General features: G+C 45.1%; 94 protein-coding genes, 1 tRNA gene and 1 riboswitch (1 of these 96 only partly in view). Of the genes, 72 read left to right on the top strand and 23 right to left on the bottom strand.

The genetic code is table 11. The annotated features are described in order from the left end of the window. Together PQG66_RS02420 and PQG66_RS02425 are read right to left on the bottom strand one after the other, a co-directional pair. Nucleotides 1–171, bottom strand: the 5' portion of a protein-coding gene (locus PQG66_RS02420) for a zinc metallopeptidase (protein ID WP_272034701.1). It extends 510 nt beyond the left edge of the window; 171 of the gene's 681 nt are visible here — the first part of the coding sequence; its start codon is at nucleotides 169–171; the stop codon falls past the left edge of the window. A gap of 25 nt (nucleotides 172–196) precedes the next feature. Further along, nucleotides 197–625: a MerR family transcriptional regulator gene (locus PQG66_RS02425; protein ID WP_272034704.1), complete on the bottom strand. Its 429-nt coding sequence runs from the start codon at nucleotides 623–625 to the stop codon at nucleotides 197–199. Between the two features lie 352 nt (nucleotides 626–977). On the opposite strand from PQG66_RS02425, the gene PQG66_RS02430 reads away from it, so the two are divergent. The 3 genes from PQG66_RS02430 to PQG66_RS02440 are packed head-to-tail and all read left to right on the top strand — an operon-like array spanning nucleotide 978 to nucleotide 4,235. After that, nucleotides 978–2,375 carry an ammonium transporter gene (locus PQG66_RS02430; RefSeq protein ID WP_272034706.1) on the top strand — a complete coding sequence of 466 codons (1,398 nt, stop codon included), beginning with the start codon at nucleotides 978–980 and terminating at the stop codon, nucleotides 2,373–2,375. Between the two features lie 40 nt (nucleotides 2,376–2,415). Beyond that, the gene (locus tag PQG66_RS02435; RefSeq protein WP_272036420.1) at nucleotides 2,416–3,501 is read left to right on the top strand and encodes a DUF294 nucleotidyltransferase-like domain-containing protein; all 1,086 of its coding nucleotides are present in this window, start codon (nucleotides 2,416–2,418) and stop codon (nucleotides 3,499–3,501) included. Beyond that, the gene (locus PQG66_RS02440) at nucleotides 3,498–4,235 is read left to right on the top strand and encodes an exonuclease domain-containing protein (RefSeq protein WP_272034708.1); all 738 of its coding nucleotides are present in this window, start codon (nucleotides 3,498–3,500) and stop codon (nucleotides 4,233–4,235) included. The genes PQG66_RS02435 and PQG66_RS02440 overlap by 4 nt, the downstream gene beginning before the upstream one ends. Here PQG66_RS02440 and PQG66_RS02445 read toward each other — a convergent pair. Next, on the bottom strand, nucleotides 4,221–4,727 hold the full coding sequence (locus PQG66_RS02445; RefSeq protein WP_272034710.1) for a M67 family metallopeptidase: 507 nt from the start codon (nucleotides 4,725–4,727) through the stop codon (nucleotides 4,221–4,223). The two genes, PQG66_RS02440 and PQG66_RS02445, sit on opposite strands and share 15 nt — an antisense overlap. Before the next feature lie 164 nt (nucleotides 4,728–4,891). Here PQG66_RS02445 and PQG66_RS02450 point away from each other — a divergent pair, with 164 nt between their 5' ends. Beyond that, nucleotides 4,892–5,443, top strand: coding sequence for a TlpA disulfide reductase family protein (locus PQG66_RS02450; protein WP_272034712.1), 552 nt, complete (start codon nucleotides 4,892–4,894; stop codon nucleotides 5,441–5,443). Between the two features lie 109 nt (nucleotides 5,444–5,552). Here the strand turns inward: PQG66_RS02450 and cimA are convergent, their stop codons facing one another. Beyond that, the gene (gene cimA, locus PQG66_RS02455; RefSeq protein WP_272034714.1) at nucleotides 5,553–7,172 is read right to left on the bottom strand and encodes a citramalate synthase; all 1,620 of its coding nucleotides are present in this window, start codon (nucleotides 7,170–7,172) and stop codon (nucleotides 5,553–5,555) included. 625 nt (nucleotides 7,173–7,797) lie between these two features. Here cimA and PQG66_RS02460 point away from each other — a divergent pair. The 3 genes from PQG66_RS02460 (at nucleotide 7,798) to PQG66_RS02470 (ending at nucleotide 11,061) form a co-directional block, all read left to right on the top strand. After that, on the top strand, nucleotides 7,798–9,102 hold the full coding sequence (locus PQG66_RS02460; RefSeq protein ID WP_272034716.1) for a DNA polymerase IV: 1,305 nt from the start codon (nucleotides 7,798–7,800) through the stop codon (nucleotides 9,100–9,102). A gap of 121 nt (nucleotides 9,103–9,223) precedes the next feature. Next, entirely contained in the window at nucleotides 9,224–9,466 is a 243-nt protein-coding gene (locus PQG66_RS02465; protein WP_111273095.1) for a ferredoxin, read from the top strand. Between the two features lie 167 nt (nucleotides 9,467–9,633). Beyond that, on the top strand, nucleotides 9,634–11,061 hold the full coding sequence (locus tag PQG66_RS02470) for a L,D-transpeptidase family protein (RefSeq protein ID WP_272034721.1): 1,428 nt from the start codon (nucleotides 9,634–9,636) through the stop codon (nucleotides 11,059–11,061). Nucleotides 11,062–11,139: 78 nt separating this feature from the next. Here the strand turns inward: PQG66_RS02470 and PQG66_RS02475 are convergent, their stop codons facing one another. Next, a complete protein-coding gene (locus tag PQG66_RS02475; protein ID WP_167434145.1) occupies nucleotides 11,140–11,277 on the bottom strand; it encodes a hypothetical protein in 138 nt (45 codons plus the stop codon). A gap of 253 nt (nucleotides 11,278–11,530) precedes the next feature. On the opposite strand from PQG66_RS02475, the gene PQG66_RS02480 reads away from it, so the two are divergent. From PQG66_RS02480 to PQG66_RS02490, 3 genes are all read left to right on the top strand, one after another. Next, the gene (locus tag PQG66_RS02480; RefSeq protein WP_272036422.1) at nucleotides 11,531–12,628 is read left to right on the top strand and encodes a quinone-dependent dihydroorotate dehydrogenase; all 1,098 of its coding nucleotides are present in this window, start codon (nucleotides 11,531–11,533) and stop codon (nucleotides 12,626–12,628) included. A 133-nt stretch (nucleotides 12,629–12,761) separates the two neighbouring features. Beyond that, nucleotides 12,762–13,577, top strand: coding sequence for a GTP pyrophosphokinase (locus PQG66_RS02485; RefSeq protein ID WP_272034725.1), 816 nt, complete (start codon nucleotides 12,762–12,764; stop codon nucleotides 13,575–13,577). Beyond that, nucleotides 13,564–14,055 (top strand): DUF309 domain-containing protein, encoded by a 492-nt coding sequence (locus tag PQG66_RS02490; protein ID WP_272034727.1) that lies wholly within the window; start codon nucleotides 13,564–13,566, stop codon nucleotides 14,053–14,055. The genes PQG66_RS02485 and PQG66_RS02490 overlap by 14 nt, the downstream gene beginning before the upstream one ends. Before the next feature lie 113 nt (nucleotides 14,056–14,168). Here PQG66_RS02490 and PQG66_RS02495 read toward each other — a convergent pair whose 3' ends face one another. Next, the gene (locus PQG66_RS02495; RefSeq protein WP_272034729.1) at nucleotides 14,169–14,717 is read right to left on the bottom strand and encodes a thioredoxin family protein; all 549 of its coding nucleotides are present in this window, start codon (nucleotides 14,715–14,717) and stop codon (nucleotides 14,169–14,171) included. A gap of 219 nt (nucleotides 14,718–14,936) precedes the next feature. Here PQG66_RS02495 and PQG66_RS02500 point away from each other — a divergent pair, with 219 nt between their 5' ends. From PQG66_RS02500 to PQG66_RS02525, 6 genes are all read left to right on the top strand, one after another. Beyond that, nucleotides 14,937–16,682 (top strand): RsmB/NOP family class I SAM-dependent RNA methyltransferase, encoded by a 1,746-nt coding sequence (locus tag PQG66_RS02500; protein WP_272034731.1) that lies wholly within the window; start codon nucleotides 14,937–14,939, stop codon nucleotides 16,680–16,682. Continuing rightward, nucleotides 16,679–17,440, top strand: a complete 762-nt coding sequence (locus PQG66_RS02505; protein WP_272034733.1) for a pseudouridine synthase — start codon at nucleotides 16,679–16,681, stop codon at nucleotides 17,438–17,440. Before PQG66_RS02500 ends, PQG66_RS02505 begins: the two co-directional genes overlap by 4 nt. 22 nt (nucleotides 17,441–17,462) lie before the next feature. Next, nucleotides 17,463–18,266 carry a Cof-type HAD-IIB family hydrolase gene (locus PQG66_RS02510; RefSeq protein ID WP_272034735.1) on the top strand — a complete coding sequence of 268 codons (804 nt, stop codon included), beginning with the start codon at nucleotides 17,463–17,465 and terminating at the stop codon, nucleotides 18,264–18,266. Nucleotides 18,267–18,370: 104 nt separating this feature from the next. After that, nucleotides 18,371–19,453, top strand: a complete 1,083-nt coding sequence (locus PQG66_RS02515; RefSeq protein ID WP_272034738.1) for a hypothetical protein — start codon at nucleotides 18,371–18,373, stop codon at nucleotides 19,451–19,453. Nucleotides 19,454–19,581: 128 nt separating this feature from the next. Beyond that, nucleotides 19,582–20,127 carry a GNAT family N-acetyltransferase gene (locus PQG66_RS02520; RefSeq protein ID WP_272034740.1) on the top strand — a complete coding sequence of 182 codons (546 nt, stop codon included), beginning with the start codon at nucleotides 19,582–19,584 and terminating at the stop codon, nucleotides 20,125–20,127. Nucleotides 20,128–20,499: 372 nt separating this feature from the next. Continuing rightward, a complete protein-coding gene (locus PQG66_RS02525; protein WP_272034742.1) occupies nucleotides 20,500–21,630 on the top strand; it encodes a glycosyltransferase family 4 protein in 1,131 nt (376 codons plus the stop codon). 67 nt (nucleotides 21,631–21,697) lie between these two features. On the opposite strand, the gene catA is transcribed toward PQG66_RS02525, so the two are convergent. Both catA and PQG66_RS02535 read right to left on the bottom strand, forming a co-directional pair. After that, nucleotides 21,698–22,348: a type A chloramphenicol O-acetyltransferase gene (gene catA, locus PQG66_RS02530; RefSeq protein ID WP_272034744.1), complete on the bottom strand. Its 651-nt coding sequence runs from the start codon at nucleotides 22,346–22,348 to the stop codon at nucleotides 21,698–21,700. Between the two features lie 259 nt (nucleotides 22,349–22,607). Continuing rightward, entirely contained in the window at nucleotides 22,608–23,663 is a 1,056-nt protein-coding gene (locus PQG66_RS02535) for a YkvI family membrane protein (RefSeq protein ID WP_272034746.1), read from the bottom strand. Between the two features lie 204 nt (nucleotides 23,664–23,867). Here PQG66_RS02535 and PQG66_RS02540 point away from each other — a divergent pair, with 204 nt between their 5' ends. The 4 genes from PQG66_RS02540 to PQG66_RS02555 all read left to right on the top strand — a co-directional run bounded on the left by PQG66_RS02540 (nucleotide 23,868) and on the right by PQG66_RS02555 (nucleotide 25,696). Further along, complete coding sequence (locus tag PQG66_RS02540; protein ID WP_272034749.1) at nucleotides 23,868–24,440, top strand: xanthine phosphoribosyltransferase; 573 nt, start codon at nucleotides 23,868–23,870, stop codon at nucleotides 24,438–24,440. 106 nt (nucleotides 24,441–24,546) lie between these two features. Further along, nucleotides 24,547–24,876, top strand: a complete 330-nt coding sequence (locus PQG66_RS02545; protein WP_272034751.1) for a hypothetical protein — start codon at nucleotides 24,547–24,549, stop codon at nucleotides 24,874–24,876. 120 nt (nucleotides 24,877–24,996) lie between these two features. Continuing rightward, nucleotides 24,997–25,224 (top strand): hypothetical protein, encoded by a 228-nt coding sequence (locus tag PQG66_RS02550; RefSeq protein ID WP_272034753.1) that lies wholly within the window; start codon nucleotides 24,997–24,999, stop codon nucleotides 25,222–25,224. A gap of 142 nt (nucleotides 25,225–25,366) precedes the next feature. Beyond that, nucleotides 25,367–25,696: a carboxymuconolactone decarboxylase family protein gene (locus PQG66_RS02555; RefSeq protein ID WP_272034754.1), complete on the top strand. Its 330-nt coding sequence runs from the start codon at nucleotides 25,367–25,369 to the stop codon at nucleotides 25,694–25,696. Nucleotides 25,697–25,754: 58 nt separating this feature from the next. Here the strand turns inward: PQG66_RS02555 and PQG66_RS02560 are convergent, their stop codons facing one another. Beyond that, nucleotides 25,755–26,219, bottom strand: coding sequence for a C40 family peptidase (locus PQG66_RS02560; RefSeq protein ID WP_272034757.1), 465 nt, complete (start codon nucleotides 26,217–26,219; stop codon nucleotides 25,755–25,757). 5 nt (nucleotides 26,220–26,224) lie between these two features. Further along, nucleotides 26,225–26,356: riboswitch (cyclic di-AMP (ydaO/yuaA leader) on the bottom strand. Nucleotides 26,357–26,764: 408 nt separating this feature from the next. On the opposite strand from PQG66_RS02560, the gene pelA reads away from it, so the two are divergent. After that, nucleotides 26,765–27,727: a pectate lyase gene (gene pelA, locus PQG66_RS02565; protein ID WP_272034760.1), complete on the top strand. Its 963-nt coding sequence runs from the start codon at nucleotides 26,765–26,767 to the stop codon at nucleotides 27,725–27,727. A gap of 211 nt (nucleotides 27,728–27,938) precedes the next feature. Beyond that, nucleotides 27,939–28,022, top strand: a tRNA-Leu gene (locus PQG66_RS02570). Between the two features lie 190 nt (nucleotides 28,023–28,212). On the opposite strand, the gene PQG66_RS02575 is transcribed toward PQG66_RS02570, so the two are convergent. Beyond that, on the bottom strand, nucleotides 28,213–29,895 hold the full coding sequence (locus PQG66_RS02575) for a carbohydrate-binding protein (protein ID WP_272034762.1): 1,683 nt from the start codon (nucleotides 29,893–29,895) through the stop codon (nucleotides 28,213–28,215). Between the two features lie 335 nt (nucleotides 29,896–30,230). On the opposite strand from PQG66_RS02575, the gene PQG66_RS02580 reads away from it, so the two are divergent. Beyond that, entirely contained in the window at nucleotides 30,231–31,097 is an 867-nt protein-coding gene (locus tag PQG66_RS02580; RefSeq protein WP_272034764.1) for a divergent polysaccharide deacetylase family protein, read from the top strand. On the opposite strand, the gene PQG66_RS02585 is transcribed toward PQG66_RS02580, so the two are convergent. Then, complete coding sequence (locus tag PQG66_RS02585; RefSeq protein WP_272034766.1) at nucleotides 31,072–31,815, bottom strand: N-acetylmuramoyl-L-alanine amidase family protein; 744 nt, start codon at nucleotides 31,813–31,815, stop codon at nucleotides 31,072–31,074. The two genes, PQG66_RS02580 and PQG66_RS02585, sit on opposite strands and share 26 nt — an antisense overlap. A gap of 192 nt (nucleotides 31,816–32,007) precedes the next feature. Between PQG66_RS02585 and PQG66_RS02590 the strand changes: the two genes are divergently transcribed. Then, nucleotides 32,008–32,214: a YqzE family protein gene (locus PQG66_RS02590; protein WP_272034768.1), complete on the top strand. Its 207-nt coding sequence runs from the start codon at nucleotides 32,008–32,010 to the stop codon at nucleotides 32,212–32,214. 211 nt (nucleotides 32,215–32,425) lie between these two features. Here the strand turns inward: PQG66_RS02590 and PQG66_RS02595 are convergent, their stop codons facing one another. From PQG66_RS02595 to PQG66_RS02605, 3 genes are all read right to left on the bottom strand, one after another. Next, nucleotides 32,426–33,439 (bottom strand): hypothetical protein, encoded by a 1,014-nt coding sequence (locus PQG66_RS02595; protein WP_272034770.1) that lies wholly within the window; start codon nucleotides 33,437–33,439, stop codon nucleotides 32,426–32,428. 128 nt (nucleotides 33,440–33,567) lie between these two features. Next, the gene (locus tag PQG66_RS02600; protein WP_272034772.1) at nucleotides 33,568–34,770 is read right to left on the bottom strand and encodes a YqhG family protein; all 1,203 of its coding nucleotides are present in this window, start codon (nucleotides 34,768–34,770) and stop codon (nucleotides 33,568–33,570) included. A gap of 3 nt (nucleotides 34,771–34,773) precedes the next feature. Next, nucleotides 34,774–36,534 carry a DEAD/DEAH box helicase gene (locus PQG66_RS02605; RefSeq protein ID WP_272034774.1) on the bottom strand — a complete coding sequence of 587 codons (1,761 nt, stop codon included), beginning with the start codon at nucleotides 36,532–36,534 and terminating at the stop codon, nucleotides 34,774–34,776. A gap of 369 nt (nucleotides 36,535–36,903) precedes the next feature. Here PQG66_RS02605 and PQG66_RS02610 point away from each other — a divergent pair, with 369 nt between their 5' ends. From PQG66_RS02610 to PQG66_RS02665, 12 genes are all read left to right on the top strand, one after another. Continuing rightward, on the top strand, nucleotides 36,904–37,233 hold the full coding sequence (locus tag PQG66_RS02610) for an ArsR/SmtB family transcription factor (RefSeq protein WP_272034777.1): 330 nt from the start codon (nucleotides 36,904–36,906) through the stop codon (nucleotides 37,231–37,233). Next, nucleotides 37,230–38,666, top strand: a complete 1,437-nt coding sequence (locus PQG66_RS02615; RefSeq protein ID WP_272034779.1) for an arsenic transporter — start codon at nucleotides 37,230–37,232, stop codon at nucleotides 38,664–38,666. The genes PQG66_RS02610 and PQG66_RS02615 overlap by 4 nt, the downstream gene beginning before the upstream one ends. Before the next feature lie 2 nt (nucleotides 38,667–38,668). Beyond that, nucleotides 38,669–39,094, top strand: coding sequence for an arsenate reductase (thioredoxin) (arsC, locus tag PQG66_RS02620; RefSeq protein WP_272034781.1), 426 nt, complete (start codon nucleotides 38,669–38,671; stop codon nucleotides 39,092–39,094). Nucleotides 39,095–39,498: 404 nt separating this feature from the next. Next, nucleotides 39,499–41,409: an acyltransferase family protein gene (locus tag PQG66_RS02625; RefSeq protein ID WP_272034783.1), complete on the top strand. Its 1,911-nt coding sequence runs from the start codon at nucleotides 39,499–39,501 to the stop codon at nucleotides 41,407–41,409. Nucleotides 41,410–41,640: 231 nt separating this feature from the next. Beyond that, a complete protein-coding gene (locus PQG66_RS02630; RefSeq protein WP_272034785.1) occupies nucleotides 41,641–42,954 on the top strand; it encodes an extracellular solute-binding protein in 1,314 nt (437 codons plus the stop codon). Nucleotides 42,955–43,084: 130 nt separating this feature from the next. Continuing rightward, on the top strand, nucleotides 43,085–43,966 hold the full coding sequence (locus PQG66_RS02635; RefSeq protein ID WP_272034787.1) for a carbohydrate ABC transporter permease: 882 nt from the start codon (nucleotides 43,085–43,087) through the stop codon (nucleotides 43,964–43,966). Between the two features lie 36 nt (nucleotides 43,967–44,002). Further along, the gene (locus tag PQG66_RS02640; RefSeq protein ID WP_272036423.1) at nucleotides 44,003–44,857 is read left to right on the top strand and encodes a carbohydrate ABC transporter permease; all 855 of its coding nucleotides are present in this window, start codon (nucleotides 44,003–44,005) and stop codon (nucleotides 44,855–44,857) included. Nucleotides 44,858–44,886: 29 nt separating this feature from the next. Beyond that, nucleotides 44,887–46,722 carry a sensor histidine kinase gene (locus PQG66_RS02645; protein ID WP_272034789.1) on the top strand — a complete coding sequence of 612 codons (1,836 nt, stop codon included), beginning with the start codon at nucleotides 44,887–44,889 and terminating at the stop codon, nucleotides 46,720–46,722. After that, on the top strand, nucleotides 46,719–48,347 hold the full coding sequence (locus PQG66_RS02650; RefSeq protein ID WP_272034792.1) for a helix-turn-helix domain-containing protein: 1,629 nt from the start codon (nucleotides 46,719–46,721) through the stop codon (nucleotides 48,345–48,347). Before PQG66_RS02645 ends, PQG66_RS02650 begins: the two co-directional genes overlap by 4 nt. Next, complete coding sequence (locus PQG66_RS02655) at nucleotides 48,341–50,920, top strand: beta-mannosidase (protein WP_272034794.1); 2,580 nt, start codon at nucleotides 48,341–48,343, stop codon at nucleotides 50,918–50,920. The genes PQG66_RS02650 and PQG66_RS02655 overlap by 7 nt, the downstream gene beginning before the upstream one ends. A 243-nt stretch (nucleotides 50,921–51,163) precedes the next feature. After that, on the top strand, nucleotides 51,164–55,561 hold the full coding sequence (locus PQG66_RS02660; RefSeq protein ID WP_272034796.1) for an alpha/beta hydrolase-fold protein: 4,398 nt from the start codon (nucleotides 51,164–51,166) through the stop codon (nucleotides 55,559–55,561). A gap of 225 nt (nucleotides 55,562–55,786) precedes the next feature. After that, nucleotides 55,787–56,821, top strand: coding sequence for a LacI family DNA-binding transcriptional regulator (locus PQG66_RS02665; RefSeq protein WP_272034798.1), 1,035 nt, complete (start codon nucleotides 55,787–55,789; stop codon nucleotides 56,819–56,821). Here the strand turns inward: PQG66_RS02665 and PQG66_RS02670 are convergent. Beyond that, a complete protein-coding gene (locus PQG66_RS02670; RefSeq protein ID WP_272034799.1) occupies nucleotides 56,807–57,952 on the bottom strand; it encodes an FAD-dependent monooxygenase in 1,146 nt (381 codons plus the stop codon). The genes PQG66_RS02665 and PQG66_RS02670 overlap by 15 nt on opposite strands. Before the next feature lie 289 nt (nucleotides 57,953–58,241). On the opposite strand from PQG66_RS02670, the gene PQG66_RS02675 reads away from it, so the two are divergent. After that, nucleotides 58,242–58,724 (top strand): MarR family winged helix-turn-helix transcriptional regulator, encoded by a 483-nt coding sequence (locus PQG66_RS02675; protein ID WP_272034801.1) that lies wholly within the window; start codon nucleotides 58,242–58,244, stop codon nucleotides 58,722–58,724. Nucleotides 58,725–58,819: 95 nt separating this feature from the next. Here the strand turns inward: PQG66_RS02675 and PQG66_RS02680 are convergent, their stop codons facing one another. Next, on the bottom strand, nucleotides 58,820–59,119 hold the full coding sequence (locus PQG66_RS02680) for a hypothetical protein (protein WP_272034803.1): 300 nt from the start codon (nucleotides 59,117–59,119) through the stop codon (nucleotides 58,820–58,822). A gap of 203 nt (nucleotides 59,120–59,322) precedes the next feature. Here PQG66_RS02680 and PQG66_RS02685 point away from each other — a divergent pair, with 203 nt between their 5' ends. Together PQG66_RS02685 and PQG66_RS02690 are read left to right on the top strand one after the other, a co-directional pair. Continuing rightward, nucleotides 59,323–60,102, top strand: a complete 780-nt coding sequence (locus PQG66_RS02685; protein ID WP_272034805.1) for a polysaccharide deacetylase family protein — start codon at nucleotides 59,323–59,325, stop codon at nucleotides 60,100–60,102. Nucleotides 60,103–60,467: 365 nt separating this feature from the next. After that, nucleotides 60,468–60,665: a YwbE family protein gene (locus PQG66_RS02690; RefSeq protein WP_272034807.1), complete on the top strand. Its 198-nt coding sequence runs from the start codon at nucleotides 60,468–60,470 to the stop codon at nucleotides 60,663–60,665. Here the strand turns inward: PQG66_RS02690 and PQG66_RS02695 are convergent. Next, the gene (locus PQG66_RS02695; protein ID WP_272036426.1) at nucleotides 60,662–62,071 is read right to left on the bottom strand and encodes a hypothetical protein; all 1,410 of its coding nucleotides are present in this window, start codon (nucleotides 62,069–62,071) and stop codon (nucleotides 60,662–60,664) included. The two genes, PQG66_RS02690 and PQG66_RS02695, sit on opposite strands and share 4 nt — an antisense overlap. Nucleotides 62,072–62,449: 378 nt before the next feature. On the opposite strand from PQG66_RS02695, the gene PQG66_RS02700 reads away from it, so the two are divergent. From PQG66_RS02700 to PQG66_RS02795, 20 genes are all read left to right on the top strand, one after another. Further along, entirely contained in the window at nucleotides 62,450–64,243 is a 1,794-nt protein-coding gene (locus PQG66_RS02700; protein ID WP_272034809.1) for a sensor histidine kinase, read from the top strand. After that, the gene (locus tag PQG66_RS02705; RefSeq protein ID WP_272034812.1) at nucleotides 64,218–65,831 is read left to right on the top strand and encodes a response regulator transcription factor; all 1,614 of its coding nucleotides are present in this window, start codon (nucleotides 64,218–64,220) and stop codon (nucleotides 65,829–65,831) included. Before PQG66_RS02700 ends, PQG66_RS02705 begins: the two co-directional genes overlap by 26 nt. 180 nt (nucleotides 65,832–66,011) lie before the next feature. After that, the gene (locus PQG66_RS02710; RefSeq protein ID WP_272034814.1) at nucleotides 66,012–66,998 is read left to right on the top strand and encodes an ABC transporter permease; all 987 of its coding nucleotides are present in this window, start codon (nucleotides 66,012–66,014) and stop codon (nucleotides 66,996–66,998) included. A gap of 17 nt (nucleotides 66,999–67,015) precedes the next feature. After that, nucleotides 67,016–67,924 carry a carbohydrate ABC transporter permease gene (locus PQG66_RS02715; protein WP_272034816.1) on the top strand — a complete coding sequence of 303 codons (909 nt, stop codon included), beginning with the start codon at nucleotides 67,016–67,018 and terminating at the stop codon, nucleotides 67,922–67,924. A 135-nt stretch (nucleotides 67,925–68,059) separates the two neighbouring features. Then, nucleotides 68,060–69,589: an ABC transporter substrate-binding protein gene (locus tag PQG66_RS02720; RefSeq protein ID WP_272034818.1), complete on the top strand. Its 1,530-nt coding sequence runs from the start codon at nucleotides 68,060–68,062 to the stop codon at nucleotides 69,587–69,589. Between the two features lie 169 nt (nucleotides 69,590–69,758). Continuing rightward, nucleotides 69,759–70,457, top strand: a complete 699-nt coding sequence (locus PQG66_RS02725; RefSeq protein WP_272034820.1) for a hypothetical protein — start codon at nucleotides 69,759–69,761, stop codon at nucleotides 70,455–70,457. Between the two features lie 340 nt (nucleotides 70,458–70,797). Then, nucleotides 70,798–72,555 (top strand): sensor histidine kinase, encoded by a 1,758-nt coding sequence (locus PQG66_RS02730; RefSeq protein ID WP_272034822.1) that lies wholly within the window; start codon nucleotides 70,798–70,800, stop codon nucleotides 72,553–72,555. Between the two features lie 30 nt (nucleotides 72,556–72,585). After that, nucleotides 72,586–74,214 carry a response regulator gene (locus PQG66_RS02735; protein ID WP_272036428.1) on the top strand — a complete coding sequence of 543 codons (1,629 nt, stop codon included), beginning with the start codon at nucleotides 72,586–72,588 and terminating at the stop codon, nucleotides 74,212–74,214. A gap of 122 nt (nucleotides 74,215–74,336) precedes the next feature. Continuing rightward, nucleotides 74,337–76,028, top strand: a complete 1,692-nt coding sequence (locus PQG66_RS02740; protein WP_272034824.1) for an extracellular solute-binding protein — start codon at nucleotides 74,337–74,339, stop codon at nucleotides 76,026–76,028. Between the two features lie 285 nt (nucleotides 76,029–76,313). After that, nucleotides 76,314–77,204, top strand: a complete 891-nt coding sequence (locus PQG66_RS02745) for an ABC transporter permease (RefSeq protein WP_272034830.1) — start codon at nucleotides 76,314–76,316, stop codon at nucleotides 77,202–77,204. Nucleotides 77,205–77,233: 29 nt separating this feature from the next. Beyond that, a complete protein-coding gene (locus tag PQG66_RS02750) occupies nucleotides 77,234–78,112 on the top strand; it encodes a carbohydrate ABC transporter permease (protein ID WP_272034832.1) in 879 nt (292 codons plus the stop codon). Nucleotides 78,113–78,145: 33 nt separating this feature from the next. Continuing rightward, entirely contained in the window at nucleotides 78,146–79,231 is a 1,086-nt protein-coding gene (locus PQG66_RS02755; protein ID WP_272034835.1) for a glycoside hydrolase family 53 protein, read from the top strand. 51 nt (nucleotides 79,232–79,282) lie between these two features. Then, nucleotides 79,283–81,355 (top strand): beta-galactosidase, encoded by a 2,073-nt coding sequence (locus tag PQG66_RS02760; protein ID WP_272034837.1) that lies wholly within the window; start codon nucleotides 79,283–79,285, stop codon nucleotides 81,353–81,355. Between the two features lie 270 nt (nucleotides 81,356–81,625). Then, nucleotides 81,626–83,065 carry an NAD-dependent malic enzyme gene (locus tag PQG66_RS02765; RefSeq protein ID WP_272034839.1) on the top strand — a complete coding sequence of 480 codons (1,440 nt, stop codon included), beginning with the start codon at nucleotides 81,626–81,628 and terminating at the stop codon, nucleotides 83,063–83,065. A gap of 92 nt (nucleotides 83,066–83,157) precedes the next feature. Further along, nucleotides 83,158–83,763, top strand: coding sequence for an HD domain-containing protein (locus tag PQG66_RS02770; protein ID WP_272036430.1), 606 nt, complete (start codon nucleotides 83,158–83,160; stop codon nucleotides 83,761–83,763). Nucleotides 83,764–84,011: 248 nt separating this feature from the next. Next, nucleotides 84,012–85,079, top strand: coding sequence for an FUSC family protein (locus tag PQG66_RS02775; protein WP_272034842.1), 1,068 nt, complete (start codon nucleotides 84,012–84,014; stop codon nucleotides 85,077–85,079). Nucleotides 85,080–85,214: 135 nt separating this feature from the next. Then, the gene (locus tag PQG66_RS02780; RefSeq protein WP_272034845.1) at nucleotides 85,215–85,676 is read left to right on the top strand and encodes a pyridoxamine 5'-phosphate oxidase family protein; all 462 of its coding nucleotides are present in this window, start codon (nucleotides 85,215–85,217) and stop codon (nucleotides 85,674–85,676) included. 262 nt (nucleotides 85,677–85,938) lie between these two features. Beyond that, nucleotides 85,939–88,314, top strand: a complete 2,376-nt coding sequence (gene helD, locus PQG66_RS02785) for an RNA polymerase recycling motor HelD (RefSeq protein ID WP_272034847.1) — start codon at nucleotides 85,939–85,941, stop codon at nucleotides 88,312–88,314. Between the two features lie 293 nt (nucleotides 88,315–88,607). Next, entirely contained in the window at nucleotides 88,608–90,461 is a 1,854-nt protein-coding gene (gene ade / locus PQG66_RS02790; protein WP_272034849.1) for an adenine deaminase, read from the top strand. 390 nt (nucleotides 90,462–90,851) lie between these two features. After that, on the top strand, nucleotides 90,852–91,778 hold the full coding sequence (locus PQG66_RS02795) for a hypothetical protein (RefSeq protein ID WP_272034851.1): 927 nt from the start codon (nucleotides 90,852–90,854) through the stop codon (nucleotides 91,776–91,778). A gap of 98 nt (nucleotides 91,779–91,876) precedes the next feature. Here the strand turns inward: PQG66_RS02795 and PQG66_RS02800 are convergent, their stop codons facing one another. Continuing rightward, complete coding sequence (locus PQG66_RS02800) at nucleotides 91,877–92,809, bottom strand: AraC family transcriptional regulator (protein ID WP_272034853.1); 933 nt, start codon at nucleotides 92,807–92,809, stop codon at nucleotides 91,877–91,879. Between the two features lie 174 nt (nucleotides 92,810–92,983). Here PQG66_RS02800 and yicI point away from each other — a divergent pair, with 174 nt between their 5' ends. Further along, nucleotides 92,984–95,302 carry an alpha-xylosidase gene (yicI, locus tag PQG66_RS02805; protein ID WP_272034855.1) on the top strand — a complete coding sequence of 773 codons (2,319 nt, stop codon included), beginning with the start codon at nucleotides 92,984–92,986 and terminating at the stop codon, nucleotides 95,300–95,302. A gap of 181 nt (nucleotides 95,303–95,483) precedes the next feature. Next, entirely contained in the window at nucleotides 95,484–96,818 is a 1,335-nt protein-coding gene (locus PQG66_RS02810) for an MFS transporter (protein ID WP_272034857.1), read from the top strand. A gap of 190 nt (nucleotides 96,819–97,008) precedes the next feature. On the opposite strand, the gene PQG66_RS02815 is transcribed toward PQG66_RS02810, so the two are convergent. Further along, nucleotides 97,009–98,337 carry an MFS transporter gene (locus PQG66_RS02815; protein WP_272034859.1) on the bottom strand — a complete coding sequence of 443 codons (1,329 nt, stop codon included), beginning with the start codon at nucleotides 98,335–98,337 and terminating at the stop codon, nucleotides 97,009–97,011. A 27-nt stretch (nucleotides 98,338–98,364) separates the two neighbouring features. Continuing rightward, entirely contained in the window at nucleotides 98,365–98,787 is a 423-nt protein-coding gene (locus PQG66_RS02820) for a MarR family winged helix-turn-helix transcriptional regulator (protein ID WP_272034860.1), read from the bottom strand. Nucleotides 98,788–98,991: 204 nt separating this feature from the next. Between PQG66_RS02820 and PQG66_RS02825 the strand changes: the two genes are divergently transcribed. The 3 genes from PQG66_RS02825 (at nucleotide 98,992) to PQG66_RS02835 (ending at nucleotide 100,837) form a co-directional block, all read left to right on the top strand. Further along, on the top strand, nucleotides 98,992–99,465 hold the full coding sequence (locus tag PQG66_RS02825) for an RbsD/FucU family protein (RefSeq protein ID WP_272034862.1): 474 nt from the start codon (nucleotides 98,992–98,994) through the stop codon (nucleotides 99,463–99,465). 186 nt (nucleotides 99,466–99,651) lie between these two features. After that, a complete protein-coding gene (locus PQG66_RS02830) occupies nucleotides 99,652–100,161 on the top strand; it encodes a GNAT family N-acetyltransferase (RefSeq protein WP_272034864.1) in 510 nt (169 codons plus the stop codon). Nucleotides 100,162–100,216: 55 nt separating this feature from the next. Beyond that, nucleotides 100,217–100,837 (top strand): TraX family protein, encoded by a 621-nt coding sequence (locus PQG66_RS02835; RefSeq protein WP_272034866.1) that lies wholly within the window; start codon nucleotides 100,217–100,219, stop codon nucleotides 100,835–100,837. Nucleotides 100,838–100,953: 116 nt separating this feature from the next. On the opposite strand, the gene PQG66_RS02840 is transcribed toward PQG66_RS02835, so the two are convergent. After that, nucleotides 100,954–104,658: a non-ribosomal peptide synthetase family protein gene (locus PQG66_RS02840; protein ID WP_272034868.1), complete on the bottom strand. Its 3,705-nt coding sequence runs from the start codon at nucleotides 104,656–104,658 to the stop codon at nucleotides 100,954–100,956. A 46-nt stretch (nucleotides 104,659–104,704) separates the two neighbouring features. Next, entirely contained in the window at nucleotides 104,705–106,447 is a 1,743-nt protein-coding gene (locus tag PQG66_RS02845) for a methyl-accepting chemotaxis protein (RefSeq protein ID WP_272036433.1), read from the bottom strand. A 507-nt stretch (nucleotides 106,448–106,954) separates the two neighbouring features. Between PQG66_RS02845 and rpiA the strand changes: the two genes are divergently transcribed. The 8 genes from rpiA (at nucleotide 106,955) to PQG66_RS02885 (ending at nucleotide 114,450) form a co-directional block, all read left to right on the top strand. After that, complete coding sequence (rpiA, locus tag PQG66_RS02850) at nucleotides 106,955–107,626, top strand: ribose-5-phosphate isomerase RpiA (protein WP_272034871.1); 672 nt, start codon at nucleotides 106,955–106,957, stop codon at nucleotides 107,624–107,626. 33 nt (nucleotides 107,627–107,659) lie between these two features. Further along, nucleotides 107,660–108,238 carry a GNAT family N-acetyltransferase gene (locus PQG66_RS02855; RefSeq protein ID WP_272034872.1) on the top strand — a complete coding sequence of 193 codons (579 nt, stop codon included), beginning with the start codon at nucleotides 107,660–107,662 and terminating at the stop codon, nucleotides 108,236–108,238. A gap of 36 nt (nucleotides 108,239–108,274) precedes the next feature. Beyond that, nucleotides 108,275–108,736, top strand: a complete 462-nt coding sequence (locus PQG66_RS02860) for a MarR family winged helix-turn-helix transcriptional regulator (protein ID WP_272034874.1) — start codon at nucleotides 108,275–108,277, stop codon at nucleotides 108,734–108,736. A 296-nt stretch (nucleotides 108,737–109,032) separates the two neighbouring features. Next, nucleotides 109,033–110,121, top strand: a complete 1,089-nt coding sequence (locus tag PQG66_RS02865) for a cobalamin B12-binding domain-containing protein (protein ID WP_272034875.1) — start codon at nucleotides 109,033–109,035, stop codon at nucleotides 110,119–110,121. Nucleotides 110,122–110,136: 15 nt separating this feature from the next. Continuing rightward, nucleotides 110,137–111,852: a hybrid sensor histidine kinase/response regulator gene (locus tag PQG66_RS02870; RefSeq protein ID WP_272034877.1), complete on the top strand. Its 1,716-nt coding sequence runs from the start codon at nucleotides 110,137–110,139 to the stop codon at nucleotides 111,850–111,852. Nucleotides 111,853–111,921: 69 nt separating this feature from the next. Then, the gene (locus PQG66_RS02875; protein WP_272034879.1) at nucleotides 111,922–112,917 is read left to right on the top strand and encodes an alpha/beta hydrolase; all 996 of its coding nucleotides are present in this window, start codon (nucleotides 111,922–111,924) and stop codon (nucleotides 112,915–112,917) included. 233 nt (nucleotides 112,918–113,150) lie between these two features. After that, nucleotides 113,151–113,867, top strand: a complete 717-nt coding sequence (locus PQG66_RS02880) for a class I SAM-dependent methyltransferase (RefSeq protein WP_272034881.1) — start codon at nucleotides 113,151–113,153, stop codon at nucleotides 113,865–113,867. Between the two features lie 145 nt (nucleotides 113,868–114,012). Further along, nucleotides 114,013–114,450 (top strand): GNAT family N-acetyltransferase, encoded by a 438-nt coding sequence (locus PQG66_RS02885; protein ID WP_272034883.1) that lies wholly within the window; start codon nucleotides 114,013–114,015, stop codon nucleotides 114,448–114,450. A gap of 217 nt (nucleotides 114,451–114,667) precedes the next feature. Here the strand turns inward: PQG66_RS02885 and PQG66_RS02890 are convergent, their stop codons facing one another. Then, nucleotides 114,668–115,093, bottom strand: a complete 426-nt coding sequence (locus PQG66_RS02890; RefSeq protein ID WP_272034885.1) for a hypothetical protein — start codon at nucleotides 115,091–115,093, stop codon at nucleotides 114,668–114,670. Nucleotides 115,094–115,343: the final 250 nt, after the last annotated feature.

Raw genomic sequence — 115,343 nt, forward strand, 5'->3', positions numbered from 1 at the left:
GTGAAGGCCATTGGAGTCGAGCATATGACGGGCAGCATCATAACCTGTCATTCCCTGTTGATTGGGTACATCTGACCACTGTCTAAACGTTCCTTTAACGCGGAATTGCGCCCATAGAGAGAGCAAAAAAGCGATAATGACTAACACGAACATTCCGTTGTTGAAACTCATAACAATTCCTCGCTTTCTTAGTAAGCTACATCATGGTGTTTTCAAGCAAGATTTTGAGTGCCTCCATCGTGCCAGCGCTTTTTGTGAGCAGTCCTGCCATCATTTTACGAGCTTGTACAGGTTTCATCTCCCCAAGCAATGGCTTAAGCTCATTGACTTCTCTCTCAAGCTGCTGCACGTGAAGTTCTAGTGTTGTCAGTTTGCTTGCTACTTGTTCTTCGGTGCTGACCAGACGCCACTTTTCTAGAGATTGTTTAATCTCTTCAAGACTATACTTCTCTTGTTTCATCTGTACAATACGTTCGAGTCTGGTTAAGGTTTCATGACTATAGAGACGATAGTTTTTTTCTGTACGTTCTTCTGGAGTGATTAACCCTAACTTAGTGTAGTAGTCAATTGTTCGTTCACTTACACCTGCTGTTTTGGCGAGTTCGCCAATTCGAAAAAGTTTCATATCCCCCAATGATAATCACCTCGCTTGCAAATTCTAATGTAGGGAAATGTAGTAACAAGCGCTTCAAACGAACACGCCCTTGAATTCTTACAACAAATATGATACATGAACAGGAACCGTACAGTCAAACGTTCTGCTTTAGTTCAGAGTTTATTTTATTGTTATAACTATGTGCTCGGAGTGTGAGTTTATGTACATAAGTGCAAGAAAAAGACGTAAGACTTTATTCCTATATTTTTTTTGAGAAGATGCTAGAAAAATCCTTGTCAACTTTCCTGACTCCTGCTTATAATGACATTAAGAATTTCATTATATGTTAAGAAAACTGACACAGAAAGAGGGAGTGAGGTTCATGAGAAAAGGGTTTTTTATTTATATGTTAGTATTATTTACTTTGATGGTTTTTCCAACTAGTGCTTATGCATCGGCTGAAGGCCCAACCAATATTGAGCTTCAAAGTGGCCTGAATTCCGCATTTACGTTTCTGGCTGTAGTGCTGGTGTTCTTTATGCAAGGGGGATTCGCACTTCTGGAAGCAGGCTCAACACGAATGAAAAATGCAGGACACATTGCGGGTAAAACCATTCTCACGTTAGGTATTTCAGTTATCGCTTTCTGGGCACTTGGTTTCGGCCTGGGCTTTGGTAACGGTAACGGATTTTTCGGAACGGTTGGTTTCTTCATGAGTGGGGACAACATGGCCGCTTCTTTTGAATCACTTGCTTTCTCTGATGTTCCATTAACGATAAAATTCGTATTCCACCTTGCCTTTGCAGCGGTCTCCTTAGCTATTGCCTGTGGCGGTATGGCAGAACGTGCAAAGATGAGTGTATACATTGTGTTTGGTACACTTTACACCATTATTATGTATCCGGTTGTTGCACACTGGGTATGGGGTGGTGGCTGGCTCGCAGAGCTGGGCATGCAAGATTTTGCAGGTTCAACTGTTGTTCACTTGACTGGTGCTACTGCCGCATTGGTAGCTACCATCCTGCTGAAACCTCGTATCGGTAAATATAACAAAGACGGCAAGCCTAACATCCTTCCAGGTCACAACCAAGTGTATTCTGTACTCGGGGTCATTATCCTCTGGATTGGCTGGTTTGGATTCAATCCTGGTAGCACGTTGTCTGCGATGGGCGAAGGATTCTTCGGTTATGTAGCTTTAACTACCAACGTAGCTGCTGCTGCTGGTGGAGTTGCGGCGCTGTTAATTTCTTGGGCTATTCTTGGAAAATCAGATATTCCAAGCATGTTAAACGGTGTGCTGGCGGCACTTGTCGCCATTACTGGGGCATGTGCATTCGTAGAACCTTGGGCAGCTCTAGTCATCGGTGCACTCGCAGGGATCATAACGTTCTTCACTGCTCAATATTTTGATCGTAAAGGTATTGATGATCCAATTTATGCGTTCTCCGTACACGGTATTGCTGGCATGTGGGGAGCCATCTCCACCGGTTTGTTTGCAACACCTGAACTTGCTGAAAAAGTAGGCGTAGGTCAAGCGGGTCTGTTCTATGGCGGTGGATTCCACCAATTGGGTGTACAATTGTTAGGTCTTGTTGGAGCATTTGCCTTCGTACTTGTAATGTCCTTTATCATTTTGGGTGGTATGAAAGCTGTTATGGGTATCCGTGTTACGGAAGAAGAAGAAACGATGGGTCTCGATCTCAGCGAACATGGTACGTATGGATATCCTGAGCAAATGAAACAAGTAGAATCCAAATCAGGCGGTATGTTCAACTCCTGAGGTGAATCTTGGGTTAATTGCTTCAAGGAGGCTGGGAATGATGAAACCTATCTCAATAACAAACCCTCTCTGGTCTTATCAAGGAATCGATGCTGCTGCTTCTGCACATGAATTGCGCGAGGTACGCGTCGTTATACAGAGAGAGCTCCAGGAATCACTGTTCACTTCCTTGTCGCTGGTCGAATGGTACGAAGCGGTAAATGAACTACATGACCGTATTTCACGGAAATCAGTAGAGTTATGCATTCAGGGGATGGTAGAGGATGGCTTCGGCCAGCCTCCCGTCCCCTATGCCTTTATCGTATTTGGAAGCTCCGGCAGGCGGGAAGCGACACTATGGAGTGATCAGGATCATGGCATGATTATCAGTGATGTTCCGCATGAAGGGAAAGAAGATTATTTTACGGAACTCGGAAAACGTATTGTGGATTTATTGGAAGAGTTGGGCTATGCCAAATGTGAAGGCAAGGTGATGTGTTCGGAACCGATGTGGCGACAAACGCTGTCTGCTTGGAAAAGGCAGTTGTTCAAATGGAGCACTGAATTGAATTGGGAGCCTGTGCGTAACCTGATCATCGCTTCCGATATGCGCTTTATTACGGGGGAGGTTAGTCTGGCAACTGAGTGGCTGGATAGTTTTTATGACCAGTTTAGGCGTGTGCCTGAACTCTCGGATGCAGTGTTGCGTAATACAGTGAAACATAAGGCGACATTAAATATACTGGGCCGTGTCGTTACAGAGCGTTTTGGTGAACATGCGGGTGGTTTTGATGTCAAGTATGGTGTATATATTCCGCTGGTTAACAGTGTAAGATATCTGGCTGTGCAGCATGGGATTCAGGAATCGTCAACGATAAAACGAATGGAGAAACTGACTTCGCTTGAAGCTGTTCCTTATCCGTTAATGGATGCATGCCAGCGGGCATTTATGGCCGCATTGAAACTGCGCCGAGATACACCGGTTGTGAGCCGAGGGGATCTACAGCAGAGCAGCGGTTTTCTGGATGAGAAGCAATTGAAAGAAAAGCAAAGGCTTTATGATCTGAGGGAGACGCTGGGGTTAGTCAAGCGAGTGCATCGTGCATTGCAAAGACAGTTGCGTTTTGCAGAAAGGAGACGTCCATGAGAGAGCCGGCAAGGGGCAGTACAGGATTTTGGAATTCGCTGCGTCACGGAGGGGTTCCTTCCGCCATCGCTTCCATAATGGGAGCCCCTACGGCGCAACATATGGCGTTCATCCGTTCGATGATGAGAGAACAGCGTAGACCTGAAGTTCTGCATACACCTCTGGGTGAACTGGATGTAGTTGTATTTGATCTGGAAACAACGGGGTTTGCTCCCCAGCATGGAGACGAGATTTTGTCTTTTGGGGCTGTGCGCATTCGAGGTGGTGTTTTACTCGAAGAGGAGGAGTTCTACACGGTGGTACAGTCGAAAAGGGAGGTACCCAAGCATATTACTGAACTTACTGGGATTACGCAGCAGATGACGGAAGAAGCGCCGACATTGCTCAAAGGGCTTCATGATTTCATGTCCTTTGTTGGCGGGAGCGTACTGGTTGCCCATGGGAGTGCACATGACCGAGCTTTCCTTAATGCAGCGCTATGGCGAACCTCTAAAGTTAGATTGACTCATCGCTTGATCGATACCATGATGATCGCGCGCTGGATTGAACCGACGAGAGCGGGATACGGGCTCGATGAATTGCTTGAATCCAGAGGCATACCGATCTATGGGCGACATCACGCGCTTGAGGATGCTAAAATGACAGCGCACTTATGGTGCTCTTATCTGAAAGACATGCAGAGCAAAAACGTTGAAACATTAGGAGATCTTTACGCCCGGCTAAGTCACGTTTAGCGGAATCTGTTTTAATTTATAAGTGGGTGAAGGAGACGTTGCTGCACTTCTTGACTTTTCTTCATAAGATATAATTCGATAAGCGTTAAGGAGCATAGGTCTTTCCACTTCATCTGAAGCTGAAAACGAAAGATCAGGTGCTCCGATCAGATATGTCTGTAGTATACCCGCAAAGTTTGGGAGAGCTCGCAGGTCTTCTTGTGAAGGAACCGGTAAAGTGCTCGGATGAGTGTGGAAAATACCAACGACGGTGGAATCGGATAAAAACAATTGAATCCATTCCCTTTGATCTAGTGAAAAGTGATGCAACGGGTCAGGTGCTGCGTTACGAATAGGCTGAAAACGATTAATTCGTATGCCGCTCGCTGTGGATTCACCTATCACAACCCCGCAAGCTTCCTGCGGCAGTGAAAGATACATGTGTCTCGACATTTCCAGTTCTACCGCGCGGGGGAGGCTTAATGTATTTTGCTGCCCATGAAGTACTGCCATTTGTATCACCCCTCTTTCTTTTGGCTCCTGCTCATGCGGGAGTCTTTTTCATTTTATTTTGTTTCAAGCAGATTGTAAAAAAATAAGATAAAAGGGTACAATATGATAAAGCATCTTTTTAACACAATATAGAGACACTTTCAATGAACAAGAGGTGGCAAGTCATGAAACGTAACCTATACATCTTGCTTGGGGTTTTCCTGCTCGTTGCTATAGCTCTGTTTCAGAATAAAGATAGTGGAATCGCCGCTGTTTTCAAACAGGAAGAGCCTATGCCTACAGAGACAGGGCCTAAGGCTGGTTTGCTTGCGCCGCCGTTTTCTTTATTAGGTCTAGATGGCAAAAGCTATAGTGTAGGTGGTACGAAAGAGAAAGCAACGTTTATCAGTTTTTGGGCCTCGTGGTGTGAGCCGTGCAAACAAGAAGCGCCAGAACTGAACCATTTAGCGTTAAAATACAAGGACAAGCTGGATCTCTATGGTGTGAATGTTACTTCATACGATAAGCTCAAAGATGCGAAGGCGTTTGTAGATGAGTACGGACTAACATTTCCTATCCCACTGGATGAAAAAGGGACGGTGTATGCCCAATACAACGGCGTTGCATTCCCAACAAATGTCCTTATTGATTCTCGCGGGGTGATTCAAGAGGTCGTTCTAGGCATATTGCCGGAAAAAGAGTTGGAGAAAAAGATTAAAAAACTAATTGCAAACTAAACCTTGAAAGTTTACCTTTCGTATATTTTAAAAGCTTCTGCATCCAAGTGTATGGTTGCAGAAGCTTTTTTATTTTCCGGGAAATATGAAATAAGGCAAGGATCATCGATTAGTGATTAATTAGTCCTGCGGTAGGCAACGAAAGTGATTCCGGCTCATTCTGGATACTCTCCTGAAGGAGGGCATACCGGAAACTATGAACGAGTGCTTCCCAGCTGGCTTCGATGACGTTCTCGGATACACCAACGGTATTCCAGGTATTTTCAGTGTTTTTAGATTCGATTAATACACGAACTTTGGCAGCAGTAGCATCCTTCTCATCTAGCACACGTACTTTGTAGTCAGACAGGTGCATATGACCAAGAGAAGGGAAGTACTGTACAAGTGCTTTCCGAAGTGCGTTATCCAGCGCGTTGACCGGCCCGTTTCCCTCTGCTGCGGTATAGACACTTGTTCCCGCCACATTCAGTTTAACGAAAGCTTCGGATACTACAGATTTATCTGCTGTCTTCTCCACAAGCATTTTAAAGGATTCAAACGTAAACAGTTCCTTCATGTCCCCGTTGGCTTCACGAATCAACAATTCCAGTGATGCATCAGCACCCTCGAATTGGTAGCCCTGGTGCTCCAAATCTTTGATTTTCTCAATGATTTGACGTGAGTTCGCACTGCTTGGGTCGAATTCCAGCCCCAGCTCCTGAGCTTTGGAAACGATATTGCTCTGTCCAGCCAATTCGGAGACAAGTACACGCTGCTTATTGCCGACCAGTTCAGGCACGATATGCTCATATGTCCGTGAATCCCGCAAGATGGCGGATACGTGGATGCCGCCCTTGTGAGCGAATGCAGCATTGCCGACATAAGGCTGGTTAATCGGCATATTCACATTGGCAATCTCGCTGATATAACGGGCAACGTTCGTGAGTTGTTTCATAGAATCATCTGTTACACATTCATAACCGAGTTTTAGCTGTAAATTCGGGATAATGGAGGCGAGATTAGCGTTACCGCAACGCTCACCATATCCGTTCATTGTGCCTTGCACCTGGCGTGCGCCGGCTTGTACAGCGCTAAGGGTGTTTGCGACCGCCAGTTCGCAGTCATTATGTGTATGAATGCCGAGATGAGCATGAGGCAATGTCCGATGTAGTGTCGATACGATCTCATGAACTTCATGAGGCATCGTTCCGCCGTTCGTATCACACATTACAAGCCAGTCAGCGCCCGCTTCATGAGCTCTGGTTAAGACGGCTTGAGCATATTCGGGATTATTTTTAAATCCATCGAAGAAATGTTCGGCATCAAAGATCACTTCCATGCCACTTTGTTTTAAGTAAGCGATGGAATCGTAGATCATGGACAAATTTTCTTCGAGCGTAGTTTGCAAGGCAGTATGCACATGGAAGTCCCATGATTTACCTACGAGCGTAGCTGCCTGTGCCCCAGATTCAATGATTCGCTTCAGATTAGCATCCTCACTGGCAACGCTATTTTTACGACGTGTGCTACCAAATGCAACGACCTTGGCATTTAGATTCAATTCTTGGACTCTTTTGAAAAATTCTATGTCCTTGGTATTGCTGCCGGGAATTCCGCCTTCAATATAATGAGCACCGAGGTCATCCAGTTTTTTGGCAATTTTGAGTTTATCATCTGCCGATAAGCTGACACCCTCTCCTTGCGTGCCGTCGCGTAGAGTCGTATCGAAGATGGAAATGGCCTTTGACATGAGGATCCTCCTTTAAGGGAAAGCGATTTTTATAAATTTTGATGGAGTGGTTAAAAACATAAGAACATTGATGAACAATCCTATGATGTAGCAACGCTACACTGTGTTAAACTCTTTGAATAGATTTGTCCCAAAAACGTGAATTTGTATAATGAATTATTATAGCACCATTATGGCCAAATGCCATATTGAAATTCGCAGATGAAGGTATAGAATTTAAGTTTTGATGTAAAAAAGGCCAGAATAGGACAAGTAACTATGTTACAATAGATCTTCACCTTTTGTCGGGACTCCGTAGAATTGAGGAATGATATATATGGAAGGAGAGAATATGGATGACCTTTCTGTGGGAGAATGTTGTGATTAGCGTTTTACTTCTGGTTGGTGTGGGGATTGCAGCATTTATTTTGCTTAATATTATTAGAAAAGGCCAGAATAAAAAATAGGCTCCTTACTCCAAACAGATAACTGAATTTACATATCGGTTTTGATATAATATATAGATAAGAGCATACAGGGCTTCACATCTTTTTGAAGTCTCTGATGTACTTGAACATGATGATACACCTGTATTTAACAGGTAGAACCCTTGATTTATTTTATGCGCATAGAAAGGATGGGGGGCGTGAAGTCTTCAGACAGCAATCCTCCAACGGATGTAAGTGGGTATTATCCAGCAGCTGGCAGAGTGATTCTGCATGTGGACATGAATGCTTTCTATTGTTCCGTACATGAAGCAGAGGAGCCGGAGTTATACAGAGGAAAAGCAACCGCTGTGGCAGGAAGCAGTGAGCTTCGTAAGGGTGTAATTGTAACCTGTTCATACACGGCTCGGAGCAGAGGGATTTCAACGGGGATGGTCGTACACCAGGCAATGAAAAAATGTCCCGATCTTATTGTAATTCGCCCAGACTTTCATCTATATCGCCAATATTCCAGAGCCTTTATGCAAATAGCCTATAGCTACACGCCTCTACTGGAGGCAACCTCCATTGATGAATGTTATCTGGATATTACAGGGTCTAAACAATTCGGTACCCCTATTAAAATTGCTGAACAGATTCAGCAAAGAATCAGGGAAGAACTTGGCCTGCCATGCTCCATAGGAATTGCGCCGAACAAACTTCTCGCCAAGATGGCATCGGATCTGAAAAAGCCGAACGGTATATCCATTCTTCGAATGAGGGACGTACCTCGCGTTTTGTGGCACAGACCATGTAACGAGATGTTTGGCATTGGTAAGAAGACAGCCGAGAAACTTCAGAAGCTAGGAATTGAGACGATCGGTCAACTAGCTAAATCGGATGAAAAAATGTTGACGGATCTGTTCGGCATTAACGGCACTTGGCTTAAAAATTCCGCTAATGGTATACATCACTCTCCTGTAGTGGCGGAACGGGAAGCAAATAAATCGATCGGGCATACGACGACATTGCCGGCGGATGTCTCTGCAATGAGTGATATTCACCGAGTGTTTTTGAATATCAGTGATCAGGTAGCTCGAAGATTGCGTAAGCACGAAATGCTCTCTCAGGGCATTCAGATTACCATACGTACACCTGATATGAGAACGATCACCAGATCACGGTTGATCGAGGTGCCAACAGAGGATGCAGTGGTGATCTACCGTGAAGCTTGTAAGCTCTTTGCGAAGCACTGGGGCGAGGGTAAGCCTGTACGGATGTTGGGTATTACGCTACAGAATCTGATCCCACTAGAAGAATCAGCTGTACAGATGGACCTGTTCGAATATGAGCAGAAGCCGAAAAAAGAAAGTTTGATTCGGATTATGGATCAGCTGCGTGATAAGTTTGGTGAGAATGCAGTCGTGACGGCAGGTATGCTAGGAGATGATCCTTCCGCATTATTACGCAATCATAAGGTAAGGGGCACTTCACTCCAAAAAGACAACTTGCAAAGTTTCGACTAAATAGGGATAATATAAAGTTGTGGTTGTTGCAATATGGATTTGTAATTAATCTAACTTTGTATTAATATGTTTCTAGATAAAAACATGGTTCGTGGTGAATCCTAGGAGGAGAGATTATACAATGAGTAAGTATACTTGGGTTGAAAAAGACACATGCATCGCATGTGGCGCTTGTGGAGCAACGGCTCCAGATATCTATGATTATGATGATGAAGGCTTGGCAGAAGTTATTTTCGATGGCGATGCTAACCAAGGAATTAAGGCAATTCCTGAAGATTTGTTTGACGATATGCAGGATGCATGTGATGGTTGTCCTACAGACTCCATCAAAGTAGCGGACGAGCCATTCAATAAAGAAGGCTAAGGCGTTGTTTTTATGTTCATTAAGCACATTTTTTGTCTTAAAAGACAGAGGGTGTGCTTTTTCTGTGTGCAAATTGTTAGTACCAGGTACTGAAGTCCTATGGAAAATTTGTGTTTTATTGCCGATATACATATTTATATGCCCAAGGCGGAATAGTGAGGGATTCGATGCAAAACACTGATCTGAGGTCTTATGTCAAGAAACATCCTGACAATAAAATGGCTTGGTATTTACTTGGCAAAGAGTATCTGGGAGAGGGACAGGAAGCAAAGGCGAATTATTGTTTTCAACAGGCAGGTGAAGTATATGAAGCCTTTGAACGCAGTAAAGCCCCTGCGGATATATGGATGGATTACCAGCAGAAGCTGGTAGAGATGTCTGAGCTAAAAGAGAAAAAGAAACGAAGGCGCAAGATGTGGCTCACTCTGTTAATGCTTTTGCTGTTAGCTGGTCTACCACCTGCAGATGCCCCGGGTTCTCCTTTTGAGGCAGCCGGTGCCTTGTCCTCATCTCTGGATTCGGACGATGAAGGACCGAATGAAGCTCCTGTTCGAGATGGAAGTGAAGTAGGGAATGGTTCTATGGAACCCAGCAACGTATTCACTGCTACAGCCTTCAGCAAAGGGAAAGAAGTGGGGAATGTACTCGCTGCTGCATGGTCCGGGTCGGGGGATCGCGTGAATACAGCGGCTATTCTTGGCATGCAAATGTCAGACGATTGGGCGATTTGGAAGCGAGATATGCCTGTAAAATATATTATGCGGACCAATCCAAAAGGAAAGCTTACGGCTCAAAGTTATGATGCGAACCAATGTAACTGTAAACCGCCTGAAGTACCTTCTTCGATTAAACGGATGGTGCTTGCCTGGACAGCGAAGCAGGAGACCGCAGCGGCTCTATCGAGTGCAATCATATCGTATCGCAAACAACATCAAAAATGGCCTGCGAGTGTCACCGCTCTGGCTCAGCCGTTTCCAAATAACATCTTGGGAGAAACTTCAGCTGAAATGAGTGAAATGTTTCCACAACTGTTAGCCATGCATAAAGCCCAGGCTCAAGCCGGGAAAGGGAATTCGGGCGGAGATAAGTTAGTACAGGCCAAAAACACGCTATTCGCGGATACAATGGGTGGGGGACCCTTTTTCGAGAAATCATATGAGATTATTATTGATAAAAGCAACCATAGACTGGCGCTCATTAGCGGGAGTACAATCGTTCGGATGTATGAAGTGGGCCTTGGCGGTGAGCGGACACCTGAAGGCACATATGTGATTACGGATAAAGTAGTTAATCCGAATGGCCGTTCGGATGGGGAGTTCGGAAGTCGCGGTATGCAGCTTTCAAATACGAATTATGCCATCCATGGGACTAATGAGCCTGATAGCATCGGACTGGACGAGTCCCTTGGATGTGTGAGGATGCACAAAGCGGATGTGGAGGAATTGTTCGCTCTTGCTCCGCAAGGAACTCCGGTGCGCATCGGCAATGATCTACTGCCCGAGCTTACGGTGGTGCCAAAAGCTGAACAGCGATATAAGCATAAGCTTGTTCCTCAGCAGAACAATCCAAACAAAACCTATCACTGGTTAAATTGATTGATCTGTGATCTGATTTTATATAGCGGTTTCACGACTGGCCGAATATGTAGCTCCAATGAAGGCTATCTGAAACTTCTACATATTGGCAATAATAATCAGAGCACCAATAATAATAATTAGTCCGCCAACACTAGCTGCTGTCCAAGCGATGGCTTTACGGTTGACTTCCTCTTTTTTTTGCTGTAATGCGGGTGGTTTACGTTTCTGAGCCATATTTTCTTCCTCCTTATGGTGTCGAACGGTTTATCATAGTAACTATGCTCTCATTGTAAAGAATTTGACTCGCTATTTCCAGTAGGTGGGTTGATTTCTTATACATATATCATTGTTTTGAATTTGTTTGTCTATGCGTTAATGACTTTCTTTTTGAAGAAGAAACGGCTAGACTGGTGTGTAGAGTTTTTTTACATACAGAGGAGACGGGAATCGGCCATATGTCGTACCGGATCAGAACGGAGTGAGTGATTTGTTATACAAAAGTCTTGCTAAACCATTATTGTTCAAAATGGACCCCGAAAAGGCCCATCATCTAATCATTGGTGGTCTGAGCGGTGTGGGGAGCATCCGTCCGGTTCCATCGGGGCTACGTGTAATGTACGGTGTTCGGGAAACGCCCGATCTGGCAGTAGATATGTTTGGTTGTCATTTTCCTACCCCGGTGGGTCTTGCCGCTGGTCTGGATAAAAACGGACAGGCTGTAACCGGATTTTCTTCTATCGGATTCGGATTTATGGAAGTGGGAACGGTAACACCGCTGGCACAGACCGGCAACGATCAGCCTCGATTGTTCCGTTTACCCCCTGACGAGGCGCTGGTAAATCGAATGGGATTCAACAATCTGGGTGCAGAAGCGATGGCGAAAGAACTTGCACGTCTTCCGGAGCGACGTATTCCCGTAGCAATTAATATCGGTAAGAACAAAGTTACTCCGAATGAGGAAGCTCATCTGGATTATGCGAAATGCATTCAGGCGTTATATAATTATGCAGACTTGTTCGTAGTGAATATCAGTTCACCAAATACGCCGGATTTGCGTAATCTGCAACATGGGAATGAACTAAAAGAATTGCTTGCGGCGGTTATGAGCGAGATGAATCGTCAACAGGCTGAGGCTGGCGGGGTAGCCAAATCTGTACTTGTCAAAATTGCGCCAGACGTGAATGATCAGGAACTTGAGTATATGGTTAGTACGATTGCAGCAAGCGGGGTATCAGGCATTATTGCGACGAACACAACGATTAGCCGCGAAGGGCTCTCCCATCAGCATGCGAAGGAGACAGGCGGACTAAGCGGAAAACCACTGCGTGAACGTTCTACAGAGATTATTCGTCAGGTATACAGACAAACAGAGGGTAAGCTTCCGATTATCGGCTCGGGTGGTATTTTCACAAGTGAGGATGCTTACGAGAAAATTAAAGCTGGGGCAAGTCTAGTGGAAATCTATACTGCGTTGATTTATGAAGGGCCAGAGGTTAATCGTCGCATTCATGCTGGCTTGCGCGAATTGCTGCGTAAAGATGGATATCGTCATATTTCAGAAGCGGTTGGTGCTGACCACCGTTAAAATGCAATCGAATCCCCAGAATAGGAAACATAGAAGCGTGGAAGAGAGTTTAATGGATCGGGACTCTTCCCCCCGGTGAACATCATGTATAATGGATAAGAACAGGGGAGCTATAGAGACAGGAGGCATAACCATGGACGGTAGAGACTGGGGTACATTTTTACTTCCTTATGAACAAGCGGTAGAGGAATTGAAAGTCAAGTTCAAGACGATGAGGGCCGAATTGAAAAAACGGGAAGAATATGCCCCGATTGAATTCGTTACTGGCCGTGTCAAAAAAATCTCCAGCATTTTGGAAAAATCAAGACGTCTGAATGTAGCACTTGATGATGTGGAGACAGGCATTGAGGATATCGCGGGTATCCGGATCATGTGCCAGTTCGTAGATGATATTCGCCGGGTTGCTGAATACATCCGGGCACGTAAGGACCTGACAGTTGTAATTGAAAAAGACTATATTACCAACTTCAAAGAGAGTGGTTATCGAAGCTTTCATATGATCATTGAGTATCCTGTACAAACAGCGCTGGGGCAGAAAAAAGTGCTTGCCGAAATTCAGATTCGGACACTGGCGATGAATTTCTGGGCAACCATTGAACATTCCCTGAGCTATAAATACCGGGAGAGCTTGCCAGATGATATGAGAGCGAGATTGAAGAAAACAGCGGAAGCTGCCTTTGTTCTGGATAACGAGATGTCAGCGATTCGTCTGCAGATTCTGGAAGCGCAAAAGGCGTTTGAGGATGAATCCAATATCGTATCTAGAACACTCAGCATCATTCAACAGCTGTATTTTTATCATCTCGTGCATGAAGCGATTGAAGCGCAGAAACGATTCAATGACTGCTGGGAGCGACATGATATGGATGGACTCAAAGTGCTACTGGACGATGTGAAGGGACTTCTGAACAACGCCAGAAAGGGCGAGAATCCGGATGAACAGCTATGAACCGCTTTATGTCGATTATCTGATTTATTTTAACCGGGATCAGGACTATTTCGAATGTCATGAAGTGCTTGAAGAATTATGGTTGGAACGTGACCGTGATCCATTGTACAAAGGTTTGTTGCAGGTTGCCGTTGGATTGTATCATTACAGGAACGGTAATCTTCGTGGCGGACTCCTGATGCTGCAAAGTTCATTGGACTTATTGGCACCATATCCAGAGATCATGCTTGGAATTCAACTTGAGGCATTAAAAGAGGACGTTAGTGGTCTTGTAAGGGAGCTACAGCAAAATGAACCCGAAGCACTCGAGTATCGTGATCTGTCGATAATGATTGAGGATAAGGCGTTGGCACAAATGGTGAAGCTCAGATCAGTGGAGCTGAAGCCGAACATTCCGCAACGTCGAAGTCCAACCCGGGGACGAATCTATGAAGAGAAGATGAGAGCGCTAAGTCAGAGTCAGACGCTCAAAGAATAAGAGAACCTAAATAATCATGTAAATAAATAGGACCTACTGTCCTATGTCTTGTATACAAGACACCCCAATCATTCCAATGAGGAATCGATCGGGGTGTTTTTGGTTCGTTGAAGTTAGCTTTTAGTTGGTGTTACACTCGCTTTGTACTTTTCGAAAAACTGCTTGTACTCGTCCAGAGTGTAACCTTCGTCACTTTCTTTCTCTTTCAGTCCACCAACCATGCGATCTTTCTCCACGCCATCTTGGTAGTATACCAGTGTAGGCGTGAATTCAATATTGTAATCCGTCCAACCCTCATTAAATTCACGCAGGTTATATTGAGGGAGCTCAATGCCTTCACTATCCGCGAGTGGCATCAACTGAGGTGTAGTTGCACGACAATGTGAGCAATCAGAAGCAAAGAAATAAACAAAGAAGCTCTCTTTGTTGTTCACTTTGGTTTTCAGATCAGCCGGCAGTATGATCTGTTGATAGTTAGGATCTTTAAGCAATTCTCGTGTAGCTGGATTTAGTTTGGAAGCGGCAATACCATAAGCATTTTCGACTGAATCCATCTGTTTCTTGGATTGTTGATTAACCAAAACCAATGCAGCAAGCATGACAACTAATATACCTAGAAAGATAAGGATTGCGGCGCTTTTCTTTTTCTTCTTGGAATTCATCGTTCATCCCCCATTGTTCATATCGAAATAGCGTTGCAACAAAAATAAAGGCTGGGATAATATGCATAAACAACCGTTTTTTTGCTCAACAAACAATCTATTAGCATTATACTACATTACACGCTGTAGTGGAATAGATATGATAGGATAGGCAAGCAAAATGAAGATATGATAACATAGAGCAATATGTCATTTTAATAGGATAGGATGAGTGGAAATATGGCTGTACAGTTGCCTTTTATCTTTGCGGAGCGTATGGAACGTTTGCTTGGTGAAGAATTTGAATCTTTTATGAAATCGTATGATCAATCACCACATGCAGGACTTCGTGTAAATACACTTAAAATATCAATAGAACAATTCAAAGAGATCGTCCCGTTTGAACTGAGACCTATACCTTGGTGTGAAACCGGATTTTACGTGCCTCATGGGGTAAAGCCAGGTCTACACCCTTATTATCATGCTGGTATGTATTACATACAGGAACCAAGTGCCATGGCTCCAGTGGAAAAGTTGCAAGTGCAACCGGGAGATCGTGTGCTTGATTTGTGTGCCGCCCCTGGGGGGAAATCAACTCAGATTGCTGCCAAATTACAAGGCAAAGGTGTGCTTGTTACCAATGACATTCATGCCGAGCGTACCAAAGCACTTGCTAAAAATGTGGAACTGTACGGTGTAAGGAATGCAGTTGTGCTCAATGAGTCACCTGAACGCATTGCGGATGCGTTTCCGAACTATTTTGATAGAATTTTAATCGATGCACCTTGCTCAGGGGAAGGGATGTTCCGCAAGGATGAGGACATGGTGAAATCATGGGAACACCATTCCGTTGATAAATGTGTGATCATGCAACGCGATATTTTGGAAACGGCAGCTCGATTGTTAGCTCCAGGAGGTACGATCGTTTATTCAACGTGTACCTTTGCACCGGAAGAAAATGAAGCGATGATTGCGGAGTTTTTGAGAAAAAATGGTGACTTTGTAGTTGTGAATATTGACCATACTTCAGGTTTTGCTCCTGGACGTCCGGAATGGGTTCGGCAAATGTCCCCGTTTCAGGCAGCGGAGACAGAAGGCGTGCTGGAGCAGACAAGTGGCACGGCCAGGTTGTGGCCTCACCTCTTGGAAGGAGAAGGGCATTACGTTGCTGTGTTAAAACATGTGGAGGCATATGAAGGTGATGAGGTAAGTTCGGATAAATGGATTGATGAATTTAATAGAGAGTTAGACAAAGAACTAAAAGAACTAGATGAAGAAAGGCAAAATGAGGGCCGAATTGCGGGTGAGTCTTCGTTGATTCAAGATCTAAGTGAGGATCGTTCTTTTTTACGATCGGCTTCGCTTCCTATGACCAAAGCCGATCGTAAAAAGGAACGTTTGTTACGGCTTGAATCAAGAAAAAGTAGTGAAAGTGGCACGCGTGCCAGTAAACATGAACATAAATCAAGCAAAAAGGGAAAAGAGACTGGCGGCCGTAAGTTTGAACGAGGACAAGGACGAGGTACCAATACAGGTTCAAACGACCCATTAATGGTGTATCACCAGTTTATAAAAGAAAACTTGGAGATGACACTTGAAGGAGAGACGGTATGTTACGGAGATCGAATATATCAGTCCGCGGTTGGAGCTTCCCGTCTTAAGGGATTAAAGGTCATTCGTCCTGGATGGTTTGTCGGAACAATGAAGAATGGACGATTCGTACCATCTCATCCGCTGGCGTGTGCCTTACGTGCATCGGAGGTGCAACGAAGTGTAAATCTATCTTCTGCGGATGGAGAAGCTGTCAGATACTTGAAGGGGGAGACGTTGAACGTGATGCAAGAACGAATAACACACCAAGAGGGATCCATCCCTAAAGGATATGTTCTCGTGTGTGTGGATGGATATGCTGCTGGATGGGGAAAATGGCTGGATGGTGTGCTGAAGAATGAATATCCTGCGGGCTGGAGGTGGACATCGGTATGAGTGGGAAAGGCAAACAAACCCAGCGTTTGGACAAAATTTTAAGCCATATGGGTGTTGGTACGCGAAGTGAACTGAAGAAGATGGTTAAGCAGGGACGCATTCTTGTAGATGGCAAGGCAGTGAAGGACAGCGGGGTGCAGGTTAATCCGGAGATTAACGTTATTGAAGTAGATGGTGAGCGAATCCTATATAGGGAGAATATTTATTTAATGCTGCACAAGCCGCCGGGCGTCGTCTCTGCGACAGAGGATGCCCGGGATAAAACGGTGCTGGACCTGCTACGCAAAGAAGATCGGATCTTCCAACCATTCCCGGTGGGGCGGCTGGATAAGGATACGGAAGGGCTGCTTATTCTGACCAATGATGGTCCCCTCGCTCATGATTTGTTATCTCCTCGCAAACATGTACCTAAAACGTATGAAGCTCGGGTACTGGGGAAAGTGGATCAAGAAGACGTAAAGCGTTTTGCGATCGGCGTACATCTGGATGACGGATATGAGGCGATGCCAGCAGAGCTGACGATACTGAGATACGAGGAGACACCGGAAGGGACTGTCTCATTGATCTCGCTGATTATACATGAAGGTAAGTTCCATCAAGTTAAACGTATGTTTCAGGCCGTCGATAAACGTGTGATCTACCTGAAACGAGTAGCTATGGGAGACTTGAAACTTCCTTCTGATCTGCCGATCGGACATTACCGAGAGCTAACTGAAGATGAGCTTAATGGTTTGCGGAATTATCATACACCCGACTAAACATAGATTGGAATGAAATCATATGACTTACAAATTGATTGCACTAGATGTTGATGGAACTTTATTGAATGATCATCATGAGCTGACCGAGTGGACACAAGAGACCTTAATTCAAGCGTCTCGTCAAGGGGCTGAGATTGTACTTTGTTCAGGCCGCGGGCCGGCCAACACGATTCCTTTTATGAAACAGATGGGGCTGGACGGTTATGTTATAACGCATAATGGTGCGGTTACTGCTCAAGTGGAGACACGAGAAGTGATCCATCAGTTTTCTCTGGATACCCAAGGTCTGGAGCCAATTATGGCATACTGCCGTGAAAATGGGGTGCATTTTGACATTAACACAGCTTTTGGACTGTATGTGGAACAGCCTGAAGGTTTGGAGTTGCAGGTTAGGGAGATGTACTATAATTTCCTGGCGGAGCCGCTCAAACTGCCACGATGGGCAGACATGACAGAGCCACTTGCCAAATTTACGGCTTTTGGTCCCATTGAACAGATGGACGAAGTTCAGCGTGAATGGGCATCTTGGAATCTTCCGTATTACATGACACGAAGTGGGGATTTTTTCATTGATTTGATGCATCCTGATGCATCCAAAGGAGCTGCGCTCAAAAGACTTGCTGATTCCAAAGGTATAGCCTCCTCTGAAATTATGGCGATTGGCAACTACTTTAATGATATTACGATGTTGACTTTTGCGGGAAAAGGTATTGCCATGGACAACTCTCCTGAAGAGGTGAAAGCAGCTTCCAACGAAGTTACATTATCCAATAATGATGAAGGGGTAGCGCATGCCATCCATAAGTATATTTTGTCGCCGTAAGTCCCCACTACTTCTCACTTGAATTTCAATAATAAACAGTCCTTATAAACTACTGTCCCTGAGGACATCCTAAGAGAATACGTTAGGAATGAGGAGGACTGGCAATGAATCAGATCGAACTAACTACGGATCTGCGAACAGCAAGTGGTGAAGTGCAGGATATTATGGTGGATGGCCGATATGCAGGCTCTCTTATACTGGTGTATAGGGAAGGGGAGCGCTTATCAGGCAGCCTTCAACTGGAGCAAGAGTCTATAAGAGAAGCATCTGAACAACATATTATAGATAAGGTGCATGTATATGTTCGGACACTTGCAGATGCGGTGGCTGCTACCTATTATGATGTTTTGGTGAGTGTCGGCACGTTATATTCCGTGCTGCAGCCAGACATTAATGAAGGGGCAGAATGGTCTTCTCACGATGACGAAGAGTCAACAGGCTTTCTGAAGCAGGATGAGAGCTCGTATGTCGATACATTCGTTCATGCGACGGATAGAATTCCTGCTTCTCGGGATGACTCTTTTACATATGAAGATGCGGAGCAGTTGCTCGAAATGGAGTTAGTAAGTGCTGGCCGTAACCTGTCGACCTATCTGTTTAATGATGTTGAAGGAGAAGAGGTCGCAGAAGCTACCTTGAAGCAGTACGGAGCCGATGTACAGGGAGAGATTCATTGGTATGATGAACCTGATGAATCTGTACAGGAAGCAGCGGCGGAGCTGCTTGTAAGGGAATTGGATGAAGAGATTATCGATACGATTACGATCCAGATGTGGCATCAAGGGAATAAAATAGAGACCCTGGAATGGGTGCATCGTGATTTTTCGGAAGAGTTGGAAGAGGAACAAGAGGAGGAACAATCCGATCGCCTTGAAGATTCATTGAATTCAGAAGAAGCAGAAGAAGCTTGTTATGTCATGCTTAGGAGCAGGGACCGAGAGTTCAGCATCTATGATCTGTTTGTCCAAGAGCGTGGAGGGCTTCCGGTAGGAACAGCAACGATCGATACGTCACACACGGACATTACAGGTTATATGGACTATGATGTTCCAGGCACGAGCATGCAGCGAAAAACACTGGTTGATGTGCTTATGCGAGAGCTGAACAGAGAGATCGAGTTCGACTCACTGCATCTCACCATGCTATATCGCAATCAGATTATCGATGAAGCAAGAGTCGAAGGGTAAGAGGCCGATGCCTTTTACTCTTTTTTTATGTTGAATTATATGAATTGATTTTGACGAAGAAATATATTCTCGGTATAGTACGATTAGTTATTTATGCAGTTAAAAGTTTGTAAAATGGGAGGGGCATAATGAAGCATCCATTCACAATACGGAAGAGATACATTAATGACGGCTATGAGGCGGTTCAAGCGCAATCAGGAGACACGGAAGAGGTGCTTTCATTACTGGTGGAATCAGCATCTTGGCTGAAAAGCCAAGGCTCTTCGCAATGGAGTGCACTGCTTCAAGGAGAAGATTCTCATAATACACCTGCGGCCATTCAGAGGGGTGACGTTTTCGTTTTTAAAAAAGAAGCAAAGATCGCAGGCATGGTTATTCTCATGCAGAAGCCGAGTCCGTGGGATGTCAAGCTATGGGGAGATCAGGCTCATGATGAAGATCAAGCGCTCTATCTGCACCGACTCGCCATCCGAAGAGCGTATGCTCGAACGGGCTTAGGTAAATCGATATTGCAGTGGTCTATTAATGGAATACAATTCAAGAATAAGTCGCTTGTACGCCTGGATTGTGGGGCTGACAACGCCACGTTAAATGCTTTTTATGCAGCTAATGGATTTGCTTATGCAGGCTTACAGCATGGATATTGTCTTTACGAGAAATCGGTTGAAATGTAAAGTCTCGGGAGCATGTGGTTAAAAAAATAATGAAAACAAGCCGGGAGCGATCAAAGCTTGTCCGGCTTGTTTTATGTGTTGTCCGATCGAAAGCATAGCTAAGCTTATAATGTAAACAGGGACTTCTGTATCGATCGTCCATTGAATATGTTGTATATACGAATGAAAAATCCATGTCCCAAAATGGTGGATGTTCAAGCTTTTCTGTGTCATAATGAATATTGAGTATATACATTAAAATGCATGAAAATACATATTTGATACGAATTAATACAAGACCCCTTAACTGTTGCTTTACTGAACATATGTTCTGATATATTATAATTAAATGTGAAAAAAAGAGAAATGAAGCTGGAGAGGGGGACAATGACGTTGAAATTGCTACAGGCTTTATTTTTTCCTCCGGAGCAGCCCGGAGGTGTATCCTCTATGATTCCCTATATGCAGGAAAGGTTCGCGAGCCCGCGATGGGAAATGGATCTGTTCTCCTTACCCAAACGTATTCGTAACAAAGGTCGAGAGGAAGTACAGTTTGAAACGTTCGATTGGACCGTTTATCAGGACAGTCCTGTTGTGCAAAAATATATTCAGACGTATCGTGACTATCTATGGTGGACCAGGCTTCGCATCCAGAAGTCCTATGATCTTATTCATGCTCATCATCCAATTGCAGGACTTGCTATGAAATCGGTGTTCCCCGAGATTCCGCTCATCCAGACGATTCACTCTAGTTATGAGCGCGAACTTATCCTTAATGGCCGCTCTGAGCCGAATGGACTGGAGCATCAGTTTTTGCTGGCCATATATGGAGAGTTGGAGCATCAAGCAGAACGTTTGTTAACGGTGTCGGAATCATTCCGCCGATATTTGGGCCCGCACGTCAAGCATCCGGATCGGATCGGAATCATTCCCAATGGTTTTGATGAAAAACGCTTTAAGCCCATTCCGCATGATAATGCGGTCCCACAACTGGTTACCGTCTGCCGTCTTGTACCCGCAAAAGGATTAGATATTTTATTCAAAGCTTGCGCTAAGTTGAAAGATAAAGGCCTCGATTACGTTCTACATATTATTGGCGATGGGCCGATTCGTCCTGATTTGGAAGAACTTGCACAGCGCCTTGGAATTTATAACGAGACCATTTTCTATGGGTATACACTGCATCCTGAAGAATTTATGCCATTCTTTGATGTGTTTGTACTGCCATCCCGTGCGGAAGCCTTTGGTTCTGTATTCGCTGAAGCGGCGTTAAGCTGTCTCGCTCTCGTCGGTACAGATGTAGGAGGAATACCGGAACAGATTGAAGATGGGGTTAACGGTCTGCTTGTTCCGCCGGAAGACCCATCGGCTCTGGCCGATGCTCTTGAAAAGGTAATGCTGGACCCGGCATACCGTTATGAACTGGCTCGATCTGCTTGTGAGAAGGCGAAGACACATTATTCGCTTGGTAGATCGGTGAATGAATTGAAAAAGTTGTATCTGCAGTTCCAGGCGGAAGCCTGAGGATGAACATAGCTGTGCAAGAAGCCGCTGTAGGTGATACAGCGGCTTTTTGATCAATATAGAGGAGTTAGCATATCCAATCCTTCGGATGGTTTGCGAGTTCTTGAACAGAGTTCATAAATAAACCTGCGTGGTAACCGTCACAGACGGCGTGATGAAGCTGTAATGATACTGGCAGATAGGTTGAATTATCTTTGTGATTAAATCCCCCGACAGTAATAATGGGCAGAAGATAACGACTGTTGTTATTGATATTCAAGTTAAAGCCGGTAAACGAGGTCCAGGGTATAGCGGAAAAGGAAAACGTATTTTCAGGTACAGGTGTTTTGGGAAACAACTTGCCCGAGCCATTATATTTTTGTACATCCGTAGCATAAGCAGCATGAAACGCTTGAAAATCATTGGTGACGTCGGTCCACACAACAGAGAACGATTCAGAGCTGTGATCAAAGATAGTGTAAAGGGGTTCCAGCCTGTCCCAGTAACCCAGCTCCCCTTTATCATTGTAACTTGTTCTAAAAGCGGAATGGGAATTCACTACAGTAGTAATTAGGAAGATCAAAGCTGGATTAAAACGATATTGATGTTGTTTTGTGAACGAGTATAAGACACTGACATCTATTTCTCGGGTTAAACTGAAAGACGTATTCTGGTTCATATAGTGATTAAATACTTCGGTTCTTTTCCAAACGTCAAAATCGATGCGATTAAAATTCATGGGATGTGCCTCCTAAATTTATGTTAATACCAAATTCAGGAGGCAGACTCGTCTGTTTTTTTCATCAAGAACCCACCCTTTAATTTCATTTTTGAGGTCCATTTTATTGTAACATAACGATAAAATGGACCTCAAAAATCGGCATCATATTTAGTTTGTGTATTCTTGTGTATTCAAATGTTTAGCTGAGTAAAAGGCTCAACTGAAATGAAGGTCAGTCAAACTTCGAATGAATGAAACTTCACGTTTGCCCAAAACTTCATAGGTTTTTCCTGCCTCGAAATTTACCCCATCGATCCACAAACAATTTGCTCGCCCAGAAGAATGCCATGCAGCCGAAGATCGGATAGAGAATGGAGAGTAGAGAGCTGAAGCCGAATTGACTAAGAGAGTAGCATAATATCATAATTGTTAAAGTAATTAATTGGGGGTGCACATCAAGGTGTTGTCTGAGCTGTAAGGTCATGCCATAGATATCGGCAACAAATGTTGTGAAAATTTCCATGAATATCAGGGAGACATATACCGACTGTACAACCCAACCTAATTGAAACGCAATGCTGCCCATCGGGATTTCAAACTGTATGATTCCTGGCATCTGAGCCGACATGGCGAAATGGGCCGCCATTAGCATAAACCCTACACCTATACCGCCTATGATCCCGCCCCATTTAAGCGTATTACGATGACGAATCTGATTCCCTACAGGTACAAGTACCGCTTGAGCTAGAGCGAGATTAAATGAGGTGTACAGTAGCGGTGATAACCATACATGAATGGGATTGCTATCCGTTGTCAGAGTAAGAAAACGCATGGCGCCAGGGTGATGTACTGTACTAAAGATCATCAGTAGAGATAGCAAGAGCATCATCGGTACGACAATACTATTCATTTGTAGAATGGCCTGCATACCACGTCCCAAAAGAAGATATGTGCCAATTAAGGTAATGATTAATCCGGTTTGGTAATGCAAACCAAGATGTTCCATAAACACAGAGCCTGCACCGGCAAGCATAACACTATTGACACCAATGAGAACGATAAGTGTTACCCAAGTGATCCATTTTCCGGCCTTAGGACCGAATAAGTGTTTGTTTAAATCCTCATAGGAACGGGAACCTGTATCGTGAGCAATCAGCATCATTTTGGTGCCAAGCCAGACAAACAGCATCGTGGACAAACCGATCGTGATCGTAGCCCACTTGCCGTGCTGAGTGAAAAACTGCAAAATCTCCTGCCCTGTGGCAAAACCAGCTCCTACAACAGTTCCAATGTAAGTAAATGCAATTTGCAGTACCCGGAATGCCTGTTTCATATGCTACCCCTTTCAGGTCCCGAGATGGATTGGACATGCGGGTACCATAGTACAAGGTATGCTTGACCCATGAAAGTCATGACATTAGATGAGTTACATATCTGAATTAGAGCGGTTCGATGGAGCGACAGTGGATTTCGCTTGAACTTGTAGCGGGATATATGATACTTTAAACCTCATAGGATAGGCTTGGGAGGTCAAATCATGGATGTATTAAAACAACGAATTTTACAAGAAGGAGTCGTTATCTCGGATCAGGTATTGAAATTGGATGGGCTTTTGAATCATCAGATTGATCCGGCGTTAACGATGGATATGGGACGGGAATTTGCTGCGCGGTTTCGTGAGAGCGGGGTAACGCGAGTGATTACGGTTGAATCGTCAGGTATTCCGGTTGCTTTTGCTGCAGCACATGAACTTGGGGTACCTTTAGTTTTTGCCCGCCGCAAAAAGACGCTTCTGGCCGATCCTGATGCCTACTGCGAACGAGTACCATCCTTTACGAAAGGAATCGTGACGGATATTATGGTATCTCGTGAGTATATTCATGAGAATGACCGCATTTTATTCATTGATGATATTATTGCTAACGGAGATGCTGCCCGCGGCGTCATTAAAATTATTGAGCGTTCCGGCGCAGAACTGGTTGGATTCGGTGTTGTGGTCGAGAAATGCTTCCAGGCTGGTGCACGAACCATTCGAGAACAGGGGATTCCGGTGGAAGCTCTCGTGCGCATTCGTTCACTGAATAACGGTACGGTGCAATTTGACGATTAGAAATGTGAAATTCTGATGGAAATCAGGCCTAATTTTAGAACTATACCTTTGCATGGCCGTGGATTTGCTTTATAATGGGTTTATGCTAGGGAGAGGAGGCAACACCATGGGGAATCAACCGGCAACAGAACAATTTTTTATTGATAAGCTGACGGAATCAAAAGTTCATTTTGAACGTGCCCTGGATTGTAAACATACGGAATTCGATGACCTTTATCCCTATATGATTGAACATCCTCAATTTTTCTGGTACAAACGCTATGTTGCCTGGTCAGAATTGCTGACGATTGTAGGCTTGTGTGAAGAGTTGTCCTTCTCTTGGAAAGAACAATTTACACCGCACCAAGTGGAGTACCTTGAAGAACGTGTGATGTCCGCCAAAGTGCTAGATTTTTGGTTCGAGAAGAACGACAGCAAAGAGCACGCGCAGCGGTAACTTTCAGTCGGGAACTTTTCTTCGAATGACATGACAGTCCAATACAGTCACGTGAGGCCTAAATGACTTTTCATTTAGGCCTTTTTTTGTAAACGAAATTTGAATATAGGAGTTCTGAACATGATTAGTGATACAGAATTAGATGCTCTGCGTTTATCTGGAGAAAAGGTGAGAGTGGTGCGAGATGAGCTTGAGGCTAATGACGTAATCGGCATCGTGGTAGCATGGGATGATGAACAGGTGCTTATTCGGCGTCAGAACCGGCGCGTGGTGAAGCTGGATCGTCGTTATCGATATCAATTGTTTAGCGAGCCACGTCAAAGTGGTCTGAGCGATGAATTGAAGTGAACGATGAAATCATTCTCGTTCTTGCTATACAAAATGTTTGGAATTACCATCATGGGTTGGCATAATTGCAACACAGCCGAGAGAAGATAGGTACAGTGGAAAAATTCGCTGTATTTACAGCCGAAAGGGTGTGCTGCAAGCCATGACATTAATGAATGATAAAGTTCATGCCTACAAAGATCAGATGGGGGCATTAAGCGATGTTTTACCCGATGTGGTGAAGGCGTACCACGAGTTTACGGGTGAGTGTTTTCAACCCGGCAGTCTTGATGCCAAAACGAAACAGTTAATTGCGCTGGGGATCGGCTTGTTCGCCAATAATGAAGTATGTACACTCTATCATGTGGCAGAGGCTCGTTCCAAGGGTGCTACTAACGAGGAGATTATGGAAGCGGTAGCTGTAGCTGGTGCAGTAGGTGGTGGACATGCTTTGTCTCAAGGAGCAATGCGAGTACAAGAGGCTTTGCATTAGAGCTATACGTTCACATTGAAAAGGAGGTTCCGGTTTAACGGAGCCTCCTTTTGATGTTTTAAATTTTACCCAGCATTTTGTTATACATGAACTGACCTGTAACTCGTCTTGCTGTCACATAACGATCACTAAAATAAGGGTTGGACATCTTAGTGATGCTTACACCTTTGCTGCTCGAAGCATGTGCGAACTGGCCACCACCGATGTACACACCTGTATGTGAAATGCCTTTGCCCGATGTGTTGAAGAATACGAGATCTCCGGTACGTAAGTTTGCTTTGGATACCGGTGTTCCTGCTTTGGCTTGTTCCTGTGATGTACGAGGTAAATTAATGCTATATTTGTTGAAAATATATCTCATAAAACCGGAACAATCGAAGCCGGCCAGCGTTGTGCCGCCCCATTTGTACGGAATGCCTGTCATATTGTTAACCACTGTATTGATCGTGCTTGCTTCTGTGCTTGTTGCCCCGGATGTAAATAGTACAGCTGCTCCAAAAATGGAGATTATCAGTTTTTTCAAGATCAGTGTTCTCCCTTCGATGCCTACGGAGTTAGCTAAGGGTTCGGTAGAAGGTTCCCTATATTTCCTATGTATAAGAATAATTCACCCAAGATGGTTCCCCCGTTTTCAAACATGAAACTCGGCAATTCAATAATTAATTTTTTGTAACTATTTGAAACTATATTGCATAAATGCGTAATTGTCAAACCCGCTTGAATGGCTTCTTTTTGGTTCAATGTTAGCTGAATTATTGATTTCAGGGAGAATTTTGCTGAAAAATGAAGGGTAAAAATTACAAAATAGTAATGAGTGTTTCGGACGATGTGGGAATGGATATTAAACAACTTTGTCAAGAGCTAAAAGGATTATTCCACAAAGTTGGATTTATGAAGATATCTACGTTATATTGCATATATTGACAAATTTTTATTTATTGCATATTATGAGTTTGCTACATGAAAATTTTGTAATTTATATTGATTTATTAAGATTGCACAAAGATTGGAGGACGAGAGGCGAGAGAATAGAGATTTGGGAATCAGCAAAACTATGTAAATGGGAGCGTGTTGTCTTTGAAAGCAAAAAAATTAGTAACATTTGTCCTAGCGTGTTCTATGGTTTTCTCTGTGGCGGGAATGGCGGTTCTTCCCGTGGCGACCGTATCAGCAGCAGATGCATCAGGTACAACGGCAAGTTTGTCTGATATTTTGAAAAATCAGCGTCCTGATGGAGGCTGGAGAAAAGATTATAAGCAGACCTCAGGTGAATGGGCGAAGTCTACGATTGATAACAAAGCTACATACTCAGAAATTAGAAGACTTGCGAAGGAATTCAAAAAAACGAATGATCCTCGTTATTCTACTGCGGCGATCAAAGGTATTAATTTCTTACTTAACATGCAGTATTCTAATGGGGGATGGCCACAGGTCTATCAAAGCTCCGGTTACCACAAACATATTACCTATAACGATGATGCGATGATTAACGTCATGTATATGCTGGACGAAGTTGCAGGGCGCAAGGGAGACTTTTCTTTCATCGACAGTTCGCTTGCTGATCGCAGCAAAAATGCCGTATCCAAAGGTGTAGAAGCGATACTCAATACCCAAGTGGTGTCAGGTGGAAAGCTAACTGCATGGGGACAACAGCATGATTCCGCAACATTAAAACCGGCAGGAGCCAGAATTTATGAAGTGCCTTCGTTGTCTGCTGCTGAGAGTGTGAGCATTGTAAAGTTTCTGAAAACGAGACCTGCGAATTCGAAGATTACTGCATCGATTAAAGGTGCAGAGGCATGGTTTAACAAAGTGAAGATTACAGGATACCGGTATGAACGAGCGAATGGAGATAGCCGGATCATTGCGGACTCCAAAGCTTCACCAATCTGGGCTCGCTTCTATGAGATCGGTACGGATAAACCTATTTTTGTTGGTAGAGACGGAATTGTGAAATATAATCTGAGTGAGATCGATAAGGAAAGAAGAGGCGGCTATGCTTGGTATGGCAACTGGCCATCCAAACTGTAACTGACTTGATCGTTGTCGTTAAGTTTAGTTGATCGATATTGTTATATTTCGCTTTGCAGATCTTCATGTAGAGCTGATTGACGAGCCGAATACGTTCGAACCAGATTATGTCTGGTTTGAACGTATTCGTCATTTTAGATGTTGACTTGTTAAGTTTCCCATGTTATATTATTTTTTGTCGCCAATATTAAATTGGTAAGACACAGGTTATGCGGTCGTGGCGGAATTGGCAGACGCGCACGGTTCAGGTCCGTGTGGGCTAACCCCCGTGGAGGTTCGAGTCCTCTCGACCGCATCGAATAAAAAGGTTCCATTGGCTTAAGCCGATGGAACCTTTTTTTGGTTTGCTTTTGTTTAAAAACAAAAGCGGAATTCATCCAGTGTAGCCATTGAACTGCCACAGTTTTGAAGGCATGTCCAAATTGATTTCATAACAGAGGCTTGGCTAATTATTGCCATCACTTAAGAAAAAAAGAGTTGGCGCATTAAGATGCCGCCGTTACCGTAATATTGTCAATATTCGGTCCCTCGGAGCCAGTTGTTACGATTCGTAGTGTGTTTGTACCTGAATTCATAGGTACTTGAATGGTTTTCTCTCCCCAAGTGGTCCAGCTTCCTGTTCCAGCAAAGGCTTCGTTACTAATGACTTTCGTGCCGTTAACGTAAATATCAAGATTTCGTGTACCGCTTTCTAAGGCATAACGAAATTTCACATTTTTAGTACCGGTTATCGTATTGTTAATTCCATTCCATTGAATCGCTGAACCCGTATTCCCATTGAAATTAACATATCCTGAACCTGTGAATCCTGTATAGAGTGTTTCAATTGTGGCATCAGTAAGCGTTGTTCCCGTTTCAGCTTCATATGTGGTACCTGTGCCGACGTTCCCACCGCCACCACTCGTGATATTCGCAACAAATGTAGTCACACTCTGTGCTGGAAGCTGGGCAGTGAATGCGCCATTGGAAACGTTGATCGGTGCAAGACTAGCCAGGTTACGGCTGCTGTCTGTAACATATGAAGAGACGGTGGACGCGTTACCATTTTGAAGCACAAATCGTTGACTTGTCGCCGAAGTACCACGGTTAATTGCAACAATCACCACTTTGTTATCACCTTTGTAGGCAGAAACGAAGGTGTTGGTGTCCGGATTTTTCGTAGCATCGACTCTGACGAATCCTGGACGTACAAATTTGGAGAAATGGGCCATGTTATATCCGCGTTTACTGATCGTACCGTCTTCTTTCATTGGGCCATACTGTCTACGGATGTACCACCATACATAGGCCTGAAAGTCTCCTTCCACCATAGCGTTATGCATATGATAGGATACATCCAGAGCTTCCGGCCAGCGGTCGGCGGAATTGTTGTCACTGTTAGGATAATACACTTCAGTCATCCAAAGTTCTTTACCGGCACCCTTTTGCTTAAAGAGCGGATAAGGGAAATCTTTGAACTGCGTTCCATACGTATGAGCTCCCAGAATATCCATATTTGCAAGTGCCTGTGGATCATTCAGGATAGGATCTGATATGTTTTTCAGGTATTGGAAGGATTCGGGAGCCATAACTTTTGCACCTTGGATACTGCCTGCATTCTCCTTCATGAAACGAAGGATCTCCTGTGGTGTCCACCAGGTCCAGTCATGGGCATAATCCGGCTCGTTCTGTACCGAGATGGCATACAGATTTACGCCATTGTTTTTCATATAGGCTACAAAATCATTTAGATGTTGCGCATAGGCAGCGTACTTGTCATATCTCAGTCTCTTCGCGTTGGTATCGCCGTTGCGATTAAATGTTTCAACCATACTGCTCGGAGGGTTCCATGGTGATGCAAATACAATGGCTCCTTTCTCAATCGCGCGCTTAGCTGTAGCTACTTCACGGGACCAGTTATTAGGATCTGGATCGACGTAGATTCGAAGAACAGAGAACCCTAACTGGTTCTGATCGTTCCCGAAAGCGGTTTCACGTTGTGCTGCTGTAAGATCACCGATCCAAACGGGATGGTTAATACCGCCAAAACCTTTTATGAGTTGTTTTTCAGAGGACAAATTAATGTTTGCATCACTGGCAGCGGATACGTTCGTAGGTGTTAACATAAGCGGTAATGCGGTTAGGCACGCCAGTAGAATATTCATTGATTTTTTAAATTTGATCTTCATCCATTACCCTCCTAAAGTCAGTTTTATTTCGAAAGCCGGACAAGTAACACCATAAATGCTTGCTCGGTAGCATATTGGAATTAAACGTCACATCCTCTCCTGTCTATAGAGTATAGTTGGTGTTGATTTGAAAATTTTACCATATACATTAGACTAAAAATACCCTACAAATTGCAGGTATTTGTAACAATTTCACTTTTTTTGAATGATACGGGACTTAAATCGACATGGCATAAGCATTATCGCAGCCCTAGAATGAATTGGGAATGTGGGCTTACATAGAAATAGTGCTGAAGTCAAACAATGAAGACACTAAGTTCAGAGGAGGATGGAGCATGATCCGAAAAAAAGGGGGACCAAGCCACTCTTATGGGATGTGGTTCCGATGCTTGATCTTTTTATCCGTCGTAAGTGTTATCAGTGTATCCGGATCAACAGGGGTTAGTGCACAGCCAGAGCAGGTGAAATCTTCATCTACACCTCCGTCTAATCGCATGGCAATCATTATTGATGATGCCGGTAACGATATGAAGGGTACGAAGGAGATTCTTGATATGCCAGTGAAGCTGACTGTGGCGGTCATGCCTTTTTTGCAAACAACAAAGAAGGACGCTGAGGCGGCACACGAGAAGGGGATGGATGTCATTGTGCATATGCCGATGGAACCCATGAAGGGAAGGCCGGAATGGCTAGGTCCAGGGGCGATCACCTCCAACTTGTCGGATCAAGAAGTTCGTGACCGTGTGGAAAAAGCCATTAAGGATGTTCCCTATGCCATCGGCATGAACAATCATATGGGTTCTAAAATTACTTCCGATAAACGCATTATGTCCATTGTACTGGACGTATGTCGGGAACATGGTCTGTTCTTTGTTGATAGTCGCACTAATTTTCGTTCTGTGGTAGGTGAGCTCGCTGCTGCCAAGAGCATGCCACTCATTGGCAACGATATCTTTCTGGATGACCATAACTCAAAGGCACATATTCGCAAACAGCTTGATTTGGCTGCCCAGCGTGCAGTGAACAAGAAAAACTGTGTTGTTATTGGTCATGTTGGTCACTCGGGTCTGAATACATCGGCAGTGATTCGTGAGTCCGTCGCGCGATTGCAAAATCAGGTTCAATTTGTAGGTATCGGAGATCTGGTAAGAGATGTGTGGCACTGGAAGGCTACACCTACACTACCGACAGATAATAAATAATACCGTCTGCTATGGATTTTGCAATTCGTTTTTGTTCCTTCGGATCACTAATTCTGGCCCGATCCGCTGGATTGCTCAGAAAGCCGGTTTCTATAATCACCGCGGGGTGTTTCACATAATTCAGCATGTAAAATGGCTTACCCCAAACGACTTCTCGATGTGTGCCACATAATTGATTCATGGAATCCTGAATGGATTGTGCCAGCAGATAGCTGCGGCCCTCTTTCTGATGAAGTACTACAGGACCGTGTGTGGCTGAGCGAGAGCTCCAGTTAGCATGGATGCTGACGACAATGTCGGTGCTTACTTCTTCACTCAGGCTTTTGCGCTGTGCGAGATCTCTATAATGTCGTGAGCGGCTGTTCAACCAGCGGTTCTCATCACTTAGCGCGTAATCGCCGAGGCGGTTAATGACGACTGCGTAACCTTTACTACGGAGTAGCAGATATATTTTCTGACTGATGGCCAAATTAATGTCTTTTTCCAAAACACCTGCTTCCGTTGTGCCGCCGTCAATGCCGCCATGTCCAACATCGAGTAAAATAACAGGTGCTGCAAAAGCGTGATGGCTCGAACGGTAAGCTTCACCATCTGTAATGGGCATAAGGGATTGCTGGTGGATGGGATGTTCAGGGGAAACCGTTGAAGCGAAAGACACGCTGGTATGACCTGAAGAACAGATCAACAGGGCCCCAAAAAGGGCCAGCAGCTTATGCATAGAAACACACACTCCTTTATGATCGTGGTATCTATAGTCAACATAGGCCTTATGGATACCTTTGGCATTAGACTGTGCAATCTGAACAAAATCATACGTTGCTGCTCAAAAAAATGTTTAGTTCAATTCGGACCTGTGCACAATAGTAGTAACATTTCTTCAAGGTTATGGGGAGGAAAGGGAGGTTGTACGATGGCTAAAAGTGATGAGCTGGTAAAGTATATTACACAACGGGTTGTACATTATATCGACACGCCTAAGGATGAGCGCAAAGAACGAAGGGCACAGAGCAGAAGAAAAGAACCGTGGTCGATGAGATGGTTCGGCATGCTTCCGTTTGCGATATCTTTATGGGTAGGTAAAAAAGAGCGAAACATGAAAGAAAATAATCGTAAATAAACATCGTGCGTCAGAAAAGAAGCTGACGTCCTTAAAATAATGATCAAAAGAAGAAGACGCAGCCTTATGGTAAGGAATGCGTCTTTTTTGTGATGTTATTTATATGTTGCGCCAGTAATGGATGAGTGATGAATTCATGCATGAAATATACCTGTTTCCTTGAGTTTGAGTTATATGATTCCCCCTGTTCACTTAGCTTAATGAGTTGACCTCATGGTCTGCTCAGGTAAAATGCTCCGTCATTCATCAGTTTATTTAGCGGAACAAAACGTTGGGTTGAATTCAGCCCGCCTAATCCTACGTAAAGAATTGTATCTGAATCCAGACCTAATCCTGGTTTGTTGATTGGATCTGTGTGATCCTTGGATGTTTTTTCGGTGTGCCAGAGTTGGTATCCGCTTACAGGCAGAGGACCACCGTAGAATAGATTATGTTCTCCAGCTGAGAAGACGAGAGCACTTGCAGGACTGTGTTGAATCTCTTGCTCAACTTGAGTGGGTTGGAGTGGCTCTGAAGTAAGCCAGTTCAGTTGTAGTGAAGGATCAAAAGCTGGCCGTAAATGGACAGGGCTTGTTATAAATGCTTCCCCGGAGGATTCGAGTAGGGGTTCTTGCACCTTATCCTGCTCGGTGAAGCCCGGTTTTTGCATTCCAGAGTTCGTCTCCAAACGTTCTAATATCCCACTCGGCAGCAAATCTCCATTCGATGCATCAATGTACAAGGCAGAATGATTCGCATCTTCCACTTTCCAATAGGCTAATAGGGGAATAGTGTATTGAAGCGAAAGCTTACCGCCTGCGGCCTTAAGTGAGTCTACATTTAAATTCTGCCTTTTCAGAGCTTGTCCGAGTGTGTCGTCGCTATACAGTACATGATCCCCTAAACCATATTCGCTGAGATGGAGCTGGCCTTGTACATTAATGGAGATAATCAGATATCCAATACGTTTGTCCTGAAGGTTGGCGTGCACAAGCCAGCTATGAGTACCTGGACCCAAAGGAAAATATTCAAGCTTGGCAGCAATCCAATCCGGATTGGATGCGCCAAGTGCATCCGCCTGTTGTTGTGCAAATTGCTCTACAGCCATAGGTGTCATTCTACTGGTTGATGCAGCTACTTGGGCTGTCGGCCAGAACGAGAGGTGAGCGAAGCCAATCATCAAGAGCAGCAGGATATATATGTGGTGGCGAGTAGTTGTCCGTTTTGTTCTATGTCGTATTTTCATTATAAACACCTTCTTCCTGACTTCATTGTAGAGGAGAGCATATGCAAAGGGTGCTGCAACCTGTCGGTTCGCTGGTCATGAATAAACACTACTTTTGCCAGCATTTGCAGGAAAAGTAGTGTCTTCGTCTATCTTAAGTGAAACATGCCGCTGCTTATGGCCGTGACTTTTACCTTGGGATCATATTGCCAGATCATCTCGGTTCGTCTTGTCTCATATTGCAGCTTCATCGCTTCACGATCCATGGCAGCCTGTTTTGCCTTTTCTTGTTCCGAGTCTAGTTCCTCTTGTGTCTCATCTGCGACGGGTTCAGCGGCTAGTTCCACGTCAGCAGTAACCGGTTCGAGGGCGCCGCGAACCCGATTATGAACAGGAAGAGCAGTCGAAGAAGGTGAAGGAATCGCTTGGGCAACACCGGAAGTACGGGAAGGAGGAAGGTGTGCTGAAGACTTAGCACGGTCTGTTTTAGCTTCTGTTACTTCAGGCACATCTTCACGCAGAACAGCCTCATAATACGCATCGACAACATCCAGTTCGAGCTGTAGTCGTTCCTTCGCTTTTTCTGCCCATTCATAATTGAGCTTACTTAAGTGGTTGGTGAGGTATGACTCAAGTGCTGCCCCGGCATCGGCCAAAGATATTTTGGGTGCCTGAGCGTGCATGTTCTCAGCCAATCTTGGACTAAGATCACGCCTGTTCAGCTTCTTTCCGAATTTCTCGATAATTTCACCCGAGCGCAATGAGATGCCGAGAAAATGTAGTTCCTCTCGTTTGAGGTCACAGGCAAACTCGACTTTGAAACAAACGCCGAGCCACGGTTCATATACAGCCGGAGCTGTAGATCGAATCTGGCGTTTGGCAGCTTGTTCAAACAGGTTTACAAAAGCACCACCTTCGCGAGCTGCCTCAAAAATCTGCTGTAACCTGCGGCTACCATAGACCACATCTTCTCGCAAAATACGTCCGGGTCCAAGCTGCGGCATTGAAGGTGTAATCCCAAAATAACGGCCGAGAATCGTATCTTTGGGTGCTTCAGAATTCGTGTCAGGAGATAATGAAGAAGGCTGTACAGCTTTGGCTTGGGCTTCTGCCGCTTCGATCATTTGCTGATACGCCTCCGAGTCAAAAACAAATGTGAATGACATCGTCTCGGGCTCCACCCCCACACGCTCTACGAATCCCCAGTAATAGGGACGGTTCGTTAATGCTTTGTCTGCCTCAGGAGATAGCTTGACGGTCACATGAGCAGGGGATCGCTCCATGATCTGACAATCTAACGCTTCCAGATAAGCCAAGACATAGGCTTGAATCTCATGTGCTGACATCGTCATGGATCAGTTGCCTCCTTTGTGCAGATCGAGTTTGGGGATCAGAGGCACCTCATCAGCCACTTCGCGCTGAATCGTATTCAGTGATTGTCCAAGCGAGTCCATTTTGCGACGAATATCCTCTTCGTTTTGGGATTCTAGCATGATTTTGTATAGGCTTTTCTCAATCGACTCATTTTTCTCCAGTCGCTCCAAAATGACATCCAGTCCGCCGATGACCATCTCAAACATATTAATTTTTTCATGCAACAGGTTTAGAATATGCTCTTCAATTGTGCCTTTGGTGGACAGGTTGAAAATATTAACGTCATTCTGCTGACCAAGGCGGTGGACCCGGCCAATCCGTTGCTCTACCCGCATCGGGTTCCAGGGCAGATCAAAATTGATCATGTGATGACAGAATTGCAGGTTGATGCCCTCGCCACCAGCTTCCGTTGCAATCATAGCCTGCACACGTCCGCGAAAGAGATCCATCATCCAGTCTTTTTTGCCACGGTTCATTCCGCCTCGATAGGGAACAGCTGTCAGGCCGTTATTGCGAAAATAGTTCAGCAGATATTCCTGCGTAGCCCGGTATTCCGTGAAAATAATGACCTTTTCATTCATATCCCGAATGAGTTCCATCGTTTTCTCGGCTTTAGTATTTTCTTTAATAGCCTTGATATGGGCAACCAGTTCCCAGATTTTATCGCGTAATGGAGAATCGAGAGGTAGTTTCTTCGACAGATTCACAAGTGTCACAAATACGGCGTCCCTGCTGCTACATACTTCACGCTGTAATGTGACGAGTGATAGCATACTGCTGAGATTACCGCCCGCTTCCTGGTACTGATCTTTGACAAAAGAGGTAACCCCGTCATAGAGGGCTTGTTCTTCAGGAGAGAGCTGCAGATCCACATTAGATACGTTACGCTTCGTAAACTGTACGGGGCCTTCTCCACGCCTGTTGCGGATCATGACTTTGGATAGCTCATCCTTGAGCTGTTCCTGATTTTTGGGAACCCGTTTATCCACGACAAAATTGGCGGCAAAATCGCCTTGACGACCAAGCTGACCGGGCTTCAGCAGATTGATCAGATTGAAAAGTTCGCTCATGTCGTTCTGCACAGGCGTAGCCGTGAGCAGCAAACAATATTTTTTACGTAATTGCAGCATGAATTGATAGTTGGTTGTTTTCTTGTTTTTGAGCTTATGCGCTTCATCAATGATGATCATGTCATAGTCCATGCCCAGCAAAATATCCTTATGCGGGTCTCTCTTGGCTGTGTCCATCGAAGCAACTACAACTTCATTTTGCCACGAGTACGCCTTTTTCTGAGCGATGGCAGGAATGCCGAATTTGGAATTCAGCTCACGTACCCATTGCAAGACAAGCGATGCAGGTACAAGAATTAACACTTTAGATACTAGACCGCGAACCATGTATTCTTTGAGAATAAGACCGGCTTCAATCGTTTTGCCCAGTCCCACCTCATCGGCAAGAATGGCTCTGCCGGACATTTCAAATAATACTTTGCGGGCCGTATCCATCTGATGTGGAAGTGGAGTTAAACCCTGCAAATGTTTCAAACACTGGATTTCATCGAAATTCGGAATGAGATTCGTTTCTTCCGCCTGAATACCGAGTTGAAAGAGTCGGTAATCGCCCCAAGGGCCACCTCTGTCCAAGCGAGATTCAAGCTGGCTAAGCCAGCTGCGATCAAACTCAAGAGGCACAGGTAATTCAGCTACAGGTTGATTCAGATGATGCGGATGTTTCCAGTTCATGATGCGACCTCCCCTGCCAGTCTATTTAAATTGAGTCATCGGAGTCGTTCGTGTACATGGCTTATTCAAAACATGGATGACATGATATTCGTAGGTAATAGTATGGACGAAAGAGAGTCAGTTCATAACTTCCACAGGAATTTGATTCATTGTAGAGTTCGAATCGCCGTTTCCTCAAAATCCACAACCTTTGAACATACGAACGAGAGGTTAGGAGAGGGAGTTGTACAAAACATGCAGCAACTACGGGTATGGCAAGTGTAATGAAGTGTTTTTGGAAATCATATTCGTCGTTGATTATATAAGTGATTTATTATATGCTTATATCATTATATGAAACGGGCGAGAATAATTAGTGGGGGTGTCCAAATGGAACAAAAAATTCAGGAGATGGCTGAGGCTTATAAGTTATTAGCAGATAAAACACGTTTGACGATCATTGCACTACTTCAGGAACAAGAACTCTGTGTATGTGATATCACAGACATTATTGGTATGTCACAACCAAACGCCAGTCAGCATCTTCGAAAACTAAAGGCAGCCGGTTTCCTTAATGAGAAGAAAAAAGGACAGTGGGTGTACTACTCTCTGAATCCAGATGCAGAGGCATATGTTCAGTGTGTGTATCCTTATCTGCCGTCCATGAAAGCTAAAATAGCAGGATTGAAAAACTGCTGCGGTCCTCAGGAGGAAGCATGAGCATTATCGCGATTTTAATCTTTTTGCTGACACTGACTTTTGTGATTTGGCAACCTAAGGGGCTTAATATTGGATGGGCAGCGTCAGCTGGAGCTGTCCTTGCTCTTCTTTTTGGGGTTGTCAGTCTATCCGATGTAGGTACGGTTACAGGAATCGTATGGAACGCCACGCTTGCTTTTGTAGCCATTATTTTAATTTCACTGATTTTAGATGAAATTGGATTTTTTGAATGGGCTGCTCTACACATGGCGCAGCTCGCGAGAGGTAATGGCAAGCTGATGTTCGTTTATGTTGTGCTACTTGGTGCAGGAGTCGCAGCATTTTTTGCAAATGATGGTGCCGCACTGATCTTAACGCCCATTGTGCTTGCTATGGTCCGAGCGCTCAAATTTGATCCAAAGATGATTTTACCTTTTATCATCGCTAGTGGTTTCATTGCAGATACAACTTCACTGCCGCTCGTCGTGAGTAACCTCGTCAATATCGTTTCTGCCGATTACTTTGGTATTGGCTTTGTGGAGTATGCAAGTCGTATGATTGTTCCGAATTTCTTTTCAATATTGGCAAGTCTTTTAGTCCTGTTCTTGTTCTTTAGAAAGAGTATCCCAGGAAACTACGAAGTCAGTCAGCTCAAAAAGCCAGCCGAAGCGATTAAGGATAAGAAGCTGTTCAACATATCTTGGGTGATCTTAGCCGTACTACTGATTGCGTACTTAATGAGCGAGTTCATTCAAGTTCCGGTGTCTGTTATCGCTGGGGTTATAGCCATCTTGTTTATTTTAGCTGCAAGGCGGAGTCATGCTATTCAAACTTGGAAGCTCATTAAAGGGGCTCCATGGGCAATCGTCATTTTCTCGATTGGTATGTACGTCGTCGTTTATGGACTGCGAAATGTGGGATTGACGGATGAACTTGGTAAGGTCATTCAAGCTATTGCCGACCAGGGACTCTACATCTCGACACTTGGCATGGGCTTTCTAGCTGCAGTATTGTCTTCGGTTATGAACAATATGCCGACAGTGATGATTGATGCGCTTGCTATTGATGGAACGAGTACGCAAGGTGTCATTCGGGAATCGCTGATTTACGCCAATATTATTGGCAGTGACTTGGGTCCAAAAATTACACCGATCGGATCGCTCGCCACACTTTTGTGGCTACATGTACTGTCTCGAAAAGATGTAAAAATCACATGGGGAAGTTATTTCAAAATAGGGATTGTGCTCACCATCCCAACGCTCTTTATCACGTTAACAGGACTGTATTTATGGCTACACTTGATTCATTCAACAAACATAAACGTTTGGTTAATGATTGCCCTAATAACAGCGATGTTTGTTGTTATCGCAATGATCATAAAAGCCTGGATTAACTCGAAATCAGGCGAAGCGAAAGTACAAGTAAACCAAACCAAAGACGAAGGAGATCAATAATCATGAACAACAAACCACTTGTGTACTTTTTGTGTACAGGAAACTCTTGCAGAAGCCAAATCGCCGATGGATTTTTAAAGGCACTTGGTAGCGATAAATACGAGGTGAGAAGTGCTGGATTAGAGGCGCATGGCTTAAACCCTCGTGCTGTTCAAACGATGAAAGAAGCTGGAATCGATATTTCGAGTCATACATCAGATGTGATTGATCAAGAGATTTTAAAACAAGCAGACTATATCATCACGCTTTGTGGTCATGCCAACGATAATTGTCCAGTTGTACGTAATGACAAAGCCGAAAGATGGCACTGGGGCTTCGATGATCCAGCCAAGGCGACAGGTACAGAAGAAGAAATCACAGCTACATTCGCTGAGGTTCGTGATTCAATTAAAGCTCGAATCGAGCGGTTCTTGAAAGATGGTAAGTAGAACGAACCATGCCGAAAAGAAATCCTGTGCCTGCTCCTCGGCACCTCTAGGGTCCTAGGCAGGAAGGATCAATTATCAGTAAAGCATACAATCCGGTTACATTCCGGTTATAATGGATAGTGGCTGCCGAGCAAGTCGGCAGCTTTTTCTATTGAATGAACAGAGGTAATATTGTCCAGTCCATGAAAAGCACTATGCTAATTGTTGAATATGGAGTATGATTTTACAGCTAGTTGTGCTAGCAAAAGGTTCCATCATTATACGGTTTAGTGTATATGTTGTAAATGAAAGACGGAAGGTGCAATACGTATGTTAATAACAACCAGAATGACTGAAAGCTTGAGAATGATTATGACGCCCAGCCCCCCATGGATGTGTACTCATTGCAACAAGGAGGGGCAAGCATGTCACAATCAGTGAACCGAAAGAGGCATATGAATGGACTGGATGGCTTACGTGCCATCGCGGTAGTTGGTGTAATCGCTTATCATCTGAATTTGGATTTTATTCCGGGTGGTCTGCTCGGTGTAGGTATATTTTTTGTTCTATCTGGCTATCTGATTACGGATATTTTGTTAACTCAGTGGCACGAGCATGGACGTATCGCTCTCGGTGATTTTTGGTTAAGGCGATTTAGACGTCTGCTACCCGGTATGTTGACGTTGACAGTGGTAGTCATGCTCTGGCTACTGTGCACAGATTCCTCCCGGCTTGCTTCACTGCGAGGGGATATCGTATCCGGTATTACATACATAAGCAATTGGTGGTATATCTATCACAATGTTTCTTACTTCGAAAGTTTCGGCCCACCATCTCCTTTTGGACATTTCTGGTCGCTGGCTGTGGAAGAGCAGTTCTATCTGGTCTGGCCTATTCTGCTGATCGCAGCCATTGTATTGTTCAAAAGAAAAGGATGGCTGGTCGTTTTTATCATCGTTGCAGCTGAGCTGTCCGCTGGCGCAATGGCTATCATGTATAATCCGGATCTGGACCCCAGCCGTGTGTATTATGGAACAGATACGCGTGCATTCGCACTGCTTGCAGGTGCCGCGTTAGCAGTCATCTGGCCGAGCCGCAAGCTGTCGAGTGGATTGTCCGGGATGAGTCGAATAGTATTGGATGGATGTGGTCTCGCTGCTCTTGGTGTATTGATCTACATGATGTTGACCACCAGTGAGTACGATCCTTTTCTATATCAAGGAGGTATGCTGCTTCAGACAATTGCTGCAACCGTTCTGGTCGCTGTGCTCGCGCATCCTTCGTCCATACTGGCACATATCATTGGAGCCAAACCATTCCGGTGGATCGGTGAACGTTCGTATGGATTATATCTGTGGCATTATCCGGTTATCGTTTTGACTAGTCCAGCTGTAGATACCGGCGATGCACATCCTGTACGCATGCTTTTACAAGTAGTCGCAACAGTCTTCCTAGCGTCCATATCGCTTAAATATATTGAAAATCCGATTCGGTATAATGGATTTCGGGATTCCTTGTCCAAACTGTGGGGAAAAGGCGGGGTGTCGTTCGTTCCTCGTCATGTATGGTTGAAACGGACAGGACTGTTAATGACACTCTTGTTATTATGTTACAGCGTCTCACGAATGATGCTGCCCGTTGCCGCCAATTCAGATTCCCATTCGGTATCTCTATCAACGGTGTTAAACGGAGACAAATCGGCTGAGGAACAGGGACAAGACGTTATGCCGGCTACCACTAAACCTGTGGATTCCGAGCAAAAGAATCCTGTTGCTCAGTCAGATGCAGAATCCGAGTCGGAGGGGGGAAATGTCCAGCAAAACCAATCTGGCGACAGGGCTACACCAGGTTCGAAACCGGCCAAGCAGGATGGGAAAATCCAATATACCATTATTGGAGACTCCGTTATTCTGGATGCCAAGCCATATCTGGAACAAAATATCTCCGGTGTGTATGTCGATGGTCATGTCGGTCGTCAGATGTGGCAGGCTGGGGATGTACTGCGGGAACTGAAGAGTAATAAGCAATTGGGCAGCGAAGTGGTGCTGGAGCTGGGAACAAACGGCTCGTTTAACTCTAAAAATTTGAAATCGGTCCTTGATGGCTTGGAGGATAAAACCCGGGTGTACCTCGTTACAGTGCGTGTGCCACGTCCTTGGGAGCATACGGTCAACAAGGCATTGACTGATGCAGCCTCCAGCTATAGCAACGTTTCCCTCATTGACTGGAATCAGGCAAGTGAAGGGCATGATGAATATTTTGAGAAGGACGGAGTACATCTGACCGTCGAAGGCTCTAAGGCTTTTGCAACATTGATAAAAAACAGTCTTCAATAACGGATGGGCTGTCTATGATATGGAATTCAGTAACCATCGTTAAAGTCTCTCACTGGGAGCAATGTGATGAAGGTATTTAACTTTTTCGCATTGTTCTGGGGAGGGCTTTTTTTGATATGTAAGCAGGGAACCGATCATATTCACCCCTGCATCCGTGGATCGTCACCTTACGTTATGATAGCGTTACCATTTACAATTACAGATATCAAATGCTCAAGGGGGAGTATCAAGATGTGGAAAAAGTGGTTTTCTGGCATGCTGGCACTAACGATGTTCGCAGTGATTCTGGCAGGGTGCACAAGCGGTGATTCTTCCGAAGCCGGCAGCGGCAGTGACAAAGTCTCGGTGACCATCTGGCATAACTGGACGGGGCAAGACGCCAAAGCGGTGGCGATGCGAAAGATTATCGAGGATTTCCGCACAGCACATCCAGACATCGAGGTGGTGGATGAAGGCTTGCCTACGGACGGACTGAAGACCAGACTGCGCACAGTCGCGGCAGCCAATGAGATGCCAGATCTGTTTGTGATGTGGCCGGATGCGATGACGAAGGAGTTCGTGAAAGGAGATCTATTGCAGCCGATTAACGCAGAACTCGACGCCAAGCCGGAATGGAAAGACAATTTTATTCCGAATGCACTTGATGGATATACCGTGGACGGCAATGTTTACTCTGTACCGATGAATCTGGCGCCCAGCTCTTTCATTTATTATAACGATGCGTTATTTAAAGAACATGGCGTAAAGGTTCCTGAAACGTGGGCTGAACTGGAACAGGCGGTTGCTACTTTTAACGAAAAGGGAATTATCCCGATGGCGCTTGGCAACAAAACGAACTGGGTGGCACAGTCCACCATTTTCAGTACGCTGGCTGACCGGGTGACGGGTACAGACTGGTTTTTGAAAGCAGTAGCTCAGGATGGGGCAAGTTTCACTGATCCGCAATTCGTTGAAGCGTTGAAGAAAATGCAGGAGCTTGGCAACATCAAAGCTTTCCAGGACGGATTCAACAGCATTGATGAGACACAGATGATGCAGCTTTATTTTCAAGGTAAAACAGCGATGGTGATGAACGGCGGATGGGCGCTGGCCAACCTCGTTAACAATGCACCGGAAGAAGTGCTGAGCAACACGCATATTACAATCCTTCCCCCTGTAGAGGGCGGCAAGGGTGAACCAAGAACGACATCAGGAGTCGTTGGGACGGGTCTTGGCGTCAGTAAAAAGCTAAACGGTGCTCAAAAAGAAGCTGCGATGGAACTGTTCTACGCACTGGCTGGACCCGATGGGCAGAAAGCTACGCTGAATAGCAGTACATTAGTTAGCTACAACATTGATCTGGATAAGTCGAAAGCTCATCCATTATTTGTAGAGCTGTACGACCTGATGCAGGAAGTGAAAATTACGCCAGTATACGATTCCAAGCTGGGATCGGCTACGGTTGAGGTCATTAATAACGGGTTGCAGGAGCTGCTAATGGGCGGTAAAGCAGAGGACATAGCAGACCGAATTCAGGCAGCGCAAGCCAATGCGGTGAAGCAGTAGATTACAGGCTGATAGCTCATGAAGTAAGCGCAGTTCATTCCCCTTCCCGGCAGGGGAGGGGTTTTTAATTGACAGATTAAAGCTACTGCTGAACAGAATTGAAAGGCGATAACGAGGGGAAGTGAACCAATTGAACGCATTGCAAAGTCGGCGTTTCATTATGCTGGGACTTGCTCCAGCAGTTATTATCTATGCATTATTTGTGTTTGTGCCTGTGGTATGGTCTGCGTACTACGGTTTTTTTAACTGGTCGGGCATAGGTGCATCTACGTACATTGGCCTGAGCAACTATGTAGAAATATGGAATGATGCTATCTTTTGGCGGGCTTTGAAAAATAACGTCATTTTTGTACTGGCTTCGGTATTTGGCCAGATTCCATTGGCACTGATGCTGGCCGTTATGTTACACAAAAGCAATCCGCTTCAGCGGTTTTTGCGCTCGGCTGTCTTCCTGCCGATGGTACTGTCGACCGTTGTCATTGGCATGATCTGGCAGTACATTTATCATCCGCAGATCGGTATTTTGAATTTCCTGCTGGATGCGCTGGGGCTGGAGAGTTGGAAGCTGCAATGGCTGTCGGATGCGAAGATCGCCATATTCTCATTGGTGCCGCCCTTGCTCTGGAGCTTTGTAGGACTGTATCTGATTATTTTCATCTCCGCATTGCAGAATATTCCGGGTGAGATCCATGACGCTGCGAAAATAGATGGCGCATCGGGTATCCGCAAACTGGTTTCCATTTCTCTACCGATGATCTGGGGTACAGTTCAGGTCGCTATAATTTTGTGTATCTCAGGCAGTCTGAAATCGTTTGATCTGGTCTATATCATGACAAAAGGCGGGCCAGCTCATGCGACGGAGCTGCTTGCGACGTATATGTATAACTCCACGTTTACAACGTACCGATATGGTTTCGGTAGTGCGATCTCCACGACCATTGTTCTGATTTCATTGCTGCTCATCGGAACAAGCCAGTGGGTGACGAGCCGGAAACGCAAAGAAAACCGATAGAGAGGAGGCAAGATTATGCGAGTAACACCTGTATCCATGCCCACACCACGAAGCCACACAGGACATCCCATTCGCCGAATGCGCAGCGGAATCGTTTGGACGCTTCTCACGGTCTATGGTATTTTAACATTGTATCCGTTTTATTGGCTTGTAATTAGTGCGTTTAAAACGAATGAGGATTTCTACAGCAGACCCTTTGGTCTACCGGCTCACTGGAATGCGGCCAATTTCACGAATGCCTGGGAAAGTTCAAAACTCGGAACTGCCTTTGGCAATTCACTAACGGTATCGATTGGATCACTGATCCTGACACTGTTTATCGCGGCACTGGCTTCATTTATTCTGGCACGTTTCCAATTTCGCTGGAAAGGGCTGATTATGACGTTTTTCGTTGTAGGCATGCTCATTCCCATTCATAGCACGCTCGTTCCGTTATTTATTTTGATGAAACAGATGTCCTTGCTCAATACGTATTGGGCACTGATCCTGCCTTATACTGCGTTTGCATTGCCAACAGCGGTTTTTGTGCTTACAGCCTATCTGATCAGCATTCCGCGAGATATTGAAGAAGCGGCATTTATGGATGGAACCGGGCTTTGGGGGCTTTTCACCCGAATCATGCTTCCGATGTCCCTGCCTGCACTATCCACCGTGACCATTTTGAGTTTCTTACATGCGTGGAATGACTTTTCATTCGCCCTTGTATTTATTAATAAAACCGGATTAAAAACGTTACCGCTTGCTATTGCAAACTTTGCGGACGGATATCAGACTGATTACGGTCTAACGCTTGCTGCCATGACCCTGTCCGTTATTCCTACGATTATTGTCTATTTGATCTTCCAGGAACAGGTCATGAAGGGCATGACAGCAGGTGCAGTCAAAGGATAAGCGAAAGCGTATCCAAAGGAGGAAGAGAGTTGGTTCGCTGGCTTACATCTTCACTACAGCGAAAGCTGTCCGTGGTGGTCACAGCTTCAATGATTGTGCCGCTGCTGGCGCTTGGACTGTTTGCTTTCCTGTTCTCTTCACGTATTACGGAAGAAAAAACAAAGCTGTCAGGGATGGATACGTTGAAACAAGTAGAGGCCAATCTTCGTTACATGCTCCAGGATGCAGAGAATTTATCTATTTTCCTCATTGGCGAACGGGATATTCAACAGTACCTAAGCCGGGATGAGGATCATGAACGAGATCGCTTGGACATTTTGGGGCGAATGACAAACCTGGCTGCATCCAAAAAATACATCGCCAGCATTGCCATTTATCCCGGGCGTTTTGATGCGGCGTTGTCTACAGCCACCTGGTATGAACCTGACGGGGGTAGTCTATTTTATCCGTCTCTCCCTAGCGGTAACGCGGATAAAAGGTGGACGGGGGTCTATCCGGTTCGCAATTACGCCGGGATTCAAAATGTCATTACCTTGATTCGGCCGATCCGTAGCATCCACGATTATCGTCCCATCGGCTGGCTTACGATCAGTTTGAATGAAAGTGCGATTTCCAAAGGTTGGCCTGCACTCGGACTGGGCAGAGGCGAAGGTAGTTTGGAGTTAATTGGTAACACAGGAGAGGTGCTGTCCTCTATGGACAAATCCCGACTTGGGCTGAATGTGTCTGATCTTGAACCAGGACTTATCACGCGGATGGAGAAGGGGCTTAGTGGAACGACCACCTATGGCGAGAAAGAACGGAAACGTACGGTGCTTTATTACCCTGAGGAATTAACGGGGTGGATGCTGGTTGGCATGGTTCCTTACGAACAATATAAATCCGAGAATAGTTACCTTATTATTTTGACAGCGATTGCAGTTGCCTTGTCAGCGTTAATTAGTGGCGGCTTGGTCTGGTTCACGGTTCGCAGGGTTACAAGGCCGCTACTTGTTTTAACCAGGCATCTGTCTCGAATGGACCCGAAACGTCCCTTGCCTTTATTTCAAACAGAGAGCGATGATGAGATTGGCAAGTTGGGCGAGAGTTACAATCTGCTTGGTGCACATATTGAGATGCTGAAAGAAGAGATTATCCGCGGTGAAGCTCGTAAAAAAGAAGCAGATCTGCGAGTGCTTCAGGCACAGATTAATCCTCATTTTCTCTATAACACGCTCTCCTCTATACACTGGATCGCGCTCATGTCCAAAGAAAGCCGGATCGCAGATATGGTAGAAGGTCTGAGTGATTTTCTGCGAATCAGTCTGAACAAAGGACAGGATTACTGTCCGGTGGCCCAAGAAATTGCGCATATCCGTCATTATGTGCGTGTGCAGTCCATTCGTTTCCCGGATCAGTTCGTGCTGCATTATATTGTTGATCCGGCATTGGAGCAGCGAATGATGCTGAAGCTTCTACTGCAGCCACTGGTGGAGAATGCGATGATTCACGGGATTCAGCCTACGGGAAGCAGAGGCACCATTACGATCATGATTCAGAAGGACGCAATGGTCGAACGAATGAACATCCTGGTGTTGGACGATGGTGCAGGGATGGCTCCGGATAAGCTCGAGCAATTGCGGGCAAATCTTGTGCCCACGGATGAGCGTAGCGTATTGCCTCAAGGCAGCCATTCAAAAGAGAAGTCCAAAGGGGAGCAGCTTCAACTGGAGCATTCGTTGTCCGATGGAGGGTATGGTCTTCGGAATGTAAACGAAAGATTGCTCCTCCATTATGGAACAGATGCGTTGTTGGAAGTAGACAGCAGAGAGGGAGGAGGTACACGAATTTCGTTCTCCATTCCAATCCTGGAGGAATCACGATGAGATTATTAATTGTTGATGACGAAGTCATTATTCGCACAGGTCTTGCTAGCGTTATTGCCTGGCACGAACTTGGTATCGAACTCCTTCATCCAGCTGTTTCGGCGGAAGAAGCATTAACACGTATAGCCGAGGAACGCCCGCATATTCTGATGACCGATATTCGGATGAATGGCAAGTCGGGGCTGGAGCTGGCGGAAGAAGCGCTGCATTTACTTCCAGAGCTGGAGGTCATTATTTTATCAGGTTACGATGATTTCTCATACGCACAGCAAGCTATTCGTAATGGAGTCACGGACTATCTGCTCAAAACGAGCAAACCGGAAGAGATTATCAAAACGGTGCTGCAAGCCAAGACAAGGATTACAGAACGCTGGGCAGAGAAATCCCGAGAAGGACAATGGTTACGTGAGAATCGGGAAAGACAGTTTATCGAATGGGTGATTGAAGGCAATACGGATGCGGGGAGGTGCCCATCCTCTTTGGCATTTGGCGAGGAAAATATTTCTCCTGTTCAATCATGCATACGAGAGAGTAGCAGCACCGAACGCCCAATGAGTAGGCAAGTGGTTTTAATTCAGGCGGAGGGCTGGAGCCGTTCTTCGGATGCACTTCTCCGGTTCGCTGTGCAAAACATGCTGGAAGATGTGTTGTCTGGGGCAATCGCACAGATTGAGAAGCAGCATATAGTCTGCGTTTTACCTTTAGCTTCTGAGCTCGAAGCAAGCGTATACAGGTTGGAAGATGGGATAAGTCGAATAGAGCAATGGCTGAAATGTTCACTTCGCGCTGCGGTTGGTGAGGCTGTTCAGCACGCCTCGGAACTACACCGTAGCTATCAAACGGCAATGACTGCCTTTCGCTATCGGGGGCTGAAGGATGACAAAGTGTGGCGATATGAGGAGATCAGTAGCAGGCAAGGTGGCAAAACGGTACTGACACATGAAGAGGAAACCACGCTGGGTACGTTGCTACTGGACAATGATCCGGTTAGTCTCACGACGTGGATACGTGAGCTGATTGTGAAGCTGATTGCTGAACCTGACGTCACCCCTGGATCATATGCGGCTTGTCTGCACTCGGTGGTTATTGCAGGACACCGCTGGCTGGCGCGAACACTACAGTCAATTGGGAGAGAACAACCCACACGACTCGAGCCTTGGACACCCGAACCGGAGAAGCAAGCTACTGAGATCGGAGATGAATTGTTTCATCATCTGTATGATCTGATGCATGCCTATCACAGTCGTATGGGACAGGGGCAGGCTGCCCATGTGCAAAAAGCGATTGGTTATATTGAGACTTCGCTGACACAGGATATCAGCTTGCAGCAGGTGGCAGGACATGTGCATTTGCATCCAGGGCATCTCAGTGAATTGTTTAAAAAAGAGATGGGCGTGACCTTTGGTGACTTCGTTACGGACATACGGATCAGACGGGCGATGGATATGCTCGCGGTATCACCAGCGAAAGTAAGTGAAATCGCAGCGATTAGCGGTTATGAAGATGTGAAGTATTTTAGCAGACTGTTCAAAAAGCATACAGGCAAAACACCGAGTGAATACCGGGAACAGGCACTCGGTTTCAAATCTTCAGGCAGCCAGGGAGGAGCAAGAGTGCAATGGTAAACGTCCGTCGTTCAAGTTTGGATTTATCAGGACAGTGGAGGATACAGCATTACGAGGTTGGAGAAAGGCAGGCAATGGATGTCGCTGCTGCAACGCTGGATGACCGATTTTGGATTGGAGCAGCGGTACCAGGTGACGTTCATGGAGCACTTATCGAGCGCGGCATTATAGATCCGATTTATTTTGGACATAACGATGCCAAGAGTCGCTGGATCGAGCAGAAGGAGTGGTGGTATCGGACGACGTTTAATCTGGACTTGGATACATCAATCGAGGAACATTTTGAATTAGTGTTTGAAGGTTTGGACACCTTCGCTACGATTTACGTCAATGGACATGAGGCTGGAAAAACAGCGAATATGCTGATGTCTCACACATTGGATGTGACCCGATTGGTGCGAAGCGGCTGGAATTCGATTGCGGTGCGGTTTGATCCGCTCCATCTTCATCATAATGATAAAGAGACGTTTGACTGGTCTTCGTACACGAAAGAACGCCCATGGCTACGCAAAGCAGCGATGAATTTTGGTTGGGACTGGGGGCCGCGCATCGTTACAGTGGGGATATGGGGAGCTGTTCGACTGGAGCGCAGTACGATTGCGAAGTTGCAGCATGTGTATGCCCGAACGAAATCCTTAAGCAAGGAACAGGCTCAAGTACAAGTCACAGCAGATGTACAGTCTGTGTTATCCTTCCGCAGCAGGCAAACACGGAAGCAGGCTGACGTCATCACTTGTGATATTCGCCTTCTGGATCAACACGGAGAGGTTGTGGCTTGCGCAGTTACTTTGCCTGTAGAACAAGGGAAAGCAGATGTAACGTTAGACGTGGTTCATCCCCGACTGTGGTGGACTCATGATCTGGGAGATCCCTATCTGTATACTCTGGAGATTACGCTCTATGCAGATGACATCACATTGGATCGGTATTGCCAGCCTTATGGCATTCGGATGATTGAACTGGCGCTACATAATGGGCAGGGAGAGGGACGTTTTGCTTTTATCCTGAACGGGGTCAAAATCTATGCCAAGGGAGCAAACTGGATTCCTGCGGATCAACTGATTGGAACCATCCCGAATTCGCGTTATCGTGAGCTTGTGGAGCTGTCGGTGGAAGGGCATATGAATATGCTGCGAGTGTGGGCCGGTGGCATCTATGAGAAAGATGTCTTTTATGATGAGTGTGATCGACAGGGCGTGCTGGTTTGGCAGGATTTTGCGTTCGCTAACGCACTATTCCCGGATTTCAATCGTGACTTCATGCACAATGTACAACAGGAGATCGAAAATAACATACTTCGCCTACGTAACCGGGCTTCGCTCGCAATGTGGTGCGGCAACAACGAAATCGACTGGTTGTATGACATGAAGACAGCTAGCGGTGATATCACAAGTCCGTTCTACGGGGAACATATCTATCATGAGCTCATTCCAGAGACACTTGAGCGGCTTGATCCGTCTCGTCCGTACTGGCCATCTTCTCCTTATGGCAGTCATGATGGACAGGATGCGAATGACCCAGATACCGGGGATCGACACAACTGGCAGGTATGGCATGGTTCGGTATACCCGAGAAAACAAGGAGAAATCCCGGTGCTGGATTATAGCATTGAAGGGGTTACGTTCAAAAATTATAAAAAAGATCACGCCCTATTCAGCAGTGAATTTGGCATGCATGCTTCGGCCAATCGGTATACGCTGGAGAAAAACATGCCCGCTGGCCAGTTTTATTGGGGCAGTCCTGAGATGGCCTATCGGAACAAGGATACCAATCATCAGAAAGGTATTCTGTTGATGGAAGGATACACGGGCATTCCTCGTAATATAGAGGAATATATGAACTTTTCCATGCTGACACAGGCGGAAGGTCTACGTTATGGCATTGAACATTTCAGACGGATCAACGATCGGAATAGCGGTGCTCTGGTGTGGCAGCTCAACGACAGTTGGCCGGGAACCAGCTGGTCTATGATCGATTATGAACTGTTGCCGAAGGCTTCGTTTTATTATGCCAAAACATTTTTTCACCCCGTACTTCTGTCCCTGGAACATGAGCCGGAGCACCCGCTTGCCCTATGGGTCGTTAACGATACGCTGGAGGAGATCAGAGGACAACTTCGGCTGAATGTCTATGACCTGCACGGGGAACGATTCCACTCCAGCTTGCATGAAGTCAAGGTGCCAGCTCAGTCATCGATACGAATTACATCAGTGGAGGAAGCAGAAGTGCTTGGGAATAAACTGGCGGAGGAAGTGATGGTGGAACTACAATCGGAAGGATTTCCTGCGCCAATCAATCGGTACTTTTTGCGTGATCCCAAGGAAGTGGTGCTGCCTCAGTCCCAGCTCAGCGTTCATGTGAACGAAGAGCAACAATCAGTAACCGTAACTGCGAGTGGTGCAATCGCACGTATGGTGAAGCTGGAGTTGCCCCTGAGCCGGACTCGGTTTAGTGATAATTATTTTGATCTGATACCTGGAGAGAGCCGAACGGTAACGTTACGTCATCCGGAGATGCAAGCTCTACCCCTTACAGAATTGCGAGTGTATGCAATGAATAGCAACAAGGCTTAATGATCTTTTGATAGGTGTCACGAGGTAGGCTTCCGCATCGATTGTGGGAGCTTTTTTTGTTTGTCAAAAACGTATGTTCACTAAAGTGAGTAATAATGATAAGTAAATAGTAACATAGTAATACGGATATAAAATTTTACTTGTAATTTAGTAAATATATATTGATATTTTACTAAAAATAATGGTATAAATGGAGTGTGAACATTTGTAAACGTTCTCATATATGACCGAGGGGGTTATTTCGTGAAAAAGTCTAGATCCACTAGAAAAGTGGCAACAAAAACGATCCCAATTGCTGCATTATCAGCCGTATTGGTGTTGACGTCAGCACCGGGCCTCATTCTGGCAGACTCTCCTAATGTTGTTCAGGAGCAGAATTCTAGCGAAGTGCGAAGTACATTAGACACACAAAACTCCAGATTCTACACATCCACATATACGTCCGCAAGTATGGATCAGAAAGAGATGAGCTATCGGGTGTACCTTCCTGAAGGATATTATGACAGCACAAGAAAGTATCCGGTCGTGTATCTACTTCATGGGGAGAACCAAACTAGTGAAACCTTTGAGAAGAGCAGGATTGCAGGCCAACTTGATCAATGGATCAAAGAGGGCAAGCTGCAGAAGATGATCGTAATTATGCCGGACACAAGAAGTGAGGGCGACGTCTCTCAAAAGGCAGAGGGTGATCATGACCGATTAGAACATATGATCGTTAATGACCTGGTTCCCTTTGTTGACGGGAAGTACCGGACGATAAACCAACCACAGTACAGAGCAATCACCGGTATTTCTATGGGTGGGTTCGAATCATTTGTCATTGGGCTGAATCACCCTGAAACTTTCAGCTCTATTGGAAGCCATCGTGCACCTCTGGGGTTGACGGTTGCTGGCAAGAATCCGATGACTCTATTAAAAAACAAAACAGAGGAAGAGTTGAAAGCGTATTCGATATATCTGGATGGAGGAGTAGATGACCCGAATACATACGCAGACAACTCCACGAATGATATTCATAATTATCTGCGCTCAACATCGATCTCTCATGGATACCAGATGCGCCCTGACCATCACGAGTCTGACAATTCAATTGTTGACTTGGATCGATCACTCGGTGCATTTAGCTCCAGATTCGGAGAGGGTCTTCTTACTGGAAGCTTTACAGCCACTCCTCAAGCGTTAGGTGTAGACACGGAGACGGTTAGTGTTACTTACGCTACTTATCTAGATCGGACGGCTGCTGAAAGGTTTCAGAATGGAGAAACAGATGTTGATTTCAATCTATCCATAGCTTTAAAAGTTACAGATCCAGAAGGTAACGTCCTGTATAGTGATCGCAAAAATGTTGGGGATATCGTCACTGGTTCAACAGAAGCGAATTTTAGTGACAGTTTCACGATTCCGGTACATCAACTTGGCAATTCTAAAAGCACCACGGTATCTCTGGAAGCTTCTTTGCTTGGCAAGTCCGTATCTTTGGGCTCTAAGCCGCTAATCCGCGTTACCCCAACGGGGACACTACCTGAAGACCTTCAGATTGATCTGCTTGGGGACTGGAAATTCAAAAAGGATTCTCATCCACAACCATCGATTCAGGGCGAATCAGAACAAGTGGACACAAGTGATTGGGCAACGGTGCAGCCAGGCCTGGACTGGTGGACCGATGGATTTGGCGGATATGAAGGATTGAACAATTATTATGGTGCGGCCTGGTATCAGAGAACGTTTTTTGTTCCAGATGATTTTCCAGATGAGGATCTAACCTTGATGGCAGGCAAAATTGATGATGCCGATATGACGTATATTAATGGAGTCAAGGTTGGGGAGACCGGGTTCGTCGATGGGAAGTATCAGTCTTCGTTCTGGGCAGCTTCGCGTGAATATAAGATTCCAAGTAATCTTCTCAAACGCGGGCAAGTGAATACGATCGCCGTATATATGCTGAACGATAATGGTGGCGGCGGATGGTATGCCGGACCAATCGGAATCTATACCAAGGCTGCGATGCAAAAGGCCAAAAATTTGCCTTCGGAAGTCCCTGCTGAGAACATTGTCTCCGCTGTCAAAGAACTAGCGGCCAAACAATATCAGGCAGTGGATCAAAATAATCTGACGTCATATGCCGATACGCTGTCACCTCAATATTTTGAGAAAGGTATCGACAAGCTGAAGCTTCTGGATAAACGCCGTCAGTGGGCGAAAGAGTACAAAACGATTCAAACGAAAATAAGTAACCCTTATGTATTTGCGCTGGATAACCGTTATTTGTACACAGCCGAGGTTACCATTACAGGAACGAAGGCTGATGGCACCGAGACGGTGCTTCAGCAAGGTCCGGTATCCCAATACTACCAGCAGGAGAGTGGTAAACTGCTGGAGATTGGAGACCAGAAGCTGTTCTTCGTGACCGAGTTTTATTCGGAAAGTGCGAAGCGGTTAGTCAAATATAGAGTCTATCTACCGCAAAATTATTTAACACAGCCAGATAAGCGTTATCCGAGTGTCTATCTGCTTCATCAGTTTAACAGCGACAGTGAATCTTATGAGATTGATAAAGTAGATCAGATTTTGGATCGGGAGATCGCTGCTGGCAGATCCAAGGATATGATCGTCGTGATACCAGACTCTTCCGGATTAAGTTGGTGGGTGAATGGTACAGGTCCGGATGGCGTAAAGTGGCAGGATATGGTGGTCAAAGATCTGGTACCCCATGTAGATCAGAAATTCAGAACAATAGATGATGCACGTTACAGAGGAACCTCAGGTGTATCTATGGGGGGCTTCGGCTCATTTGTCATCGGGTTCCAGTACCCGGATCTGTTCTCTTCAGCAGCCAGTCATATGGGCGCACTAAGCTTCACTCAAGCGAATCAGAACCCGGTCAGTATTGTGCAGTCTTACCCTATTGAAGCGCTGAAAAGATACTCTATTTTCTTCGATTCGGGCAATGAGGATGTATACAAATTCGATGTGCCGGTTGCGAACCTTCATAAATACCTGAAAAATAAAGGTGTAGATCACTATGCGGAGATTCGAGATGGCTTGCATGACAGTGCATTTTATACCAAGTCCATTGACTTGTCATTTGCACAGCATAGCAGACACTTCGCAGATGCTGGAGTTGCAGATGGCGTTCTGAACGGCAATCTGGATATTCGAACGGTGGACGGAACGAAAACAGCGGTATACAAGGTGACAGCGAACGAGGGAGTAAGCGCTTATGCCGATCATATTCCGAGTTCACCTTACATCAAGAATCAGACACCAGATTTGCAGATGCCCATTATACTTGAACTGGTTCATTCGACAACGGGTGAGCGAGTTGCTGTCCAACAAGATCTCCTAGCTGCTCGTTCAGGTAACATTTCTAAAGAGGGGACTCTGGTTATCCCGTCACTTGCAAATGGGAAATACAACTTGATCTTGAAAGGTTCTATACTGGACCGTACCTTTACTTTGGCAACCGCAACCTATACGGTTGGAGGTTCAAGTAGTGACGGTTCAGGTAATGCCGGAGGCGGCTCTGGAGGAAATGGGCAATCGAATCCCCCGGTATCAACGCCTACTATTCCGGGAACCGATACATCCACTGGAATTAATGGATCTTTTACAAGTGAACAAGTCGCAACGGCAATACAGGAAGAAACCGATCTGCAGATTCAACTCTCGGGTGGAACTAAACTTACATTGCCTTATCAAGCCTTAAAACAAATTGCATCGGAGCTTGGTGCAAATTATAAATCGTTGAATGTGAAAGAAACATCTGTTTCTTCCACAGAACAAGAATCGAATCTTCGATCCGCTGGGCAGCACAAGGGCGGTCAGTTCAAGCCTGCAGGATCATTTAAGAATCTGGGAATAACTGCGACGCTTGAGGACGGTACTGTTCGTGAACTTGAACCGGTCCTGACGAAGCCAGGAAGTCTGGAACTGCAGACAGACCTTGGAACCGATCCATTGCTAGCTGGAGTGTATTACTGGAACGATAAGGGTGAAGCCGAGTTTATACGCAGTAAGTGGAATGCAGCGACAAGAACTTTCGAAATTCCACTCAGCCGCTGGGGCACTTATGGGGTTATGAATTTTACTAAATTGTTTAGTGATATTGAGCCATCCTCTTGGTATGATCGGGCGGTTGAAGTTATGGTTGCCCAGCATATTGTTACTGGAATTAGTGATACACAGTTTGCACCGAATAAGGCAGTGACGAGAGCAGAATTTGCTGCTCTGCTTGCCCGCATGCTGGATCTCAAGGAAGTATCATCTGTAGGATTTACCGATGTATCCCAAGATCGCTGGTATGCGTCGTACGTTGCGGCTGCTCACCAAGCAGGTATTGTTAATGGGATGTCAGAGAGCACATTTGGACCAGATCGACAAATTACACGTGAGCAGATGGCCGTGATGACTTATAATGCCTTACAGTTGCAACGTTCAGGTGTGAGTGAGGCAGGTAAGGAAGCGTTGAATGATTTTGTGGATGGAAACCGCACAAGTGTGTGGGCACAGTCACAGATGGGTGCCCTGGTGCAACTTGGCCTGATGAATGGTAAAGGAGCCAAATCCATTGCACCTCAGCATACAGCCAGTCGCGCTGAGGCGGTTCAAGTGCTGTATAATTTGATGCAGCTTAAGGACTAATGCTTGTATCGGACCTGTATCGGAGATAAAGCTAACTCAAAACCTCCTGCTCGCGGAATCGTGGGTGGGAGGTTTCTTGCATCGTCTTTTGCACAAGCTCGATTAGGGAGAACAGCAGAAGTGGGCATCCTGACTTACATCTGATACACTGTTTATAGAGTAGCCATTCATCCCTACGATGATGGACAATTGAATGATGATCGGAAGAAAGGGACGTTATGAACTATGGCAACAATTAAAGATATTGCAGGTCAGGCTGGTGTATCTATGGCCACCGTCTCCAGGGTGCTTAATTATGATCCAACACTGTCCGTGTCTGACGAGACACGTAAACGCATACTTGAGATTGCCCAGGAGTTAAACTACCGAACTCCAAGAGAGCGTAATGGAGGCGCTTCAGCGAATGGGGGTTCCAAAGAAACACGGCGAATCGGATTGATGAACTGGTATACGGATCAAGAGGAAATGCTCGATCCTTATTATCTCGCGATACGACTCGGCATTGAGAGGGAATGCTTCAAACATCAATTTGAACTTGTAAAAATGTACAAGCATAGCACGGGGGAAAGTATAGACTGGAATGGAGAACCTCCAGATGGAGTCATTGCGATTGGACGGTTCGAGTCACAGGATCTGGACTGTTTCCCGCTCAATCTGGATGCGGTAGTATTCGTGGATTCTTCACCAGACGATGAACGTTATGATTCGGTTGTTTTTGATATGGGACATGCCGTTCGGGGGGCACTTAATTATTTGCAGGCCCTTGGGCATACCCGGATTGGTTATATCGGAGGTCATAACGATCAGTATAGCAGAACTACACGAGATGAAAGAGAGCTGGCCTTTGGTGAGTGGTGCAAAACGCATGATTTATACGAACCATCGCATGTATTTATGGGTAGCAACTGGTACCCGGAGGATGGTTATCAGATGATGAAAAAGGCACTGGAGTCTTCTTCAAGGCCGACAGCCTTTCTGGTGCAGAATGACTCCATGGCTATTGGTGCTCTTCGTGCGCTTCACGAAGCTGACATCAAGGTTCCTGAGGAGATATCCATTATCGGTTTTAACGATATTGCAATGGCGGAGTTCATTCAGCCTCCACTCACAACGATTAAAGTACATATGGAGTACATGGGGGAGACCGCTGTAGAGCTGATCGCTGAACGACTCCTATCCAAACGAAATATTGCCAAAAAAGTAGTCCTTCCAACGAAGCTTATCGAAAGAGGAAGTTGCTCTATTTTAGATAATAGCTGAGGAATAGGATTCATACCGCTGCTGAAAAGAGGCCTCCATCTCTACTTGCCGCGCTAATTGTTGTTGCACTTTGGGACCTCGAATGGTCTGCAGCTTTTGTAGCACATCAGCGGATCTGAAATCGTCTTGTGCCATCTGTATGAGAAGCTCAGAGAGAACATCGGCATCCTCGAGCGCGGCGTTCAGACCAAAGGCTCCTGTAGGTGTCATCGTATGTGCAGCATCACCAATAAGCACCACGTTATCCTTCGTCCATTGCGAACTGTAGCTGCTCTCTACAGACAGCAGTACAAAGTCACTCCAGTTCTGGATATGTGCGGCGACGGAGTCTGCAAGACAAGGGAAGGCGGATACGAGTTTGCCAACAAACGGAGCAAAGGGCTGCTTACGCAGCTCGGCATATCCTCCCTCGGGGATGTTCCATCCGATCTGAACATAACCACCGTACTGTGAAAAAAGGGCGAGTTGCTGCCCCTCCATACTTGCCATGCGGACAGCTGGCTCCCACCCAGGGGGTGCAGGGATACGTGCCCACAACAGATCATAACCGTGTTTACGAATCTCTGGCGTAAGACTGGCATGTTTACGCACGGCCGAATATCTGCCATCGGCTCCTACAATAACGGATGCTTTAATGGAAGAAGGCACTCCATTTTGCCGCACGTTAATACCAGCGACCTTACCACTTTCGTCCCGAAGGAGACCTGTCATAACTGTGTTAAAACGAACCTGGTGCAGGGGACTCTGAATTTCAGTTTGAGCTGTGATCGCTTCAAGAAGATGATTTTGTGGTACGTGAACGCCTACATCATACTCGCCTTTTTCGGGATTGGGGTCAATTGTGTGTATAATGCGGCCTTCTTCCCAGTATTGAATCTGTTCTAAGGGGAGCAAACCCAGCTCCTGGATAGGCGAATATAGACCGTGTTTTTTTAAAACGGCCAACCCATCTGCGTTTAACAGCTCTCCTCGGAACGATTTATGAAGATGAGGCTGACGCTCTATTAATAATGTGGATATACCTTTCAGGTGAAGTAAATACGACAGCAAAACGCCTCCTGGGCCTGCCCCAACGATACAAACGTCAGCATAATGGGGATCTTCGAATTGAAAAGATTTCATTAAGTTCATATGCATTATTCCCTTGCTGTAAAATAGTGAAACTTGAATGGTAATAATTGTTTACTTTATACCAACAGATTTATTTTAATAATTAAGTAACTAAAAGTAACTATTAATTGATATACGTTATTATAAACAAAGTATCCTATATACACAATAGGCTAGACTGTAATTCTCAATACATATAAGGATTGGTCACATCAATCCTTAGGATACGTCGTTTTTTTTTCCAAACCCAAATGTGTGTAAATATGTTACAATAAAAGGCAGGTTATGATGAAAGGCAGGAGGAACGGATATGAGCCCGAATACGGAGCGAAACTCGCAATTGGCAAACGTCGATCAATTGTTAGAGGCCTTCTTCAGATATAAAAATAAAGTATTGGACCAGCAGCAGAAGTCGGAAAATAACTGCAAGCTGAATCCAACGAAAAGCCATATATTGGGTATGATTCTACGTGAAAAACGTTGCATGGCTGTCGATGTAGCGCGACAACTTAGTCTGTCATCCGGAGCAACTACAATTGTGCTCAATCAGCTGGAAAGTGAGAACTTGATACAGCGGGTTCGCAGCGAGGAGGACCGCAGAATTGTGTGGCTTTCCTTAACGGAAGAAGGTGAGCAATTGGCCAAAACCTTAAACGCTAACCGAGGACGGATGACATGGGAATTGCTACAAGCGCTTACGGAAGAAGAACAGCAGTTAATGCTGGGCATGCTCAAAAAAATAGAAATGAAGCTGCTAGAGAAAATGAAGTCTCTGGAGCAGACCTATCGTTAATGTATGAGATATCCGACAGACGTCAGTCCTCATGTATTCGTCCCTCGTTGCAGGCATGAATCGTGAAGACTGGCGTTTTTGGTGTTTCAGCAGCATCACAGACGAAAACGGGATATATGATCGCTCAGACCTTCCTGCTTCAAGATATCTTTTTGTCTGTTGCCGATTAGATCAAAGTGTGGAAAGGGTTGTCTTCGATGAATGTAACGGGGGTCTAAACCATGTTCACGACACCATTGTTCCAGACGATTCAGATCTGCGCATCCGACTTTGGTGACGCTGGTTATTCCTGGGTACCTGTTATCGATCCAAAAATGAGTAAGATAGGCAATTTCACCGCGATCCACCTGCTCTTTCCACGCTGCAAGTTCCTTTCGAGTAATCCCAAAAGCCATAGTTGAAATGTTCCTTTCTGAAAGAGTATGGTCCTTAACATATTGTACATCTTATATAACATCAATCAAAATGTTTAGGTCTTGTCCATTAAACGCAGTTCAAGCGACAGCTCTGAAGAATGATTAGCTTTATCATTCATGAGTTTGCAGGAATCGGGAAATGCTAACGGAGAGTATACCTATGAATAAAGAGAGGATACGACATGAGTCTGAGAGCTAACCGATTAACCGCAATGTTCTTACTCATTGTGATGATGCTGAGCAGTTTATCAAGTTCAGCGTATGCCAAGCCAGTGCAGAAGAATCGTCAGTATTATGAAGAGCGTGGAGAGATTGTATGGGAAGTTCCCACTCAGAACAAACTGATCGCTCTGACCTTTGATGATGGACCTGATCCTGTTCAGACACCTGAGATTTTGGCTATATTGAAGCAGTATCAAGCGAAGGCAACCTTTTTTGTACTCGGGAAATGGGCAGAGAAGTACCCTAACATCATTAAACAGGAGCAGCTCGAAGGGCATGAAATTGCCAATCATACGTTTGCACATACGTATGCGGTTCGCTCAACGGTTGCAAGTCAGTACATGAAAGACATAGAAGCAGCGGAAGCCTCGATTGTTGAGGCAGGTGTAGAGCGTCCACTCCTGTTCAGACCTCCAGGAGGGTACTATAACGAGATGGTGATTAATGCGGCTAAGCAGAAGGGGTACACTATCATATTATGGTCCTGGCATCAAGATACTCGAGATTGGGCGTTACCTGGCGTATCAGCCATTGTGAGCAAGGTTTTGAAGAATGCACATAATGGTGATATTGTTTTGTTTCATGACAAAATAGTAGGCAAATCCCACACGATCGATGCCCTGCGAAAGATTCTACCTAAGCTGCAGGAGCAAGGATATCAATTCGTGACCGTATCTGAACTGCTTGCTGTGAAAGCTCGTGAAGCAGCTAAAGATGGCATGTCGACCTCATTGCCTTAAGGGAAGCGGTCATATTAAATATGATGGATTGCTCAGCAAACCATTAACAACTGCCAACGAACCACCAACCGTTCATTTTAAAGATAGGTATGCTTATAGGCGATGTTATTAGGCTCATCTATACCGCAGCCCCGAATGGTTCGGGTGCTGCGGTTATTTTGTGTGTTAGAGTTATTTGTTAGATTTATAAGTCGCGTTGCTGTTTATTTAATGATGCTGATTCAGGTGATGCTGTGCAGAAATTTGTGCTGCTCTTTCGTTTTGCAGTTCAAACGTCTACAATAGATGAAGTCCTAAGAGTAGCTCATATTAGTCATTGATAATTTATCTGGTATATTGAAATTCGTCAAAGAGAAGGTGAAGAAATGAATGGACAAAAGAGAGCAGACATCAGGCCGGGTCTGGAGGTCGACATCGTACTGAAGCAGGATCAGTCATCGGGCAAATTGACTCGAGGGTTTGTCAAAGATCTGTTAACCAAGTCTCCGTCACATCCACATGGTATCAAAGTGCGATTGACAAACGGGCAAGTTGGACGAGTGAAACACGTCGTTTCCAATTAGATTAGAAAAATAGCAACAATTGTCGTTACAGCTAATCCAAGCATAACTGGTTTTAGATTGCGGCGCGCCAGTTCGAACGGGTTAACCCCGCAGATTGCTGCCGCCGGAATCAATGCCCAAGGAATCAACGTTCCGCCCCCAACCCAGATGGCCGCGACCTGACCCAGTGCAGTAAGTGTCGGAGCTGATTCTGTTGAGCCTGCAAACATAGCCGCAATAGAACCGACTAGGGAGATTCCTGAGAAACCTGAGCCGTCCATTCCTGTCACTGCTCCTGTGACAGTCATCATAATTGCCCCGACAGTTCCATTCAGAGGCACAAGCCCTGCAAGCGCAACCCCCAGATCATTAACAATTCCGTGTGACCCTTCAGGAAGTGGATTAGCAAATAACTGTGTAATGGCAGAATCCCCAAGATAAAAGAATGCGGCAATCGGAATGACCGGACCGAATACTTTGAATCCGAATTGAAAGCCTTCAATTAAATACTGGGTGGTTTCCTCTGACCCGTTATATCGGTGTGCTACAAGCGAGACTACGATCAGAATACTGACGGCTGTGCCACCGATTAAAGCTGTTGCATCCCCGCCTTGCAAATTCAGTACAAACATCAGGACTACATCAAGTGCGAATAACAGCGTGATGATAAGAGCGAATGCTTTTCTTAGACGTAGAGGCATGGTTTGGACTTGCGACGGCGATGCTTGGTCGGTATGTGATTCAGGTTGCTTCATATACCCAAAATCTTGTTTGAGTCCACGTGTCAACTTCATTTCATTGCATATCATCCAAAAAGCCGTAAGGGTCGATACAGCACCCATGACGAGGACAAGAGGAACACTGGCCGTCATGACCGATGTAACAGGCAGACCCGCTGCATCCGCTGTAAGCTTCGGGGCACCTTGAATAATATAATCACCCGATAGAGCAATCCCGTGTCCGAATAGGTTCATCGCTATAGCGGCTCCAATTGGAGGCAATCCCACCCTTACCGCTACGGGAAGAAGTACTGCACCAACCAATGCTACAGCAGGAGAAGGCCAGAAAAATAATGACACCACCATCATAAAGAGTCCGATGCCCCAATATGCCGCTTGAGGTGTACGAATGAATCGGGTAAGGGGAGCCACCATCACTTCATTAATGCCTGTTCTAATCAGTACACGGCTCATCGCAACGATAATTGAAATAATAAAGATCGTGCTCAACAATTCTTTTGTAGCGTATATAAAACTGTTAAAGACTCCAGCGACAGAGCCACTTAACGTTTCGGTTGCCAGCAGTCCAATGGTCATAATGCCTGCAACACAGATAATCGTTGTATCTCTGCGCCGAATCATAACAGCGATAATCAGGACGATAAACGCTAAATAAACATAATGCAACGGGACGAGTTGAATATTCATCATGATGACAACCTCCTTGCCCCCCTGGTCATTTGCCCTGGGAGTGATATATCCTATGCATGCCAACACCAGGAGTTCGTGGAGGTTGTGAGAAAATAAAGGAATGTCCTATTTTCATAAATGACGATAGAGCAGAGTGTTCGTCTTCAATTCGATTTGTGTATACAGCAGGATTTTTTTTACAACCAGAGAATTATATGAGTGGAACGAAGCAGTCAAAAATCATGGTAGACGTAGATATCAAGTCACAAGAACACACATTTGAGAGTCACCGAATCTGATAGACAACGTTAATCAGAGGTGATTACAATATACATGCCATATTAAGGTAGAAATCAGAAAAGTTCAGATCAGACTGAATATAAAGGACGGTAATCTATGAACTTGATCCGTTCATTGCGCTTTAAATTTATTGTGGGGCTAACGCTAATTATGCTGCCGCTGTTCATGTTGCTATACTACAACAATGTGTATGCCATGAAAGTGGTACGTGATAAGGTATCCCTCACGAATATGAATCATTTGGCCAAGAATGTGGAGCAAAATGAACGCGTATTACAAGAGACCAATCGATATTTATATAGTTTGGGTGAGCGAGATCCCGATATCATCTCCCTGTTCTTCCTCACATACGGAAGTGGAGACTATATTATTGCCAAGCAGCGAATCATGAACAAGTTTATGACCGATATCGGTTTTTACAATCTCATTGATTCGTTCTTTTTATATGATGCGGTGAATGATGATCTGCTTCTGGCGACTGCCGGCAATTATGATATTAAAAAATCGGTGGTGCAGCGCAATATGCCTGCTCAGATGCGGCAGCTGGAGGGTGACATTCAGAGACCGGAATGGAGCATTGTCCGCGGAGGATCGTTCAATGCACTTGTGAAGACGGTGCGGATCAATCAGCAGTTTTATGCCGGGGCACTAGTCGATATGAATGCACTGAATGACTCGCAGCAGTTTACTGGATCAGGAGATCGAGGTGGAGCCGTTATCGTAACACCTGATGGCAGAGCTTTATCTGATTCAACATTAAATACCGGACAGATCAAGCTGGTTGCCAATCATTTGAACGGTTTGGAGAGTCCATATCAGGTCATCTCTGAACCGGGCCGCACAGCTCGTCAGTATCTGATGGTAGGCATTCCCTCGGCCATGTCCGAGATGAGTTATGTTGTGTTATTGCCAGAGGAAGATATGATGCGCAATCTGCCGTTTTTCCAGCAGATCATCAGGCTGCTTCCCATTGGGGCGGCTGTTATTTTGGTTACGGCACTGTTCTTCCTAAGGCAGCTTCTGTTCCGTCCAATGAATGCCTTAATCCGGGGAATGAGGAGAGTCAGCCGCGGGGAATTGGATGTGAAATTGGAAGCGCCATCTTCGTCAGAATTGGAGTTCGTCACACGCAGCTTTAATCAGATGATTCAAGAGATTCAGCATCTGAAGATTGATGTGTATGAGGAGAAACTGCGTACTCGTGAGGCAGAGTTCAAACAGTTGCAGATGCAGATTAATCCTCACTTCTATCTGAACTCCCTGAATATTATCCATAGCCTGGCCTCCTTGCAAAAACATGAACTGGTGCAGCAGATGGCAGGTCATCTTGCTGATTATTTCAGATCGAGCTTACGAGCGGGCAAACGAGTGATCACGCTGAATGAAGAGATGGAGCATATCCGGCATTATCTTGAAATTCAGAAGCTAAGATTCCCGAGCAAGCTGGATTTTGAGCTTGATATCGATACCGATGCGGGGCATTATGTGATGCCGCCACTCACGATCCAGCCTTTTGTAGAAAATGCAATTATCCATGGTTTTCAACGCAGAACGGAGTCATTTGTGATTCATATTACTGCACGATTGGATGCAGGATGGAGAAGTCAGGATAGAGATGGGCTGCTCCAGCTTCAGATCATGGACAACGGTGTGGGGTTCAAACCAGAACTCCTGACGCAGCTGCAACGGGGAGAATATGCCAAAGATCCTGGGGGGCAGCATATTGGAATATGGAACGTTGCTCACAGACTACTGGTGAAGTATGGTCCCGATGCGGGGCTAACGTTTGAAAATGGGTTAGACGGAGGCGCTGCAGTAAGCATTAATCTGCCTGCTCAGACCGAGGAGCAAGAAGGAGGAACTTATGCGGAACCTGTTGATCGTGGATGATGAAGTGTATGCTCTGGAAGCGATGTTGGAGGGAGTTGACTGGAAGGCAGCCGGAATAGATCGGGTGTTCGGAGCGTGTGATGTCGAAGAGGCAAGGCAAGTTATTCGAACTAGTGCCATCGACATCCTGATCTGTGACATCGAGATGCCTGGGGAAACCGGACTTGACTTGCAGAGTTGGGTATTGAAGCATGATCCCGGCATATTAACAATATTTTTAACGGGTCATGCCTTATTTGACTATGCGCAGACTGCCATCAAACTGAACAGTTTCGATTATCTGTTAAAACCTGCTCCCGCAGATCAACTGCTCAAAGTGGTTACACGCGCATTGGAGAGGATCAAAGACGGGGAGCAGCGCACACGGACCAATGAAATTTACGAGAGCGTATACAAACGCTGGAAAACCCATAAACCTCTACTGACGGAACGTTTTTGGAAGGATGCCGTATCCCAGCGTAGTAAGCTTACACCACAGCGGCTGCAGGAACTAGCAGAATTGTACGGAGCCGAGATTGATTCCGAGGTGCGAGTTCTGCCGATCGTGATTTCAGTGGAGGAATGGGTCCGTGAGTTTAATCTGCGCGATGAGGAAGTACTGGAATACGCTCTTCGCAATGCAGCTAGAGAAATAGTGCTGGGCGACAAACCCGGTGAAGTGTTTCAGGATCACAGTGGACTAAACATTGTGCTGGCCTACGAACAAGACGGTAACATTCTTGCTACCAGTGAGGCGGAGCTGCGATGTCAGCGTTATATTCAAGAGTGCGGCACATACTTCTACTGTCGTCTGTCCTGCTATGTAGGTGCGCCGGTAGCCGTAACAGAGCTGCAAGGTATGTTAAATGAACTAATGCAGATGGAGAGACGCAACATTAGGGAATTGGAAGAGGTTTTTGTATATGATGAGCGGGATCGAGGTCATGAAGATCGATTCTTACCTATTCCATGGTTCTCGGAGCTATCCATCCTGTTAGAGACAGGCAAAGTGAACGATCTACGTGAGCGTGTGGACGAGATTTTTGAGTTGCTTGCGGCACAGGAGGGATTGTCTCCGGAGATGCTACAACTATACTATCATGCCATGCTGCACCTCGTTTATCCGCTGTTACACCAGAACAATGTGTCTATTCGGAGCTTATATCCTGGAGAACGGGAGCCGGAAGAAACGATGGTGACAAGGTCATTGCCGCAGTTAAAGCAGTGGACACTGGATCTCATTGATCGTGTTATTCCAGTATTGTATCCGGACGATCAGAACCCGATGTCGATTGTGGATCAGTTATGTATTTACATTGAAAATCATATCGGTGAAGAGTTAATGCGGGAGGAACTCGCTGCTTTTGCCGGATTTAACCCGGCGTATCTGTCACGTTTGTTCCGCAAGGAAAAAGGGATGTCTCTGTCCGAGTTCATCCTTCAGCGCAGAGTGGCCATGGCAAAAACCTTACTGTCCCAATCCACAGTTAAAGTTACAGATATCGCGGGCAAGGTCGGCTACTATAATTATTCTCATTTTACGAAAATGTTCAAAAAATGCACAGGCATCACTCCACAAGAGTTTCGCAAACAATCCAAAACGATGTGATCAGGCGCAGCATGCTGCGCTTTTGTTTATGTTGATTGAAGTGAAAGTCATAATTTGATCATTGAACAGGTCACCACAGCAGATAGTGGACTTGATCTCCCCGCCGTATACTTGAACCACAGGAGGCGCACGGAGCTTCATCCTGAGGAAGAATTCAAGAGGAGTGAGGGAGAACACGTTATGAAGACACAACCCCAAGCGGGTAAGGGCGTACGCATATCGGAGATACCAGAAGGCACGGTTCGAAAACGCAAGTCCGTGTTGTACAATCTGGGCAAGTACAAGGTGTTATACCTGATGTTTCTGCCAGGTATCCTATTTTTGTTGATTAACAACTATATGCCGATGTTTGGCGTTCTGATCGCATTCAAGAATGTAAACTATGCGGATGGAATATGGGGAAGCCCTTGGAGTGGCTGGGACAATTTTAAGTACCTGTTCTCAACCAGCGATGCATGGGAGATTACGCGAAATACCCTTGCCTACAACACCGTATTTATTGCACTTAATTTGTTTGTCGGTGTAGGTCTCGCTATTTTGCTTAATGAAGTCAAAAACAAAGCGATGTCCAAACTGTATCAGTCTCTGATGTTATTGCCCTATTTTCTATCGATGATCGTAGTCAGTTATCTCGTTTTGGCTTTCCTCGGCAAGGACTCGGGGTTCATGAATTCAACCATTCTGCAGATGTTCGGAGGACAGCCGATTGACTGGTACTCTGAACCAAAGTATTGGCCGTACATCTTGCCGCTTGTGAATACGTGGAAAAATATCGGTTATTATGCTGTCATTTATCTTGCGGCAGTAGTGGGCATTGACGAAGAGTATTATGAAGCCGCTGTGCTTGATGGCGCATCCAAGTGGCATCAGATTCGTTTTATTACGATCCCTTTTCTAATTCCACTCATTGTCATTATGACACTGCTTCAGATCGGACGTATCTTCTATGCAGACTTCAGCTTGTTCTATCAAGTTCCGCTGGAATCAGGCGCACTGTTCCCGGTAACCAACGTACTCGATACGTATGTGTATCGGACATTCCTTATTGGCGGTGACATCGGGATGTCCTCTGCAGCAGGTTTGTATCAAGCGATTGTCGGTTTTGTGCTTGTATTGGTATCAAATACCATCGTTCGGCGGATCGACAAAGATAATGCACTATTTTGAGAGGAGGCAAGTCAGTTGTGAAAACACGTGATCCATTAGCGGTATCCAAGCGTTCCGCAGCCGTCATTCATTTCATGTTTCTATTCTATGCCATTGCCTGTATCGTGCCGATCATACTGGTCTTCGCCATCTCTTTCTCAGACGAGACAACGGTTGTAGCGAATGGTTACAAGCTTATTCCTGAGCAATTCAGTCTGAAGGCTTATGAATTCCTGTTTAAAGATATGGATCAAATTATCCACTCGTATGGAATCTCTATCATTGTTACAGTCGTGGGTACGATTACGAGTGTAGCTCTGACCGCACTATATGCTTATCCGCTCTCGCGTAGAGATTTGCCATATCGGGGTTGGTTCGCTTTCTTCATCTTCTTCACCATGTTGTTTAACGGAGGTCTGGTCCCTTGGTATCTGGTTTACGTTAATGTGCTAGATCTGAAAAATTCGATCCTGGCACTTATTCTGCCACTGCTGTTATCTCCGTTCTTTGTGCTTGTCATGCGTACGTTCTTCGCGAACTCCATTCCGGTATCTATTCTGGAATCTGCGCGCATTGATGGAGCAGGTGAATTCAAAACATTTTGGCGAATTGTACTACCGCTCTCTTTACCAGTAATGGCTACCGTGGCACTGTTCAGTACGCTGAATTACTGGAATGACTGGTATCTCAGCATGATTTTCATTTCCGATAACCGGACGATCAGCCTTCAGTACCTTATGTACCGGACGCTGCTCGATATTCAATATCTAACAACCAACTCCAACGTCTCTTCACAGATCTCGTCACAAGGTGGAATTCTGAATTTGCCAAACAAAACGCTGCAAATGGCGATGGCTGTCGTCGGTATAGGTCCAATTGTACTGGCGTATCCATTCTTCCAGCGTTATTTCATCAAAGGACTTACAGTAGGTGCTGTGAAAGGATGACTCTCACCGGTTAGTGGAGTGGCAAGGTTTAACTGAAGATAGACGAAAGGGCATATACAGAAATGCTTTACCGTTTTATTAGGAATTGGGGCAAAACGGTAAAAGGGTCCACTATATGAACAGGAGGGGTTCAATTTGGTTCAATCGTTAAAGGTATGGTCACGCATGACAGCCGCGGCTATGGTACTGGCGTTGGTGCTTGCTGGCTGTTCGTCCGACAAAGGGGGATCAGCAACTCCAGGTGCGGAAGGTAACACACCGAATAAGGAAGGGGCTAAACCTTATGAGGTCACATTGTTCTATCCAGGTACACCTCAGAAAGATGTTGCGCTTGTAGAAGCTGAAATCAACAAAAAGATGGAGCCAAAGATCGGAGCTACGCTCAAAATCAACGCTGTTGACTGGGGCCAATGGGATAATAAGCTGAATCTGATGATCTCCTCTGGAGAAAAAGCAGATATTATTTTCACCGCTGCTTGGCAGAACTATACGGTAAACGTAGCCAAGGGCGCATTCCTGCCTTTGAATGACCTGCTTGATAAATATGGTCAGGATATTAAGAAAAACTTGGATCCTGCCTTCCTGGAAGGTTCTCAAGTAGATGGCGTGAACTATGGTGTACCAACAAACAAGGAACTTGCAGCTACACGCGGCGTACTGGTACGCAAGGATCTGGCTGACAAATACAAGATGGATCTGACCGCAGTAAAAACGTGGGCTGATCTGGAGCCATTGCTCAAAACGATTAAGGAAAACGAACCGTCTGTTACTCCATTCTATATGTCCAACACTAATGGTAACGGACTTTTGGAAAATCTGGACTGGGATTATCTCGGTGATGCATCAGTACCGGGTGTCATTTCCAAGACAGCTGGCTCCACTACTGTACTGAACGAAGTGGAAACACCGGAGTTCAAACAAGCAGCCGAGCTTGCGCGCAAATGGTATCAAGCAGGCTACATCAACAGTGATGCAGCAACATCCAATGTTTTCCCGAAAGACCAGGCGAAAGCCGGAAAAGCCTTCATGTGGACGGATGGTATGAAGCCAGGTAAAGACAAGGAAGAAGAAGGTTATGTTGGTCATCCGCTCACGCAAATTGAGATGACAAGTCCAACGATTACAACAGGGGATGCATCAGGTGCGATGCTTGCGATCTCGCGCTCTTCGGAACAGCCTGAGAAAGCGATGCAGGTGATTAACTTGCTTCACTCGGACAAAGAGATTAACAACCTGCTTAACTTCGGTATTGAAGGCAAACACTATGTAAAAGTAGAAGGCCAAGACAACATCATCAAATTGCCTGATGGTGTCGATGCGAACAGTCGTACCTACAATCCAGGTGCACAATGGCAGCTGGGTAATCAGTTCCTGAACTACCTATGGGATAACGAAGATCCACAGAAATGGGAGAAGTTCAAAGAGTTTAATGCCAAAGGGGTAAAATCGCCTGCTCTTGGTTTCACCTTCAACAGCCAATCGGTTAAAAACGAAATTGCGGCTGTTAATAACGTAAACAAACAGTTTAAGCCGGGCATGACTTCGGGTGCTGTTGATCCAAATGAAATGATTCCTAAGTATCTGGAAAAGTTAAAAGCAGCAGGTATTGATAAAATTATCGCAGCTAAACAGGAGCAGTTGGATGCATTCCTGGCTAAAAAATAAAATGAAGTAAATAGTTTTTGACAGGGCCATTCACAAATCGCCTTGATCTGGCAGGGCATTCCAAGGGAGTTATCGGTTATAACCGATAACTCCTTTTTTTTCGTCTGGGTTGTTCATCAAAAATAGGAAAAATATGATATAATAAGGTGGTTAATTAGGAGGTGTGCACATGTCGAGAACAAGGCTTGTGTTCTCAGGGGCTTTACTGTTGTTTGCCATCATCTTTACCTTTAAGCACCACCTTGGTTTTTCGGTAGGTGATTCGTTGTTATCATCCATTGGTATTTCGCCTTATACTACATCCTATTTGAGCGGTGTACATATCACGATGTTCTTTGGGCTTGGCATACTTGCTTGCGGGTATTATCTCACACGCAAGGAGATGATGCTTGAATTTCCAATACTGGCGAGAAGATTGTGGATTGCGGTTCTAGTTCTCATAATCAGTTATTCTTATGTAACGGATAAGGTCATGTATGTAGTGAAATGGGGAGCCGGGGGGATGAACGGGATAGCCTATATGCAGAATAACAGTTCCTGTGTTTATGATGTGTCGTCCAATGGAGAGACCCTGGCAATCTGTGAGTTAACTTTGAAAAATTATAGCAGCTCACCGGTAGTTGCAATGGTGAAGCCTGACTTGGCAGGAAGTTATCATAATGAGGATGATCCCCTATCCAATTCCTTGAGATCGGTTCAATTAAAGGCCATTCCAATCCAAATTGAGCCACGTACAACTTATACAGGTAAACTTGAATTCTCTGGTGTGGCAGAGTGTCCGTTGCAAGTGAGAGGCAGATTGAACGATGTCGTACTAAATGTAGCCGTGGATGGAACGAATACATCATTCGATTATCATGTTCCTTAGTTTGTGATATATGGAGTTTAGCGACAAGTACATAAAATAAAAACATGATTCATTTGTAGGATGAAAAACATAGATTGTCTGACTTGTTTATGTATAATGGCGCCGGCACATTGCCGGCTTTTTTTGTACGTGGAAGTTGAATTTAGTGCTAAGAACTTGCTTTTTTCTCCTTTTCCATCATGATGATAACGCTTACGATAATAGTAGGGTAATCTGATCTTTAAATTATCTAATGAGATCGTTACAGCGCATGTCGAAGAAAAAGATTGTATTTACAGCTTACATGATTACAATTAATGTCACGGCAAAATCTAGAAAAAGAAAACGAAAATAAAGCGAGATGAAAACTTCTATGACATATCGAACGAATCTATTTTCAAAAATGGTCATTTTGATACTGATTATGCTGATCCCCGTTGTGCTCCTCTATTGGTATTCCAATCATAAAACAACAGCTGTATTGCGAGCTGAGCTTAACCGTTCGTATAGTAATCAACTTGAATTTTTCCAAAATCAAGTCAACTCCAATATTGAATTGTTATCGTCATGGCCTAACCTGCTGATTCATGACCCCGATATTGCAAGCTTTCGGCGAATCTTTGCAGAGAGTAGTTACTTTGATCTGGACGCGATCAATCTGGTCAAGCGAATTCAAAACAAGCTGAGTATTCAGGAAAGCTCATCGAATTGGACTACTAAGTTATACCTGTACTCCCCATCCTTGGGTAGAGTTATTTCGGAACGGGATGCGCGTACATACGATAAGCAGGCATTACAAGAAAATATCGTTCCTGGCTGGGATGTTCAGAAAATGAAAGACGGGCGGTTTATGTTCAGCTGGATCACCGTATCCCCTTATGGAATAAAGGACCCTGCTGAAAATGCAGAAACCATTATCAAACTAGAGTTTGATAGCGATAACATTCGGGACATGCTCGATAAATTCAAAGGCGACGGCAGACATGACCCCTTCTATTTTCGTGAAGAAACAGGAGTGATCTATAACCGAACATCCGACCGGGCATTAACTAATCAACTAATCAAAGAGTTATCCAGTCGCACGCTTCAAGACGTGGAAAATCGAACGGTAATCATTGATAATGAACCATATATGGTCAATTCTGTAAAATCTAGCACTACAGGCTGGTACCTGGTAGATTATATGCCGCTGTCAGATATATTGAAACCTATTCACCAGTCGAATCTCCTATTTTACTCTGCGATGATCTGTCTGTTACTGATGAGCTTTACCGTTGCTTACCTGTTATACGTACAGGTTCAAGTACCGGTGAAACAACTGATTCGTGGATTTCAGCGATTAAAGCAGGAGGATTATTCGGTGCGTATCCAGCCAAAGGGTCGCAATGAGTTCAGCTTTTTGTCGGAGCGTTTCAATTCGATGGTGGAGAAAATTCAGCAGCTGTTTGAACATGTGTATCTTGAGCAGATCCACGTTCGGGAAGCCCGGTTGAAACAACTGCAATCACAGATTAATCCGCATTTCTTTTATAACTGTTTCTCGTTTATTACCAGCATGGCGAAGCTCAAACGCGTGGATGCCGTTGTAGCGATGTCGCACAATCTGTCCCGATATTACAGATATACAACAAGACAGGAACGAGATCTTGTACCACTATCGGAAGAGATTGAATTTGTGACCAACTATCTAGAGATTCAGCGTATGCGCATGGAGCGTATCCATTATACCCTTGATCTGCCGGAAGACATGGTGAGGATGGAAGTGCCGCCGTTGATCGTTCAGCCTTTGGTCGAAAATGCGGTCATCCATGGAATTGAGGCAGACGCAGAAGCGGGCCAGATTAGAGTTTCTGGTGAGAGACAGGATGACAACATGGTTTTGATTGTAGAAGACGATGGTCAAGGTATGACACTAGAACAACGAGAAGCCCTGCTGATTAAACTCACAGGTACGATGGATCAGGAGATGGGCTGCGGACTGTGGAATGTGAATCAGAGACTTCAACTCAGGTATGGGGAGAAGAGCGGTATTCATATCACTGAATCGGAGCTAGGGGGAATACGGATCAGCTTGTCATGGCCTATTGAACCTGAAGGGTTACCCGATGCCGAAGAGTAGAATAAATATACGAACTAGGGAGTGAATGATTTGATCGATATATTGCTTGTTGATGACGAAACGTATGTAACAGAAAGCTTGGAAGCAACAATTCCTTGGGGGGAGCTGGGCGTTTCAACAATACTGCGTGCATCATCTGGCAAAGAAGCGCTGCAGATGATGGAAGAGAATGCGGTGGATATTGTCGTGACAGATATTCGCATGCCTGGGATGACTGGACTTGAACTCATAGCGGAGATACATCGGCGCTGGTCCCATGTACGCTGCATTTTGCTGACGGGTCACAGTGATTTTGATTATGCCAAAAAGGCAATTCAATTGCAGGCGGCGGACTATATTTTGAAGCCTGTTAACGATGATGAGTTTATGAACTCGGTCTCCGCCACGATTGCCTCTCTGCGAGAAGAATGGGATGAATTCGATAAATATCACCGTCTCCTTTATGGTCGTAAATCGGATTACAAGATTTTAAGAGAGAACCTGATGCATGATTTGCTACTAGGGCGGGAGATTTCAACGAAAGCTCTGCGTGAGCAGTTAGCGCAATATGAACTTCATATGGAGCCGGAGCAGCCCGCGGCCATGATGTTGATTCGCCACGCTGGACGTTTTACATCCATGGATCAGCACTCGCTGGATCTGATAGATTTTGCTGTTGGTAATATAGCTGAGGAAGTGCTGGGAGAAGTATATCATGTCTGGTTTAGCCGCGGGCCGCATGATTGTTTGGTCATGTTTCTGCAAAGTCAGGAGCCAAGCGAAGCCTCCCCTATGGGTAGTGAAGCATTAAAAGCTGCTGCAGAGACCATCCGCAATCATGTGGTGCGCTTTCTGCAAGGAGATTTGTCCATGGTCATTACACCTCCATTTATGTTTAGTGAACTGACCACGGTTTATCGGAAAAGTTTGGGTTCGCTTGTTCTTTCTGGACCCAATGAACACCAGATCTATTACATGGATATGGAGCAGACACTGGCTAAGCGCCCTGACAATGATGCAGCGCAAGCTCTCGAAGAATTATACAAGCCGCCGGTACTTCCTCAGTTGCTGGAGACTAAGCAATGGGAGGCTGCAGTTGCAAAGTTAAATGCAGTATTTGATGCAGCGAAGCAGGTATGTTTATCCAGAGAGCATGTGTATGAGATGTATTTGTCCGTTACGAATGCTTTTATGTACATTGCTCATAAACAGGGCCATCTGGTACACGAGATCGATCACGCGGGGTTTGATTTGTTGATGGCTCATCAGTTAATTCAATCCCCTGAGAAACTTCGGCGATGGGCAATGGATATGCTAACGAAACTACAGGAAGAATTGTCAGACCAGGAAGGGGTACAGAGTCGCAGACATGTTATCAAGCAGGTTCAGGAGCTAGTCACAAGAGACACCGGACAGGATCTGTCGGTAAAAATGATTGCGGATAAAGTGTACTTACATCCGGTGTACCTTTCGAAAATATATAAAGCAGAAACGGGTGAGGGTCTCGGTGACTACATGATTCGTATGCGTATGGAACGTGCGCTATATCTGCTCAAAAATACGAATAAAAAAATTTACGAGATTACGAGTGAGCTTGGGTATCAAAATCCCCAATATTTTAGCAAAATGTTCAAAAAACATTACGGCATGACACCAAATGAATTCCGGGACCAGACATAAATACAACAAAGTTCGAGGATATAGTTGGTAAAGGTGCAGAAATCTTGATTTCGTATCATAGGCTGATCTGCGTAACCATTCTATAATGAAAGGGTAACCAAAACGATTTAAGGGGGAACAACATGAGAGCGCAATCAACGAAAAAGAGATTCTTGTCGCTTCTCGCTACAACGCTGTGTCTGACTGTCGTACTTGCAGGATGCTCAGGAGGCAGTGGAGACCAGGAAAGTGCAGCTTCAAGCTCAACTGGAGCTCAAAATGAATACAAAGAAAAGTATGACCCGGCGGTAACCATCACGACAGCATGGGGCATCGACCCTGAGTTGAAATTCAAAAATGGCGAGTCTATGGAAAATAACGTGGCTACAAAATGGGCAAAGGACAAGTTTGGTATTGAAATCAAATCGCTATGGTCTGTAACCGATACGAACAGTGCCTTCGCAACCAAACTTCGTTTGGCTATGTCCTCCGGTCAAGAAATGCCAGACATCGTTACGATTGGTCAGCCGGACAATCTTGTTGCTCAAGACTTGATTGACTCAGGTATGTATCAGGAAGTTGGACCGTTGTTTGATAAATACGCTTCAGATACATGGAAAAAAGCGATGGAGCAAGATCCGAACGTATGGAATCAATACAGCCGTGATGGAAAAAGAATGGGGATCCCTGTACTGGATTATGCATATAACAATGACTACTTGCTCTGGATTCGTCAAGACTGGCTAGATAAGCTAAATCTGGAGGCACCGAAAACCATTGACGAACTGGAAGTGGTTATGGATGCATTCAAAAATAAAAATCCGGATGGATTAGCTCCTGACAAGGTCACACCGCTCAGCATTGGTTTTAAGAAATCGATGAACACATGGATGGGAGATCCATCCTGGATCTTTGGCGCATATGGTACCTTACCAGAACAATGGAATGTAGGTGCAGATGGCAAGCTGGAGTACGGTTCCATCAATCCTGGTATGAAACAAGGTTTGACCAAATTGAGCGAATGGCTCAAAAAAGGATATATTCCTCAGGAAGCAGCGCTGTGGGATGAGAATAAAACAGCAGAACCAGCCGTTGCAGGTACAGCAGGTATTATCCCTGGTCCTTACTGGATGAGTGGATGGCCGCTAATTGATACCGTGAAAAACGTGCCGAGTGCGGTATGGAAGCCTATTGCTATTCCGGCAGGACCGGATGGCAAAGCCATGCGTCACGGAACGCAGTTTGTTAACGGTGTGACTTTGATTAAAAAAGATATGGCTCACCCGGAAGCGTTCTTCACATATCAGAACTACCTGTTCGACAACTATGCTGATCCATCTCCAGGAAGCGAGTATGACAACGGTTTGTTTGATGGATATGACTATCAGCTAGATGCCAATGGCAAACAGAAAAAACCGGATGAAATTGATGGTGGATATGTCAACGTTGTGCGTTACCTGCTTGTTCGTGACGGCGCGCGGATCCCTGATGCACAGATGAAAGCATTGATGAACCTGGCGGATGGCAAAGAGCCACAAACTAAGCTGGAAAAAGACGTAGCGGTGAACTATGGACCTGAAACACCTGCAGCGGCAAAAGTGTTGCTTGAGCAAAAAGATATTTCGTTCAAAAATATGTTCACAGGCCCTACGACGAAAACGATGAAATCCAAACTCGACTACCTTAACAAAATCGAGAACCAAACGTTTAATGAGATCATCTACGGTAAAAGCCCGATAGATTCATTTGATACCTTTGTTCAAACATGGAAATCGGGTGGTGGCGATCAGATCACTCAAGAAGTGAACGAGTGGTATGACGGCGTGAAGAAATAATCGGTTATTACTCCATGAAAAAGTATAGCCAAAAGAGACGCACAGACGATACAAGTCTGTGCGTTTTCTGTGTTTTTTTTAACAGTCAAAAATCATCAATAACCCTGCAAAACCGTGGCTAAATGGCTTTAGTAGTTTCTCTTTCAGGTACATGCCCAAAGTAGTTGCTTTTGTGCCATTTATATTGCTTTTATGCGCTGTTTGGGGGTCATGGAAGGTTGATATAATTTGCCTATAGAGCCACTCAAGAGTACTTGAGTAGGAAGAATTACAGGGGGAGCAATCATGAGAACTTTAAAACGAACTTGGCCATTCCACGTAATGCTGCTGCCAGCCATCATCTTTTTAATTATTTTCAGTTATGTGCCTATGGGCGGGATCGTTATGGCATTCCAAGACTACAAACCATGGATGGGTATCAGCGGCTCTGATTGGGTCGGGTTTGATAATTTTAGATATTTGTTCGAACGTGAAGACAGCTTGCAGGTTATCTTGAACACCCTGATCATCGCTGTACTCAAGCTGATTTTTAACCTGTTTGTTCCGTTTGTATTCGCCATACTGCTAAATGAGGTTCGCAAGATGGCCATTCAACGTACGATCCAAACGCTGGTCTATCTGCCTCACTTTTTATCTTGGGTCATCCTCGGTGGGATTTTACTTGACCTGTTATCGACAGGAGGACTGGTGAACCGGGTACTCGGCACATTCGGCCTGGGGCCGTACTTCTTCCTTGGAGATAACAGCTTGTTCCGACCAACGATCATTGTGACGGATGTGTGGAAGGAGTTCGGTTATAACATGATCGTCTTCCTCGCGGCCCTTGCCGGTATTAATCCAGCATTGTATGAGGCAGCGGAGATCGATGGAGCCAACCGGTGGAAGCAGACGCTTCATATTACGATTCCGTCTCTTGTACCGATGTTGATGGTCGTAGGAACGCTGGCTCTAGGTAACGTACTCAACGCGGGATTCGACCAGATCTTCAACTTGTACAATCCGCTCGTCTATCAATCAGGAGACATCATCGATACCTTCGTCTATCGCTCGGCGCTCGAAAATGGCGAGATGGGCTTTGCAACCGCGATTGGATTGTTCAAATCCGTAATCAGTATGGCTCTGATCCTCGTATCGTACAGCCTAGCCAAGAAATACGCCGGATACCGCATATTCTAATTGACCGAACAGAGAAGGAAGGGACTACGATGTATCATAAATCACGATCTTATCGCATTTTTAACGTCATCAATATCAGTTTTCTTATTCTGATTGCCATCATGTGTATTGTGCCCATGATTCACGTACTGGCAGTATCGTTCAGTAACAAGGCTGCAGCAGATGCGAATCTGGTCAGTCTCTGGCCGGTAGGGTTCTCCCTTGAAGCATACAAAAAAACGATGAATAATCCGATCTTTCTGAACTCGCTCTGGATTTCACTGCTGCGTACGGTCATCGGTACAGGCATTACACTCCTGATTACCTTCTTGGCAGCTTACCCGTTGTCCAAGGAGAGCAGTGAATTCAAAGGCAGAACCGTATACTCCTGGATTTTCGTATTCAGTATGATCTTCAATGGAGGTCTGGTTCCATTCTACATGGTTATTCAGAAGATCGGTCTGATGGATTCTTTCTGGGTACTTGTACTGCCAGGGGCAGTCAACACGTTCCTGGTTATCCTGATGCTGAACTTCTTCCGTGGTATTCCTAAGGAATTGGAAGAAGCGGCGTTAATCGACGGAGCGAACCATTTCAGAACCTTGTTCAGTATCTTCCTGCCGATCTCGCTGCCTTCTATTGCAACAATTGCTCTGTTCAGCATGGTGTTCCACTGGAATTCCTGGTTTGACGGGCTGCTCTACATGAACAATGCGAAGGATTATCCGCTAGCTACATTCATGCAGACTGTCATTATTAAACGGGACATGAGCACGATGGCGATGAATCCGAAGGAGATGGAAACCATCTCGCAAACGACTGTGCGTGCAGCTCAAATTTTTATCGGTAGTGCACCAATTCTGATTGTTTATCCGTTCCTTCAACGTTTCTTTGTAAAAGGTATGACGCTAGGCTCAGTAAAAGGCTGAGCATGAATATCTAATTTAATGGAGGCTGATATTTTGAGTCACTCAACCGAACATCCTTTCATTCTTGGCATGGACGTGTCATTCATGGACGAAATTGAGCAACATGGTGGAACTTATCGTGATGCGGACGGTAAGGAGGAAGACCTGCTTACGATTCTCAAGTTGAATGATGCCAATGCGATCCGTCTTCGTATTTGGAATGATCCTGTCGGTGGGTTCTGTAATCTGGAACGGACTGTAGAAATAGCCAAACGAATCAAATCGCAGGGACTGCAATTTCTGCTCGATTTTCACTATTCCGATCGTTGGGCCGATCCAGCTAATCAGTGGAAACCAAAGGCTTGGGAAAATTTATCGTATGAACAGCTCAGATTAGCTGTATGCACATATACTGCGGATGTACTTCGAGCGCTTAAAGAACACGATGCTTTACCAGATATGGTTCAGGTCGGTAATGAAATTACGCCAGGTATGTTATGGAATGAAGGTCGTGTTGGTGGTGAGGAGCATGACACAGATGAACAGTGGCAACGTTTCGCAGGTCTTGTGAAGTATGGCATTGCAGCAGTGAAATCGGTTGATCCTTCGATTCAGATTATGATTCATATTGACCGCGGCGGAGATAATGCCGAGAGCCGCAAATTCTTTGATCGTTTTGAAACACTTGGCGTGGAGTTTGATGTGATTGGTCTGTCTTATTACCCATGGTGGCACGGAACACTGGATGCCTTACGTAACAACCTCAATGATCTGGCGCTGCGTTATGGCAAACCAATCAACGTGGTTGAGACGGCATATCCCTGGACACTGGAGCAGCCAGAGGGTATGGAATGGATTGTGAATCAGGAAGATATGTTACTGCCAGGATATCCTGCAAGTGTGGAAGGACAGACTCAATATCTGAAGGATTTCTTACAGATTATCCGTGAAGTTCCAGGGGGTCTTGGGCATGGATTCTATTATTGGGAGCCTGCCTGGATTCCGAGCAAAGAAGAATGGTCTGTAGGACACCCCAACAATTGGGGTAATCTGACGATGTTTGATTTTAAAGGACGCAAGCTCGAATCATTTAAGGCGTTAACCGCTGTACAAGAGATGGATGCCAAAACATATGTTTGAAATAAAGGAATTATAAATAAAGGGAATTCAACGACAAGGGAGTTTTCATAAATGACATACAAATTTCCACCCGTAAGTGCCAAGGCTCCGTACATGCTGCATGGTGCTGACTATAACCCGGAACAATGGCTTCGTTATCCAGAGGTGCTTGAAGAAGATATTCGTTTGATGAAACTTGCAAAATGTAATGTCATGTCAGTCGGTATTTTCTCTTGGGTATCACTTGAGCCTGAAGAAGGAGTCTATACATTTGAATGGCTCGATCAGGTGCTGGACCGTTTTGCGGCAAACGGGATATATGCGTTTCTGGCAACACCAAGCGGTGCCAGACCGGCCTGGATGTCAGCAAAGTATCCTGAAGTTTTACGTGTATCCGAGAATCGGGTTCGAAACCTTCACGGGTTCCGTCATAATCACTGTTACACCTCTCCGGTATATCGGGAAAAAGTAACGATGATGAACAGCAAGTTGGCCGAGCGTTACTCGGATCACCCGGCTGTCATCGGATGGCATATCTCGAATGAGTTCGGTGGGGATTGCCACTGTGACTACTGCCAAGAAGCCTTCCGTGGCTGGGTTCGTAATAAGTACAACACATTGGACGAGCTGAATCATGCATGGTGGACAACGTTCTGGAGCCATACAGTAACGGACTGGAGTCAAGTGGAATCTCCGGCACCACACGGTGAAACTCAAGTTCACGCGATGAATCTGGATTGGCGTCGTTTTGTAACCGATCAGACAGCCGATTTCATCATACATGAAACGAAACCGCTTAAGGCAAAGAATCCGAATCTGCCAGTAACGACGAATCTGATGGAATTCTATGGCGGGTTAAACTATTGGAAGTTCGCAGATATTCTGGATTTCCTCTCCTGGGACAGTTATCCGACATGGCATGATGCCGAGGATGATGCAAAACAAGCATCCCGCATTGCGATGATGCACGATATTGTACGTTCCATCAAAGGCGGACAGCCTTTCCTGCTTATGGAGAGCACACCAAGCTCGACGAACTGGCAGGATGTTAGCAAGCTGAAACGTCCGGGTATGCATCTACTATCCTCTTTGCAGGCAGTAGCACACGGATCAGACAGCGTACAGTACTTCCAGTGGAGAAAAAGCCGTGGTTCAAGTGAGAAGCTGCACGGCGCAGTAGTAGACCATGTAGGCACAGAACATACCCGTGTGTTCAAGGATGTGACCGATGTTGGTACAGCACTGCAAAGCATGGAGAGTATTGTTGGAACTACAGTCCCTGCTGAAGTTGCGATTATTTTCGACTGGGAAAATCGCTGGGCGGTCAATGATTCACAAGGTCCACGTAATATTGGTGTGAAATACGAGCAGACGGTAGAAGCTCACTACGAAGCATTCTGGAAAAAGGGTGTAGCGGTTGATGTCATCGACATGGAAGCTGACCTATCTAAGTATAAAGTTCTGGTTGCACCAATGCTGTATCTCGTACGTGAAGGTGTTGGAGAACGGATCGAGAAATTTGTACAGGAAGGTGGCACATTTGTCGCAACCTACTGGTCTGGTATTGTTAATGAGAACGATCTCTGTTTCCTGGGTGGATTCCCGGGTCCACTTCGCAAAACGCTTGGCATCTGGTCTGAAGAGATCGATGGATTACATGATCGTGAACGGAATGGAATCATTCCAGTCCAAGGCAATGCGCTTGAACTTACGACAGAGTATGATGCAATTGAACTATGCGACCTGATTCATCTCGAAGGTGCAACATCTCTTGCCGTGTATCGCTCTGATTTTTATGCCGGACGTCCAGCCTTGACGGTAAACGAGTTCGGTTCAGGTAAAGCTTATTATATGGCAGCGAGAATGAAAGAACCGTTTTATGATGATTTCTACGGCAGATTGATTGCCGAGCTGGATCTGGAGCGTGGACTGAAATCGGACATGGCCGCAGGCACGACCGCACATGTACGTACTGACGGTGATTCGGATTATGTATTTGTTCAGAACTATACTGAGCACGAGAAACAAGTTCAGCTGGACAGTCAAGCGTACACGGATGTGCTTAGCGGAAAAGTGGTTGAAGCAAGCTTGAAGTTGCAGCCATATGATATTCGTGTACTGCGCAGAGCGGCGAATCGTAAATAAGTTCAGAAGATAGACAAGAATAGGGTTGCTTGAGTTCTCTGGAGACATATAGTTTAGGATGGGTCCGACGAACGAACGGAATTCCAGATATAGAGAGACATTAAAATGGATTGTCATGAGCCTTTGAACAGGGGTTCAAGGCAATCCTTTTTCTGTTATATGGGGCTTATGGGCTTTTTTTGGGCAATATAAAGGATAATCATGTCCACGTAGCGAAGACAAACACGTAACTTGTCAACTTAAGACTTTCATTGTCTGGGAGGAATTGAAATGAATCAGAGAAATCTGGACGGCAACAGCATTATTATACGGCTGGAAATGACAACGAAAGATATCAAGTTTGGCGAAGTGGCTTCGGCCATCTCGGAAGCTGGAGGAGACATCATTGCCATTGACGTCATTTCGACCAATCAGGATGTCAGCGTACGTGACTTGACTGTAGCAGTCACCGATTCACAGGATAACAGCAAAATTGTAGAAGCGGTGAGCAAGCTTAAAGGCGTGTCCATCATTAATGTGTCAGACCGTACATTCCTGTTGCATCTCGGTGGCAAAATTGAAGTTACACCGAAGACACCCATTCATAACCGGGAAGACCTCTCCCGTGTGTACACTCCCGACGTGGCTAGGGTATGTTCGGCTATATCCGAGGAGCCTGGGAAAGCTTTTTCGCTGACCATTAAACGTAATACCGTGGCGGTTGTTTCTGATGGTAGTGCGGTGCTAGGACTCGGTAATATTGGTCCGAGAGCGGCGATGCCGGTCATGGAAGGGAAGGCTATGCTGTTCAAACAATTTGCCGGCGTAGATGCGTTCCCGATCTGCCTGGATACGCAGGATACCGAAGAGATCATTCGTACAGTGAAAGCGATATCACCTGCATTTGGTGGGATTAATCTGGAGGATATCTCTTCTCCACGTTGCTTTGAGATCGAACGCCGATTAAATGAAGAATTGGATATCCCGGTATTTCATGACGACCAGCATGGAACAGCGGTTGTTTTATATGCAGGTCTAATCAATGCACTCAAGCTGGTTGGTAAGTCTATCGATGAAGTGAAAATTGTCGTATGCGGCATTGGTGCGGCTGGTGTGGCATGTAGCAATATTTTGTTGTCTGCTGGCGCGAAGCGACTCATCGGTGTGGATCGTGACGGAGCGATTGTACGCACGAATTCGTATGATAATGATGTCTGGACAGAATACGCTGCACGCACTAATCCCGAACTGGAAACGGGTTCGCTGCAAGAGGTTATTCGGGGAGCAGATGTATTTATTGGCTTGTCGAGAGGTAATCTGTTGACGCGTGAAGATGTACAGACGATGGCGGACAATCCCATCGTATTTGCGATGGCTAATCCTGTACCTGAGGTCATGCCGGCTCTGGTCGAAGATATCGTTGCCGTTATGGCGACTGGACGTTCAGATTATCCGAACCAGATTAATAATGTTCTTTGTTTCCCAGGTATGTTCAGAGCAGTTCTGGATTGCCGGGCGACTGAAATTAATGAAGAGATGAAGCTGGCTGCTGCTCAGGCGATTGCTTCTGCGATCTCGGATGAAGAACGTACACGTTATTACATTATCCCGAGTGTATTCAACGATAAAGTGGTTAAATCGATGCGTAGGCGTGTCATTGAAGCAGCAATCCGGACGGGTGTGGCCAGACGTGTACCGCGTGAACAAACACGCGAAGGCGGGGAGTCATAATGACCTCAAATTCAACTGATGAGCAGGAGCAAGTGCAACAAGATAGCTGGTCGCCTGATGCGATCCTGCGTGAAGCTCGTGCTTTTGTACAGATGGAAGCGTCCCGGCATTCCGATGGTCATGACTGGTCACACATTGAGCGTGTCACTACACTTGCGGTCAAACTAGCACGGCATATGGGCGCAGATCCATTTATATGCGAGCTATCTGCATTGCTGCATGACGTACCGGATGAGAAGCTCAATGACAGCTTGGAAGCTGGTATGGCGAAGCTACACGCCTGGTTGGACACGCAGCCGCTAGATCCTGCCACACGCGAATTAGTGGTGAATATTATTAGCACAATATCATATGCTGGTGGGCAAGGTGCTGCAGATCACTCGTTAGAAGCTCAGGTAGTGCAGGATGCAGACCGACTTGATGCGCTGGGCGCGATTGGCATCGCCCGTACGTTTGCCTTTTCAGGTGCCCGCGGGCGTGAAATGTATGATCCATCCCTACCTCCGAGAAAACAGATGACTCGGGAGGAATATCGCAATGGGCGCAGCACAACGATCAATCATTTTTACGAAAAGTTATTCAAGCTGAAGGATCTTATGAATACATCTTACGGTAAGAAACTGGCGCAGCAGCGTCACGAGTATATGGTGCAGTATGTGGAGCAATTTAAGAAAGAATGGGAAAGTGCCGATATATAAGTTAAGCTTCAACCGTTGAACTGATGGTGCGAAAATTAGATTGGAGCATTTCGTCTCTATTAATGGGGCGAGGTGCTCCAATTTAATTTTTACATTTTTCGAACGGGGAATAGCTAAGGTGGAAGCTCTCATGGTACAATAATCCTTCTCCTGAAGTCATTCGGGCAAAATTAGAATTATGGGGTAATAATCAACATGAACATTATCAATATTAAAATGAATAGGTCGGATAAATGGAGGGAGATGCCATGTCATTTGGAGCACGTGTACTTAAGACAGGTATAGCGGTCACGCTTGCTTTATATCTAAGTAGTTTATTTCTAAACCCACAATCTCCTGTGCCAGCCGCGATCGCAGCGATATTTGCCATGCAGCCTTCCATCTATCGTTCGTGGAAGTATTTCCTTGATCAGCTACAAACAACTACACTTGGTGCGATTGTAGCTTTACTGGGGGGGATGGTGCTATCGAATGAACCCATAGCAGTGGGTTTAATTATTGTGCTTGTTATTATGATCTGTCTTAAATTAAATATGGGTGAGACGGTTGGGCTGACACTGGTCACGGTTGTATCCATCATGGAAGCCTCTGGAGATTGGCACTTTGCACTTAATCGATTCTTGCTAACCCTTGTGGGCATCATATCCGCTTTTCTGATTAACATCACGGTGTTTCCACCTAAACCAAAGGTACAGTTTGTGAAGCAGATCCATAGTGTATTCAGTGGTATGTCCCTGTTACTTCGTACCTCGATCTCTGCTGAGATCAAAGAGGTAGTATTCCGCGAAGAGAAGAGTAATCTGGGTGGAGCGATCAAGTCTTTATCGGATAAATATCATCTGTTTGAAGAAGAGCAGAAGAAGATGAAACGGGCTAGATTCAGTGAGACTCGTCAAATGGTTGTATATAAACAGATGCTGCTCAGTTTGCAAAAAGGATATGATGTACTGGAATCGGTAGAACGTCATTATTTTCAGGCACAGCGGACACCAGAGATGAATATATTTTTTGATACCCATCTGGAACGAGGCATTAAATTCCATGAACATGCCTTGCTCAAATTCGAAGATAAATTAAAGCCGAACGGTGAAGAGGCCGCACAATTTGTGAGTGAGAATGACCATTTCATGGAGCAGGCTATTACGCAGTTTGATGTTGACAGGGATGGCATGTTAAGGCTGTCCATCGTGGCTGCGGCCATATATGATTATGGTTATCAGCTGGAGCGGCTGAATCGGCTGGCGGAGCATGTGCATTCTTCAAGTGAAGACAAAGATTCACAGGATCATATACTGAACTGGCTGAAATGGCCTTAGCTGTGATAATCAGTTACAATAGATTAACAACTTGCCCGGACAACAGCGTCCGGGTTGTTTCATATATTGAGGTACTCATGTGTTTTTCATCAACAGGGATGACAATGAATCTAAATGAACTGAGGGATCGAATCAATGGAGATTGCGCAGCTGGATGCAGAACTACTGGAATGGTTTAGTGGAAATGATCTGGAGAACAAACAACATGAGGCGATGCAGCTTCTTACTGTAACTGACGGACAATGGCCTCATGTGGCTATGATTAGCATGGGGGAAGTGGTATCCTTAAGCCCAAACTGCCTTCGATTGGCACTCTGGCAAGGTACCCAGACAAGTATGAATATGATGGAAACAGGTAAGGCTACGTTAGTTGCAATACATGGACAACGTTTGCTACATATTCGTCTGGAAGTACAACGGTTACCTGAGTTAACGAATGCTGTACATCCACGTGACAGGTATGAGTGTAAAATACGCCATATTCGTATAGATCAAGCACCGTATGCAGAGATTACATCGGGCATTACATTTCAATTGAAAGATGAGACGGGAACGTTGATCCGCTGGGTGGATACGATCGAAGAGTTGAAGAAATAAGACAAAGTAAAGTGACTGAGAAAGAGAATCTGGCAGACGACATACCAACTAAGAAAAGAATATAGTAAACATAGTGGAAACAACAAATAACGTCTCCGCTTGCATCGGGACGTTGTCACTGGTAAAATATAAAATGGTTTTCAGAAAAAAAGAATCAATACATTATCGAAAATTCACTTTCTAAATTATTATACTATTGATTTTCGGGATTGTCAAATAGATATTTGCGGACACACTCCGGGGAAAGAGAGGCGTACAGCATATGAGTACAGATGAGCAGTGGAATAAGGAACAGGAGCGGGTTCACATGGTGACCGACCTGATTGAGCGTAGAATCGCCACGCTGGAAGAAGAAGTGGGCTCCTTCCGGGAGGAAGTAGTCGAGATGAGAAAAGAGTTCTGGGATGAGGTTACCATGAACTTCAGTGAAGCAGATGATGTCGGGGAGACTTCAACAAGTATGCGACAGCAGTCGCAAGTATTGTCCGATCGTGAACGGAGTCATCGTAATACCACTGCCGCACTGGACAAAATGAAACGGCTACATTACTCACCTTATTTTGGACGTATTGATTTTAAAGAGGACGGCTATCCAGATGCGGAACGCATCTATCTGGGAATTGCTTCATTACTGGATGAGAAAGAAGAATCCTTCCTCATCTATGACTGGCGTGCGCCCATCTCTAACCTATATTACGATGGTGCACCAGGACCAATCTCATACCGTACGCCCAGTGGCGAAATAAGCGGTGAGATCGAGATGAAACGGCAGTTCGTGATTCGGGATGGTCGAATCCGATTTATGTTTGATACAGGGGTAACGATTGGAGATCAGTTGCTCCAGGCAGTGCTTAGCCGAACGTCTGATGCGCAGATGAAGAGTATTGTGGCAACGATTCAGAAAGAGCAGAACCGGATTATCCGCAATGATCGGACACGTATGCTTATTGTACAGGGCGCAGCTGGAAGTGGAAAAACCTCCGCCGCTCTCCAGCGTGTGGCCTATCTTCTCTATAAATACCGCGAGCATCTGCAGGCGGATCAGATGGTTCTTTTTTCACCGAACCCGATGTTTAATAGTTACGTATCAACGGTTTTGCCTGAGCTTGGAGAAGAGAATATGTTGCAGACGACGTTTCAGGAGTATTTGGAACGCCGTTTGGGTCGAGAATATCAACTGGAGGACCCGTTTATTCAGCTCGAATATGTGCTCACGGGAACAGAAGAGCCGGGTTACGACGCACGAATGTCTAGCATACGGTTTAAATCCTCTGCATCATTCCTGAAGGTCATTACACGTTACAAAGAAAGTATGCTGAGTGGAGGAATGAAATTCAAGCCGGTACGCTTCCAGGGGAAGGCTATTGTGAATGCGGATGCGATGGCAGAGAAATTCTATAGCTTCGGTTCGTCTTTCAAGCTCGTGAGTCGGCTGGAGTTGCTGCGTGACTGGTTATTGAAGGAACTATCGACTTTTGCTAAAAGTGAACTGGATGCGCCTTGGGTTGATCAGCAGCTTGACCTGATGGAGCCAGAGGATTTTCAGCGTGCGTACCAACGTTTGAAACGTAAGCAAAAAGGGAAATCTGAAACGTTTGATGATTTCCAGCAAGAAAGAGATATATTAGCCCGTATGATCGTAAGTGAACGCCTCAAGCCGTTGCGCAAATGGATCAAGGCACTGCGTTTTGTGGATATCCGCCAATTGTATGCGAATCTGTTTCAGGATCAGGCTCAGATTGTTCGACTACTAGATGGAGAGAGCCTGCCAGCTCATTGGGAAGAGGTCTGTACGACGACGTTGCGCAGATTAAAGGTTCAGGAACTGGCCTATGAGGACATTACACCGTATCTGTATTTGCGGGAACTTTTGCTCGGCTTCCATATTAACTCGAACATTCGCCATGTCATTATTGATGAAGCGCAAGATTACTCAGCATTTCAGCTGGCCTTTATGAAAAAGCTGTTTCCCCATGCCAAGATTACGGCCCTAGGTGATTTTAACCAAGCGATCTATGCGCATTCCTCTGTGCTAAGCGGCACGGGACCTCTCAGTGATCTGTACGGACCAGAGAATACGGAGGTTATTGAGCTGACACGCAGTTATCGCTCTACGATGGAGATTGTTGAATTTACGCGGGGAATGGTTCTGGGCGGGGAGGAGATCATTCCGTTTAATCGAAATGGAGAAAAGCCTAAAGTTATTGTGACTTCTGATCGGGAACAGCATCTTAATGAGATGACGACAGACCTTCATCATTTGATGGAGGAGGGGTATGAATCCGTAGCTGTAATCTGTAAGACGGCTGAGGAGAGCAAACAAGTACATGCCATCCTGAGTCAAAAGTTGAATAAAGCTCCCAAGTTGATCAAAAAAACGACACTTGCTTTTGAGCAGGGCGTTCATGTCATACCTGCCTATTTGGCGAAAGGTGTGGAGTTTGACGCAGTTCTGATCTATGACGGGTCTGCTGAAGCATACTCTCGAGAGCAAGAGCGCAAACTGTTCTATACCGCTTGTACCCGGGCGATGCACTTGCTGCACGTATACTCTTTAGGGAAACCAAGCCCATTTATTACTTCGCAGTCTCAAGACTGGTACGAGTTGAGTGATCTACCTGCAGCTCGTGTGGAATAAACCTAAAGGTCGTACAATGTAACGGTCATACAATGAGATCATTTCGGCTACATTAAATCAGGCCAGCCAGTAACTTCTGGTTGGCCTGGCCCTTTTAAGTGTCAATATCGTTACGGCAGAAAGATAATCCATATCGCCTGGTGAACCGTTTTATGTAAGTACTATGATAGATCTGGTTCGTTTTGTTGTATCTAAACCGGATGAATGTGATTTTTCTTTACACTTGAAGCGTAGACTCATATAATCGAAACAATATATTTTTTTTGGTGCTGAATCATGAAGGAGGCAGGAATTTGAACACAATAGCTTTTGAACGGCCAATACTGGCTGATTGCGTACCGGATCTCGTCGCTACAGCCCGGGGGGATATGAAGGCTACGCTAGTCATTCGTGGAGGTACACTGGTCAATGTGATATCAGGCGAAATCCTGCCGGACATGTCTGTAGCTATACAAGGGACAAGAATTGCATATGTCGGAAAAGATGTAAGTCACACCATTGGAGAACATACCCGAATTATTGAAGCGAAAGGTAAATATATTGCACCAGGCTTGCTGGATGGTCACTGTCATATCGAGAGCACGCAGATGAAAGTGTCCGAATTCGCCAGAGCTGTATTGCCTTCAGGAACGACGGGAGGTTTTTTTGACCCCCATGAAATTTCTAACGTGCTCGGGCTGCAAGGACTGCGCCTTATGTTAGACGAAGCACGCACCACGCCTATGGCGGCGTATCTCCAAGTGGCTTCCTGTGTGCCTTCTACTCATCCGGGATTGGAGACAACAGGAGCCTACATTGGTCCAAAAGAGGTTGCAGAGGCTCTCTCCTGGGGGCCGGATATGATCGGCCTTGGGGAAGTGATGAATTTTCCTGGAGTGGTGTACGGAGATGAAACGATGATTGGGGAGATCCAAGAGACGCTTCGAGCAGGTAAAGTGGTCGATGGACATTTTACCTGGGCATCCGATGACTGGCGCTTACCTGCGTATGCGGCCAGCGGTGTTACGGGCGATCATGAGTGTGTTACGAAAGAAGATGTGGTCGAGCGTTTGCGGCTGGGTATGTATGCGAAGATGCGTCAAGGTTCTGCATGGCATGATGTAGCCGAGACGATCAAAGCATGTACAGAGCTGGGGCTCGATACACGTCGAATGATGCTGGTGACAGATGATCGGAGCTCCGAATCGTTGCAAAAAGAGGGGCATATGGACTTTGTCGTTCGATTGGCCATATCCCAAGGAGTGAAGCCAGTCACCGCATTCCAGATGGCTACCATCAATACGGCGGAACGGTTTGGCGTAGCGCGTGATATCGGAGCGGTTATTCCAGGGAATTTTGCCGATATTATTCTGTTAGACGGGCGCCTTGCTGATGTGCGTATAGGGATGACCATTGCCGCGGGGCAAGTCGTAGCCGAGAATGGGAAAATGACAGCCGTCTGGGAGAACTTCACATATCCTGAGGAAGTTCTCAATACGGTGAAACTGGAGGCGAATATCCAGCCACAGGATATGGAACTTGCTGCGCCAATTCATGAAGGTGCAATAGGCGCACGTATCATTCAAGTGACAGAGAATCATGTGGAAACAAAAGAAAAGCATGTGCAAGTGAATGTGCAGAATGGCAAGGTTGTTCTGTCTACCGCAGATGATATATGTAAAATTGCCGTGTTGGAACGCCACAAACAAACTGGAAATCGTGCAGTGGCACTTGTTGGTGGCATCGGATTCACATCACCGGCTGCTATTGCGATGACGGTAGCGCATGACAGTCATAATCTGCTAATCATCGGTAACGATGATGCGCTTATGGCCGATGCTGCTAATCGTGTCATCCGTATGCAAGGCGGTGTGGCTGTTGTGACGAATTCGGGAGTAACAGAATTTCCGCTTCGTATTGCGGGACTGATGTCGGTGGAATCGTTTGAAGTCGTCGCGGAGCAATCCGCAGCAGTAAGTGAAGCATTACAATCGGCAGGGTGCATGTTGAATAATGCTTTCATGACGCTTTCCCTGTTGGCACTGGTGGTTATTCCTGAACTTCGGTTGTCTGATATTGGACTCGTTCGGATCTCTGCGGAAGGGATTGAACTGGTTTCTTTATTTGACGAACCACATACAGATCAAGTCGGGGCTTCGGAGAAGTAGGATGAAACGAAAGTAGATATGAGAGCAGATATGAGAATAAAGGAATGAGAACCGCCTTCGGGCGGTTTTTTTGTTATCCAAGAAGATGTAATTGATTAGGTCTGTGGAATCTATATTCAGAAACGGAATATAGACCGAAGTCATTGGTTTAGATGTGAATTATCCGTGAAATAACGATATTTGTGACTTTTGAACTATGTATTCAGAACTGTGAATTCCCGAAATATAGTTATATGATTCTTTCGTCGTGAGTCTAGAAGCTGGTGTTGCATATTGAAGAAGTTTAATCATCGTAATTTTATTCTTGAATGCAAAAAATGAAGAATAACGACATCTATTTTCTCGGATTTATACGTGAGAGCAGCTATAACTTCAAGGGAGTGTACAATTGTGAAAACTAGTAACGGATTGCGTTTTATGTTGTTGATGAGCTGTATCATTCTTTGTTTGAACACAGCTTGTTCTTCTAGAGCAGCAGCTGTAGGTTCTACAGAACCGGTGGAGAGTTACGCAACCATTCATGGAACGTTAGATCATCCTGTTCGGGCCACATGGGTTTGGGATACAACGCAGATTCAGAGCAATGCACAGGATGTGTTAAAGTTTGCAGCGGCGAACAACGTCAATACGATATACCTTCAGATGAACCGGGACGTCAAAATTCCTGAATACCAAAATTTCATCCGCTTGGCACGGGCTCAAAATATCGCCGTGGATATTATGGACGGGCGTGCAGCTTGGGGACTGACAGAGAGTCGGGAACAGATTGCCTCTTTTATGGACTGGATTGAAGATTATCAGAAACAGTCATTTGCTAATGAAAAATTTGCAGGCATTCATCTAGACATTGAGCCGCATGTACATCCGCTGTGGAAAACGAACCAGGCAAGCGTCATCACACAATGGCAAGGGAATGTCGATTATATCGTGGAGCGTGCTGCTCGTATGAAGATGCCAGTAGCAGCGGATCTGCCATTTTGGCTGGATAATTATAAAATTCCTGGTACTACGACGCCGGTCAGCAGCTGGATGATACGCAAATTCGATTCGATTACCATTATGGCGTATCGGGATACGGCTACCGCTATCTATAATGTGGCGAAGGATGAACTTATCGATGCGGCTTCCGTGGGCAAGAAGATATCGATTGCGGTGGAGACGAAGCAAAGTAAAGAGGGAGAGTTCATTACGTTTTATGAAGAGGGAGATGCTTACATGGAGGCACAGCTGAAACTGTTGGAGAAAATGGCGAGTGTTCACGATTCGTTTAATGGTTTCTCTATCCATGAGTATTCATCTTGGAAAACATTAAGGTAGTATGATGAAGATGAAATCATAATTTAGAAACAGAGATCTATCCCATGAAGGTGCAAGCAGTGTAGTGAACTGCTTGCACCTTTTTATGTTTTCTCATGTTAGAGCGAGGGTGTTGGTGTAAGCGTGGCGGGCTCCACTGAGATATTTTTGGAGAACATTTTGCGATAATGGGACGGGGTAGTATGCCGATGTTTCTTGAAAGTCGTAATAAAATAACTCAGATGTTCAAAACCAACATCCATGGCGATATCCACGATCTTGCGGTCCGTATTCTCTAACTGAATACAAGCCTGCTGGACACGATAATAATTGATATAATCTACAGGGCTCTTCTGCACCAGCTGTTTAAAAAAACGACAGAAATGTCCTTCGCTCATATTGGCTTGATCGGCGAGATCTTTTAACTTGAGCGGTTCAGGGTAACGTCTGTGAATATAGCCAAGTACTGATTTTAACCGTTCCATCTTGTCAGGGCTTCCGCTATTTACTGTGCCCTTAAGCGACGGCATTTTTCGCTCTTCAAACATGGAGGCAAATATGAGATAAAGATAAGCTTTCGTTGACATTTCACAGGTATCTGTCTTGGCTGCGTGATTAGCAAAAATGCGTTGCAGATATTCCAGTACCTCTCTGCCCCAGGCTTCATCTGCTGTGATATGAGAGGGGAGTATTACGTTTTTTCGTACGATCGGTCCAATAAACTTCTCCTGAACCGCATCAAAGGTATGACTCCCGAGCAGATCTGAATGAAACACAATCGAGGAAAATATACATGGTTCTTCGCTCCTTAGATACCCTGCATGAATCTCACCTCGATGGATAAAAACAGCTTCTCCTGCTTGTACTTCAACTCTGTTCATATCGATCTGAAATACAGCAGAACCTTGAGTCACCATTGTGAATTCCATCTCATCATGCCAGTGGCAGTCCAGAATGCTATCCCCGTTTAATTGTTGAATGTCAGGATATACACTGACCGGATACATCGGATTGCCGTGAATGCGATCTTCCCGTAAACGTTCACGTTCCATGATGGAACCTCCTCTAACATATGCGAATGGATGTAATCGTTTGCAATACACTCCCGAAAAAGAACAAAATATCCCCCGTATAATCAAAATACTGATATTTTTAATCAAAATATAAGAAGAAAATCGTTAAATATATCAATATCATTATAGTATAACCGAAGGAGGTAATCCAAGATGAAATTTACCGATGGCTACTGGCAGATCCGTGATGGATATCATGTTCAAAATCCGGCGGATATTCGAGATATTGTACAAAAGGGTGATTCCTTTACTGTATATGCAGCAACGAAACGCATTGAGCACAAAGGCGATACACTGAACGGAGCGTTGCTCAAGGCAACATACAGCTCTCCGATGCCTGATGTCATTCGTGTGCAGTTGAACCACCACAAGGGCAAAGTCAATCCTGGCCCTGAATTTGCACTGAATACATTCAATACCGATGTGCAGATTCATCAAGATGAGAACGGTGCGGAGCTCAAGAGCGGTAATCTCCGTGTAAGCGTGAACAAAATAAAAGGGTGGGATATTGGATTCCACTATAATGATAAACGTCTGACAGGAAGCGGCTGGAGAGGCCCGGCTTATATTGAGTCAGCGACAGAAGGCAGCTTCTTCCGGGAACAGCTGGAGCTGGGTGTGGGAGAGTATGTCTATGGTCTGGGTGAACGCTTCACCCCGTTTGTAAAAAACGGTCAGATCGTGGATATCTGGAATGAAGATGGCGGTACAAGCAGTGAGCAGGCCTACAAAAACATTCCTTTTTATCTGTCGAACAAAGGGTATGGTGTATTCGTCAATCATCCAGAGAAAGTATCCTACGAGATCGCTTCTGAAAATGTATCCAGAGTGCAGTTCAGTGTGCAGGGCGAAACGCTGGAATACTTCATTATCGGCGGTGCTAATCCCAAAGAGGTATTGGATAACTATACGAAGCTGACAGGAAAACCTGCATTGCCACCAGCATGGACATTTGGTTTATGGCTGACGACTTCGTTCACAACCGATTATGATGAAGCGACGGTGAATCACTTTGTCGATGGTATGGCTGAGCGAGACCTGCCACTTTCTGTGTTCCACTTTGATTGCTTCTGGATGAAGGAGTATCAATGGTGTGATTTCGAATGGGATAAGGACATGTTCCCTGACCCGGAAGGTATGCTGAAACGTTTGAAAGACAAAGGACTCAAAATCTGTGCCTGGATTAACCCGTATATTGCGGAGAAATCGATATTGTTTGATGAAGGAATGGAAAAAGGGTACCTCGTCAAAACAACGGATGGCAGTGTATGGCAATGGGATAAATGGCAGGCTGGCATGGGTCTTGTGGATTTCACCAATCCAGAAGCGACTGCATGGTATAAAGGCAAGCTCAAAGCCTTGATTGACCAAGGCGTGGATTGCTTCAAGACTGACTTTGGCGAAAGAATTCCGACTGACGTAGTGTACTATGACGGTTCCGATCCAGTGAAAATGCACAATTATTACACCTTCTTGTATAACAAAGCGGTTTTTGATGTGCTGGAAGAGAACCTCGGTAAAAATGAAGCAGCTTTGTTTGCACGTTCTGCAACCGTAGGTGGTCAGCAATTCCCGGTACACTGGGGAGGAGATTGTTCATCCACTTATTCCTCCATGGCAGAATCACTACGAGGCGGATTGTCCCTCGGTCTTTCTGGGTTTGGCTTCTGGAGTCATGACATCAGTGGGTTCGAAGCGACAGCCGAGCCAGACGTATACAAACGTTGGGTACAGTTCGGCTTACTCTCTTCACATAGTCGTCTCCACGGTAACGTGTCGTATCGTGTACCTTGGTTATTTGATGAAGAAGCCGTTGATGTCGTTCGTGATTTTACGAAGTTGAAACTCAGCCTGATGCCGTACCTGTTCAATTCTGCGGTGGAGTCCTCTGTACAGGGCTTACCTATGATGCGTGCAATGGTGCTGGAGTACCCGGATGATCCAACTTGTGCCACACTTGACCTGCAATATATGTTCGGAGATTCCATTCTGGTTGCGCCAATCTTCAACAAGGAAGGCGACGTTCGTTATTACCTACCTGAAGGGACATGGACCAATTACCTTACAGGAGCCAAGGTTGAAGGCGGACGCTGGATTAGTGAAAATCATGACTTCAGAACGTTGCCAATGATGATCAAACCGAATAGTTTGATCGCGGTAGGTGCCGTAGATCACAAGCCAGATTATGATTTTGCGGATAACGTATCTCTCCATTTGTTCGAACTTGCGGATGGCGAGACGACACAAGCAGTTGTTGTCAACCAAGGTGCAGAAGTTGAGTTGCAAGTGGAAGTAACACGCAGTGGATCGAAGCTGGAAGTTCGTGCTGAAGGTGCGGGTAAACCTTGGACTATCGTACTTCGAGGTATAGATTCGGTGTCCTCCGTAGATGGAGGAACACAAGATTCCGGTGCCCAAGGCGCAGTTATAACCGCGGCAACAGGGGTAAGCAAGCTTACAATAGAGCTGTAACAGGTTACAATATATAAATAAACAAACAGACGGTGCAATGATGCGCCGTCTGTTTGTTTATCCGTATAAGACAGAACAAGGAAGGATACGGGATATCCATTTTGACATATGCTGAATAATCAACCTCAGATCAACAGACAATAACGCTAATGTGTGTAAAATCTGCGAAGGTGGTTAGGGTATGTCTGATAAAAAGTGGGACCTCGTCGCACTTGCCTCTATACCTGTGATTATGACTTTGGGGAATTCCATGCTTATACCGATTCTGCCACAGATTGAACGGGAATTGAAGGTATCTTCATTTAAGATCAGTATGTTGATTACGGTGTACGCTGTAGTGGCTATTCTGTTAATTCCGCTGGCTGGATATTTATCGGATCGATTCGGCAGGAAAGTCGTGATTATTCCCAGCCTTATTATCGCAGCTGTCGGTGGGGCCGTTGCAGGAGTTGCTGCATGGATGATGAACGGTAATATCGCGTACTGGACTATCCTTTCAGGGAGATTTTTGCAAGGTATTGGCGCAGCTGGCGCATTCCCGATCGTGATTCCGCTTGTGGGAGACATGTTTAAGAATGAAGATGAAGTGAGTAAGAGTCTGGGAATTATTGAGACCTCAAACACGTTTGGCAAAGTGCTTAGTCCCATTCTTGGTGCAGCGCTTGCTGTCTGGTTATGGTATTCTCCTTTTTTGGCTATTCCGGTGCTTTGTCTCATTTCATTGATTTTGGTAATTTTTCTGGTCAAAACGCCTAAAAAGAAAGAAAAACCGCCGACATTCTCTGAATTTGTTGCCTCCATTCGTGATGTTCTAAAGGAAAAAGGACGATGGTTATATGCCTTGTTTGCAATCGGTGGCATTTGCATGTTCCTTATTTTTGGTGTACTTTATTATCTTTCTGAAACACTCGAGAGTGAGTTTGCACTTAAAGGGGTGGTCAAAGGACTTGTACTTGCCATCCCTCTGGCTGCGTTATGTCTTGCCTCATTTGTTGCAGGGAAATGGATTGGTAAAGATAAGTCCAGAATGAAATGGCTTGGTTTTGCTGGACTTGCTCTGGTGACTGTTTCGTTAGGGATCATAGGTGTATTTGATAATATTTACGTTGTAGTGGGGCTGTTCACGTTGGGAAGTGCTGGTATCGGAGCTGCGTTACCATGTCTGGATACACTGATTACAGAAGGTGTGGACAAAAAGCAGAGAGGGACAATTACAGCCCTGTTCAGCAGTATGCGGTTTATTGGGGTTTCGCTTGGTCCTCCTGTTGTGTCTTTGCTGATTGGTTCTCACCATTTTTTGCTTTTCGGTATTCTGGCTGCTTCTGGAGCCGTTGGAGGTTTGCTTACTTTACTTGCTGTTAAGCCGGAGAAGGGCGGCAAGTCGTCCTCTGGAAGTGGTTCGAAGCAGGATCAGGATCGTCAAGAATCTCTTCATACCAAGCAAAAAGAAGATCATGAAACAGGCCCGATGTTTAGACGTCGTGTTCCCTTACCTCGGAAAAAAAGTCCATATTGACTGGCATTACGGATGAGTACTCTAATTTTATCAAATGAAAACGCGTTTACGACCCAAAAGCAGATTACAGCTGCTTGTTAGGTGGTAAACGCGTTTTTGTTCATTGACGCATGATGAGCGTGATACTGAGTGTTCATTACACAAGCGGTGCTACAATAGGAAGCAGGTTAGCGTTCTGTAAAAGTCAAAGTTATGTTCTCTTTTCGGATTCTGATTCCAAGGAAACAGAGTTCTTCGACTCATCGTTCTCTGTTGCAGCAATATGAGTATGAGATAACAGAGAATACGTTTCGATATGGAAACTGCCGCTTCGTTTTCCTTGAATCAAGTAGATGACCAGAAAGACTACGATGAACAGGACGGAGTAACGATACATTTCCGTATAGCTTGTTATAGAAGCAATGGCGCCTAGCAGCAACGCCCCTATTGCAATACCCAGATCAAGTGTATTCAAGAACATGCCATTAGCCATACCACGCTGAGCTGGAGAAACAACTTGTATCATCCATGTCTGCAATGTGGATTGCATCGACCCGTAACCAATTCCATATATAAACGCAGCGATAAACAGCATTGGCATCGTAGTTGCCCATGAGAGCGTAATAAGTCCAATTGCGACACAGATCGCTCCGGGAATTAATAATGCTTTGGGTCCTTTGTTGTCATATAGTCGGCCGGCGAACGGTCTGACTAATAGAACCGCAAGTGCATTAAACAGGAAAAACAGCGCAGGGTTTGCCAAGTTAGCTTCTTTTCCATACAAAACGATAAATCCAACCACTCCACCGTACGTTATTGAAAGCAATCCGTTCAGTACACTTGGTAGAATTAGTTTACGATTAAATGGCAATTTCTCTGTAGGACGAGATTGATTACTCGCAACAGTTGCGACCGACCCCGCTTGGATAGACTGATTGGTGGCAGTCGGCTGTGTGCGAACTGCTTTTTTACGCGTCAAGCTGTAACTGAGGGGATAGATTACGGCAATCACTCCGGCGGTACATAGCATTAAGGTAACAAATCCAGCTTCTTGCAGCAGGGTTACTCCAATAATCGGTCCCATGGACATCGCAAGACTCGTAGATAATCCAAAGTATCCCATGCCTTCGCCCATGCGTTTTACGGGCACAATGTCAGAAGCCATCGTTGGAAATGCGGTACTGCTCATCCCGAATCCAACGCCGAACAACATACGGAGTAATAACAGTACAGCAATTCCCGCAGCAAAATAATAGCCAAGCGTGGCGAGCAGGGCTACGGACAGTCCCATATAAATCATTGCATTACGCAAACCCTTCTCCAGCGCTCTCGCAGAGAAAAGTCTGGCTGCAACGGCACTTAGAGCAAATAAAAAGGTGAACAGACTGACTTGAAATGCGTTCGCATGGAATCGATCTTGCACATAGGAAGGTAGCGGTGAAATAATCATGTGCAGTTGCAAAAACAATAGGAAGTTACATAACATCAGTAAAATAAAATCGGCTGTCCATAATCGGACAGGTGCAGATTGATTTTTCATTGGAGACATTCCCCCTTGTTGTAATAGTTACAGGTTGTGACTCATGAGGGAAAGAGTATGTTTAAATGCTTCCATCTGGTCTTCGGGTATACCTTCAGCAAGTTTTTTATTCATTTCTCTTTCGATTGGAACAAGCACGTCAATTAAAGCTTTCCCTTCTTTTGTAGGAAATAACAGATATGCTCTACGGTCTTGTTCGCTTGTCCGGCGTTCTACCCAGCCTTTCTTTTCCAATAAATCAATGATCCGAGCTGTTGTAGGCTGGTCTTTAAAAACACGGGCCGCCATTTCTTTCTGATTCACACCCTCCGAACGGACGACATTAAACAGCACAGAAAATTGTTCTGTGGTGATATCGTAGGGTTTAAACTGTGCTGCCAGCAAGGCAGCCATTTTTCGGTGAGTAAGTCCGAGCATGAATCCGACAGATTGCTCTAGGGAATAATCCATGAACTAGTGAACCTCGCTCTCCATAGAAATGACCTCTAAAATTTAAATACTTGTTATGACAATTATATGTGAAACAAGTATTTTTGTCAAAGGAGATCAACGACGAAGATCAGTGCTGGACGATGCAAACTGTATACAAACCTGTTAGAATAAGGATGGAAAATCCTTCGGAATCATAAATCTAATATATAAGGAGTGTTTACAATGCTTAAAAATATTCCTGCCATGCTTCCACCAGAGCTCCTCAAGCTAATGGCCGAAATGGGTCATGGTGATGAACTTGTACTCTGTGATGCCAACTTCCCGGCTGCCAGCCATGCACAGCGATTAGTACGATGTGATGGAGTGGGCACGGTGCAGTTACTAGAAGCGATATTAGAGCTATTTCCGCTGGATACTTATGTGGACCGGCCAGCTACCGTAATGCAGGTAGTCAAGGGAGATCCGGTCATTCCGATCATCTGGGAGGATTACCGAAGGTTGATCGAAGAGTATGAAGACATAAGCGATGCTCTGGAATACGAAGAACGCTTTAATTTTTATAATCGTGCGGGTAAGGCGTATGTCATCATTGCAACAGGAGAACGGGCACAATATGCCAACCTGATTTTAAAAAAAGGAGTCATTTTCCCTGAATCCAAACCTGCTCATGTGCGGGTACATTCGGAGCCCAAATAGTACATAGCTAGAGCGACGTAGCTGACGAGGCTTTCGTCGTTTTTTTACGTTGGTATGTGTGGAACATACATGGATTTCTGCAAACTTTGTTCCGTTTATTGAATGGGGTAAGGGTACATTGTCTTATACAATGAACATAGATCAGATATCTCTAACCATGGAATGGCGCGGGAGGGACTAAGAAGAATGAAAATTGTAATTAGACAAGCAAGTTTAAGTGATCTTTCTGAAGTATCAAGGCTTTTTAATGAATACCGCATGTTCTATGGCCAGCATTCAGACCTGGAGGCGTGTACTTGCTTCATACAGGAAAGGATTCGTAATAATGAGTCCCTAATTTTTATTGCCGAATGGAAGGAACAAAGACGAGAATCGTTAGCAGCAGCTACGGTCATGGATGAAAAGGAGCATGAATCAGCGATCACGGCTGTAGGTCTAGTGCAGATTTATCCAAGCTTCAGTTCAGTATCCATGGGACCAATCTGGATCATCAATGACTTATATGTGGATTCATACTATCGTCAACAAGGGATTGGACGAAAGCTGATGCAGGCTGTCATGAAGCAGGCAAAGGAGCATCAAATTGTTCGTATTACACTTTCAACGGCCTTAAGCAATGAGCGAGCACAAGCATTGTATACATCAGAAGGATATACACAGGATCTGAGCTTCATGTATTATGAATGTAACGTATAGCTTAACGTATGAATTGAATCAAAAGCTAAACATGAGGAAAGGAGGGGCTGCCGGCATGATGCAGTGGATTGCGATGCTCACGATGCTGATTGATCATATAGGCGCGGTTTTTTTTCCTTATATGATGGAACTGAGAATTATCGGGCGCATTGCGTTTCCGATCTACGCTTTTGCCGTATACATTGGCTACCAACATACAAGAAATGTACAAAAATACATATGGCGGCTGTTCTGGATCGCGGTGATGTCACAGGTGCCATTTATGGCCGCGTTTAATCATATCTCACTAAATGTGGTCTGGACCTTGTGGTCGGCATTGCTTGTTCTGCTGGTTCTGGATAAGCTTCCTTCCAAACTGCTGGGTATTCCGATCGTTATCGGGGCAGGGATAGTAATGGAATGGACACACATGGACTATGGCATGTATGGCTTGCTTTTGGTGCTGTTGTTCCGTTATTTCAAAGGTATGGGGCTAGTTATGGCACATGTCATATTAAATGTACTTTATATGTTGGTTTACTATAGCTCGTTACAGATGTATAGTGCGCTAGCAACGACGGGGATTGTTATTGCACAGTATTATCAGGCTGGATTTCGTTTGAAAGGACCGCGGTGGATATGGCGTTACTTCTATCCCGTACATCTGGCAATCATTGCAGTGATCCGCTGGATATAGAGCCTGATTACAATTATACGTGAAAATCAAAAGCCACTTTGTTGCCTGGATAGGCGACAGAGTGGCTTTTGATTTGTTACTACATATAGATACCATTAAACATCCGATCGATTCGATTAATCTGCGATCGAAGTTTTACCGTAATTCGGGCGAATCGGTGCTGGGAAATAACCGATCTGAACAGCATAGTCCAGCATGATGTTAATGAACCGATCATCGGTTTTGGCGCAGTGAATTCCGGCTGGTTCGACGTATGCGGTCGTTACTGGTGATGCATACACGTAAGCGGAATCCTTAGCCCCGTCACCTTCCAGCTGGGCGATGGCAAGTTGTAAAGCTTCAGGTTCTTTAGGAATGTCGGCATTAAACAACCAGCGGTTATAGTCTTCAAACGGCATGGTTTCCACATCATATCCAGCACGTCGCACAGCTTCAATTAATTCATCATAAGGTATTGCCTCAGGATTACAGATGTGGAACACGCGATTAGCCGTATCCTCACGCAAGGCCAGATGAACGATTGCTTGGCTGGCATAATCGATAGGTGTGAAATCCATCATCCAGTCTGCAGCAGGGGCTTTGCCCAGCAGCAGCATCGCTTTGATCATGCGATAAATGGCGTTACTGTCGATATTCGTCTGAAAGCGGCCTGTTTGAGAGTCACATGTCAGATTACCTGCACGGTAGATGCTGACAGGCACGCCTTCTTCAGCAGCGGCCATAAGCACTTTCTCCGCTTCGAGTTTGCTGTCAGAGTACAGGTTGTCCACGTGTAACTCTGCCGGGAAACGATCATATTGCAAGGTTGACTCCCATTGTCCGCTCAGGGCCAGATCTTCTGGAATACCCATCGTAGATACATGATGGAATGAAGCCCCTTTTTTATGGCGAATCAGGTCGAGTAGGGCAACCGTGCCTTCCACATTCGTTTTGGCAAATTGTGCTGCCTCACCGAAGTGACGAACATCTGCGGCGCAGTGAATAATGCGGTCAATCCTTGCTGCTACCGAAGCCTGCTGTTCTGCAGAAAGACCGAGGTTCTCTTCTTCCAGATTGCCTTCAACTATAACGACACGATTAGCAATTTGGTCTGCAAGTTGTTTGCCGAAATAACCGTGCATTACTTTGGTTAAACGTTCCATCGCTGTCGAGCCATCATTCGGACGGCGAACGAGAGCGTAGATCTGGGTAGTAGACTTTTCAATTAACTGCTGTAGCACATGTGAACCTAAATAACCAGTTGCACCGGTTAACAACACATGTTCTGGCTTGAGAATGGCCGGGTAACCGAGTTGGGATGATAGTTCCACCGGATGCTCTGCAAGCTGGGTGATGGCGCCTTTCGCTGTGGAGCTCTGGGCGGTCATTGCATCCTGTTCAGATAAAAGCTCTACCCGACGAGCTAGTGCACGAATCGTTTTTTCAGCAAAGAAATCAGCGATTTTCAACTGCGGATAATGCGGCTTCAAGATCACAAGTACGTGTATGACACGCAGCGAGTCGCCGCCGATGCTGAAAAAGCTGTCTTCCACACCAAACTCACTGTGCTGAAGAATGTCTTTCCATGCATTGTAAAGGACAGCTTCCGTTTCTGTCTCGGGCATCACTCGATCAGCTTGTACGATATGACGCTCTACATGCGGCATGGAGACCATGGCTTTTCGGTTGATTTTCCCTGTTGGAGCAATAGGCATTTCATCAAGTTGGCAGATCCACTTCGGTACGAAGTAAGAAGGAAGTTTCTCCGAAAGTGCTGCTTTGATATCTGCTGCCGAAAGAGTATTTCCATCTTTGGATGTAAAATAACCGACCAACATGTTTTGCCCATCTGCTTCCTTTTTCGGAATAACCGCAACATCTTGAATCTGATCTAACCGGGCTAAATGGTCCTCAATTTCGCCGATCTCAATCCGATGACCGCGAATCTTGAGTTGTGAATCACTACGTCCCACATATTCCAGATGCCCGCTGTCCAGCAACTTGGCGATATCCCCGGATTTATATATCTTCTCACCGATGGCGAACGGATTATCTATGAAGGACTGCTCGGTGCGCTCTGGTTGGTTCAAATAACCTTTAGCAAGCGCTGGAGTCGAGATATACACTTCACCTGGTACTCCTACAGGACACAGCTGTTGCTCTTCGTTAACGATATAAACTTTATAATTATGAATCGGTTTACCAATGGGAATGTTCACGACATGATCTGGAACTTGTTCACTGATCCGGTGTGTAGTCGTAGCAACTGTACATTCCGTTGGACCATATACGTTAACGATATCAATCTGATTGCCAAATTTTCGCTGGAATGCTCGAACTTGCTCACCATAGAGCGCTTCTCCGGCTACGGTGATGATCCGTACTTTTGCCAGCTTGTGATAGCCTTCATCCGACAGATAAGAGGCCAGCTGATTGAAGAAGATGGTTGGCAAGATGGTAATAATGGTTGTTCCTGTTCGCTCAATGGCATTGGCGAATTCTTCAATCGAAACACGTTCTTCTGCCGACAACAGATAGAGCTCCGCACCGTAGAACAGGGCACCGATTGTATCCCACACCGATGCATCGAAGCTGTATGTGGCAAATTGGGTTAATACATCACCCGGTTGAATGTCGCAGTCACGCTGCACTACACTGCCCAAGTTCGTTACACCCCGGTGGGCGATTAATGCGCCTTTCGGTTTGCCGGTAGAACCTGAAGTATAGATGATATAAGCCAGGTCATCTGGCTTGATATCCAAGTCAGGGTTGCTTGCAGCGAATCCAGCGAGCCGTCCATCCACGGAGAGAATCTGACGTACCGTAGAGATGCCGGAAAATAACGTTTTGGCTTGATCGTACGAAGCTTCGGTTGTAAGTACAAACGATGAAGCAGTATCTTCGACAATATAGCTATTCCGTTCTTGAGGATGTTCCGGGTCAATGGGTACATATGCTCCGCCTGCTTTAAGGATACCGAGCAATGAAATGATCGTTTCAAGACTTCGATCCATAAAAATACTAACGAATTCACCACGTTGAAGTCCGTTCGATATTAACACCCGGGCGACCTGGTTCGCGCGCTCATTTAATTCCCTGTATGTATATCTCGCTGAAAGAGAGGTGATCGCCGGGGAATCCGGATAAGCAGCGGCAGTTGCTTCGAACCAGCCATGAATTGTTGAATGAGTTGGCTCAAGCACCGCCGTGTCATTCATCTCCCGATACACCAAACGGTCAGAAGCAGACAGAATGTCTACCGCACCGATAGGTTTGCTATCATCGCGCAAGAGAGCAGTAAGTAATGTCTGGTAATATTCTGCGTACCGCAAGATGGTGGATTCGTTTAGTAATGAACAATCATAGAAAAGGTCAAGAATCGTCTCATTCTGTTCAAAACGAACGTTCCAGTTCATGATCTGAGGAGCCTGAGGCAATTGCACGCTATTAAGCATGAAAACCGTCTCAGGGTGACCTCCGGTCTGTTGCATGTAAGGAATTTGGAGCTGCTCTGTAATCTGTTCTAATAGTTCAGTGAACGTATTTTTACCGTGAAGCTCCAAAGAAAGGTAAGAAGCCGCCTGGTCCGGAGCAAATATTCCAATCGCAAGTTCCTGTTCAGCAGACAACCGGAATATCAAAGCCGCGTACGCTGAAAGGAAAGCAGGGTACATCCTCTGTTCCCCATACTTCGTTTTAAGTTCACGACTTAATGACGCTGGCAAAGTAATATGAGTAGACTCATAAGAAAATGTTTGCTGGCGACGTCCATAATCCAGTGGAATTTGAAGAACTGGTAAGCCGGATTCCGCGGAGCGGGATGATGATTGATTGTCAATCACTTCAGGTATCCTCCTTGATTGAAACCGAGTGTTGGTTTAATTTTTTTTATTGTTTGCTTACTTTGAAGTTAGAGATTAGTTCCTGCAACTCTTCAGACATGTCAGTCAGACGAGTTGAGGAGTCTACAAGCGTAACCAGAGATGCTTTTTGCTCATCCACAGATACTGAAATCTGCTCACTGCTGTCGGCCGTTTTGCTGACACTTCCAGACAAGTCTTCTGCAGTTGCCGTCATTTCTTCTGTACCTGCTGAAATTTCCTGGGTTGCACTCGATACTTCCTGAATTTGATGGGAAACTTTCTTCGCTGCTTCCAGAATCTCATCGAACAATTGGCCCGTTTGATTCGCAACAGATAGTCCTGTATCGACTTCAGATGTACCTTGTTCCATTGCACTAACGGCTTGTTTGATACCAGCTTGAATCTCTTGGATCAAAACGCCAACCTGACTTGTCGCTTGTTCAGACTGTTCAGCTAACTTACGTACTTCTCCAGCAACGACTGCGAAACCTCTTCCTTCTTCGCCTACACGAGCCGCTTCAATCGATGCGTTCAAGGCAAGGAGATTGGTTTGGCTGGAAATGCCGGAAATAATGTTCAGGATATCGCCGATTTCCTGGGAACGGTTCTCAAGCAATTCAATAGCAGAAGCGGTGTTTTTCACAGATTCAGTGATCAGGTTCATCTGTTTAGAGACTTGATGGACCACACTGTTACCATGCTGTGAACGGCGTTCCATTTCATATGCTTCATCTGCAACACTTGCGGAACTGCTTGCAATGGTATGAATCACGGTTGCCATCTCGGACATTGCACGTGCGCTATCACGTGTAGCCTGCTCTTGTGAACGAATGATGGAACTAATCTGACTAATGTTATTGTTAATGGACTCAGCGTTTTCACTATTGCGTTCCGAAACTTCATAGAGTTCTTTTGCAGACTGATTCACTTCCTGGGAAGTCAATTTTACTTTTACGATCGTATCGTTGATTCTGCGAACCATCGTATTGAATTTTTCGTTAACGATTCCGAGATCGTCTTTTCCTGTAGGAATGATGACATCCAGATTACCTTTGCTAACTTCATCAATTCCTTTAATCAGATGACGAATAGGAGAGAGTGTGTTTTTAACAACAAGGTATTGAATGATTAAGAACAAAAGCAGGAATGCTACCAGAATGATAATTCCATTTAACAGCAATGATTTCAGACCGGCTGGTACTGCACTTGCATCCGCATCAACAGCGAAATACGCAAAGATTTTGCCATTGCTGTCTTTGATCGGGTAAGCGATCGTAGTCCAGGTACCAAAATCATCAGAATAAAAGGTTGTGAACGTTGGACGATCTGTGCTAAGCATCTCTTTTATAGCAGTGGCCACAACGACTGGTTGTTCGTACATGTCACCGATATTTACGTTATCACTCTGAAAAGCCTCTCTCAGGTTCGTTGGCATCGCGACAAGGGAAGTTTCCTGTTTCTTGTCTCCGCCAAGCTCAACACCAAAGATATAGGCTTGTGCAATGTTAGGATAATATTTTTGCATCTCATCAAAATAAGCTCTTAGTTTCGTCTGTGCAGGACCGTCGTAGCTGCGTTCCGTTATTGCGGTTTGTACATCTGCTGGATTAATATCTTGTGCCCACTTTTTGGTGATTTGGGATACCTGTCCGTGTAGCTGATCGACTAGAACTGTTTTTTGAAAGTAGTAACTGCTTGCAATTAGAGCCACGCCAATAATGATAATGTTAGTGAATGATAGTAATAGGTTTTTGGAGAAAAAAGACATGTTTTTCCAACTGAATGATTTCACTAATTTCCACTCCTGATCTTCTTTAAATTAAGAAACTATGGGTTACGCTATTTGTTACGAGTACTAAAGCAATTCGGTCATCTCCTTTAGAAGGTAGTGTGAGACAATGGTCTTAGTTTATTAGTCCTTGCTTGCAGCTTATGTATACTAAAACCATGTGTGTCTAAATATTAAAACACATCTATATCTATTATGTCGTGTGAAATATTGCTAAATTGAATAGTTTTATTAAAACTTTTTTAATTTTTTTACGTAATTATGGATATATCTTTCATTCCATAGGTATAAAGCACTGTTTATTGTTGGTAATTACCATTTTTTAGTTTTATTTAGTATTCTATAACATAGTGAGGAAAAACAACCCCTAATTTAATAGAGCAGTCTCTGAATAGGTTCGAAGCATGGATATACATCGGATGAGGTTTTATCTATAATAACTACATATGGATTTTTACAAATTAATGAGCAGGCGGGGGTTAAATAATGAATCTGAAACAGATTGCAGCGGAGCATGCGGCATCGTTCGTCGAAGATGGAATGAAAGTAGGGTTGGGAACGGGCTCTACCGCGTATTATGCAATATGTCGCATTGGTGAGCGAGTAAAGGAAGGTCTGAATATTCAGGCAGTAGCTACCTCTGAGGCTTCAGATAAACTTGCACGCGAATGGGGTATTCCCATTATCCCTTTTGATCAAATCGGTCATCTGGACCTAACCATTGATGGGGCGGATGAAGTTGATCCGGATTTTAACCTGATCAAAGGCGGTGGCGGGGCTCTTTTGCGTGAAAAAATTGTCGCAGCCAATAGTGATAAACTGATAATTGTCGCTGACGGCAGTAAATCTGTACAGAAACTGGGCAAGTTTCCATTACCGGTTGAAGTCGTACCTTTTGCATCCGAATGGACATTTCAAGCGCTTGAAAAAATGGGTGCTAAGCCACAGTGGAGAATGCAAGGACAAGACCGGTATCTTACAGATAACGGAAATTTGATTGCAGACTGTCATCTAGGCGAAATAGCGAACGCGGCGGAACTTAATGTTCAACTGAACATGCTGCCAGGTGTGGTAGACAATGGTCTATTCGTGGATATGGCCAATATTGTTATCATCGCCAAAGAAGATGGCAGTATAGACGAATTGCACCGTCCATAGCACTTCACGTAGAAAAGGAGATGCTTAGTTCATATGAATGAACAGCCACTCAGGGATCATGATCTTGTTCTTCGTTCAGTGATGCGTGAAGATCTGTCGGAACTCTATGATCTGATCTATAGTGACGAAAATCCCGAATGGAAGCAGTGGGATGCACCTTATTATCCGCTAGAACGTGAGAGTTACGAGCGTTTTGAACTCCATACGTACACGCGGTTGGAAACAGATCAAAAGGCAGCACGTCCCGATTCTATCCGAATCATTGAGGTGGACGGAGAAATCGTTGGAATGATTAGTTATTATATTGAAGACCTGTTATCCATGTGGATTGAGATGGGGATCATCATCTACAAGCCTTCCCGATGGGGACAGGGAATCGGTACACGTTCACTGCATCTGTGGTCAAGTCATTTATTTGAGAATTTGCCGATCGTGCGGGTTGGATTGACCACTTGGTCCGGCAATGAGCGTATGATACGGAGCGCTAGAAAGATTGGTATGCAAATGGAGGGACGGCTGCGAAAGTGCAGGTTCGTCAACGGAGAGTATTACGATTCAATTCGGATGGGGATGCTCCGTGAGGAATGGGAGCAGAAGTTATCCAGCGAATAAGGTGGAAATGTATATCATTGATGGAGGATTATAGAAATGCTGAACACGGAGGATAACCGGGAACTGTCATTACAATTGTTTGTAGTTCTAATTCGAGCTTACAATTCGGTGACATCACGTTCCAATCGGGACATCCAGAGCCATGGACTCAATTCCACGGAATTTGGCGTACTGGACTTGCTTTATCATAAAGGACCACAAGCTTTGCAAAAGATCGGGGAAAAAGTGTTGATGTCCAGCGGTAATATTACGTATGTTGTGGACAAGTTACAAAATAAAAATTTGCTGTTTCGCCGCCCCTCCAAGGAGGATCGCCGAGTCATATATGCTGAATTGACGGAAGAAGGGAAGCAGTTATTTACACAAATATTTCCACAGCATCATCAGGTGATCATCGATATACTGGAAGGGCTTGAGCTTTCCGAAAAAGTCGATGCAATACGCCTGCTGAAGAAACTGGGACTTGCTGCAGAAGGCAAAACGGACCTGCGTTTATAACGTAGATCCGTTTTTTTGTGTGTCTGATCGGTAGCCTGGAACCTAACTATATGACTTGCGTCCAATAGAATAATATAGGAAGATTGATCTATCGCGCAAAAGTATATCATCTCACTTCACGTATAATAGATTCGTTGAATGGCCGCACACACTAGGAAATATAACACTTGAGGAAAAGAATTAAAAAATCTCTTTCCCGTACGGCTATATGTAAACTTTTCAATTATATAAATCAAGAAAAAACTTGGAAATAGATTTTTACGGCGGCAGGATGCAGACAAAGGGGGAATGCGTCTATGACTCATCAGGAGGCCGGAGAACGTTTACTTCAAGATATAGAGATGTTGGCTGAGAAAATAACCGAAATACAATACCAGAGGCAGCCTGATTTACTGGAGCGGTTTGGTCCTATTGGCAAAATGCGAACGAAGCAGGATTCACAGTACAGTCTGAGCTATTTGGCAGAAAGTGTACTTATGAAAAGTCCTCGTTTGTTCACTCACTATATATCATGGTTAAAAGTGCTGCTTGCCGGTTACAAGGTAACGGCGGATGATCTAGGAACGAATCTACAGTTGATCAAAGAAGCATTAAATGAAGGATTTGACGATCCTCACCGTGAGTTTCTTCTAGAATATTTAGAAATGGGGATCGATGTAACACAACAAAAAGAGGATCAGGCTAGTTTTATTCATCCATCCATGCCTTACGGACTTGAAGCGTATGATTATCTACAATATCTGCTTGATAATAAACGTAAGGAAGCTTTCGATATGATTGAAGAGGAACTGGATGCTGGAGCATCGATCCGTGATATATATCGGTATATATTTCAGCCCGTTCAATATGAAATTGGCCGGCTGTGGCAACAAGGACAGATTAGTGTAGGTCAGGAGCATTTTTGCACAGCTGCTACTCAATCGTTGATTTCACGGTTGTACTTCAGATGGTTGACCCAGCCCAATCAAGGGAAACGGCTTGTTGCTGCTTGTGTCGGCAATGAGCAGCATGAGATTGGGTTACGCATGCTGACAGATGTATTTGAGATGGAAGGCTGGGATACGTATTACCTTGGGGCTAATGTTCCGAATGAAAGTATTGTTGAGGCGATCAAGCATCATAAATGTGACGTAGTCGCGATATCCGTGACGATGACTTATCATATTCATCTAGCTAAAGAGCTGATCGAACACATTCGGAGCGACAGCGGAACGGCCAATGTCAAGGTGATGGTAGGGGGTTATCCGTTTAATATAGACAACGAGTTGTGGAGGACCGTCGGCGCTGATGGTTATGCTCCTGGGGCAGAAGAGGCTGTCGCCGTTGCAGAGCGTTTGCTTACTCATCCGAAATCGCTTGACAGCGTAAGTAAGGCAAGTGAATAAGAAAGGGATGAAGTGATGTCTTATGATCAGGAAGAGAACGAAAGGTTACGCAGAACGATTGAGCAATTATCAGACCAGTTGATTCGAAGCAAAGAGCGGGAGGAGCAGGCACTATCCGCATTCTCAGAGATGAACAATGAACTGGTGACTCTCCAGCGGCAGCTTTCTAAAAATATTGTAAATCTTGAGGCTGCGCGACAGCAAGCGGTAGCGTCTGCTGAAGCGAAAAGTGCCTTTATGGCGATTGTTAGCCACGATTTTCGCACACCGCTAAACGGCATTTTGGGCATGGCTGAATTATTGGAGCAGTCTGGTTTATCAGATGAGCAGAAAGATTCTGTGAATGTTATACAGGAAGCGGCAAATCTCCTTCTAAGATTAATTCAGGATCTCCTCGATTTTTCCAAATTGGATGCGGGGCAGATGCGCCTTGAAAAAGGAGAGGTTAAGCTTAAGGAGATTATGGACCATATACTTCGCTTGCTTAACCCGCAGATCGAAATGAAACAAAATCAATTGTTTATTAAATGTGATTCGAAAGTTGCTGATGTTCTCGAAGGTGATCCTGCCCGAATTACACAAATTTTAATTAACCTGATTCAAAACGCGAACAAATTCACTACCAAAGGTTCAATTGAAGTACGGATTAAACTATTAAAGCAACATTTGGATTATCAGCTTGTTCGGTTCGAAGTGCAAGATACGGGGATGGGTATTTCAGAAGAAGACCAGCCTTATCTTTTCCAGCCGTATATGCAGACAAAAGAGGGGCGGTCGAAAGAGTATGAGGGTACAGGGTTGGGGCTATCGATCTGCAAGTCACTCGTTACTCTTATGGATGGACAGATAGGAATGATGAGTAAGGTAGGAGAAGGTTCCACCTTCTGGTTTGAGATTGAATTCAAACTGGACATGACAGAGCACACAGAGGTTCTTCAGGGATCAAGGTTAGATGGAGCTCCGGGACAGCTGAATATCCCTGAAATTGAATCAAATGCCCTGCCTATTCTAATAGCCGACGATAATGTAATAAACCGGCAGCTGGTCCAGCTGCAACTCAAAAAGCTGGGGTTATTAGAAGTGGAATGTGTATCTAACGGGGAAGAGGCCGTCAATGCCTTTCGTCATAACACATACAGCCTGATTCTGATGGATAGCAGGATGCCCGCATTGAATGGGATTGAAGCCACCCGTCGGATTCGTACCATGGAGCAAGATGAGATGCGTCAACCGACACCGATCATTGCAATGACTGGTAATGTAATGCAAAGTGAGAAGGATAGTTGTTATGAGGCAGGAATGAACGACTTTCTCGGTAAACCATTTACCTTAGAGCTGCTAGGCAAAACGATTCGGAAATGGCATTCAGCGTTTTCATCTGTCCAGACTCTAAATATGGATGTCGTCCGTGAAATTGCCGAACTAAACACGGATGGCAATCAGACTCTGCTCAGCATGCTGCTGGAGATATATCGTGCAGAAACCCCGGGGAAAATCGAGGATCTACGCAGACATGTTGTGTCAGCTGATCATGAAGCGGCAGCCGAGACGGCACATGGTTTGAAATCTGGGAGTCTGAGTCTGGGCATCAGTTACCTTTCAACCCTGTTCAGTCAAATTGAGGAATATGCTAAAGCAGAGCAGACACACAGGGCAGAGCCGTTGCTAGACCAGCTACTTCCTGCGTACCAGAAGGCTTGTGCGGCTCTTCAACAGGTCAACAGAACTTGAATTGTGATGAAGTAACTGCGTCATATACAGAGTCGCTTTACCTTAGTGAAAGTAGGGAGGATTTTTTTTATGATATGGTATGGGCTTGCGGCTCTGATTATTGCGATAGCTCTCCTTTTATGGGCTGGAGGGCTGTATTTCTTCAAAACGGCTATACGCCGCACGCCGAAAACGTTTATGGTCGATAATCCGAATCTGAAAACAGAAGAAGCGGATGATGAATTGATCAGTAGTGCTGCGGATCTACAATGGCTCGGCGTTCAGGATTGCAAGAACGTAACGATCCAGTCTCACGATGGGCTGAAGTTGTCTGGCACCTGGCTGGCTTCAAGTCATAAGTCTGCAAGAACAGTTATTTTAGCGCATGGTTATTCCGGAAAGGGCAGGGAAATGGCGGGGTTCGCTAGATTTTATGCCGAGACACTTGGTTATCACGTGTTAATGCCGGATGATCGTGGACATGGTCAGAGTGAAGGAGAGATCATCGGTTTTGGCTGGCTAGACCGGAAGGATTATGTCCAGTGGGTCAACTGGGTGCTCGAATATGTCGGACAGAATACTGAAATTGTTTTGCACGGGATATCGATGGGAGGCGCCACAGTGCTGATGACAGGTGGAGAAGAGCTGCCAGCTCAAGTCAGAGCCATCGTGTCAGATTGTGCCTATACTTCTGTAGAAGAAGAATTAACATTTCAGTTGAAGCAGTTGTACAAGCTGCCTGCCTTTCCATTCATACCCGTGACTAGTTGGATCACAAAATGGAAAGCCGGGTATTCTTTTAAAGAAGCATCAGCCCTTAAACAACTTGCTAGAGTTAAGTTGCCCGTGCTGTTTATTCACGGTGAGGCAGACACCTTTGTGCCTACAGAAATGGTTTATCGCCTGTACGAAGCTTGTACGATGGAGAAAGAGTTACTGATCATTCCCGGTGCAGGCCATGGCACTGCTTTTCAGGTTGACCGGAAGGGTTATGAAGCGGTACTAAAAGCTTTTTTGCAGAAACATGTGCCCGATCTGAGTGGATCTGACGAGGGATATCGGGTTCAAGTTTCAAGTAGTATATGATAAACAAACTCTGATTTACTTGAAGGAGGATGGATATGTCACGTCTTTCAAGAGAATGCTCCTATTGTCATAAACCTATGGCAGCGGATGAATTCAAATGTAAATCATGCGGGATGCTGGGAAAATACTTGTTACTTCCAGTTTGATAATGGTGATTATATATGTAATCCTTTTTTTCGTTTTCTTCTGAGCGTTATAGAAAACGTCTAAATCCATTAGCTGGAGGTATCAGAATGGGAAATCAACAATTTGAAGCTGCACGCCAAGCAGAGGCGGGTTATCATTCTAACTTCTACAAAAACAATGAGTTGTTTGAAGACGGAACGTGGATGTCCAGACCGATGCCCATGGTGATGGATATGCTGGATCGCCTGCTTGTTCATAACGAGGAATTACGCGTACTTGATCTGGGATGCGGAGTTGGCAGACATACAATATCAATAGCACAGCGTCTAGCACAGACAAACAGTCAAGTCATTGGTGTGGATCTTCTGGATGAAGCTGTAGACGGCCTTAAGAAGTATGCCAAACAATACAAGGTGGATCATATCGTTCAGGCTGAAAAAGCAGACGTTGAGCATTATCAGGTCCAGCCGAGTAGTTTTGATTTTATTGTTGCCTGTTCATGTCTGGAGCACACCTCCAGCAAAGAGGCTTTTCTTGAAACGGTTGAACGCCTAAAAGCAGGCACGCGACTTGGCGGCATTCATTGTATTACGATGAGCACCAGCGTGGAAGAAAAAGAAATCCGAACAGGCCGTTCAATCAAGCCGTTAATTGAATTGAATCTGCCCACATCCGAAGCTATAACATTACTGGAACAGGCTTATGAAGGTTGGAACATCTTGTTACAGGAGCATGTGACCCAGGCCATTAAAGAAGAGAAGTATGATGAACCAACAGAGTTCCGTTGTGAGTTGCTCCGTTTTGCTGTGCAGAGAGACTCGTAGAATCGTCCTTGAACTTTGTGTCGGTACCGTCTACAATACGATAGCGGGTTTAAAATACCTTTTTGATAATGGTTAGTAGGCGATTTGGGGCTGAAGAAGCTTTTATCCTATTCGTTGTGAAGTACGTTATATTGGAGGAATTGTTTTGCTGAAAAATTTGAAACCGCGTCTACAGGAACCGGAAGTGCAAGAACTGCTATCCTACTCCATTTTTCCGGACCCGGATCAGGTCAATCAAACGGTGCAGGAGTATATGACACATCATCATCTCTTTATAACCGGTTATGAGGACGAGGGTCAGCTGGTTGGTCTGATTGGTTACGAACATACAGGAGCAAGCGAAATTACAATTCGCCATATTGCGGTACTGCCGGAGAATCGATTGAAAAATTATGGTCGGGGCATGATCTCGCAGCTTCTTGCAGAGTACAATCCGGACACATTAATTGCAGAAACGGATCAGGAAGCGGTGGAGTTTTATCGCAACACCGGATTTATCGTATACAGCCTTGGCGAATTATATCCGGGTGTAGAACGATTCCGTTGCGTGCTGGAGAAAGATGAGGATGAAGACGACGTGTAGTCAAAAATGCACGTTTTCGAATTCGCAGTGTTATATGTTATAAGGAAATCGATAGGATGTTGGGATCGGCTGAAATGCTGAGCTCAACATCCTATTTTGTCGAGGGACAAGATCATGGTCTCATTGCCGATTAGGCGTGTATCTAATCGTCATCTTGACCTTCAGTTTATTAAACTAGCGAACAGATTTTTTTGTTCCTGTCTCTTTGTAATCTTTTTTATTTGTGAACCTGTTCCGCAGTTATAATATCATCAATTTGTTTCTTAAAGTTCTTATCCAGTGGGGATGAGGTTATATAGATTATCAAGACGTTGTTCATATGATGTATGTAAGAAAGAGGAGGATTAATATCAGAAGGGGTATTAAATAGCTCCTGCACAATTAATCCCTTTGAAGCTTCTATACGTTTATCCTCAGATTCAAAAACATAAATGTATAGGATATCATCCAATAATTCATAAACACTTGGTTTTACGTTCTTAATGGTGGGATAGTTATCCTCTGCTTGAGGTTTGAGGTGAAGATCTCCTTTTTCAAATAATTGGGTAATATCTTCTAAATTATACACTTTAGAGTGGCTGCTACAAGCAGTGAGCAGAAGGATAAACAAAATAGACAGTAGGACTGGTATTCTCTTTCTCATTAACTTCCTCCTTTTTCTAAGTTATATACTATCATACTCAAAACATTAAAGAATTAAATAGCAGTAAGAGTTAGAGTAGGAGCTATTGATAGCACTATCAATGCACAAGTTTGTTTGTTCGAAATTAATATAGAACGATCTAGGTACAAGTTTTTGATTTCCGTCATCACTAGTAGTTTTTTGTTTCAAAAATAAGGAATACATATTGCTTTATAGCATAGTTTCATTATAGAATAGTTCCGTTGATGAA

The organism is Paenibacillus sp. JJ-100, from assembly GCF_948329825.1.
Classification (GTDB): Bacteria; Bacillota; Bacilli; order Paenibacillales; family Paenibacillaceae; genus Paenibacillus.

Bases quoted from the DNA above. Each gene is read 5' to 3' on its own strand.
- PQG66_RS02425 (WP_272034704.1), bottom strand. From the start codon at position 625: ATGAAACTTTTTCGAATTGGCGAACTCGCCAAAACAGCAGGTGTAAGT.
- PQG66_RS02430 (WP_272034706.1), top strand. From the start codon at position 978: ATGAGAAAAGGGTTTTTTATTTATATGTTAGTATTATTTACTTTGATG.
- PQG66_RS02435 (WP_272036420.1), top strand. From the start codon at position 2,416: ATGAAACCTATCTCAATAACAAACCCTCTCTGGTCTTATCAAGGAATC.
- PQG66_RS02440 (WP_272034708.1), top strand. From the start codon at position 3,498: ATGAGAGAGCCGGCAAGGGGCAGTACAGGATTTTGGAATTCGCTGCGT.
- PQG66_RS02445 (WP_272034710.1), bottom strand. From the start codon at position 4,727: ATGGCAGTACTTCATGGGCAGCAAAATACATTAAGCCTCCCCCGCGCG.
- PQG66_RS02450 (WP_272034712.1), top strand. From the start codon at position 4,892: ATGAAACGTAACCTATACATCTTGCTTGGGGTTTTCCTGCTCGTTGCT.
- cimA (WP_272034714.1), bottom strand. From the start codon at position 7,172: ATGTCAAAGGCCATTTCCATCTTCGATACGACTCTACGCGACGGCACG.
- PQG66_RS02465 (WP_111273095.1), top strand. From the start codon at position 9,224: ATGAGTAAGTATACTTGGGTTGAAAAAGACACATGCATCGCATGTGGC.
- PQG66_RS02470 (WP_272034721.1), top strand. From the start codon at position 9,634: ATGCAAAACACTGATCTGAGGTCTTATGTCAAGAAACATCCTGACAAT.
- PQG66_RS02475 (WP_167434145.1), bottom strand. From the start codon at position 11,277: ATGGCTCAGAAACGTAAACCACCCGCATTACAGCAAAAAAAAGAGGAA.
- PQG66_RS02485 (WP_272034725.1), top strand. From the start codon at position 12,762: ATGGACGGTAGAGACTGGGGTACATTTTTACTTCCTTATGAACAAGCG.
- PQG66_RS02490 (WP_272034727.1), top strand. From the start codon at position 13,564: ATGAACAGCTATGAACCGCTTTATGTCGATTATCTGATTTATTTTAAC.
- PQG66_RS02495 (WP_272034729.1), bottom strand. From the start codon at position 14,717: ATGAATTCCAAGAAGAAAAAGAAAAGCGCCGCAATCCTTATCTTTCTA.
- PQG66_RS02500 (WP_272034731.1), top strand. From the start codon at position 14,937: ATGGCTGTACAGTTGCCTTTTATCTTTGCGGAGCGTATGGAACGTTTG.
- PQG66_RS02505 (WP_272034733.1), top strand. From the start codon at position 16,679: ATGAGTGGGAAAGGCAAACAAACCCAGCGTTTGGACAAAATTTTAAGC.
- PQG66_RS02510 (WP_272034735.1), top strand. From the start codon at position 17,463: ATGACTTACAAATTGATTGCACTAGATGTTGATGGAACTTTATTGAAT.
- PQG66_RS02515 (WP_272034738.1), top strand. From the start codon at position 18,371: ATGAATCAGATCGAACTAACTACGGATCTGCGAACAGCAAGTGGTGAA.
- PQG66_RS02520 (WP_272034740.1), top strand. From the start codon at position 19,582: ATGAAGCATCCATTCACAATACGGAAGAGATACATTAATGACGGCTAT.
- catA (WP_272034744.1), bottom strand. From the start codon at position 22,348: ATGAATTTTAATCGCATCGATTTTGACGTTTGGAAAAGAACCGAAGTA.
- PQG66_RS02535 (WP_272034746.1), bottom strand. From the start codon at position 23,663: ATGAAACAGGCATTCCGGGTACTGCAAATTGCATTTACTTACATTGGA.
- PQG66_RS02540 (WP_272034749.1), top strand. From the start codon at position 23,868: ATGGATGTATTAAAACAACGAATTTTACAAGAAGGAGTCGTTATCTCG.
- PQG66_RS02545 (WP_272034751.1), top strand. From the start codon at position 24,547: ATGGGGAATCAACCGGCAACAGAACAATTTTTTATTGATAAGCTGACG.
- PQG66_RS02550 (WP_272034753.1), top strand. From the start codon at position 24,997: ATGATTAGTGATACAGAATTAGATGCTCTGCGTTTATCTGGAGAAAAG.
- PQG66_RS02555 (WP_272034754.1), top strand. From the start codon at position 25,367: ATGACATTAATGAATGATAAAGTTCATGCCTACAAAGATCAGATGGGG.
- PQG66_RS02575 (WP_272034762.1), bottom strand. From the start codon at position 29,895: ATGAAGATCAAATTTAAAAAATCAATGAATATTCTACTGGCGTGCCTA.
- PQG66_RS02580 (WP_272034764.1), top strand. From the start codon at position 30,231: ATGATCCGAAAAAAAGGGGGACCAAGCCACTCTTATGGGATGTGGTTC.
- PQG66_RS02585 (WP_272034766.1), bottom strand. From the start codon at position 31,815: ATGCATAAGCTGCTGGCCCTTTTTGGGGCCCTGTTGATCTGTTCTTCA.
- PQG66_RS02590 (WP_272034768.1), top strand. From the start codon at position 32,008: ATGGCTAAAAGTGATGAGCTGGTAAAGTATATTACACAACGGGTTGTA.
- PQG66_RS02595 (WP_272034770.1), bottom strand. From the start codon at position 33,439: ATGAAAATACGACATAGAACAAAACGGACAACTACTCGCCACCACATA.
- PQG66_RS02600 (WP_272034772.1), bottom strand. From the start codon at position 34,770: ATGACGATGTCAGCACATGAGATTCAAGCCTATGTCTTGGCTTATCTG.
- PQG66_RS02605 (WP_272034774.1), bottom strand. From the start codon at position 36,534: ATGAACTGGAAACATCCGCATCATCTGAATCAACCTGTAGCTGAATTA.
- PQG66_RS02610 (WP_272034777.1), top strand. From the start codon at position 36,904: ATGGAACAAAAAATTCAGGAGATGGCTGAGGCTTATAAGTTATTAGCA.
- PQG66_RS02615 (WP_272034779.1), top strand. From the start codon at position 37,230: ATGAGCATTATCGCGATTTTAATCTTTTTGCTGACACTGACTTTTGTG.
- arsC (WP_272034781.1), top strand. From the start codon at position 38,669: ATGAACAACAAACCACTTGTGTACTTTTTGTGTACAGGAAACTCTTGC.
- PQG66_RS02625 (WP_272034783.1), top strand. From the start codon at position 39,499: ATGTCACAATCAGTGAACCGAAAGAGGCATATGAATGGACTGGATGGC.
- PQG66_RS02630 (WP_272034785.1), top strand. From the start codon at position 41,641: ATGTGGAAAAAGTGGTTTTCTGGCATGCTGGCACTAACGATGTTCGCA.
- PQG66_RS02640 (WP_272036423.1), top strand. From the start codon at position 44,003: ATGCCCACACCACGAAGCCACACAGGACATCCCATTCGCCGAATGCGC.
- PQG66_RS02650 (WP_272034792.1), top strand. From the start codon at position 46,719: ATGAGATTATTAATTGTTGATGACGAAGTCATTATTCGCACAGGTCTT.
- PQG66_RS02655 (WP_272034794.1), top strand. From the start codon at position 48,341: ATGGTAAACGTCCGTCGTTCAAGTTTGGATTTATCAGGACAGTGGAGG.
- PQG66_RS02665 (WP_272034798.1), top strand. From the start codon at position 55,787: ATGGCAACAATTAAAGATATTGCAGGTCAGGCTGGTGTATCTATGGCC.
- PQG66_RS02670 (WP_272034799.1), bottom strand. From the start codon at position 57,952: ATGAACTTAATGAAATCTTTTCAATTCGAAGATCCCCATTATGCTGAC.
- PQG66_RS02675 (WP_272034801.1), top strand. From the start codon at position 58,242: ATGAGCCCGAATACGGAGCGAAACTCGCAATTGGCAAACGTCGATCAA.
- PQG66_RS02680 (WP_272034803.1), bottom strand. From the start codon at position 59,119: ATGGCTTTTGGGATTACTCGAAAGGAACTTGCAGCGTGGAAAGAGCAG.
- PQG66_RS02685 (WP_272034805.1), top strand. From the start codon at position 59,323: ATGAGTCTGAGAGCTAACCGATTAACCGCAATGTTCTTACTCATTGTG.
- PQG66_RS02690 (WP_272034807.1), top strand. From the start codon at position 60,468: ATGAATGGACAAAAGAGAGCAGACATCAGGCCGGGTCTGGAGGTCGAC.
- PQG66_RS02695 (WP_272036426.1), bottom strand. From the start codon at position 62,071: ATGAATATTCAACTCGTCCCGTTGCATTATGTTTATTTAGCGTTTATC.
- PQG66_RS02700 (WP_272034809.1), top strand. From the start codon at position 62,450: ATGAACTTGATCCGTTCATTGCGCTTTAAATTTATTGTGGGGCTAACG.
- PQG66_RS02705 (WP_272034812.1), top strand. From the start codon at position 64,218: ATGCGGAACCTGTTGATCGTGGATGATGAAGTGTATGCTCTGGAAGCG.
- PQG66_RS02710 (WP_272034814.1), top strand. From the start codon at position 66,012: ATGAAGACACAACCCCAAGCGGGTAAGGGCGTACGCATATCGGAGATA.
- PQG66_RS02725 (WP_272034820.1), top strand. From the start codon at position 69,759: ATGTCGAGAACAAGGCTTGTGTTCTCAGGGGCTTTACTGTTGTTTGCC.
- PQG66_RS02730 (WP_272034822.1), top strand. From the start codon at position 70,798: ATGAAAACTTCTATGACATATCGAACGAATCTATTTTCAAAAATGGTC.
- PQG66_RS02740 (WP_272034824.1), top strand. From the start codon at position 74,337: ATGAGAGCGCAATCAACGAAAAAGAGATTCTTGTCGCTTCTCGCTACA.
- PQG66_RS02745 (WP_272034830.1), top strand. From the start codon at position 76,314: ATGAGAACTTTAAAACGAACTTGGCCATTCCACGTAATGCTGCTGCCA.
- PQG66_RS02750 (WP_272034832.1), top strand. From the start codon at position 77,234: ATGTATCATAAATCACGATCTTATCGCATTTTTAACGTCATCAATATC.
- PQG66_RS02760 (WP_272034837.1), top strand. From the start codon at position 79,283: ATGACATACAAATTTCCACCCGTAAGTGCCAAGGCTCCGTACATGCTG.
- PQG66_RS02765 (WP_272034839.1), top strand. From the start codon at position 81,626: ATGAATCAGAGAAATCTGGACGGCAACAGCATTATTATACGGCTGGAA.
- PQG66_RS02770 (WP_272036430.1), top strand. From the start codon at position 83,158: ATGGAAGCGTCCCGGCATTCCGATGGTCATGACTGGTCACACATTGAG.
- PQG66_RS02775 (WP_272034842.1), top strand. From the start codon at position 84,012: ATGTCATTTGGAGCACGTGTACTTAAGACAGGTATAGCGGTCACGCTT.
- PQG66_RS02780 (WP_272034845.1), top strand. From the start codon at position 85,215: ATGGAGATTGCGCAGCTGGATGCAGAACTACTGGAATGGTTTAGTGGA.
- helD (WP_272034847.1), top strand. From the start codon at position 85,939: ATGAGTACAGATGAGCAGTGGAATAAGGAACAGGAGCGGGTTCACATG.
- PQG66_RS02800 (WP_272034853.1), bottom strand. From the start codon at position 92,809: ATGGAACGTGAACGTTTACGGGAAGATCGCATTCACGGCAATCCGATG.
- yicI (WP_272034855.1), top strand. From the start codon at position 92,984: ATGAAATTTACCGATGGCTACTGGCAGATCCGTGATGGATATCATGTT.
- PQG66_RS02810 (WP_272034857.1), top strand. From the start codon at position 95,484: ATGTCTGATAAAAAGTGGGACCTCGTCGCACTTGCCTCTATACCTGTG.
- PQG66_RS02815 (WP_272034859.1), bottom strand. From the start codon at position 98,337: ATGAAAAATCAATCTGCACCTGTCCGATTATGGACAGCCGATTTTATT.
- PQG66_RS02820 (WP_272034860.1), bottom strand. From the start codon at position 98,787: ATGGATTATTCCCTAGAGCAATCTGTCGGATTCATGCTCGGACTTACT.
- PQG66_RS02825 (WP_272034862.1), top strand. From the start codon at position 98,992: ATGCTTAAAAATATTCCTGCCATGCTTCCACCAGAGCTCCTCAAGCTA.
- PQG66_RS02830 (WP_272034864.1), top strand. From the start codon at position 99,652: ATGAAAATTGTAATTAGACAAGCAAGTTTAAGTGATCTTTCTGAAGTA.
- PQG66_RS02835 (WP_272034866.1), top strand. From the start codon at position 100,217: ATGATGCAGTGGATTGCGATGCTCACGATGCTGATTGATCATATAGGC.
- PQG66_RS02845 (WP_272036433.1), bottom strand. From the start codon at position 106,447: ATGTCTTTTTTCTCCAAAAACCTATTACTATCATTCACTAACATTATC.
- rpiA (WP_272034871.1), top strand. From the start codon at position 106,955: ATGAATCTGAAACAGATTGCAGCGGAGCATGCGGCATCGTTCGTCGAA.
- PQG66_RS02855 (WP_272034872.1), top strand. From the start codon at position 107,660: ATGAATGAACAGCCACTCAGGGATCATGATCTTGTTCTTCGTTCAGTG.
- PQG66_RS02860 (WP_272034874.1), top strand. From the start codon at position 108,275: ATGCTGAACACGGAGGATAACCGGGAACTGTCATTACAATTGTTTGTA.
- PQG66_RS02865 (WP_272034875.1), top strand. From the start codon at position 109,033: ATGACTCATCAGGAGGCCGGAGAACGTTTACTTCAAGATATAGAGATG.
- PQG66_RS02870 (WP_272034877.1), top strand. From the start codon at position 110,137: ATGTCTTATGATCAGGAAGAGAACGAAAGGTTACGCAGAACGATTGAG.
- PQG66_RS02875 (WP_272034879.1), top strand. From the start codon at position 111,922: ATGATATGGTATGGGCTTGCGGCTCTGATTATTGCGATAGCTCTCCTT.
- PQG66_RS02880 (WP_272034881.1), top strand. From the start codon at position 113,151: ATGGGAAATCAACAATTTGAAGCTGCACGCCAAGCAGAGGCGGGTTAT.
- PQG66_RS02890 (WP_272034885.1), bottom strand. From the start codon at position 115,093: ATGAGAAAGAGAATACCAGTCCTACTGTCTATTTTGTTTATCCTTCTG.